The sequence below is a fragment of the Deltaproteobacteria bacterium HGW-Deltaproteobacteria-18 genome (genome assembly GCA_002841885.1).
Taxonomy (GTDB): Bacteria; Desulfobacterota; Desulfovibrionia; order Desulfovibrionales; family Desulfomicrobiaceae; genus Desulfomicrobium.
Window position 1 is genome coordinate 1 of record PHBE01000016.1, and the last position, 98,289, is coordinate 98,289.

General features: G+C 60.9%; 73 protein-coding genes and 2 tRNA genes. 53 read left to right on the top strand and 22 right to left on the bottom strand.

All coding sequences use genetic code 11. From position 1 onward, the window contains the following. From CVU60_13915 to CVU60_13930, 4 genes are all read left to right on the top strand, one after another. On the top strand, nucleotides 1–1,280 hold a 1,280-nt coding region (locus CVU60_13915; protein PKN40774.1), incomplete at its 5' end, for a hypothetical protein. 27 nt (nucleotides 1,281–1,307) lie between these two features. Next, a complete protein-coding gene (locus CVU60_13920) occupies nucleotides 1,308–1,955 on the top strand; it encodes a hypothetical protein (GenBank protein PKN40775.1) in 648 nt (215 codons plus the stop codon). Next, entirely contained in the window at nucleotides 1,952–2,494 is a 543-nt protein-coding gene (locus CVU60_13925; GenBank protein ID PKN40776.1) for a hypothetical protein, read from the top strand. Before CVU60_13920 ends, CVU60_13925 begins: the two co-directional genes overlap by 4 nt. Beyond that, nucleotides 2,491–3,588 (top strand): carboxyl-terminal protease, encoded by a 1,098-nt coding sequence (locus CVU60_13930; protein ID PKN40777.1) that lies wholly within the window; start codon nucleotides 2,491–2,493, stop codon nucleotides 3,586–3,588. The genes CVU60_13925 and CVU60_13930 overlap by 4 nt, the downstream gene beginning before the upstream one ends. Before the next feature lie 1,160 nt (nucleotides 3,589–4,748). Here CVU60_13930 and CVU60_13935 read toward each other — a convergent pair. Further along, nucleotides 4,749–5,600, bottom strand: coding sequence for a hypothetical protein (locus tag CVU60_13935; protein ID PKN40843.1), 852 nt, complete (start codon nucleotides 5,598–5,600; stop codon nucleotides 4,749–4,751). 714 nt (nucleotides 5,601–6,314) lie between these two features. Between CVU60_13935 and CVU60_13940 the strand changes: the two genes are divergently transcribed. The 9 genes from CVU60_13940 to CVU60_13980 all read left to right on the top strand — a co-directional run bounded on the left by CVU60_13940 (nucleotide 6,315) and on the right by CVU60_13980 (nucleotide 23,109). Then, nucleotides 6,315–11,951 (top strand): hypothetical protein, encoded by a 5,637-nt coding sequence (locus CVU60_13940; protein PKN40778.1) that lies wholly within the window; start codon nucleotides 6,315–6,317, stop codon nucleotides 11,949–11,951. 146 nt (nucleotides 11,952–12,097) lie between these two features. Further along, nucleotides 12,098–12,292 carry a hypothetical protein gene (locus CVU60_13945; protein PKN40779.1) on the top strand — a complete coding sequence of 65 codons (195 nt, stop codon included), beginning with the start codon at nucleotides 12,098–12,100 and terminating at the stop codon, nucleotides 12,290–12,292. After that, on the top strand, nucleotides 12,289–13,386 hold the full coding sequence (locus tag CVU60_13950) for a hypothetical protein (protein ID PKN40780.1): 1,098 nt from the start codon (nucleotides 12,289–12,291) through the stop codon (nucleotides 13,384–13,386). Before CVU60_13945 ends, CVU60_13950 begins: the two co-directional genes overlap by 4 nt. Continuing rightward, the gene (locus tag CVU60_13955; GenBank protein PKN40781.1) at nucleotides 13,383–15,464 is read left to right on the top strand and encodes a hypothetical protein; all 2,082 of its coding nucleotides are present in this window, start codon (nucleotides 13,383–13,385) and stop codon (nucleotides 15,462–15,464) included. The genes CVU60_13950 and CVU60_13955 overlap by 4 nt, the downstream gene beginning before the upstream one ends. A 70-nt stretch (nucleotides 15,465–15,534) precedes the next feature. Then, on the top strand, nucleotides 15,535–16,851 hold the full coding sequence (locus CVU60_13960) for a hypothetical protein (GenBank protein ID PKN40782.1): 1,317 nt from the start codon (nucleotides 15,535–15,537) through the stop codon (nucleotides 16,849–16,851). A gap of 54 nt (nucleotides 16,852–16,905) precedes the next feature. Next, complete coding sequence (locus CVU60_13965; protein PKN40783.1) at nucleotides 16,906–17,616, top strand: hypothetical protein; 711 nt, start codon at nucleotides 16,906–16,908, stop codon at nucleotides 17,614–17,616. After that, the gene (locus tag CVU60_13970) at nucleotides 17,613–19,757 is read left to right on the top strand and encodes a hypothetical protein (GenBank protein PKN40784.1); all 2,145 of its coding nucleotides are present in this window, start codon (nucleotides 17,613–17,615) and stop codon (nucleotides 19,755–19,757) included. Before CVU60_13965 ends, CVU60_13970 begins: the two co-directional genes overlap by 4 nt. A 62-nt stretch (nucleotides 19,758–19,819) precedes the next feature. Continuing rightward, nucleotides 19,820–22,441, top strand: coding sequence for a hypothetical protein (locus CVU60_13975; protein ID PKN40785.1), 2,622 nt, complete (start codon nucleotides 19,820–19,822; stop codon nucleotides 22,439–22,441). A gap of 59 nt (nucleotides 22,442–22,500) precedes the next feature. Continuing rightward, the gene (locus tag CVU60_13980; protein PKN40786.1) at nucleotides 22,501–23,109 is read left to right on the top strand and encodes a hypothetical protein; all 609 of its coding nucleotides are present in this window, start codon (nucleotides 22,501–22,503) and stop codon (nucleotides 23,107–23,109) included. An 80-nt stretch (nucleotides 23,110–23,189) separates the two neighbouring features. Here CVU60_13980 and CVU60_13985 read toward each other — a convergent pair whose 3' ends face one another. Continuing rightward, nucleotides 23,190–27,131 carry a hypothetical protein gene (locus CVU60_13985; GenBank protein ID PKN40787.1) on the bottom strand — a complete coding sequence of 1,314 codons (3,942 nt, stop codon included), beginning with the start codon at nucleotides 27,129–27,131 and terminating at the stop codon, nucleotides 23,190–23,192. A gap of 239 nt (nucleotides 27,132–27,370) precedes the next feature. Here CVU60_13985 and CVU60_13990 point away from each other — a divergent pair, with 239 nt between their 5' ends. Further along, a complete protein-coding gene (locus tag CVU60_13990; protein PKN40788.1) occupies nucleotides 27,371–35,422 on the top strand; it encodes a hypothetical protein in 8,052 nt (2,683 codons plus the stop codon). 64 nt (nucleotides 35,423–35,486) lie between these two features. Here the strand turns inward: CVU60_13990 and CVU60_13995 are convergent, their stop codons facing one another. After that, a complete protein-coding gene (locus tag CVU60_13995; protein ID PKN40789.1) occupies nucleotides 35,487–35,837 on the bottom strand; it encodes a hypothetical protein in 351 nt (116 codons plus the stop codon). 328 nt (nucleotides 35,838–36,165) lie between these two features. Between CVU60_13995 and CVU60_14000 the strand changes: the two genes are divergently transcribed. After that, entirely contained in the window at nucleotides 36,166–37,011 is an 846-nt protein-coding gene (locus CVU60_14000; protein ID PKN40790.1) for a hypothetical protein, read from the top strand. A 432-nt stretch (nucleotides 37,012–37,443) separates the two neighbouring features. On the opposite strand, the gene CVU60_14005 is transcribed toward CVU60_14000, so the two are convergent. Together CVU60_14005 and CVU60_14010 are read right to left on the bottom strand one after the other, a co-directional pair. Further along, nucleotides 37,444–38,580: an ADP-ribosylglycohydrolase family protein gene (locus CVU60_14005; GenBank protein ID PKN40791.1), complete on the bottom strand. Its 1,137-nt coding sequence runs from the start codon at nucleotides 38,578–38,580 to the stop codon at nucleotides 37,444–37,446. A gap of 47 nt (nucleotides 38,581–38,627) precedes the next feature. Then, the gene (locus CVU60_14010) at nucleotides 38,628–38,891 is read right to left on the bottom strand and encodes a hypothetical protein (protein PKN40792.1); all 264 of its coding nucleotides are present in this window, start codon (nucleotides 38,889–38,891) and stop codon (nucleotides 38,628–38,630) included. A 786-nt stretch (nucleotides 38,892–39,677) separates the two neighbouring features. Here CVU60_14010 and CVU60_14015 point away from each other — a divergent pair. Next, nucleotides 39,678–40,496 (top strand): hypothetical protein, encoded by an 819-nt coding sequence (locus CVU60_14015; GenBank protein PKN40793.1) that lies wholly within the window; start codon nucleotides 39,678–39,680, stop codon nucleotides 40,494–40,496. Between the two features lie 327 nt (nucleotides 40,497–40,823). On the opposite strand, the gene CVU60_14020 is transcribed toward CVU60_14015, so the two are convergent. The 3 genes from CVU60_14020 to CVU60_14030 form a co-directional block, all read right to left on the bottom strand. After that, entirely contained in the window at nucleotides 40,824–41,021 is a 198-nt protein-coding gene (locus CVU60_14020; GenBank protein PKN40794.1) for a hypothetical protein, read from the bottom strand. Beyond that, nucleotides 41,018–41,593: a flavin reductase family protein gene (locus tag CVU60_14025; GenBank protein PKN40795.1), complete on the bottom strand. Its 576-nt coding sequence runs from the start codon at nucleotides 41,591–41,593 to the stop codon at nucleotides 41,018–41,020. Before CVU60_14025 ends, CVU60_14020 begins: the two co-directional genes overlap by 4 nt. A 233-nt stretch (nucleotides 41,594–41,826) precedes the next feature. After that, a complete protein-coding gene (locus CVU60_14030) occupies nucleotides 41,827–43,938 on the bottom strand; it encodes a serine/threonine protein phosphatase (GenBank protein PKN40796.1) in 2,112 nt (703 codons plus the stop codon). Between the two features lie 299 nt (nucleotides 43,939–44,237). On the opposite strand from CVU60_14030, the gene fdnG reads away from it, so the two are divergent. The 3 genes from fdnG to CVU60_14045 are packed head-to-tail and all read left to right on the top strand — an operon-like array spanning nucleotide 44,238 to nucleotide 49,015. Continuing rightward, nucleotides 44,238–47,282 (top strand): formate dehydrogenase-N subunit alpha, encoded by a 3,045-nt coding sequence (gene fdnG, locus CVU60_14035; protein ID PKN40844.1) that lies wholly within the window; start codon nucleotides 44,238–44,240, stop codon nucleotides 47,280–47,282. A gap of 15 nt (nucleotides 47,283–47,297) precedes the next feature. Further along, on the top strand, nucleotides 47,298–48,020 hold the full coding sequence (locus CVU60_14040; protein ID PKN40797.1) for a formate dehydrogenase: 723 nt from the start codon (nucleotides 47,298–47,300) through the stop codon (nucleotides 48,018–48,020). Nucleotides 48,021–48,079: 59 nt separating this feature from the next. Next, nucleotides 48,080–49,015, top strand: coding sequence for a hypothetical protein (locus tag CVU60_14045; GenBank protein ID PKN40798.1), 936 nt, complete (start codon nucleotides 48,080–48,082; stop codon nucleotides 49,013–49,015). Between the two features lie 114 nt (nucleotides 49,016–49,129). Here the strand turns inward: CVU60_14045 and CVU60_14050 are convergent, their stop codons facing one another. Next, nucleotides 49,130–49,972 (bottom strand): DDE transposase, encoded by an 843-nt coding sequence (locus CVU60_14050; protein PKN40799.1) that lies wholly within the window; start codon nucleotides 49,970–49,972, stop codon nucleotides 49,130–49,132. 297 nt (nucleotides 49,973–50,269) lie between these two features. Here CVU60_14050 and CVU60_14055 point away from each other — a divergent pair, with 297 nt between their 5' ends. Both CVU60_14055 and CVU60_14060 read left to right on the top strand, forming a co-directional pair. Next, nucleotides 50,270–51,943 carry a trehalose-binding protein gene (locus CVU60_14055; protein PKN40845.1) on the top strand — a complete coding sequence of 558 codons (1,674 nt, stop codon included), beginning with the start codon at nucleotides 50,270–50,272 and terminating at the stop codon, nucleotides 51,941–51,943. Between the two features lie 8 nt (nucleotides 51,944–51,951). Continuing rightward, nucleotides 51,952–52,365 carry a ModE family transcriptional regulator gene (locus CVU60_14060; GenBank protein ID PKN40800.1) on the top strand — a complete coding sequence of 138 codons (414 nt, stop codon included), beginning with the start codon at nucleotides 51,952–51,954 and terminating at the stop codon, nucleotides 52,363–52,365. 19 nt (nucleotides 52,366–52,384) lie between these two features. On the opposite strand, the gene CVU60_14065 is transcribed toward CVU60_14060, so the two are convergent. After that, nucleotides 52,385–52,786 (bottom strand): hypothetical protein, encoded by a 402-nt coding sequence (locus tag CVU60_14065; GenBank protein PKN40801.1) that lies wholly within the window; start codon nucleotides 52,784–52,786, stop codon nucleotides 52,385–52,387. 526 nt (nucleotides 52,787–53,312) lie between these two features. On the opposite strand from CVU60_14065, the gene CVU60_14070 reads away from it, so the two are divergent. The 11 genes from CVU60_14070 (at nucleotide 53,313) to CVU60_14120 (ending at nucleotide 66,355) form a co-directional block, all read left to right on the top strand. Further along, entirely contained in the window at nucleotides 53,313–54,335 is a 1,023-nt protein-coding gene (locus CVU60_14070) for a molybdopterin-binding protein (protein ID PKN40802.1), read from the top strand. Between the two features lie 54 nt (nucleotides 54,336–54,389). Further along, on the top strand, nucleotides 54,390–57,107 hold the full coding sequence (locus CVU60_14075) for an aldehyde oxidoreductase (protein ID PKN40803.1): 2,718 nt from the start codon (nucleotides 54,390–54,392) through the stop codon (nucleotides 57,105–57,107). Between the two features lie 67 nt (nucleotides 57,108–57,174). Then, nucleotides 57,175–59,451, top strand: coding sequence for a hypothetical protein (locus CVU60_14080; protein ID PKN40804.1), 2,277 nt, complete (start codon nucleotides 57,175–57,177; stop codon nucleotides 59,449–59,451). Then, nucleotides 59,448–59,660 carry a DNA-binding protein gene (locus CVU60_14085; protein PKN40805.1) on the top strand — a complete coding sequence of 71 codons (213 nt, stop codon included), beginning with the start codon at nucleotides 59,448–59,450 and terminating at the stop codon, nucleotides 59,658–59,660. Before CVU60_14080 ends, CVU60_14085 begins: the two co-directional genes overlap by 4 nt. Further along, on the top strand, nucleotides 59,557–60,342 hold the full coding sequence (locus CVU60_14090; protein PKN40806.1) for a hypothetical protein: 786 nt from the start codon (nucleotides 59,557–59,559) through the stop codon (nucleotides 60,340–60,342). Before CVU60_14085 ends, CVU60_14090 begins: the two co-directional genes overlap by 104 nt. A gap of 94 nt (nucleotides 60,343–60,436) precedes the next feature. Beyond that, on the top strand, nucleotides 60,437–60,883 hold the full coding sequence (locus CVU60_14095; protein ID PKN40807.1) for a hypothetical protein: 447 nt from the start codon (nucleotides 60,437–60,439) through the stop codon (nucleotides 60,881–60,883). Further along, entirely contained in the window at nucleotides 60,876–62,228 is a 1,353-nt protein-coding gene (locus CVU60_14100) for a radical SAM protein (GenBank protein PKN40808.1), read from the top strand. Before CVU60_14095 ends, CVU60_14100 begins: the two co-directional genes overlap by 8 nt. Beyond that, entirely contained in the window at nucleotides 62,225–63,532 is a 1,308-nt protein-coding gene (locus CVU60_14105; GenBank protein ID PKN40809.1) for an AMP-dependent synthetase, read from the top strand. The genes CVU60_14100 and CVU60_14105 overlap by 4 nt, the downstream gene beginning before the upstream one ends. Further along, the gene (locus CVU60_14110) at nucleotides 63,529–64,554 is read left to right on the top strand and encodes a hypothetical protein (protein PKN40810.1); all 1,026 of its coding nucleotides are present in this window, start codon (nucleotides 63,529–63,531) and stop codon (nucleotides 64,552–64,554) included. Before CVU60_14105 ends, CVU60_14110 begins: the two co-directional genes overlap by 4 nt. Then, nucleotides 64,551–65,663 (top strand): metal-dependent phosphohydrolase, encoded by a 1,113-nt coding sequence (locus CVU60_14115; protein ID PKN40811.1) that lies wholly within the window; start codon nucleotides 64,551–64,553, stop codon nucleotides 65,661–65,663. The genes CVU60_14110 and CVU60_14115 overlap by 4 nt, the downstream gene beginning before the upstream one ends. Further along, entirely contained in the window at nucleotides 65,660–66,355 is a 696-nt protein-coding gene (locus CVU60_14120) for a histidine phosphatase family protein (GenBank protein PKN40812.1), read from the top strand. The genes CVU60_14115 and CVU60_14120 overlap by 4 nt, the downstream gene beginning before the upstream one ends. Before the next feature lie 66 nt (nucleotides 66,356–66,421). On the opposite strand, the gene CVU60_14125 is transcribed toward CVU60_14120, so the two are convergent. Then, nucleotides 66,422–67,699 carry a hypothetical protein gene (locus tag CVU60_14125; GenBank protein ID PKN40813.1) on the bottom strand — a complete coding sequence of 426 codons (1,278 nt, stop codon included), beginning with the start codon at nucleotides 67,697–67,699 and terminating at the stop codon, nucleotides 66,422–66,424. 419 nt (nucleotides 67,700–68,118) lie between these two features. Between CVU60_14125 and CVU60_14130 the strand changes: the two genes are divergently transcribed. Continuing rightward, on the top strand, nucleotides 68,119–68,967 hold the full coding sequence (locus CVU60_14130; GenBank protein ID PKN40814.1) for an ABC transporter substrate-binding protein: 849 nt from the start codon (nucleotides 68,119–68,121) through the stop codon (nucleotides 68,965–68,967). A gap of 99 nt (nucleotides 68,968–69,066) precedes the next feature. Here the strand turns inward: CVU60_14130 and CVU60_14135 are convergent, their stop codons facing one another. Then, entirely contained in the window at nucleotides 69,067–69,294 is a 228-nt protein-coding gene (locus tag CVU60_14135) for a hypothetical protein (GenBank protein ID PKN40815.1), read from the bottom strand. Between the two features lie 299 nt (nucleotides 69,295–69,593). On the opposite strand from CVU60_14135, the gene CVU60_14140 reads away from it, so the two are divergent. Next, complete coding sequence (locus CVU60_14140; protein ID PKN40816.1) at nucleotides 69,594–71,363, top strand: ABC transporter ATP-binding protein; 1,770 nt, start codon at nucleotides 69,594–69,596, stop codon at nucleotides 71,361–71,363. 89 nt (nucleotides 71,364–71,452) lie between these two features. Here CVU60_14140 and CVU60_14145 read toward each other — a convergent pair whose 3' ends face one another. From CVU60_14145 to CVU60_14155, 3 genes are all read right to left on the bottom strand, one after another. Next, nucleotides 71,453–71,815, bottom strand: coding sequence for a transcriptional regulator (locus CVU60_14145; protein ID PKN40817.1), 363 nt, complete (start codon nucleotides 71,813–71,815; stop codon nucleotides 71,453–71,455). Beyond that, complete coding sequence (locus CVU60_14150; protein PKN40818.1) at nucleotides 71,808–72,191, bottom strand: addiction module toxin RelE; 384 nt, start codon at nucleotides 72,189–72,191, stop codon at nucleotides 71,808–71,810. The genes CVU60_14145 and CVU60_14150 overlap by 8 nt, the downstream gene beginning before the upstream one ends. Before the next feature lie 568 nt (nucleotides 72,192–72,759). Further along, a complete protein-coding gene (locus CVU60_14155) occupies nucleotides 72,760–74,652 on the bottom strand; it encodes a molecular chaperone HtpG (protein ID PKN40819.1) in 1,893 nt (630 codons plus the stop codon). Nucleotides 74,653–74,787: 135 nt separating this feature from the next. Between CVU60_14155 and CVU60_14160 the strand changes: the two genes are divergently transcribed. The 4 genes from CVU60_14160 (at nucleotide 74,788) to murA (ending at nucleotide 76,917) form a co-directional block, all read left to right on the top strand. Continuing rightward, a tRNA-His gene (locus tag CVU60_14160) sits at nucleotides 74,788–74,863 on the top strand. 50 nt (nucleotides 74,864–74,913) lie between these two features. Further along, nucleotides 74,914–74,989, top strand: a tRNA-His gene (locus tag CVU60_14165). Between the two features lie 59 nt (nucleotides 74,990–75,048). Further along, nucleotides 75,049–75,633: a VOC family protein gene (locus CVU60_14170; protein PKN40820.1), complete on the top strand. Its 585-nt coding sequence runs from the start codon at nucleotides 75,049–75,051 to the stop codon at nucleotides 75,631–75,633. Nucleotides 75,634–75,666: 33 nt separating this feature from the next. Further along, nucleotides 75,667–76,917: a UDP-N-acetylglucosamine 1-carboxyvinyltransferase gene (gene murA / locus CVU60_14175; GenBank protein PKN40821.1), complete on the top strand. Its 1,251-nt coding sequence runs from the start codon at nucleotides 75,667–75,669 to the stop codon at nucleotides 76,915–76,917. A 191-nt stretch (nucleotides 76,918–77,108) separates the two neighbouring features. On the opposite strand, the gene CVU60_14180 is transcribed toward murA, so the two are convergent. Beyond that, a complete protein-coding gene (locus CVU60_14180; protein PKN40822.1) occupies nucleotides 77,109–78,101 on the bottom strand; it encodes a hypothetical protein in 993 nt (330 codons plus the stop codon). Between the two features lie 129 nt (nucleotides 78,102–78,230). After that, a complete protein-coding gene (locus CVU60_14185) occupies nucleotides 78,231–79,667 on the bottom strand; it encodes a sigma-54-dependent Fis family transcriptional regulator (GenBank protein ID PKN40823.1) in 1,437 nt (478 codons plus the stop codon). 332 nt (nucleotides 79,668–79,999) lie between these two features. On the opposite strand from CVU60_14185, the gene CVU60_14190 reads away from it, so the two are divergent. The 8 genes from CVU60_14190 to CVU60_14225 all read left to right on the top strand — a co-directional run bounded on the left by CVU60_14190 (nucleotide 80,000) and on the right by CVU60_14225 (nucleotide 86,454). Beyond that, nucleotides 80,000–80,332 (top strand): hypothetical protein, encoded by a 333-nt coding sequence (locus CVU60_14190; GenBank protein PKN40824.1) that lies wholly within the window; start codon nucleotides 80,000–80,002, stop codon nucleotides 80,330–80,332. Continuing rightward, nucleotides 80,295–80,663 carry a cytochrome c class I gene (locus tag CVU60_14195; protein PKN40825.1) on the top strand — a complete coding sequence of 123 codons (369 nt, stop codon included), beginning with the start codon at nucleotides 80,295–80,297 and terminating at the stop codon, nucleotides 80,661–80,663. Before CVU60_14190 ends, CVU60_14195 begins: the two co-directional genes overlap by 38 nt. A gap of 105 nt (nucleotides 80,664–80,768) precedes the next feature. Then, entirely contained in the window at nucleotides 80,769–81,905 is a 1,137-nt protein-coding gene (locus CVU60_14200; GenBank protein ID PKN40826.1) for an SCO family protein, read from the top strand. Between the two features lie 23 nt (nucleotides 81,906–81,928). Next, nucleotides 81,929–83,548 carry a cytochrome c oxidase subunit I gene (ctaD, locus tag CVU60_14205; protein ID PKN40827.1) on the top strand — a complete coding sequence of 540 codons (1,620 nt, stop codon included), beginning with the start codon at nucleotides 81,929–81,931 and terminating at the stop codon, nucleotides 83,546–83,548. Continuing rightward, nucleotides 83,541–84,140: a cytochrome C oxidase subunit III gene (locus CVU60_14210; GenBank protein ID PKN40828.1), complete on the top strand. Its 600-nt coding sequence runs from the start codon at nucleotides 83,541–83,543 to the stop codon at nucleotides 84,138–84,140. Before ctaD ends, CVU60_14210 begins: the two co-directional genes overlap by 8 nt. Before the next feature lies 1 nt (nucleotide 84,141). Further along, on the top strand, nucleotides 84,142–84,438 hold the full coding sequence (locus tag CVU60_14215) for a cytochrome-c oxidase (protein PKN40829.1): 297 nt from the start codon (nucleotides 84,142–84,144) through the stop codon (nucleotides 84,436–84,438). Beyond that, nucleotides 84,435–85,634, top strand: coding sequence for a cytochrome c oxidase subunit II (coxB, locus tag CVU60_14220; protein ID PKN40830.1), 1,200 nt, complete (start codon nucleotides 84,435–84,437; stop codon nucleotides 85,632–85,634). Before CVU60_14215 ends, coxB begins: the two co-directional genes overlap by 4 nt. After that, on the top strand, nucleotides 85,627–86,454 hold the full coding sequence (locus tag CVU60_14225; GenBank protein PKN40831.1) for a hypothetical protein: 828 nt from the start codon (nucleotides 85,627–85,629) through the stop codon (nucleotides 86,452–86,454). The genes coxB and CVU60_14225 overlap by 8 nt, the downstream gene beginning before the upstream one ends. 149 nt (nucleotides 86,455–86,603) lie before the next feature. Here CVU60_14225 and CVU60_14230 read toward each other — a convergent pair whose 3' ends face one another. After that, nucleotides 86,604–87,119, bottom strand: a complete 516-nt coding sequence (locus CVU60_14230) for a hypothetical protein (protein ID PKN40832.1) — start codon at nucleotides 87,117–87,119, stop codon at nucleotides 86,604–86,606. Nucleotides 87,120–87,464: 345 nt separating this feature from the next. Here CVU60_14230 and CVU60_14235 point away from each other — a divergent pair, with 345 nt between their 5' ends. From CVU60_14235 to CVU60_14250, 4 genes are all read left to right on the top strand, one after another. Then, the gene (locus CVU60_14235) at nucleotides 87,465–87,830 is read left to right on the top strand and encodes a metal-binding protein (GenBank protein PKN40833.1); all 366 of its coding nucleotides are present in this window, start codon (nucleotides 87,465–87,467) and stop codon (nucleotides 87,828–87,830) included. An 836-nt stretch (nucleotides 87,831–88,666) separates the two neighbouring features. Then, nucleotides 88,667–88,849 (top strand): hypothetical protein, encoded by a 183-nt coding sequence (locus tag CVU60_14240; GenBank protein ID PKN40834.1) that lies wholly within the window; start codon nucleotides 88,667–88,669, stop codon nucleotides 88,847–88,849. Between the two features lie 288 nt (nucleotides 88,850–89,137). After that, entirely contained in the window at nucleotides 89,138–89,365 is a 228-nt protein-coding gene (locus CVU60_14245; GenBank protein ID PKN40835.1) for a hypothetical protein, read from the top strand. Further along, nucleotides 89,365–89,652 carry a hypothetical protein gene (locus CVU60_14250; protein ID PKN40836.1) on the top strand — a complete coding sequence of 96 codons (288 nt, stop codon included), beginning with the start codon at nucleotides 89,365–89,367 and terminating at the stop codon, nucleotides 89,650–89,652. The genes CVU60_14245 and CVU60_14250 overlap by 1 nt, the downstream gene beginning before the upstream one ends. A 204-nt stretch (nucleotides 89,653–89,856) precedes the next feature. Here CVU60_14250 and CVU60_14255 read toward each other — a convergent pair whose 3' ends face one another. After that, complete coding sequence (locus tag CVU60_14255; GenBank protein PKN40846.1) at nucleotides 89,857–90,219, bottom strand: hypothetical protein; 363 nt, start codon at nucleotides 90,217–90,219, stop codon at nucleotides 89,857–89,859. Nucleotides 90,220–90,734: 515 nt separating this feature from the next. On the opposite strand from CVU60_14255, the gene CVU60_14260 reads away from it, so the two are divergent. Then, a complete protein-coding gene (locus CVU60_14260) occupies nucleotides 90,735–91,769 on the top strand; it encodes a DUF2157 domain-containing protein (protein ID PKN40837.1) in 1,035 nt (344 codons plus the stop codon). 104 nt (nucleotides 91,770–91,873) lie between these two features. Here CVU60_14260 and CVU60_14265 read toward each other — a convergent pair whose 3' ends face one another. Continuing rightward, nucleotides 91,874–92,704: a GntR family transcriptional regulator gene (locus CVU60_14265; GenBank protein PKN40838.1), complete on the bottom strand. Its 831-nt coding sequence runs from the start codon at nucleotides 92,702–92,704 to the stop codon at nucleotides 91,874–91,876. Further along, nucleotides 92,701–93,165, bottom strand: a complete 465-nt coding sequence (locus CVU60_14270) for a DUF1456 domain-containing protein (GenBank protein ID PKN40839.1) — start codon at nucleotides 93,163–93,165, stop codon at nucleotides 92,701–92,703. Before CVU60_14270 ends, CVU60_14265 begins: the two co-directional genes overlap by 4 nt. A gap of 138 nt (nucleotides 93,166–93,303) precedes the next feature. Here CVU60_14270 and CVU60_14275 point away from each other — a divergent pair, with 138 nt between their 5' ends. Then, nucleotides 93,304–96,528, top strand: coding sequence for a diguanylate cyclase (locus CVU60_14275; GenBank protein PKN40840.1), 3,225 nt, complete (start codon nucleotides 93,304–93,306; stop codon nucleotides 96,526–96,528). A 9-nt stretch (nucleotides 96,529–96,537) separates the two neighbouring features. Continuing rightward, a complete protein-coding gene (locus CVU60_14280) occupies nucleotides 96,538–97,635 on the top strand; it encodes a hypothetical protein (GenBank protein ID PKN40841.1) in 1,098 nt (365 codons plus the stop codon). A 170-nt stretch (nucleotides 97,636–97,805) separates the two neighbouring features. Here CVU60_14280 and CVU60_14285 read toward each other — a convergent pair. Beyond that, on the bottom strand, nucleotides 97,806–98,289 hold a 484-nt coding region (locus tag CVU60_14285; protein PKN40842.1), incomplete at its 5' end, for a histidine kinase.

The window sequence follows — 98,289 nt, forward strand, 5'->3', positions numbered from 1 at the left end:
ACCCCGAGGACCAGAAACTGCCGACCCTCGAGGGGCGGGCCCTGCGCGACGCCCTCATGAAACCCTTGACCTACGTGGCCTACGGCGATGTCCAGGAGTTCATCCGCCGCTACAACCAGTGGCTCTTCGACCCGGCCCACCCCGAGCGCGTGGAGGGCATGCCCAGGGTGGACGGGGTCCCCGGCTTCGTGCGCCTGGCCGCCGAGGACGAATGGGAATACTGCGCCCGGGGCGGCCTGGCCGCCATGGAGGCCGGCACCTTCGACGATCGCCTGCCGTTCCCGGCCGCCAAGGCCGCCGAGTACTCCTGGAACCTGGGCAACGCCAAGCACCAGCTGCGCCCGGTAGGCCTGCGCAACCCGGACGCGAACGGGTTCCACGACCTTTTCGGCAACGCCCAGGAGATGACGGCCGGTCTGTTCCGGCCCGAGATCTGGCAAGGCAAGCCCGGCGGCGCGGCCGTGCGCGGCGGCAGCGTGTCCACGCCTCCCAACGACCTGCGCAGCTCCCTTCGGGCCGAGCTCGACGTCTACGGCTGGGACCCGGACGCTAAGAAGGTCGAGGAGCGCCGGTCCTTCAACACCGGCGCGCGCCTGGCCATCGGTGCCAACGTCGTGGTCAACACGGCCCAGCGCGGTGAGATCGAGAAGGAATACGAGGCCTACAAGGCCGATCTGCGCAAGACCATGCCCGTGGGGCGTACCCTCGATAACCTTGTCAGCCAGGCTTCGGTGCAGATCGGTTCCGCCGATCCCATCATCGAGCGACTGATCAAGGAAAATCCGGGGCTGCGCGAGCCGCTTGGCGCGGTACAGTCCACCCTGGAGAAGGCCCGCGAGCGTCTGGAACTGGCCCAGCGCGAGAGCGCGCGCAGCCTGGCCCAGGACGCGGCCCGCAACGGGGTCAACCTGTCCGTGTATCTTTCCCGTCTGGCGCGGCTGACGGACACCCTGGCCCTGGCCAAGGAGCTGGCCGAGACATCCTCGCGCTATCAGGAGCAGGTTGCGGCGGTGGAGAAATCCATTGGCGAGTTGGAAACGGCGCTTGGGGAGCAGATGACAGGTTACAAGGACAAGATCGGTACCCTTGGCGAATACGAGAAAGCGTATATCGATTTCGCCTTCACGGAGCTTGAGGCCAGGGAAATGACCAAGCGCGAACGTTTGGTCATGACGCTGCTCAAAGGTCATGCCGAGAGCTTCGCAGACCAGCGACGGGCCGACACCGATCTGTGGCTGGAAGAGTATCGCAAGGGATTTGCCGAATTTTCAGATTCATAAAACAAACAGTTTCAGGAGGATGACGTGATGAAAAAAATAGCGAAGGTGCTCGTTGTGGTGCTTCTGGTCTTCGCTCTGCTGCCTGGATGCGCGACCATGTCCGACAAGAACCGCACGCAGGCCGAAGGGACAGGCGTGGGCGCGGTGCTGGGCGGTTTGCTCGGCTATGCCGTTGGCGGTGGACGCGGTGCGGCCATCGGTGCCGCGGCCGGGGCGGGCCTGGGTTTTCTGGCCGGTAACGAGATTGCCAAACGCAAGCAGGCCTACGCCAGCACGGAGGATTTCCTCGATGCCGAGATAGCCAGCACCCAGGAATTCAATAAAACTGCCATTGCCTATAACGCGAAGCTTTCCAAGGATGTGACCACGTTGGAAAAGCAGTCCAAAACCCTGCGCGCCCAGTACGACAAGGGCGCCGTGGACAAGAAAGTCCTGGCGGCAAAGAGCGACGAACTGCAGAAAAAGATCGATGCCAGCAAGAAGCTCGAGAACACCCTGGCCAAGGAGCTTGAAGTCCAGACCGCAATCCTGGCCGACGAGAAGAAGACCCGTCCGGCGGGCGACCAGTACATCGTGCGTCTGGAAAAGGAAGTGAAGACCTTGCAGAAGAACCTGGACAAGCTGCGGGAGGGAAGCACTCAGCTGGCCCAGATCGATCAGAGGCTATCCGTATGAGGAAAATGATTTTCTTACCGATGCTGTTAGCGGCGATGCTTCTGGCTGGTTGCGCGGGTCAGCACGATCCGCGCACGGGGGGCTTTTTCGGCGGCGTGGCCGGCCTTGGCAGCGGCGGCTACAAGGACCGCGTGGCCGAGCGCGAGGCCCGGCTTGCAGACCTGCGGGCTACCCAGAGCCAGCTTGACGCCGAAAAAGGTCAGCTTGAAGCCCAGAAATCGGCTGCCCAGGCCCAGCTCGACAAGGACCAGGCCCGGGTGAAGGCAATGCAGACGGAGATCGCGGCCCTGGACAAGAAAACCAAAAGTCTCGCCGCCAAGGAAGGGGCTGACAAGCAGCGCGTGGCCGACCTGCAGAAGCGGGTCACCGACCTGAAAGGGAAAATGAACAAGCAAGCGTCGTCCCTGGATGATCTTGAAGGCAGCGGGCTTGGCGATGCGGACATGGACCTGCGTCGCAAACAGCTCGAAAAGCAGCGCGACTCCCTGCGCAAGGAATACGATCTGCTCATGAAGATGCAGATGGAGCTGGCCCAGTGAGAAAAACCCTGGCCGCGGCCCTTTTCCTGGCCGCGCTCATGGCGGCGCAGTGCCTGCATGCGGCCCCCTTGGAGGCCATCCGGGACATCCTGCGCCGCCATCTGTTGAACCCGCCTGACGAGGCGGTCCTGGCCGCCCTGTCGGACGAGGACCTGTCGGGCAAGCTTCAGGATATTGACCCGTACGCGCGGATTTTTCCGGCCGGGGAGTATCGCGGTCCCCTGGCCGGGGGGAATTCGTGGGTCGGCATCGGCGCCGGCCTGGCCATGCGCGCAGAGGCGCCGGTCCTGCATGTCTACAGGGGCGGCGGGGCGGAGCAGGCCGGGGTGCCGGACCGCTCCCGCCTGCTGGACATCGATGGCCGGCCCGTGGCTGGACTTGATGCGGAAGCCATTGCCTCGCTGCTCAGGGGTGAGGAAGGGTCCGTGGTCAAGCTCGACGTTGCTCCCCCCGGAGGACAAAGGATGAGTTTCACGGTCCGCCGACAGATCTTCTCGCCCCTGGACGTGGAGCTGATCCCCCCCGGCTCGCAGCGCGTGGTGCGCATCCGTGAGTTTGTTGGCGGCCTGACCCGCCCGGCCCTGCGCGCCACCCTGGAATTCGTGTCCGGTTCGGCATCCGTCGATAACACGGCCAGGGTCATCATCGACCTGCGCGACGCCCCCGGCGGCGATCTGTACGAAGCCTTCGACCTGGCCGGGCTTTTTCTTCCCCCCGGGACGCTGTTGGGCACCATTCGCGGCCGTGACGGGTACGCCATGGAGATCCACGCTTCCCAAGGGGACAAGTACTCCATGCCGCTGACCCTGCTGGTCGGGCCGGAGACGGCCAGCGCGGCGGAAATCTTTGCCGGCGTCCTGCGTCGGCACGAGCGGGCCCTGCTCGTGGGCCAGACCACCTACGGCAAATGCGCGTCCCAGACGGACGCCCGGCTCTCGGACGGCTCCGTGCTGCGCTACACGAACAAGGAGGTTCTGTTCCCGGGCGGCGGCACCTGCACGGGTACGGGCCTGACCCCGGACCTGGCCGTCGGCGACGACGAGTTGGACATGCTGTCCCGGCTGGTGGAGCGGGCGCAGTCGTTTTCTCCGTAGAGGCGGCGGGCCCCGGTTCCCGCCGGGATGCGTTGGGGGCGTTTTTTCCATGTCTTGAGAGGCATGAGGGGTTCCTGGTTCCTCTTTCGGCGTCGCGACGTCGGCGTCTGGCAACATGGGGGTGCGGACATGAGGGGCATGATGAGTGCAGTGAGAGTCCTGGGTTTCGTGCTTGTGGGCCTGCTTCTGCTCACGTCGGCGACGCCGTCGAGAGCCTTCGTCGATTCCGAAGTGGTCGAGGCCGCCTATGCGGTGGCGCAGTTCAAGGCCACGCCCCGCCAGGAAGCCCTGGTCTTCATGCACAACAAAGACCTCAACCTGATGGCCATGCAGGGCAGGATTCCGCCGGAGGTCTATCAGGTCAACCAGAATTTCTTCGAGATGGTCAACAAGGGCTTCGTCAAGGACGCCGCGGCCCAGTCCGGTCTCGTGGCCAAGACCCAGGCGCCCAAGCCGGGCTCCTCGGACACTTTCAACCCCGGCACCGATACCGATATCATCGTCGAGAAGAAGCCCGGGGCGCCCGACATCACCGAAGCCCAGATCGTGAAGACGGAAAAGGCCTATCAGGACAAGGTTCGGGAATACCTCAAGAACAGCGGCGTGGACCCGCCCGACGGCAAGATCAACACCGACACGGACTTCATGCCCCATCCGGACCACACCACTGCGGACGAGTTCACCAAGATCAACGAGGGCATCAACAAGCGCGGCGGCACGGCCTACGAGAACCCCAAGGCCGCCAAGGTCGAGGCGCAGATGCGCCCCACGGGCGGGAAGGGGATACCCGAACTCGATATCGCAGACACGGGCGCCTACGTGACCGAGATGCAGAATCTCGCCAACCACAAGATCGACGCGGCCGCCAAGCTGGAGGCCGATGCCGCGGCCATCCGCAAATCCAACCCGGCCGGGGCCAGCAAGCTCGACGCCGAGGCCCAGCTGCTGCGCTCCCAGGCCAGCAAGTATATCGACCGCATCGACAAGGTCACCGACATCATCACCAAGCAGAACGGGTTGCCCCAGGGCAGGCCCAAGCCCAACGACAGCCTGACCGAGGCCGGGGCCATGATCGGCCAGGGCCGTGGGACCGCATCCAAGGCCGGGGCGGACGTCATCGGCGATGTCGGCACCCTGGCCGTCAACCGCGGCGTCAAGGACTACGCCGAGACCCTCTCCCGGCTGGCCGCCAAGGACCCCTCGAAGGCGGCCGCCGCGCAGAAGCAGATCGCCCAACAGATCAAGCACATGAGCCCGGAGATGCGCGAGCAGTACGTCAGGAAGGCCAAGGAGGCGTACACCAAATCCGGCGGGCTCGACCCCGAGGGGTTCGACAAGGGACTCAAGCGCACGGTCGAAACGACGGCCAAGGATTTCCAGGCCAAACAGCCTGCGGGCGGCCATGACACCCCTGCCAAGCCCGGAACTCCGGACGCTCCGACGAAGCCCGGAACTCCGGACGCTCCGACGAAGCCCGGGACTCCGGACGCACCGACGAAGCCCGGGACTCCGGATGCTCCGACGAAGCCCGGGACTCCGGACGCACCGACGAAGCCGGGAACTCCGGACGCACCGACGAAGCCGGGAACTCCGGACGCGCCGACGAAGCCGGGGACCCCGGACGCACCGACGAAGCCGGGAACTCCGGACGCGCCGACGAAGCCGGGAACTCCGGACGCTCCGACGAAGCCCGGAACTCCGGACGCTCCGACGAAGCCCGGGACTCCGGACGCTCCGACGAAGCCCGGAACTCCGGACGCTCCGACGAAGCCCGGGACTCCGGATGCCCCGACGAAGCCGGTCAAGCCCGGGACTCCCGACGCGCCCTCCAAGCCGGGCGGCCCTGATGTACCCGGCACCAAAGCCAAGGTCATCAACACCGTCGGCACCATCATGACCATCGCCGATATCGGCAATGCCTGCGAGACCATCGAGAAATACATCGCCGGGGAAATCAGCGGCAAGGAGGCGGCCGAGACGCTGGTCGACACCACCCTGACCCTGGGACTCATCGGCGCCGCCAAGAAAGTCGATGAGAGCGCCAATACCTACTGGGAAATGAACAAGACCATTCATCAGGCCAACAAGATGAACGTCGTCAGCTACTTCACCCAGTGGGAGATCCAGCTGCGCAAGGCCGGCATGTCCGCCGACGAGGCCAGGCGCCTGGTCGGGCAGGCCATGCTCAGCGGCGACGCCGGCCGGCTCGAGGCCGAAGCACAACGCCTGCGCGGTGAGGGCAAGGACGTCACCATACCCACTCTGGTCGTTGACCGGATCGAGTACGGCCTGACGGACTACGGCAAGGAAGTCCTTGAACAGTCGTGGGAGACCGGGAAGGGCATCGTCGTCGGCACCTACAACGGCATCAAGTACATCGTCCTGGCTCCGTCGCGCATCGTCGAGTCCTGGGCCCAGGGCGAGCTGGCCGAGGCCGATCTGGAGCTCAAGAGCGCCGAACAGGAGTCCTGGATGAAGGCCAAGCTGTTCCAGCGCCTGCTCAAGGCCGGGGTCTCGCCGCGCGAGGCCCTGCGGAAGATCAACGACTTCTTCAGCGGCGCCGACATGCAGTCCCTGCGCGACCTGATGAAGAAGCTCAGGCCCGGCAACAAGGGCTACCTGACCTCGCGCCATCAGCAGAGCGACTGGTACTGCACCAACCGTCCGGTCATCGACGCGCCGGTGGCCCTGCCTCCGATCATCTCCGCCTCCGAGGAGAAGAAGCCATGAACCGTCACGACACGAAACTCGGTTTGAACGCCAGACGCATGACGGCGACACCTGTTCTGCCGGCGCTTTTGGTTCTCCTCGTGGTCCTGGCCGTCGCATCCGTGGCATCGGCCGCCGGCCCGCAGGTCGTGCAGGTCATGAAAGCGGGGGGCGAGACCCTGCCGGGCGTGACCGTGGTCCTCGGCGGCCGCCACGCGACCACCGGCCCTGACGGCGTGGCCGTCTTCGACGGGCTGGCGGCGGGGAGTCACGATCTTGTCGTGGCGCACCCGGGCTTCGACCGGCTGGCCCGCAAGGTGGACATCCCGGCCGGGGCCCGCCAGCCAATGTCGCTGACCCTTGCGCCGTCGCTGGCGACGGTCTGGGTCGCCCGGGTCGTGGTCGACGGACTGGACCAGCCCGTGGCCGGTGCCCGGGCGCGTCTGGCTCCGGTGGCCGTCAATGCGTCCCTGGCCGGCCCTGTGGACATGGTCAGCGACTGGGACGGCTGGTTGCGAGCCACGGACCTGGCCCCGGGCCGCTACGTCCTTGAGGCCGGCGCGCCGGGCTTCGACCCCGTGCGCCGGGAAATTCAGGTCGCGGGCGGACAGACCGTGGCCGACCCGAAGGTCGACGGCGTGGCCCTGGATCTCTGCCGCGACTGGGCCAGCGACTGCGGCAAGCCCGCCGCGGACGCCTGGTGCCAGGCCAACGGCTTCCTGGCCTCGTCCGCGCATGAGGTCGGCAGCGACTCGCCGCCGACCAAGGTCATCGCTTCCGGCCGGGTGTGCGAGGACCCGGGTTGCGACCGCATCGTCTCCGTGACCTGCGTGGGCCGAGCCGGGGACAACCGCATCGCCCTGCGCCGGCAGTCGACGTCCGCCCAGCCCGCGGCCCTGACCATGCCGGCCGCACCCGACGATGGCGCGGATCCCCTGGAGCCCAACGACAGCGACGAGGCAGCCTCCGCCCTGCGACCGGGCGAGATGCCCGCCGGCTGCATCTGGCCCCGGGGGGACCGGGACGTGTACCGCTTGGACATCGAGCGGCCCGGCTTCCTGCGCGTCCACGACCAGGGGCACCCCATGGAGCGCCATGTCCTGATCCGCGACGCCGCAGGCGCGCAGCTCGGCGAGGTCGGCACGTACGCCGGTACGCCCCTCGACCTGACGGTGCAGGTCCGGCCGGGCAGGCACTTCATCGAGGTACGGGAGTGGGGGATGAACGGCGAGTCGCAGGTCCCCTACAGATTGCTGGTGGACGTGCTGCCCGACGACGGCGTGGACGACCCCGCGCCCGCCCAGGACATGAAGGCCGTGCGCGAATTGAAGCCCGGCTCCATGGTCGGCTCCACGCTGCTGCCCGTCGGGGACCAGGACGTCTACCGCATCGCCGTGCCCGGGGCCGGCCGACTGCACCTGCGGAACGCCGGGAGCATGGAGCGGCACATGCAGCTTTTCGGACCCGACGGGGCCATGCTCGCGGAGGTCGGCAGCTACGCCGGAAACCCTGGCGCGCTGGAGTGGTACGTCCAGGGCCCGGGCACGTTCTTCGCCGCCGTGCGCGAATGGGGGGACAACGCCTGGTCCGCCGAGGCCTACGCCCTGTCCGCCTGGCTCGAACCGGCGGACACGCTCGATTTCGCCAGCCGCAACGACGATCTGGCCGGGGCGCTGCCCCTGGCACCCGGCGAGACCGTCCACGGCAGCTACCTGCCCATGGGCGATCACGACGTCTTCGCCGTGGACGTCGGTTTTCCCGGCAATCTGCGCGTGGACGCGCAGTCGCCCATGGAAACCCACCTGCGCATCCTCGACGCGGCCGGAGCGCTTCTCGTCGAGCAGGGCGTGTATGCAGGACACGCTGCGGCCCTGTCCCAGCCCGTGCAGGCCGGGAAGTATCACGTCATGCTCGGGGAGTGGGGCGACAACGCCGCCTCGGCCTTGCCCTACGCCCTCACGGTCAATCTCGACCGCGCCGAGCCGGCCGAGACCACGCCCCTGAACGAGGACCCGCCGCGCCCCTTGAAGGACGGGGAGGCCCAGTCCTTCAGCATCGACCAGATCCGGGACCGGGACCGCTTCCTCTTCGAGATGCCCCGGGCGGGTGAGGTCACCGTCAGCGTCGCCGCACCCCTGGAAACGCTGATCCGGATTTACGACCATGGCGGCGGCCAGTTCCTGAAGGAGGTCGGGCTGTACGCCCCGACACGCTTCAAGGAAGCCCTGTCCGTGCCCGCGCCGACGACGCTGCGCATCGAACTGAGCGAGTGGGGCGACAACGCCGCAAGCCTCGAACCCGGCTTCGTCATGGTCGACACCGCAGGGCGGGGCATCGCGGCGGACAGGGTCTCGGCCGAGACCGACCCGGCCCAGCCCAGGCGGGTCGCCCTGCGCCGGGATCGCCTCGACTACGCCGACCAGCCCGGGGAGTGCACGGTGGACCTCGCCGGCGACGGCAAGATCATGGTCCGCCTGCCCGGCGGCACGCCTGCCAAGGGCGAGTTCCCCGCCCAGGGCGTCTACAGGGCCCAGGCCGTGTGCACCGGCCTGGACGGTCAGAAATCCCGCCAGTCCTTCTGGGTCCAGGCCGTGGGCCAGCAGGACCGGGCCGGCATCCTCGTGACCATGAACAACCTGTCCGAGGACCAGGCCGTGGACGCGCCCGTCACGCCCCTGGCCCAGGTCGTCAGCTTCGATGGTACGAACATCCGCAGGGTGGACTTCGTCCTCGACGGCAAGGCCGTGGGCTCGGACTTCCAGGCGCCCTTCGAGGCCGCGCTGAACTGGCCGGCCATGGCCGCGGGCAGGCATGTGCTGTCCGTGTCGGCCGTGGACGACGCCGGGACCAAGGCCGGTCTGGAGCGCGCCTTCAACGTGTCCGAATACTTTGAGCTCAACCCGCCCGACGGCACGACCTTCACGGGCGAGCACGTCGCGGTCACCTGGCAGGCGCCGAAATTCGGCCCGGCCACGGTCCGCTTCCGCCCCCAGGGCGGGGGTGACTGGAAGGAGGTCACGGGCGAATCCGCCAAACGCAGGGTGGTCCGCCTGCCCGGCCTGGAGATCGGGGTGACCTACGAGTTCCAGCCTCTGGGCGGGAGCGTGCCCGGCCCGGTGCGCACCGTGAAGCGGGTCAAGGGGCTGGCCTTCGGCCGTCCGAGCTACGCCGCCAACGTCCAGCGCGACTACGACCAGCGCGTCGGCGTCAGCGTGCGCAACAACGGCGAATCCCCCCTCATGGTCCGCCTGGAGAGCGGCCAGCCGGCCGATCCGGCCATGCTGGCCAGCTTCGTGGGCACGGGGTCCGAGGACAAGCCCTTCGCCCTGGCCCCAGGCGAGGAGCGGGAGTTCCAGTTCGCCATCAGCGCCCAGAACGTGAACACCGCCGAGCACCGCATCCCCATCCGCATTGTTTCGGATACGGGCCTGTCCGACGAGAGCGAGATCCTCGTCAACGTCCGCCTGCCCCACGTGGAGCTGCAGTGGACCGACATCGGCCCGTCGGCCGGGAACATGGGGCGCGTCCTGCGCCTGACGAACCTCGGCGACGCCATCACCGACCTGTCCGTGACCCCGGCCGACGCCCACGCCGTGGTCCTCTCGCCCACCGTGCGCCACGGCCTCTTCCCGCGCGGCGCGATCATGGATTTCATCGTCACGCCCCGTTATCACAAGGGTTTCAGGGGGGTGAAGACGATGATCCAGGCCTTCGGCCTCGAGAAACGCTTCGACTACCCCTTCGAGGTGCAGCTCGCCCCGGGCGAGTCCATGCACCGCGTCCTGCTGATGCCGGGCGTGGACCCGCACGGCGCTGGGGCTGCAGACATGGAGAAGGCCGTCCTGGTCGGCGCGGACAAGGCCCGGGCCGTGGACCCGGGCAGCCTGGACTGGTCCGCGGCCCAGGCTTCGGACATGACGGGCAAGGGTCACCCCGACCGTTGGGTACTGATGGCCGACGGCATCGAATGGGTCGGCACGGACGGCGACGGGGACGGCACGGTCGACCACGTCTATGCCGACGTCGGCCCCAACGGGATCAGCGAGTTCGCGGCCCTGCGGGTCGGCAAGGGCTGGCGCGAGACCAACGTTGTCGAGGCGTGGCTTGAAATGAGCTTCGCCCTGCGCGGCAGCCGCGACAGCTACAAGACCCACGACGTGGAGGTCCTCCTGAACGGCGTGGTCCTCGGATTCCTCAAGGACATGCTGCCCGAGGGCAACTTCAGCTTCCGCATCCCGCCCGGGGCCCTGCGCTTCGACAGCTCGGGCCTGCCCGGCGACAACCGCGTCGGCCTGCGCACGACCCACCTGCGTGGCGGCCATTACGCCGTCAACAGCGACTTCCGCTTCAAGTTCCGCCTGACCGCCACCCCGGTCTGGACCGCGGCCGCGTCGGCGGGCGAAGCCCTGGACAAGGCCGTGGCCGTCAGCGGCGTGTCCCTGACTGCCCCGGACCTGAGCCTGTCCTCGTCGCAGCTGGCCATCGCCGGGCCCGAGGCGCCCAATGCCGGCGACGAGATGCGCGTCGACTTCCCCATCCGCAACTTCGGCGCGGCCGTGGCCTCGAACGTGGTCGTGGCCCTGCAGCGCATCCTGCCCGGCGGCAGCCGCGAGGAGGTCGGGCGCACGGTAGTCGGGACTGTGGGCGTGGACCAGCCCGCTACGGGTTCCGTGACCTGGAAGATCCGCGGCGGGCTGAACAACCTGGCCCTGGTCGCGGATCCGGACAAGGCACTCGAAGACCCCGACACGGCCAACAACGAGGCCCTGTTCATGCTCACGGCCGCCGGCGACGACACGCCGCCGACCCTGCGCGTGGCCCAGCCCGCGTCGGGGGCAGTGCTGAAGACGACGGTCACCATGCTCGAACTGAATGCCGATGACGACGCCGGCCCCGTGGCACCCATGGTCTCCATCGACCGCGGCCTGTGGCACGAGCTGCCGGCGACCAAGGGGGCGGCCACGGTGCCGCTGCTCCTGCAGCCCGGGCCGCACACCGTCGACGTGCGGGTGGACGACGCCTCGGGCAACGAGGCGGCCCAGTCCCTTGCGCTGACCGTGGAGCGGTCCTTGCCCGAGGCCAAGCTGCTGGCCCCGGCCGACGGCGCCGCCATCGCCAAGGGCGTGGTGGCCGTGGACGTGTCCGTGCCGCCGGACGTGGGCCTGGTGGCGGCCCGCGCCGCCGGCGGCCCGTGGCACAAGGGGAGCCTGCTGGGCGAGACGGCGCGCATCGAGCTGCCGCTCAGGTTCGGCCCCCAGCCTCTGGAGGTCATGGTCGCGGACCGGCATGGCGCGGTGCGCATGCTGGCCATCCAGGTCACGCGCACGACCCAGCCCCAGGCCGGCGAGCCCCTGGCGGGTCCGGCCGCCTCGGACCAGGGCCTGCTCTGGCCCGAGGGGCACGCGTCCCTCGAGATCGACCTGTTCCGGTCGTTAAGCGGCGTGCTGCGGCGCCTGGCCCTGGACCCGGAGGGCGAGGCCATGCGCCTGTGGGAGGAGGCCCGCCGCAAGCAGGCGCGAGGCGACTACGCCGGCGCCCTGACCCTGTACCGCGACAGCCTCATGCTCAAGCCCGACCCCCAGACCGACGAGCGCATCCGCAAGCTGGAGGTGTACCTGGGAATCAAGCGCATGGGGCAGGGTGTGAAGAAGTAGCATGGAGCGCAGATGCCGGTTTGCGGCGTCGCGGACGGGGCATGGCGGAACGATGCCCATGCCGGCGCATGCCATCGGAGAAGGTGATAGGAAGATCGAAACGTGACACGGTTTCTCAAGGCGGGTCTGCGCCGCAGGAGGCTCATATGGCTCTCTTCACACGGTTTTCGGCGGACGACGCGACCCAGTCCGTCGCCATCTCCTGGCTGCGGGAGGGCGTGGCCGTCTACCCCTACGTCTTCTCCTGCCCGAACGAGGCCGGGAAGCCTTCGGGCTTCGCCCTGAGGGCCTTCGAGATCGCCTCGGAAACCCTTGCGGCGGGATCGGGGGTGCAGCCATGAGAACCCTTGCCGTGCTGATGGTGGCGATGCTCCTGCCGGGTTGTCTCATGGACGCCCTGTACGGCAACCTGCCGGACACGGTGCGCATGGACCCGGGCGTCATCGCCCTGACGGGCCTGAACGGCCCCCATGACGACTTCAACGCCGTGGCCGGGCCGCCGCCCCTGGCCATGGACGCCTTCATCGCCTTCGCCAGCAACGACGCCTCCGGCGGCAAACGCTTCCGCATCGACGCGGGCCGCCTGGCCCTCAGGCAGGACCCCTTCCCGGGGCGGCGGCAGAAGAACCCGCCCAGACCCGTGGTGCAGGCCCGCAGGCTCGGACCCTTCGACGTCATCCCCGAGACCGGCGGCGACGTACGCGGCCCGTCCCCCCTCTTCCTTGCCCCCGAGCCCCAGGGCATGTACGAGAAATCATTCGCTCCCTACGAGACCAAGAGCTATCGCCTGACCAGGGAACCCCTGCCCGCGGACGGCGGCGGCAGACTGCCCGCGGGGGGCGTGTGGATGTTCGACTCGAACCATGAGGGCCGACGCAACCTCTATTTCGTCGACGCTGCGGGCAAGGTGCGGCCCTTTTTCGGCAACCGCCCCGACGCCGACGACGCCTACGCCACGTACGACTTTGCCGCAGGCGAATTGCTGTTCTGCTCGAACCGTTCCGGGCAGTACCGTCTGTACCGCTGCCGCAACCGGGCCGGCGGCACGGACTTCGCCCGCTGGCTCGGCGACAGGTCCCAGGCGCAATTCATCGAGCCCGTGGCCGAGTTGCCCGTGGCGGGCGAGACCATGTGCCCCTTCGTGGACGGCGACGAGCTCTTCTTCGCCTCCAATCGGCCCGGCGGCCTGGGCGGCTTCGACCTGTACGTCTGCCGCCGGACCCCGCAGGGCTGGGGGCCCCCGCGGAATCTGCGCGAGGTCATGCCGCCCGGCGTGGGCGTGAACACACCGGGCAACGAGTTTCGGCCTTCGGTCCTGGCCCTGGGGCTGCGCAGCTTCAAGGAACTGCGGGTGCTCATGTTTTCCTCGGACCGGCCGGGCGGCGCGGGAGGGTACGACCTCTACGTCACGGCCCTGCCCGAGGAGGCCCGGTGACGGTCATCATGCAACCAAGGTGGATGGATGCCATGAACAAGGGTTTTCGCGTTTTTCTCGTGCTTCTCGCGTCCGTGCTGGCCTTGGGCCGGACGGACGCCCGCGCCCTGGCCGACGCGTCGGCCGGCGCCCCGACGCGTGACGACATCCCGAAGATCCAGCAGCTGCTGGCCCTGCCGGGAGGCCGCACCCTGGTCCTGACGACGGAGAAGGGCGGGCTGTACCTTTCGGACAGCGGCGGCGGGGGGTGGAGAAAGGCCGAGGGGGTGCCCGAGGTCTTCGTGAACCGGGTTTCGCTGGCTCCCGGGGGGCGCGTGTATCTGGCCACCTCCGAGGGACTGTACACGTTCTCCAAGGGCACATGGCAGAAGTCTACGGAAGGGGCGTTTTCCGGCATCTTCTTCAACGGCGACGGGTCCGCGGCCATGCTGCGCTACTGGGGCCGGGGGCTCTATTTCCTCGACGCACGGGGCATGACCGGCGAGTCCCTGCAGGCCATGCAGGACGCCGCGGCGCGTCACGCCGCCATGGCTGCGGAAGAGGAGGAGCTGAAACGGCAGATGCAGGACCTGCCGCGCGGCGACAATGCCACTCTGGAAGAGAAGCGCGCCGTCATGCGCGTCTACACCCGGTGGCAGGACCTGGAGAAGCGCAAGGAAGAGGCGGCCCGCCAGGCGGAAGCGGGCATGCCCGTAAGGGGCATGGGCGGCCTGCCCGAAGGGGCGTCGGTGGTCGGCGCCATCCCCTGGGAGGGCGGCTGGCTGGCGGGAGTCTTCGGCCACAGCGCGTTCAGCCTGGCCGACGGTTCGCGTCAGTGGTCCCCCCGGCAGGACGGCCTTCCCGGGCCATGGATTCTGACCCTGGAGGCGTCGCCCTGGGGTCAGGCCTTCGCCGGCTTTTTCGGTGCGGGGCTCCTGTCCCTTGATCCGGGTTCCACGGCCTGGAAGCGCGTCGACGGCGTGCCTGCGGACTGTTCGGTCCAGGCAGTTTCCTTTGGTGCCGACGGCCAGGTTCTCGTGGCCACGCGGGAGCGCGGCGTCCTTTTCTCCCCGGACCGAGGCCAGACCTGGGCGCCGGGGCCCGGCGGGAACGTGCAGGGCGTGGCCGTGGGCAACGACGGCAGCCTGTGGGCCGGCCTGTGGGAAGGAGGCCTGCGCGTGTCCTCCGACGGCGGGGCGTCCTGGAAGCCCAGGCCCTTCGCTCATGTCGGGCACGTGGCCGACATGGCATTTTCCGAAAACGGCCAGGGCTTCGCCGTCCTCGTGGGGCTAGGACTCCTGGCCACGGCCGACAACGGCGCGAGCTGGAGCCAGGTCGAGCTGCCCGTGCGTCCGGCCCGCGACGTCCGTCTGGCCCTGGACCGGGAAGGCCGCCTCTTCGCGGCCTCGCCGCGCGAAGGGCTGTACGTGTCCGCCGACAACGGCGCGACATGGACGCGGGACAAACAGGGCCTGCCCGACGGAGGCGTCATGGCCGTGGGTGTGACGCCCGACGGAACGCCCCTGGCCATCCCCGGCGACGGGTCGGGACTTTTCGCGCGTGGCGGGTCCGGGGAGTGGACCCTGGTGCCTCTGGTCGGAGAGGACGGCTGGGACTACGGCGTCTGGGACCTGGCCTTCCTGCCCGGCGGCCTGGCCATGGCTTTCGGGCCCCAGGACCTTATCCTGTCCGACGATGACGGCCGGACGTGGCGCAGGCACCGCTTCGGCCAGGCCATGCGGGAGGTGGCCGTGGACGCCTCGGGAACCATCTTCACCCGGCGCATGATGAGCACCTTTGCCCTGCGCCCCGGGGCAGAGGAGTCGGACGAGGTCCCGGCCATTCCTGCTGACGCCTACAGGCTGCTGCGGGACGCCGGCGGCGGACGCTGGCTCGGCGCGCGCGTGGATGGAGGCCTTGACGTCCTCGAAGAACGCGGCGCGGCCCTGGTGACCGTGTCCGGACACGTTCCCGGGAGCGTTGTCACCACCCTGGCGTCCGGGGCGGGCGGGACTCTTTTCGCAGGGCTGGAGGACGGGATGATCATGTCCCAGGACGGGGGGGGCACATGGCGACGTTGCGACCTGATCGACTACTGACGAGCCCCTCGCGGGCTGAAGCCGGAAGCTTTTTTGCCGGGCGCGCAGCCCGGGAAACCGGAGGACTGACATGAGCCTGTTGTGGAGATACGTTGTCGCGAGCTGTGTCATCGTCGCCGCCGCCATGGCCTGGTGGTATCCCGAACCGGTCCTGGTCCGGGGCGAGCTGGTCGACTGGGGGCGCCTGTACGAACGCCGGAACGCCCCGCCGGAGCACATGATCGGCGCCATGGCCCTGGGCAAGGCCCTCATCCAGTCGTTCTCGGAGCCCCTGCCGCTGACGGAGTTCATCGCCGGCAACACGGCCGGTCGGACCGTTACCGCCAAGGACCCCGCCTGGCGGGACGTCTTTTCGGGCCTGGACGCGGCCCTGGACGCGGGGGCGGCTCCGGTGCGCTTCTCCAGGCCCGCCGAGGCGCCGTTCGCCGAACTGGACGAGAACCAGCGCTATGTCGAGTTCCGTGACGACAAGGGCCTGCGGTACATGGAATACCGCTTTATCCCGGCCAGGGAATTCGAGTCCGTCGACATCCCCGAGGACAAGGCCTTCCCGGTGCGGCCGTACTGGCTGGTCATGCTTCTGGGCAGCGTGGGGGCCGTGGGCTTTGGTTTCGCCGGCGGGCGCGCGGCGAGCCTCGTGGAGGCCAGCTCCGCGGGTCGCGGCGTGCGCTGGTCGGCGGTCTTCGGCGTGCTCTTCTCGGGCATGATCCTGTGGCCCTTCGTGCACGGCACCGTGGGCAGCGGCCTGAGCTTCGCGTCCATTCTCATGGGCGGGCTGTTCCTCATCGGAGCCCTGGTGGGCCTGTGGCTCTTCGGCTCCCAGGCGCGCATGCTGCGGGACATGGTCGAGGGCGGCCGCTTTCTCGCGCATTTCATTTTCGACCCCGTCGAGTGGAAGGCTTTCGCCGAGTGGAACTACGGCGAGGAGGCGTCACGCAAGCGGGCCGTGTGGCTGGTCATTTTCGTCATCTCCGTGGTCGTTGGCGTCGGGCTCATGGCCGTCAAGCGCGACGAGGCCTCGGTCTGGGTCTTCGCCGGGCTCATGGGCTTCATGGTCGTGCTCTGGCTGCTGGCCGTGGGCCTGCCCTGGCTGACGCGCCGCCGGGATCTGAAGGGAACGGGCGAGGTGTATGTCGGCGAACGCTGCGTGTACCTGAACGGTTCCGTGCATTCCTGGGGCAAGCTTGGCAGCAGGCTCGATTCGGTGAAGCTGGAGAGAAAACCCATGCCGCACATTCTGCTGGTCTATTCGTACATGATGGTGGCTGGGAGGTCCTTGTATTTCTTCCGCAATTACGTCGAAGTGCGCATTCCCGTGCCGCGTAATCAGGCTGAAGCAGGTGCTGATGTTGTCAAGGCATTGGAGAAATCGGCGCATTCGGGCTGATGTCTTTGTAATATTTGGGATGAATGCGGTTTGCATGTCGCTTCTGGAGGTACTATGAGGTTGTTGCTGTGTCTGCTTTTCCTGTTTCTCGCCTGTCCTGCATATGCTTCGGAACCGGCTGTGGACACCCTGCCTCCGGAGCTGGTCAGACTTCGGGACGAGGGGCGGCTGACGGTCCGGGCCTTGTGGGCCTGGAAGCTGGTCCCGGAGTCCACTGCGGGAATGGCCATGGAGTTTCGTGCACAGGGGCTGGACCTCATTTCCGCCGACAGGGCGCAACTTGCTTCCTGGCTGGGGCAGGCAGACGAGGGACAGCTTGAACTCAGCGAGGCCCAGCGTGATGTTCTGGGACAGCTGATCAGCCGCATGGACGAAGGGTTGCCCTCGGGCGACCAGCCCGCTTCAGGGACGTCCGTCGCCCAGGAGCCTTCCGTTGTCGATGCCAATGCCGATGGCAAAGGCGAGGCCAAAGATCTCGGCGAAATGATCAGGGAACTTGGTGATCAGGCAGAAGGCGGCGATCCCAAGGCGAAGGTCAGCCTGGCCCTGGCGGTCAAGGCTGGCGCTGGCGGATCGCCTGATCCGATCCGGTCCGTGGCCCTGCTCGAGGACGCCGCGGCAGCGGGTGATGCCGATGCCATGGCGCTTTTGGCTGATGAATACGAATCCGGCCTGTGGGTGCCCCAGGATGCGGAAAAGGCGGGGCAGCTGCGTCGCAAAGCCGCCGAGGCAGGATCACAACTGGCGCAGTGGGGGCTCGAATGAACATCATGGCATTGCAACGGACGGGCGTTTTGTTTCTCGTTCTGGTTTTTGCATGGGGCGGCGCGTCTCTTGCCGACGAATTGAAGCAGCCCACACAGGCCGAGATCGCACAGCAGGTCGTGGTGGACGACAGCATGAAGGCGGTCATGAAGTCCTTTCTCAAGGCCGGTCTGACGTACGATTCCCTCCCTGCGGGAGCCGGGGCGGAGATTCGCGCCGCGCTTGAGTACTGGAAGGGAAACAGGGACGGGCTCAAGGAGTTTGCGGGCAGGCTCGGCAAGCTGGCCGGTTCCAACCGCGAGGAGTTGCTGGATATGATCCGGAGCAAGAAACTCCGGGAGTTTGCCGTCGTCGCACTGGATGAGAGCGCCTCGGGGGCTTTTCACAATGTCGGCCCCGACGGTCTGAAAAAGCTCGTGGCCTACAGCGGTGACGCCCTGGACGATGCCGGCGTCAGGGCTCTTGATCTTTTGAACCGGGTTGAGGATGCCATCACCGCGACAGGCAAGGTTCCCGCGCATCTGGCCAACGATCTTAAGACGGCCCTGCAACAACTCTCTCCCGAACAGCTACGGGCGGCTCGGAAACTCTTGTCCGAAAAGGGCACCAAGGCCGCGGTCAAGGATTACCTGGTCAAGAACCCCGGAGTCATCGGCACCTTTGTCGATGGTGTCTTTGTCCTGGCTTTTGACGTGCCAGCCCTTCTGGCCTTGAACGACGCCGAAGAAGCGGCAGCCAGCGCCACGGGCACGGGTTTCGGCTTTGCCGCCCAGACGGTCGGGACCGCAGCCACCGCCGCCCTGGGAGGAGGCTTTTTGCCTGGCCTTGTGGTCAGCTGGACGAGTTCGCAGGTCAAGGAACTGGTCACGGAGATGATCATGCTCCAGTACGACCGCGCCAATGCCGCCATGAAGGCAGAGGCAGCGAACATGGAGCTGCGCATGAACGCCATTCGCGGCATGCTTAAAGTCGACGAACTGCTCAAGTCCGGCGATGTTTCCAAGGCCGCCGACTATTTGGCCAAGGTCGAACGTTACTCCATGGAACAGAATTTCCCCAACGAGGGTATTTTCGAAAAAATACAGGACTTGAAAGGCATCGTGGCCAAGGCCGAGGAACGTAGGGCCGCCAACCAGATCATCGCGCAGGCGAGGGTGCCGTACATGTACGGTTATCGGCTGGCCAGCCAGGGACGCAATCTGAGTCTGGCCCGGACGTACGTCGAGGAGGCACTGGCCGTGCTCAAGGAGGCTCTTGGTCGGCATCCCGAGCTTGAAGACAGGGTGAGTCAGGTCCAGGGGCTGATTGCGCAGATCGACAGCATGATCGCCCAGGCTCCTCCCCTGGGGCAGGCCACGGTCAGTGGGCCGGATTCGGTGGCGCCCGGAGAGGTTGCGCATTTCGAGGTCAGTCTGACCGGCGGCATCCCCGACTACCAGCCGGTGGACATGAGCGGCCACGGATTGTCCACAGGCGCAGTATATTACTGGGAGGCCCCGGCAGAACCGGGCGTGCAGACCGTTTTGTTCAGGATTCGGGACGATTCGGGAAAGATTGCCGAGGTGTCCAAGGACGTGGAGGTTGTCGGCGAGGTGCAGGGCTCGGAAGTAACTGGCGAGATATGGGAAATCTTGAAGCATACGCCGAAAATGAGAATCACCATGCCGCTCAAAACGTTCGAAATGATCATCACCCCCGGCGGAAGAATCACTTTTCCCGTGGACTACAAGCAGGGGGATTTCCAGATAAAGGGCACGGGCGTCGTGACGCTGTCCAAAGACGGACGAATGATCGAACTCTTGAGCATGGATACCGAAAGCATCGACATCAAATCCGGGGAGGTCTGGGGACAGGAAGAGTTGCGGGTCGGTCCTTTTAAACTGCACACTGCTGACAAGAAAAATCATGACGCTCCATCTTCCGTAACCAATGCCTACAGACTTTACTATGTCTATGCTTCCGAATTCAAAGAAGACAGAGGCACTCTGCGCATAGGAGAAGCGGAATTCGGGTACGACAGCAGCAACAACTTCGTTAAACAGGGTTTCAAATGGCATGAAGTGCAACGGCTTGACACCTCATCCAGTTACTACTCACACTTCGAGACGATATATTTTCATTTCCTGGAGAATGAAGAATAAGTATTGATCATCAAGGAGGAAGGATGAGACGAGTTCTCATGGTACAGTTATTGGCAGTATCGATGTTCGGGATGATTTCGTGTCTGTTATGTACGACCTACGGTGTCGCCTTCGCCGCCACCGTCGAGATCGCCACCGGACCGGACGGGCTCCTGCAGATGGAACAGCAGGGCAAGGTCACGGTCCGCGCCCTGCGCGGCTGGGGGCGGTTGCCGGACACGTACATGAAACTGGCTCAGCAGCTTCGCCAAGAGGCAGGTCTCGACCTCCTGGGAGCCGACCTTGATCAGGTCCGGCAGTGGAGCACCGACCCGGCTCTGGCGCAGTTCGGAGCGGAACTGGTGAAACTGGGCGCCTTCATGGAGGGCGGAGAGCATCTCGACTGGTCGCCGCCCGTGCCGGGCGCTTCCGTGCCCGCCGGCACCCTCGTGCGCAGTGGGGGGACGCGCTGGGCCCAGACTGCGGATGGACCCGTCGAAGGCCCGAGCGACGCACAGGCCGAGCCCGCACAAGTTGAACCTGTCCAGGCCGAGTCCGCCCAGGATGAGCCTGTCCAGGCCGAACCCGCTCAGGCTGAGTCCGTCCAGAGTGAGCCTGTTCAGGCCGAGCCTGCCCAGGGAAGTGGCACGGATACAACGGCCTCCATGCTTCCGGTTGCCCCGAGCGATGCGGGGCCGGGGGATGGCGTGGAGTTTTCCATCAATGACCAGGTTGCGGGAACGTACAGGGTCAAGCTCCAGGCGGAGGGCCTCACTGTCGTTGGACCGCAGGACGATCCCTATTTCCAGCGGCGTTTACAGGCCATGCTGCCAGGGGCTTCGGTCGTTCAAGAGGGGGAGAAGCGCTATTTCGACAAGCTGTCCGAGTATCTCAGCGTCAAACCCGTGCTTGAAAAAGACACTCCATATAGCCTTGTCCTCGGGTTCGCCACTCCGGACACTCCGGTTGTCATCCGCGTCGACGCTCCCGATAATCCCGAGATTCCCTTGAGCGAGCAAGATATTCGGGACAGGGTCTCCTACCGCGTGACCGGCAAGTCGGTTTATGTCTATCGGCACGATGACGCCAACGGCGATGCCGAAATCGGCTTCGAAGAGAGCAGGGATGGCGAGGTGCGCTGGACCCCCCGTATCGACCCCGACACCGATCGCCCTGTAGGGCCGCGTGTCCTTGGCATATATATGTCTTACCGGGTCAAGAAATTCATCGGAGACAACCAACTGGGCACCCTCAGTACCAGCCAGCACCGCATTGGCTGGGTCGTGGTGGCCATGCCGGGCGATGTGTACGAGCATGAAGGGGCGCTGTACGCCGTGGGCCAGGAAGAGTCCCTGACCGCCAAGGGAACGTCCGGTCCGGTTCCTGCACCGGAAAAGTTTGATTTCGAGCTTTCACAGCACGCCCTGGACTCGGGATCTATCAAACTGTCCGAAGACTTGCGCCACGCGGCCTGGGTCGAGGGTGAGAAAGAAGGAAAAAAACGTGTTGTCGTCAACGGTGTCCCTGGGAAATGGTACGATGACGTCAAGGGATACGGCATGCAGTTCTCGTCCGGAGCCGAAACCTTCTGCTTCCAGGCGGAATTCGGGGACAAGGAACTCCCTGTCTGTAACGGCGCTGACGGCTCCCTCTTCGATGACCTTGAGTTTCTGGAGATGAGCGACGACGGGGCCCATGTGCTGGTGGCAGGCAGTGTGGACGGCATGTACCGCGTATATCTTGACGGCAAGCAGGTGCGTGAGACTCCCAACCGCATGTGGGAAGGAGCCGTGGCCCGGAACGGAAAGGGCGCCTGGATCGAGCGGGGGCGCGATCCTCAGACGGGCACCGAGTTCGCCATGGTCGTAACAACCGACGGTTCCGAGGGGCAGAAGTATCCGGCGATTCACGGCAACCCGCTCTTCACGCAGAATCGCGCCGAACTCTACTACATCGCCGAAAAAGAGGGTGGAGACCGCTTTCTGGTGCGTGATGGAGAAGAACTGAAGCCCACCATGGGCTCCGGCTACAAGTTCACGGTGACCCCCGACAGCGCCTATTACGCCTATGTCGCGCAGTCCGACATGGTGAGGTCAATGGTCATTAACGGGCAGATCGGCCCGGATTTCAGTTCCATCTGGGATCCGGCCACCTTCAGCGTCGACGGCCAGCGGCACATCTATTCGGCCAAGAAGGGAGAGGAGGCTTTTCTGGTGGTCGATGGCCTGATCGTTTCCCACGGCTTCGGAGCGCTCAAAAGCGTCGTCGGTGAAAGCTTCAGTCCCGACGGTAGCCGATGGGCTGCGGGCTTTGAACTGAGTGACGAGGAATATGTTGTTGTTGTGGACGGCAAGGAGGTCGGCCGCGGTCAGGGCTCGCCCGCGCGCATCGTCTTCAGCCCCGATGGGACCAGGGTGGCCTGGCTGGAGAAGCAGAAGAACTCCTCGCGCGCATACCTCGACGGCAAGGCCGGGCCGGAGGTGCGGGACATCTTTGACGGGGAACCTCCGCAGTTCAGCCCCGACGGGCAGCATCTGGTCTACTTCACCCGCGACAAGGACAAGAAAATGCATATTGTCGTGTTCGGCGGCGAGGACCGCGTCCATGACATTATTCCCCCTCGCGCGGTGTTCGTGGACGGTGCCCTCGAGTACCTGGCCATCGACGGGACGCACTTCCGGCGCGAGAGCATTTCCCTGGATTGAACAGACATGGCCCGCTCCTTGATCAGGAACGGGCTTTTTCATTGAACACAGGAGGTGGCATGGCTGTGGAAAAAAGAGCTTCGGCCAAAAAGCATTCTTCGGGAACGGCCCCGCTGACTCCAGAGCAGACAAAGGACTGGATGCAGACCTACAGACGGCACTCGCGCATCTACGCCTGGGGCTTTTTTGCCCTGCTCATGCCCGTGATCCTGGGCGTGGTCTGGTGGGAAATGGGGGAGATAAACGAGGACGTGCTTTATTCCTTCGGTTTCGCGGCCGTGGTGACGTTTCTCCTGGCCAAATGGTCCCGCAAGCAGACGGCGAAAAGCTGGGTCGGGGTAGTGGAGGAACTGTTCATGAAAAAGGTGCGCGTGCGCCGTGACGGGGACCAGCACGACGATATTTCCTACAAGCCCATGGCCAGGATCAGGACCGACAACGGGAAAAAAAACACCCAGCATCTCTCGCAGGAACTGTTCGAGTATTTCCGGCCCGGTGACAGGGTTTTCAAGGTCTCGGGCCTGGATGTTCCGGAGAAGGTCACACTGGACGGCGACCGCCGAGTCTGCCTGGCCTGCGGCAGCCTCTACGGCCAGGGACGCGGCACATGCCCCCGCTGCCGGGCGCCCGAGCCTGACCACGAGACTCTGGTGCGTCTGGCCGGGTAAAGTGACCCGCAGCGCAGAAAAAGGCCGGGACCGCGTGAAGCGGCGCCCGGCCTGTCTTTTTTTGCACTTTGGGCAAACCCTCAGGACTTGCCGAACTTGATCAGCGACTCCAGGAAGTTGCGCAGGTCGTGCGTCACTTCGAGCGAGCTTTTGCCGCCCGAGAGCAGGCGGATGCGGCGGTCGCCCTCCAAGGGGTTGATGCGGCCCGCGCCCATGCCCTCCAGGACTTCGTTCATCTTCTCCCAGTAATTCTTGTGCTTCATGAAGGCCTCGTAATTGGCCTTGTCCGTCTTTGGCGGGACCTTCTCGTTCATGAGGGGCAGCAGGCGCTTCTGGCATTCCTTGGATGTGCTGCGCGCTATCTCCACATGCTTTTCGATGCGGCTGAAGTTCTCGTCGCCGCGCAGGTGGTCGCCTTTGTACTGGTTCACGTCGGCGGACTGCCCTGCCCAAGCCTTGTTTGCTCGCAGGACGCCGTTTTTTTCGATAAGGGCCAGGTCCTTGTATGCCTCCTGGTGTGATCCCGTTGTCACCGTTTCCCAGGAACGACCGGGGTTCTGTCCCGTGACTTCCGTGAAGGACTCGTCCCATTTTTTCTGGGCCTCGGCCTGCCACAGGCTCTCGGGCACGGGGCGGCCGTTCTTTTTGGGTGCGATAGGCAGCCCGTTTTCGTCGAACTTGACCTGCCGGGCGATGTCGTAGTCCGTGTTGACGCTCTTGCCGCTGCCGGCGTTGCGGATGGGGGCGAGGCCCTCGCGGTCCCACTCGGCGTCCATCTTTTCATGGAAGCGCTTCTGCACGCGGTTGTGGACCCGGTCCATGCTGTTCACGAAGCGCTTGACCATCTCCTTGTTCTTCGGACTGCGCTGGTGTGACTTCATGATCATCTTGGCCTGGGGTGAGGCGTGTATACTGGTCGAGTGGACGTCGAGCTCGCGCAGGATCTTCTTGATCTCCGTGGGTGGAGCCTTGTCCCTGCGGGCCTGCTGCAGCTTGTTGAAGGTTTTTTTGTAGGTGGTGACCCGCAACCGGGCGTCGGCTATCTGCTCTTTGTAGGTCTGTCGTTCGGCTTCGGTCAGGGGCCGGTTGAAGCCGTCGTCGGGCACGCCTGCAGGTTTGACCTTGGCCGTCGCTTTTGAAACCTGAACTTCGGGGGCCCCGGCCTTGCCCGCCGATGCCTTGGGAGCGGCGCCCGGCGCGTCGGCGCGAGCGCCCCCACGGCCCTTCACGGCCCCATAGCCCCGGGACACTCCATTGGCCACGAACCCCATGGCCTTGTCCATGACGATGCCCTTGGCGACTTCCCAGCCCGCACCCTTGAAACCTTCCTCCCAGCCGCCGCCACTCTCCACAGCGGCCTCGAAGCCCCGGTAGCCGTCCACGGCGATGCCGGTGAGCTGGTTGTAGGAACCGCCCACACGCAGGAAGGCTTCCTTGGGGCCTCCCTCGATGTAGCCGACCGCGCCCTGGTAGACCCGGTTCACGGCCGGACCGCCGACGAAGGACAGGACCATGAGGGACTTGTCGGCGTAGCTTTTGGTCGTCTCGGCCGTCTGCAGGCAGGTGTCGGCCCACTCGGCGTCGGCGTCGGCCTTTTTCTTTTCGCCTTCCCAGTGGCCCGTGGCCACCCCGTAAACCTCCTTGATGACCTCCGAGGCCTTGGCCGTGTCCGTGGCCGTCATGACCTCGGGGCTGAAGCCCTTGGCCACGATCGCGCGCACTTTTTCCGCCTTGTCGTAGGGCAGGGAGTCGGCCATGGACAGGGCCTTCTTCATGGCCCGGTCGACCTTCTCCATCTTGCGCTGGTCTTCGGCGATGTTCTGGATGAACTGGCTGCGGGCGAAATCGTCCCACGCGGAGCGGGTGTGCACGATGACGCCTGTCTTGAGGGTCTCGATGCGGTCCTGTTCGGACTGGAGGTTGGCTTTGGCATTGAGGACGCGCATCTCCAGGTCGTGACGGCGGTCGGGGTTGGTCTCTCTCGCGATTTCCTCGATATCCTTGTCCATGTTGCGTTGGATGATGGCCACGTTGGCCGAGTGGAATTCTATGGCCTCCTGGTCGATGACGCGCCGCTCCTCGGCGGGCTGGTCGTCGACGATGTGCAGGGGAGTGTCTTCAGGGCCGATTTCGGCCTCGGGTTCCTGCGCTTCCTTGGCTTCTTCCTTTTTCTCTTCCGGGGCCTTCTTCTCTTCCTGAGACTTCTGCTTTGCGGCCGCCGACTCGGCTACCTGCTGCGGGGCACCGCCACCCACCAGCGCGTCGAACTGTTTCAGGCGGGCCTCTTCGGAGTCGGGCAGCTTTTCACCCATGGAAGCCCACTTTACGGCGGCGGCATGGAAGGATTCGCGCATGCGGTAATGGGCCAGGGCTTCCTGAATGGGCGAGTCGTTCAGTGCGTGGCCGATGCCCGCTCCGAGGGTCTCCTTCAGTTGCGCATCGGGATCTTCTATGAGCTTGGCCGCTTCCAGGCGTTCTGCGCGAATGCGGTCGTTCTTGATGCGCGCCTCCTCGAACAGGTCACTCGAGAGCTCGGAAAATTCCGGGAACGCACCGCCCGTGTAGCGCTGGGCGTGGAGAACCCATGGCTCCCCGTCCTCGTCCGTGAATGTGTAATTGATCGTATCGCCTTCGATGCCCGAGAGTATCTCGATGCTGGCCAGGTCGATACCCTCGACGTAGCCGTACTCCTTTTCGTCGTAGGTGCCCGTGTCCAGGGCGATTCCGGAATATTTCCCTGGCTCTCCAAGGGAGTAGATCAGGAAATGGTAGGGCTGGTGCTTGATGGCGCCGCCGTCCTTCCCCACGAAGTTGTTGGGATGGATGATGTACCCGACCCACTCGCCTTCGGGTCCCGGCTGTTCCACAAGGCTGCGCAGGAAATCCTTGGCGCTCTTGTACTGCTTCTGGCCTTCGGCCATGAGAGTCTTGCCGTCGGGCGGATTGCCCAGAGCGACCAGTTCGGCCACGACCTCGTCCAGGCGCTTCTGGCAGGACAGGATCGTGTTGCGGTGCTGCCGGGCAAGGGTCATGGCGTCCATGGCCAGGGCCGGGTCGTCGGCTTCGGACGCCCAGGCGATCTGCTCCATGGCCTCTTCGAGGCGGGCGGCGGCCTCGGCCACGGCGCCGCGCAGGGACAGGAACTCGCCCAAGAGCGGGTTGAACCTGTTCAGGTAGTCCACGGCGTCTGGGGAGGGGTACTGGCGCAGCACGCCCCAGGTCTTGCGGAAGGATTCTTCATCCGCCTCGGACATGGGGCCGTAAACCATGCGCATGCCCTCCATGGCCGCAGCCACGGCTCCGTCCCACTGGGTCGGGGTCAGAACGTTAATGTCCAGGAAAGGTGCGGATTTCATGGGCGGCAGGGCGGCCGGTTCAACGTTTGAGGCTGTGAAGGTCACGCCGCCTGTCCGGGCAACGGAGTTGTCCTGGCTCGGCGCGGAGTCGTCATCCTGTGCAGGGAATTCCGGGACCTCTTCGGCTAGAATCGCGGCCAGTTCCGCCTCCAGGGCTTCGTCGTTGCCCGGGTCGCTTTCCGTGAGGCCTGCGGTCATCTCCTCCCCGCTGCCTCCGGCAGCTTCGACCGCCCCAGTCTTGCGCATGGCCTCGGCGACTCGGCCCAGGCTGTCGCGCTCCGCAGGCGAGAGCGTCGCGCCGTGTTCCTGCAGTATGGCTGCGAGTTGCTCGGGCGTGGCCCCCAGCACGTCGATGCCCTTGGCGCGCAACCCGCTAAGAGGTGCCATGTCGGCGGCCGGGATGCGCCCGTATCCGACCAGGGCCCGGACCGTCAGGGCGTTCTTTTCGGCCAGGCCGCGCAGGGCCGCATCCGCTCCGGCTGTCTGGGAGACTGCAGCTGCGGAATCGGTCCCTTGCGAAATGGAGGCGGCTGAAGCTGCCGTTGCCGTTTCGGAACTTTTTCCACTTTGCCCGTAAGCCGTGGCGGCGCTGAAGATGCAGAAGAGGCACAGAAAGAGTGTGGCACGAAAGCTGGCCCCTGCTTGAACGCAATTTAACGTGATCATGCGGCGTTGACTCCGGATAAGCTGTTTTAATTATTTAATTTTTATTTATATATAAGTTTGCGTAAAATTGCAATTGCCCTTGCGTCGAGAGTGCTTCGATACAGTCACGAACTTGCCCGATGCAGTTTTTGCAGATACCTTGAAAAACGATTTTCAGCTTCTTGCATCTTTTGTTTTCCATACTGATTGACGTTCGAGCACGATTAGCTTCGGTAATTCACCATTCTCCCGGAGGATCCATGGCGGGCCGCTTTGTGTTCATGCTGAGAAACTGTGGCGTCATTTTCCTGCTTCTGCTGACCTCTGCCGCCTCGTTCGCCGGGACGGCGGTTTCCGATGAGGAGTATTGGGCCAAGGTCAACCCCATCGGCAAACCTTCCGCCATCCCATCGGCCAGCTACGACCTTTTCGAGTCCCGCCTTGAAAACGTGAAGAACGGGAATCTCGCGCCCCTGGATTTTTTCAGGCAGCTCGGCGCTGACCGCATGTCCATGAGCGACGTGGTCGCCTTCAAGTCGGAGTTCATCCGCCGCAAGTCCGAGGAGCTGTCCAAGACCAGGGCCATCCCCCCCCTGGATGCCCTGCCCGAAGCCCTGAAGGCCTGGGAAGGGAGTTTTGGCCAGGCCGAGCGGATGCTCATGGACACCCGCAGGAGGCACGTCAACGCGGCCTTCGACACCGCCGTGCGGCGTTACCTCGATGCAAACCCCGACTTTCCCTATCTGGTCCGCATGGACGTGGGCGGCTGGGCCACGGAGAATTATCGTGACGGGCGCTTCGAGGGCGACATCGACCTGACGACCATCGCCTCCCAGGTCGAAAGCGCGGTCAAGCTCCGGGATTTCTACAATGGCGCCATCCGCGAGGTCTTCGGCCTGGACATGGCCGCCCTGGAGGCACACGCCACGGCTCATCGCCAGGCCACTCTGGATGTCTACATCACCCAGGCTTCGGCGAAATGGGCCGAGATCGACGCCCTGAAGCGCGGGCGTCTGCAGGAAGTCGTCATTGAAAATGGTCAGGTCGCCTACCGTGATGTGACCGACTCCATGGAGCGGGTCTACATCTTCGCCAACCTGCAGAACAACCTGCAGATGAGGGACGGCGCTCCGGACCAGCTCGCCCGGCTCATGGACGAGCCTCCGGACCGGATAACTGGTGACATGGAACCGGCAGTGAGCCTTGAAATGCTCAGGCACATGACCTCCGATGCCATCCACGCCCAGCTCGCCTTCCACGAGAAGCTCATCAAACTGGCCAAATACGTTGACCGCAGCGCCGGGATCATGACCGGCCGTGCCGTCGACACGGCCCTTGTCGCGTGGGCGCGGCAGGTCACGTCCATCAAGCAGAACGCCCAGCTCACCCCGGCCGAACGGCTGAAGCGGATTCTGGCCGCCAGCAGCCAGGTCATCGGCGCGCCTTCGGACTTTGCCGGCCTCGACCGGGCGCTGCGCTCCGTTGGGGAGCGCGCGACCGTGTTCATGCGCGACAACATTGCCCGGAGCATCGACGCCCGGCTCAAGGCCATTGACGCTGCTCCCGAAGCGGACAGGGACGCCGAACGTTCGAAGTTGCTCGCCGATCTGGAAGAGACCTACAAAGCCTACGTGGAAAAGGGCGTGGACTACCCGCCCAAGGCCCACGAGACCATGATCGCCCTGGCCGAGGCGCTCAAACGCACGGCGCTGAAGGTCCCCGCCGCCGAAGTTGAAAGGATGAAGCGCCTGCTGGACATGTCCGCCGAGAAACCGGCCTCTTTCGACATGGCCGTGGGCATCGTCTGGGAACGCCTGGGCACCTATTACGACAATGCCAATGCCCGGGTCGACGCCTTCAACAACCTCATCGACTATCTCGACAACAACTCCGTGGCCCGGTTGCGCGCCCTGAACACCGAACTGCGCATCGGCTCGGACACGGGCAGGTTCAAGCTCACCGTGCCCATCCCCCTGGGCAGGATCAACGACCGCCTGAACGCGTCCGTGCTCGGCAAGGTCGGCGACAACCTGGCGTTCAAGTCCTTCAACATGGGCCAGGAAGCCCTTTCGTACTGGTCCGCCATCACGACCGGCAAGGACTGGAACGAGTCCTTCTCCAATCTCGGCGCGCAGATTTTCCGTTCCAGGGTTCCCGGCGGCGACATTGTCGAGGCCGTTGTCATGGAGAATTACACGCGCGTGGCCGTGGGTTTCGTCTACCTTCTTTTCCCCACACTGGCCGTGCCGGAGGCCCTCTACGGGATCGGGCTCGCGGCTTCGGAATGGTACGTGGGCAAATGGCAGCAGTGGCAGTACGACGAGATGGTCGACGCCCTGTATGAAGGGGCGGTGTTCAAGCCCGCGAGGGGCGGGACGTGGGAGCTGGAGCGCATCGTCTACACCCTGCCCACCGGAAAGAAAACCGACGTCGGCAAGGACGAGATCTTCACCCTGCCGGAAAAGGTGCCGCATATTTCCAATATCCTGGTGCCCCAGGTGCGGACCCATCCGACCATCGCCATGTTCCACGAACTGCTGGCCAAGCCGGAGCTCTCAGACGGTCAGAGCGACGCTCCGGTCTGGCCACGCAAATACCGCAACCCGAGCCTGTACGGACAGAAGCTCTGGGAGGAATATGCCGCGGAAGTCAGAAACGTGACGCGGCAGTACTTCGCAGAGGTCATCGAGGAGCTTCAGAAGCGCAAGGCCTTCGACCAGGGCACGGGCGAAAAGCTCGTTTCGGAGATCGGCGCGGAACTGGGCTGTGGGGACGAACTGCTTGGGCTCGTCGGCAGGGAACGGGGGGCGCTGGAAGCGGTCGTCGCCAACTGGCGGGAATGGAAGCAGACCCACGCGGCCCTGAAGGAGTTTCGCGAGCGCTACAAGGCCTATTTCATTCTTGACCGCAAGCCGTCTTGCAAACCCCTGTCCATACAGATCACCCTGGAAAGCGATCGCAAGGACCTTCAGGATGTGCTTAAGGCCGCGCGGGAGGCCACCGTGGCCGTGGAGGAGATCGTGGGCGGCAATGCGGCCGACGAGAAGACCTTGCAGCCGGCGATCCGGGCACGGGCGGGAGCGTACATCTATGTTTCGGGAAGCCCGGAGCGGCGGAAGATAATCGAGGAATACCGGGCCTACCTGGACTCCCTGCGCGCCAAAAGTGTGCCTCCGGCGGTGCGCATCGCCGGTCCTGCAGTTGTGGAAGAGGGAGTGCCCGCCGAGTTTACGGCGGTCCTGGACAGAAATGCCGCATCAGTCCGCTATGACTGGAAATTCGCCAAGGGCGGCGAAGGGGAAACCTTGAGCGGGGCGAAAACCGCACGCATGACCTGGACTCCTTCCGGCGCGGGCGAGAAGACGCTGGAAGTTCATGCCTTGGTTGATATTTCCGGGGCCGAGTGGGTGCGCGCCATCCATCCCGTGAAGGTCCTTTCCGCCGAGGAAGCGCCCAAGCCCAAGGTGCGCCTGACCTGCCCGGTCAAATCCTTCGAGGCGGGAGAAGGCGTGCCCATCACCGCCGAAACCGTCGAGTACGGTCTCGATGGGAAGGGGTTCGTGCGATACTTCTGGTATGTGGACGGGCTGCAGGTCGGGGCCTCGGCGGAAAACGTCTTTCTCTTCGACGGCACGGGCTACGAGGGTCGAACGGTCACCGTGAAAGTCAGTGCGCGGACGGAAAACAAGACGCACATCGAGGCGTCCCTGAAGCTCGATGTCGGTCAACCGGACTCCCCCGATGCGGGGCTGCGCGTGTTCATCTCGCCGGAAGTCTCGGAGGCCGTGCTCGGGAGCATGGTGCGGCTCGAAGGCGTGGCCTTCTCCAAGAAGGGTGGCGGCAGCCTTGCGTACCAGTGGTCCGTGAACGGAGAGTTTGCCGCAGACGGGACGGTACTGCTGCTCGACACCACTCCGTACGAAGGCAGGACCGTGGAAATAGCCTTCTATGCGGCCCAGATTCTCGACGACGTCATTCTTCATGAAGGGCAGACCCGGCGTACGATCAAGGTGGTCAAGGAGGTTCCGCTTTCCGTGGCCATTGCAGAGGTTCCCGCTGCCGTGGACGACACCATGAATGTCGAACTGTGCGTGCTGAAGCCTCGGGACGATGTTTCCTATGAATGGTTCGAGTGGATCGAGCCCGCAAATCGTTGGAGCACCAACACGATCAGCGCAAAGCGGTGCATGCTCAAGTCCGCGCGCGGCCTGTCGGGCCAGAAGATGCGCTTCAAGGTCACGGCAACGGACGCCAAGGGCCTTCAGGCCTCTGCGGAGACGGAATTCATCGAGGTTGTCGACCCTGCCTGGGAAGAGCCCCAGGGTGGTGACGAGGAGACAGCCGAGAGCAAGGAACAGGAGGATTCGGGCGCGAAGGCTGAAGAGGCTCAGGAGAAGGCGACCGCGAAGGAAGCGGAGGTTTCCGCTCCAAAGGAAGAGCCCGCCGTTGCTGAAAAACCGTTGGCGAAGCAAGCGGCGACCGACGGCAGCTGGTTCAAGTCGAGCCTTGGCGGCGGCTGGAAGGTTGAGTTGAACAAGTCCAAGGATTGGGCGGCGAAAATGAGCCGGGACATTGCCGCCGGATCGGATCTCTGCCGGCCGCAGACCGTGCACGGCGCCATCCGCGCCAAGCTCGAGAGCAGCTTTTTGCCCAAGACCGAAGAGATTGACGCGAGACTGCACGCCTTTGTCGAAAGCAACGGCTGGTACCCGGACGAGGAGGGCATTCGGGCCTTCTCCATCGGCAAGTACAAGGGGCGCATGATCACCACCACCGTCAAGTACAAGAACGGTTTTGGCAATCCCATGGCGGGATACAGGGACGGTACGGCCCATGCCTTCGGTTACGCCATTGTCCTGCACGAGACCGAGCGGCGCATGATAACGGCCAACTTCAGCGTCTATGCCGGAAGCTGCTGGGACAATTCCGGTAAGGACAACGCCCTGGCACAGGTCAAGGCGGCGCGGGCCGAGGCCCTGGGAATCATCCAGGGTTTGAGCCTGCACGAGACAGAGCAGGAGAGCCCGGTCACGGCATCGGCTCCCGTCGTCCAGATCGAAGAGGCCGAGGAGAAAAAGGACAAGAAATACCAGCTCACCCTGACCCGCGTCTCCCCGGCCTCCGGGCCGGTGATCGTCGGCACGCCCGTGACCTACAAGGCCACCTTGAGCGGCGACAAGCCCGAAGGCGAAGTGCGCTACCAGTTCGAGCCGCACCCCGACGTGGCCTTCACGCCCCATGAGGGACCCTCGGCATCGACCACGGCCGTGTTTTCCGTGCCCGGAAAGGTTGGCGTGTGGGTCACCGCCGTGGACAAGACGGGCACCATCGCCACCTCGGACCAGCTGGAGATCGAGATTCGGAAGCCCGTCCTGGAGCTGGTCATGGAGCCAAAAGCCTCCCTCGTGGGGCAGGAGGTCAAGGCCAGGCTGACGGTCAAACCCGAGGTCAAGGACATCGATTTCCGCTGGATGCCCGTGCCCGGCAACGCCAAGCACGTCTCGACGTCCAAGGACAACAGGGAGATCACCTTCTACCTGAAGGACGAGAAGCCGGCCGAAATAGAGGTCAAGGCCCGCGTGCCCTTCAGCGGAGAGGACCTTGGCGAGGCCAGGGCTTCCGTCACGGCCCAAAAGTATGCGGTCACGGTTTCCGCGCCCAAGGCACAGGGGCCGCCGCCCAGGGTCTGGAAGGAAGGGGTGGGGCTGGTAAGCGTGGACAAGGCCATCGCCGTGGACCAGATCGTGGAATTCTCCGTGGTCTTGCAGCCTGCGGCGCTGAGCGGGCCGGTCAAATACCAGTGGAAGGTCGAGAATGGACCCTGTCGCGTCAGCAACCCCAGTTCCAGCGTGGCCCGCGTCACCGCCAATGCCGCCGGAACCTGCGACCTGTCCGTGACCGTTCGCGACCGCAACGACGTGGAACTGGGTGTCGGGCGGGGCAGTTTCAGCGCCAGCGTGACCCAGGAAGCCATCAAGCAGGGCGAGCAGAAGGCGCAGTCCGGCAGCGAAGCGCAAAAACTGGTGCAGAACGCACCGGCCAAGGCGCGCAAGGGCGATTACGACGGCGCCATCAAGGACGCCGAGGAGGCAGCGCGGCTTGATCCCAAAAACACGGCGGCCAAGGCACTGGCGGACAAGTTGCGAAGTGAGAAGGAAAGGATTCACGTGCAGCTGGAAAAGACCAGGAAGTTCATGGAGGAGAGGCGGTACAACGAGGCGCAGAGGGAACTTACCGTCGCCAAGAATCTGAACAGCTATTATCCGCCCAGCCAGGAGATGGAGGAGACGCTCAGGAAACACTGGAGCGCTTGGAACCAGGAAGCCAGCCAGAAGAATTACGAGATCCGCGACGCAATCGAAAAAAAGGAATTCGGCAAGGCTCTGGAAATTGCGGCTGCCTGGCGGGCCTCGACGGTCATTGCCCCCAACTCGGAAAGGGAGCTCAAGCAGAACGAGGATTGGGCGCGCAAGTGGCAGACTCAAAAGCAGGTACAGGTCACGCTGCTGCGGGAAGCCGGGGAGATGGTCAAAGAGTACGACTATGTCGGTGCATTGAAGCGTTTCGAGCAGGGATTTCTGAACTGGAACAATGTATTCAGTGGACTCGAGCCGGAATACAGGGAGGCCAGGGAGTTGCAGGCCCGGGCCGCCAAAGCCGACAAGCGCATGCGCGAAATCGTGCCCCTGCTTGAAACCGTGATCAGGACCAAGACGCGCTCGGCTGCCGACATCGAGCGGGGCACCCGGCTGGCGGATGAGGCCGTGTCCCTGCAACCGAATAACCGGCAGTTTGCGCAGTGGCGCGACATGCTGCGCGATGAAGCGGCCGGGGTAGCTTCGGGCCAGAGCGGTCAGATCGGATCTGCGGCAGCTGAGAAGGCCGCGCGTGAGCTGTGGCAGGAAGCCGAAAAGTTGCAGCTTGAGCAGGATTATGCCGGGGCGCTGCAGAAATACAGGGAAGGGCTGAAACTCCATGCGGATCCGACCATAGAGAACCGGGTCAGGACGCTTGAAAAATATGTGGCGGTGACCAAGGGCTCAAAGCCTGCGGCTTCAGGTAAATCCGTCCAGACTGAACCAGCTTCGACCAAGCCGGTGGATACGCTGCCTGCCACACAGCAGGCTGAAGCGACGAAGCCTGGCAGTCTGGTGGGCGAGTGGGAGATTCTGAGCCCCGGGCACAAGGGGAAACTGCTGATTCTGGAACAGGGTGGAGCGGGCTTTTCCGGCCGGGCCTATCCCGATCAGCCTGATCACGACACCGTGATTCAGGGTCGCATCGAAGGAAGCAGGGTCTCCTTCGTCAGGACTGGCTGGAAGCGGTTCGCCAACCTGCGTCAGGACTTCACGGGCACCCTTGGGGTCGACGGTGCGGGGAAGGATGTGATGAAGGGCACGTTCTCCCAGAACGGCAAAGGTTCGACCACATGGTCGGCGACACGGATCGGGCCCGTTTCGGCTGTACCGTCCACTCCACAGAAAGGGCCCGCCGCCGAGGCGCCGTCAGCTGCGCCTCCTTCGGCAGTCAAGGAAGCGGGTGCGCTCCCGGCCGCAAGCTCCATCAATATGCTTGGCGAGTGGAGCCATGTCGGAAATGGTCATGCCACAAAACTGATCGTCAGCAGGCAGGACGGTAGTGCATTCTCCGGAGCCATGCATAAAAACCCGCTGATAAACGGGGTTGTTGACGGAAATAAGGTCACCTTCACCCGGGATATCCCTCAGCGTCAGGATTATACAGGAACAATCACGGTCAAGCCGGACGGTGCCATGACCATGAGTGGTACGTTTACGCAAAAAGGTTCAAAAGTATTGTATAAATGGTCTTCCAGCAAACCTGCTCCGCAGGAAGAGGCGCAGACGGCTGGTCAGCAAGCGTCCCCGCCCCTTTCATCAGCTTCGACAGGTAACGAAGCCGATGCGAAAACATCCGCCGGGGCGGGCTGGAAAGTCGTGACCATTGGCAATGTCAGTTTCGCGGTTCCGGCATCGTGGGAACACAAAACCATGGAAGAGCCGAACGTGGAGGAGCTTCATCTTTACTGGGACGGCAGTTTTGACGCGCCTCTGCATGGGGTGTCCGGAGGAGTCTCGACCGATTACGCCCGTGCCAAATCCGACCTTTCCGGATCTCGAACCTTGCGCTTGGGTGGGGTGGAGGTCCTGCGGGTCGACGACGGCCCTGCCATGAACCTGCTTTTTCCGCCCATGTCCGGCAACCGGGGCGTGGCCTTGGTGGTCTTTCGTGGACCGGCCGGCAATCAGGCCACCATCGATGCGCTGCTGAAAACCTTTCGTGTAGGCGGCTAGGGCTTCATCCGCGTGGAAACCCTGCCCGCCGGCAGCGCCGCGCCGGGCGACGGCAAGGCTAACTTCAGCGTTCGTAGAGCGCCTGCCCCACGCGCTCGATATGCTCCCGCAGTCCGGGGTGGTCGATGGTGTCGAAGAGGGACAGGTCGATCATCCAGGGCAGGAACAGATCATCAAGGTCGAACATGATGCCCAAAAGGTGGTTGTGGGTCAGGTTTTCGCCGACCAGGGTCAGATCGATGTCCGATCCTGGCTTGAAAGTGCCCGTGGCGCGGGAGCCGTAAAGGATCGCCTTTTCCACCTCGGGGTACAGGGCCAAAGTGTCCTGGATTTCCTTTATGGCCTGCCTGGGCAGTCCGAAACGTACCGGATGGGATTCGTTCAAGGAGTCTTTGGGCTCGGTCTGCTGGTTCATGATTTGGCGTCGTACAGGTTTGCAGGATACATTTTATTATCCTGCGATAAAACGCGGAAAAAGGAAACAGGCCGCGACAGGGGTTTTCCGCGGTCGGCGTTCCTCAAGCTAGCCGGTTCCGGCTTTTCCGGGCCAGGTTGGCGCAGTTCGCCTGGTCGCCCGGAGGCGTACCATGGCTCCGGACAAGCCAAAAAAAATATGCCATCCGTTCACGAGGCATCATGTCTAATCTCCCACAATACCTTTGACTGCTCCGGGTCCGGGCGATAACCCATGGCCTGGCCGCGGCCAGAAGTCCGTTACATTTTGGAAAAAAGGAGGGAGGGGCATGGAGGACGTCATCATCTGGGGCACTGGGCAGGGCGGGCGCATGATCGCCAAGCTGCTGCACGCCGACATCACCATCAGGGCCTATTGCGACAGCGACGAAAAAAAATGGGGCGGCACGGTGGACGGGGTCCCCGTCGTATCGCCCGAGGCCGTCCCGGGGTTGGCACCCGACGCCGTCTTCATCTCCATGCTCAACAAGGACGCCTGCGCCGAGGTGCGAGCGCGTCTGGAGGCCATGAACGTCACCGCACGGGTCGTGACGGCGCCGGAGCTGCGGCAGACCTTCGACCTGCGCCTGGCCGCGCTGAAGATGATCGCCATGGAGGTGCGGGAACGCGAGGTGCCCGGGGCCGTGGCCGAACTTGGAGTGTACCGGGGAGCCTTCGCCGCGGAGCTGAATCGCCTTTTCCCGGAGCGCAGCCTGTACCTTTTCGACACCTTCAGCGGGTTCGATCCTCGGGACGTGGCGGTGGAGGGGGATGGGAAATTTTCGCGGGCTGCCGTGGGGGACTTTGCGGACACCAGCGTCGAGGCGGTGCGCAAGAGGCTACCCTTCCCGGGTCAGGCCGTTTTCAGGGTCGGCTATTTTCCGGAGACAGCCACGGGGCTGGATGAGGGATTCGCCTTGGTCAGCCTGGACGCAGACCTCTACAAGCCCATCCTCGATGGTCTGAGCTTTTTCTATCCGCGGATGTCGCGCGGCGGCTACATCGTCATCCACGACTACAACAACTCCAGGTTTTCCGGCGTCAGGCAGGCTGTGCGGGAGTTCTGCGAGGCACACGGGGTGTTCGTCGTGCCCCTCTCGGACCTGCACGGCACCGGGATCATCGTCAAGCCGTAAGCCGGACCCGCCTCCTGCCGGAACTGGCCGGGCCGTCCCTTGCGGACGGCCCCTTAAAGGTCAGCTCTGTCTGAACCGCGCCCTGCCTACTTGCACTGGTCCAGGACCATGCGTCCGGACTGTCCGCATTTGGGACAGCGGATGCCGGACTGCGAGCCTTCGCACTTGATGCAATACTTCGCAAAACAGCTGATGCATCGATACAGCACGGGGTGTGGTAGTTCCTTGCCGCAGCTCGGGCAGAGGTCTTTTTTCTGATCCATGGCTGATTCTCCATAAGGTTGTGGGGATCGATCCCGCTGGCCGGAGCCCTGCCGGGCAGGCCGTCGGCGCCAGCGGATAGTCTTCTTCCTCCCTTTACGGGAATTATGTCAAGAATGACATGTGGATGTGGCGGAAGATCATCATCCGCCGTCTGCTCGGGAAGGTGGTTCAGGCATGGTCGTGCAAAAAAGGGGAAAGCAATGCCGATATTTCCGCTTGAATGGCCTCATGGTCAACAAGTCGCTCAAACCAGTCATGAGCCGTACTGCCGCATGCCAGGCTGACAATGCCTCCGAGCACCGCGCCGCGGTGGGCGTTTTCGCCGCCCAGGTTGGTGTTGGCCAGCAGGGCCGCCTTGAGGTCGCTGCGGTATTTGTACGCAAGGTACAGTAAGCTGGGCCATGAATCGCTGATGTAGCATGCGGTGGAATACCTGCCGCCGACGATGTCCCTGTCAGTCCGGGCGCGTTGCACCATGCTCGCAAGATCGATGCCCATGGTTGTCTGGGCGGCCTCCTGCAGATGCCGGTCGGCTGATTCACCCGTCTTGCGCAGGAGCAGGCCGGCAATGAGCGCGACATATCCATCACAGATGCGGCCCAATGCCTCGTCCGGATGGGTCAGAAAGAGATGTTCCCGGCAGGTCGCCTGCACCGTGGCCAATGCATCCCCGTGCAGCAGGCTGCTTATGGCCAGGGGGCCGATGGTGACCAGTCCGCCCATGGATGGGGTGTCGTGGGTACGGGCGCCGCACTGATGCGGAGGCTTTCCGGCTACAAGGTTGGCGAAGAAGCCGCGATGGTATGATTCGGCGTAGGTGTCCCGGTGCCGGGGCGGTTCGGCGGTCATGAACTCGATGTAGGACTGCAGAAAGTGGTCGCGGCTGTAGCGCCCGCTGCCGGCAATGATGGAACGCATCAGCACCCGCGCGCAGTGGGCGTTGAGGGTGTTGTCGCCAGCCTGCATGCCGTGGTGATAGTGTCGGTTGCCCTGTCCCCACAGGTGCTGTCGCCCTTTGAGGATGACCGTGCCGACGATCTCCTGGGATTCGGACTGGCTACCGTGTCCCGACCGGCCGCCGCGCCGGGTTGAATGCAGCGACATGATTGACGAGGGGTGAAATTCCGGCGCAGCTTCGAACTTTTTGACGCCGCCGGGAAAGGCGCGCTCGATATCGGCTGTGTTGTAGTACCAGTGCACGGGCATCGCCAGAGAATCGCCGACAAAGAGGGAGGCGAGGGCCGCTTTTGCCCGCTGCAGGATTATTAATGATTCGGGGAGTTGGCTTGTGGGCGTCAGTTCCATAGAAAATTCCCTTATTGCATGGCTGCACCAGAGGAGCAACAAAGTGGTCAGAAGTGTCGATCGAGCTGGTAGTTGTCTCGAATCAGTTTCATATTTTGAGCGGAAAGGAAAGTTGGCGGGAATGCGTCACCTTCATGTAAGCAATTTTTCAAACGCGCCATGAAAAGTTCAAGCAGATTCTGAAGGTTTCCTTTCTTTCCCCTGAAATTATACGCAAAAAAATACACATCCTCTTCAATGTGGGGGTGCGGCAATCGCTGGCAAACTGGTACGAAAATGCCCGTCATTGCCCAGCGCGCAAGGAGATTCATGCCGCATCCGCAGCAGGTTCAGCGACAATTGGCTGCTGTTTGCCGGTTGTCCGCTTTGTTGTAAACGATGACCGACCCCATGAGTCGCTTGGCGATTTGACCCTGGCGGAGTTCCTCATGAAATATTCACCCAAGGAAGTCTCTACTTTTGGACGGCACTAACTTGAGGAGGTTTACATCGGCAGTATGGAAAAAACATGAGCCGTCGGGAAATCTTCAAGAATTGAGTGATCCGAAGTTTCCAGACCGGTCAAACCGTCTTTCGACCGCCAGAGAGTTTTCGATCCCCGCCTCAAGTCCAGATCACTGCGCCCAAATTTGCTCAATTGTGTCGGTTACCGGAAAACTGGTCGGGGGTAAGGCTGCGGTGCTGAGGCCTCAGAATTCGTTTTCCATGATGGAAGGTTGGAAAGATTGCGGCTCGCATGATATTTTGGAGGATTGGTTATAAAATTCGACTATTATTGTCGGAATCACGTGATTATTTTGTTTTTCCCGATCAAGTTACATTTTTTTTCAGCTTTTCCTAAATTTTTATTGACAATAGTTATGTTCGGTGTAGCACTCTAATCATAATCTTTGAGAAAAAAATAACAATCTTTATTTGTTTTGATTGCAGTCGGTTATCGTTTGTTTTGTAATCCAAACCAGATCAATGTGAGGGAAGTGATTATGCTTACTATACCAGAACAGGTCGTTGCCAGTTCAGCAGACGACAACAGGTCTATCCGTGGAAAGGCGGGAGCACCGAAGAAACTTTTATTTACGGTCAGTGACGACCCGAACATGTTCAATGGTCTGCGTTTCCTGTGCAGGTTTTTTGAGAACAAGAGTCGGTTCGATCTGACTCTCCTGTGCATGGCATCTCCAGACAGCAATTATTGTCGCTGGCGCGCGGGAAAAAACAAGCCGATACAGTCCGCCGAGCACTCGGATATGGACAGCAACTGGAGTCTAGCTCGGGAAGAGGCCATGCGCATGCTCCAGTGGGACGGGTTTTCTTCGGGGCGCATCCAGGCCAAAAGCGCCTCCAGCATGATTTGCCGCATCGAGGACATCGAGGATGAGATCGGCAGCGAGACCCACGACGCTGTGGTCATGGGGCGCCGTGGCCTTAATCGTCTCAAGGACTTCACCTCGAAGAGTCTCTCCCGCAAGCTGTTCGAACGCCAGCCCGAGATTCCCATGATCCTCTGCCGCAAGCCGGACCTCAATCGCAAAAATGTCCTCCTGTGCGTGGACGGTTCGGAATCCTCGGACAACATGGCACGCTTCGTCGCATCCATGCTGGAAGGGGAGTCGCATTTGGTCACCCTGTGCAACATCATCAGCGACACTTCCGGCGAACGCGACAAGGCCACGGCCATATTCAAACGCTGCGAGGAGATCATGTGCGGCGAGGGTTTTGAAGCCGGACGCCTGCGCCACATGATCTACCCTTCGGATTATGTGCCGCGCGCCATTCTCGACAACGCCAACTGGGGCAAGTTCGCCGTGGTTGCGGTTGGCACAACGTCCAACATGCGCAAGAATCTGATGTTCGGCTCCGTCAGCAGTTTCCTCTTTAACGAGTTGACGGACTCGGTCCTCTGGGTTCATCCGTAAGGTCCGAGGCATATCATATCACGGAGGCCGGCTTTCCATCGGGATTGCCGGCCTCTTCACGTTGGGCAAGGCGATTGTCAGGCCTTTATTTTGATGGGCTTCGGCAAGTGACATCACAAAAACATAATAATCCTGCAGCACGTCCCCCCTCGAATCCCGCCGTACCGCATCGTGTTCATGTCGGTTGTCCCTGTTGTAGTAAACAATGAACGGAGGAAGATGTGAGTTTATTTGTACTGGGCTTTGTTTGGGTTAGATGGCTTCAAATTTATCCGCTCAGAAAATATACAATCTGCTAATCGAAGATAAAATTGAAAATGGAGGTTATTATTGTATCGAAGATGGATCGATGCAGTGGTGACTCTTGGAATTGGTGACCTTGCCTGTCACTTCGGTCAGATCCCTGATCAAGGCGGCTTTGGCCTCAGTTTCCATCGGGTTGTCGATGAAAGTGATCACGACCTGCGAAATTTCCTTGTTCCTCGTTGTAGTTTCAGGCTTCGAGACTGGGGAGTTCCCCATCATCTTTCTGATTTTTTCTTCATCGCCTTGCCGGCATTCCAGGGATTGCCTACCTCTTCACCCAAGGACCAGTATTTGATGCGTTGAAAGTCGAAGAGCAAGGGCGAAACCTTGCCATAGTGGATTTTTCCGTCTTCAAGGACCCGTTCATCTGCATAGGTCTGGACGACCTCGCCGATGAATATGTCATGCGTAGGGGTGTCCGTGACCTGGTTGAGACGCAACTCCATGGAAATGGGGCATTCCGCGATCATGGGGGCGGTTTTGAGTTCCCCGTAAAAGGTTTCGAAGAGTTCGGACTTGTCCGTATTTTTTCCGGAAACGATACCTACGTAATCGGTCACAACGAGCATATCCGTGGACGGAATGTTGATGCTGAAGGTTTTGTTCTCGAAGATGCCCTTGTTGCTGTAATGAATCTTTCCCACACCGATGGAAAGAAGCTGCGGCGAAGAGTGGTTCAGGATGCCCACGTGGGCGATGGTTATCCAGTTGGGCTTGCCGTCCACAAGTGTCCCGACGATGGTGGTCAGGGATGGGTAGAGCGCGTTGACTGGTCCCAGTTTCCTTCTCATTCCAACCTCCGAGTATTTTTTTGTTTGTACATGCAAATACAAAATTCGGTGCCGCATTCGTCAAGGAAAAATCCGGGGGGGCCGCGAGCCGACCGGGCCTGGTGATGCTGCAGATCGACGGCCTGTCTCTTGATCGTCTCATGATCAATTCGAATCTGCCCTCGACACGGGTAAGCTCCCCGTCCCGAAGCGTCTGTTCAACCGCGAACACTACCAAGTGCATGCACAGAATTCTACAAAGGCATGCTGTCGGTTCTGATCACGGCGATGGTTATGTCGTCCGCCTTGTCCTGTGTTCCCCGGAATGCATTCACGGCATGAAGGATTTCCCGGATGATCTCAGAGGCCGGGCGGGTCCGGTGGGTGCGAATGACATTCTGCAGGCGCTCCTTGCCGAACATTTCCCCTTCCCGGGACCTGGCCTCCCAGATCCCGTCCGTGCCGATGACGATGATCCCTCCTGCAGGCAGGTCGCAGCGTTCGTTCAGTTCGAAGTCCGTCTGGCCGAGGACTCCAAGGGGCAGGCCCTGGCCGCGGAGTTCGACGAACGCGTCTTCGCCGGGGGAGTAGACCAGGGCCGGGTCGTGTCCCGCCCGGACCCAGCGGACGGTATTGCCTTCCGTCAACTCCAGGAGAAAGAGGGTCATGAACCTCCCCGTCAGGTTCGTGTCTTCGGCGACGAGCTCGTTCACGCGCCTGGCTATGACGTCCAGGCCATCCTCGCAGGCGGCCTGGCTTCTGATGTAGGCCCGGGCCGAGGCCATCAGCAGGGCGGCCGGGATGCCGTGGCCGCTGACGTCCCCGACGGCGATGATCAGGCTGTCTCCGCCTGGCGTGCGTCTGGGAATGAAGCCGAAATAGTCTCCGCCGGTTTCGTGGCAGTACTCGCTCACGGCGGCGATGTCGTGTCGTCCGAATCTGGGGCTGGCGGTCGGCAGGAGGTTCTGCTGGACCTGCTGCGCCACTTCCAGCGCGTTCTTGATGTGAATCCGGTCCTCGAGTTCCGGGACCATCCGGTTGAAGGCCGTTCCCAGCCGGCCGACCTCGTCGCCGCCCCGCACCTCGGCCCGCGCCGAGAAGTCGCCTTCGGCTACCCTGGCCACGGCTGATGCGACAGCCGAGATGTTGCGCGTGAAGACCTTGGAAAAAATGACGGCCACGGCGCAAACGACCACGCCCACGATGAGGACGATAATGCCCATGCCGCGGGTGTGGCTGTCAATCCGGTCGAGGATGAATTCCCTGACGACCAGAGTTTCCCTGACAACGTCGGCCTTGGGCACCAGGATCATGAGCGCCGCTCCGCCCGGTTCGATGGGCGCGAAGGCCCACAACGTGTCCTGTCCCTGCCGTCGCATGTCGGCAATGCCGGAGGAGGGCGCCTTCAGCTTTTCCAGCATTTCGGCATACGCTTGCCCATCGTCGGAAACGAGCCAGGAGTCCTGGCGCGGCCGGCCCCAATGGCCTCGCTGGGTTTCCGGAGACTGCTCCTGGGCGACGATCCCCAGACGCTGTTCCACCGATCCAGGGGCTGTTTTCGGAACGACCAGAAGCGTGGCCACGTTGTCCGAATAGACGGCCAAGTGCTGGTTTTTGTGCAGCAGGGCCCCGACCGGGACGGCAAGGGATATTCGCCCCTGCACCTCGCCGGCTTCGTCTTTGACGGGGGCGGTGACGTTGAAGACGAGCAGGCGGGTCCTGGGATCGAGTTGCGGATTCTGCCAGACGTTTTCTTCCACATCTCCCCCGAATTTGTTCCGGTGCTGCTGTTCGCGCAGGTACAGGCGTGAGATGGATTTCGGATAGGTGATTTTCGTGCGGTCCGAGAGCTCGATGTCGATCCAGAGAACGAGGTCGCTGTAACGGAATTTCAGGTTCTTGAGCACCGGGAGAAGCAGTTCGTCCAGGATTGACGTCTCGGCTTCGGAGACGCCCCGCGCAGTGTTTTCGATTTCCATCGCATCGAAGTCGACCTCAAGGCTCTGACGTCCTCCCCTGTGAAGGAAGTAGTAATCGTCACGGGCGGCGAAGACCTGTGCCGCGGATGGCAGGGCTCGGGGATCACTGGTGCTGTGCTCGTGCCCGTACAGGATGCCCTCGATTCTGGAGGCGAGAAACTGCGCATTGGATTCGAGGAGCTGCTTCTCCCGCCTCAGGATGCGGGCGTGGTCCTCGGCGATCCGCTTCAGTGAGGAACGGGCGTTGTTCATGACATTTCGGGAACTCCTGTCCACGAAACCATCACCCAGCACGGCCAGGTTGTCCCGAAATTCGAACCCGACGACGAGCAGCGGGGCGAGAGAAATGAAGAGAAGCAGCGCGAGCAGCTTGTTTCGTATGCCCATGAATCCTCCCCGTTAGCGATGCGCGAAGGCACAATCGTATACCATCCCCTGGCCGGGGGGAAGTGCGCGGCATGGTCCTGACATCATCCCCCCGCCTCCAATCCCGCCGCACCGCATCGTTTTCATGGCGGACCATCACGGAAAATTGCCTTCAAAATTGAAAAGAACGTCATATGTGTTTTTTATAACATATTGAAAATATTGATTGAAGTGCTATTGAGCCATCATCTTTGCACCTACTACCCACTTTGTGAAGCGGGAGTTCAAGGGTGCAGGAACATGAAACCATGGAGGTTTTGATGGCTACGTTTTCACGACGAGGGTTTATGAAAATCACCGGGGCGGGCGTTGCGGCCATGTCCCTGGGCCAACTGGGGTTCGATCTGAAGCCCGCCTACGCTTATGCGAAGGCCCTGAAGATCGAGGGAGCCAAGGAGGTCATCTCGACCTGCGCTTTTTGCTCCTGCGGATGTGAGATCATCATGCACATCAAGGACGGAAAGCTCGTCAGTTCCGAGGGCAACCCCGACTATCCCGTCAGCGAAGGCGCCCTGTGCGCCAAGGGCGCGGCGTATTACGCCATGCACGTCAGCGACCACCGCGTGTTGAAGCCCAGGTATCGCGCCCCCGGCGCCGACAAGTGGGAAGAGAAGGATTGGGACTGGATGCTGGACCGCATCGCGCACAAGATCAAGGACACGCGCGACAAGGATTTCATCTTCAAGAACGAAAAGGGACAGACCGTCAATCGCTGGGAATCCTACTTCCAGCTAGGCACCTCCCAGATGGACAACGAAGAGTGCGCACTGGCGCACCAGATGTGTCGCGCCCTGGGCGGTGTGCACATGGACCATCAGGCCCGGGTCTGACACAGCCCCACTGTAGCGGCTCTGGGAGAGTCGTTTGGACGCGGTGCGATGACCCAGCATTGGATTGATATCAAGAACGCCAATGCCATTCTGATCATGGGCAGCAATGCTGCCGAACATCACCCCATTTCCTTCAAATGGGTGCTTAAAGCCAAGGACAAGGGCGCCAAGGTGATCCATGTGGATCCCAAGTTTTCGCGTACCTCGGCCCGGAGCAGTTTTCATGTTCCGCTCCGCAGCGGAACCGACATCGCCTTCCTGGGCGGTATGGTGAAGTATATCCTGGAGAATGACCTCATTCAGAAGGAGTACGTCGCCGAGTACACCAACGCTTCCTTCATCCTCGGCGAAGATTACAAGTTCGAGGACGGCATGTTCTCCGGTTTCGACCCTGCCACGGGCACGTACGACCGCAAGAAGTGGGCCTTTGCCAAGGACGAGAACGGCATTTCCAAGCGCGACAAGACCCTCAAGGATCCGCGTTGCGTGTTCCAGCAGCTGAAAAAACACTATGAACGGTACAATCTCGACACGGTCTCTTCCGTGACGGGCGTGTCCAAGGCCAACCTGCTCGCGGTGTACGAGGCCTATACGGCCACGGGCAAGCCCGACAAGGCCGGCACCATCATGTACGCCCTTGGTTGGACCCAACACTCCGTCGGCTGCCAGAATATCCGGCTCGGTGCCATGATCCAGTTGCTCCTGGGCAACATCGGCGTGGCCGGCGGCGGCGTCAACGCCCTGCGCGGCGAACCCAACGTCCAGGGCTCCACGGACCATGCCATCCTGTGGCACATCCTGCCCGGCTACCACGCCGTGCCGACAACCACCTGGCCCAAGCTCGAAGATTACCTCAAGGCCACGACCCCCAAGACCAACGATCCCAAGAGCGTGAACTGGTGGGGCAACCGGCCCAAGTATGTCGTCAGCCTGCTCAAGGGCTGGTTCGGCGACAACGCCACGGCCGAGAACGAGTTCGGATATCAGCTGCTGCCCAAGTGCGATGCAGGCGTGGACTATTCGACCATGTTCATGTTCGACCGCATGTACCAGGGCAAGATGAAAGGCGGCATGATCTTTGGACACAATCCGTGCATCAGCATGCCCAACACGCACAAGATCCGTGCGGCCATGCAGACTCTCGACTGGCTGGTCATGGGCGAGGTCCACGACACCGAGACCGCGTCCTTTTGGCGTCAGCCAGGACTTGATCCGAAAAAGATCAAGACCGAGGTCTTCATGCTGCCTTCCTGCCAGCGCGGCGAGAAAGACGGCACGACCTCCAACTCCGGCCGTTGGCACCAGTGGCACCACAAAGGCTACGAGCCACTGGGCGAGAGCAAGTCCATGGGCTGGATGCTGGTCGAGATCTTCAAACGCGTGCAGGCCCTCTACGCCAAGGACAAGGGCACCTTCGCCGAAGGCGTCCTGAGCCACTGGTGGCCCGAGAAGTACGATGCCGACCAGATGTCCGCGTTGATCAACGGCGTTTTCACCCGTGACACGACCATCAAAGACAAGACCTACAAGAAGGGCGATCATGTACCCGGTTTCCCGGCCCTGCAGGCCGACGGTTCAACCACCAGCCTTAACTGGCTGTATTGTGGCGCCTACCCCGAGGCAGGCAAGAACCTGACCAAGCGTCGCGAGCTGACCCAGACGCCCATGCAGGCCAAGCTGGGCCTGTTCCCGAACTATACCTGGGCGTGGCCCATGAATCGCCGTCTCCTGTACAACCGCGCCTCCGTGGATCCGCAAGGCAAGCCTTTCAACCCCGAGCTGCCGGTCATCCTGTGGGAAGGCGGCAAGTGGGTCGGCGATGTGCCGGACGGCGGAGCACCGCCCATGGCCGAAGAAAAGGGCACCTACCCCTTCATCATGCAGGCCGAGGGCCATGGTCAGATCTTCGGTCCTGGCCGCGTGGACGGACCCTTCCCGGAACACTACGAACCCGCGGAAACCCCGCTGGCCAAGAACCCCTTCTCCAAGCAGATGAACAACCCCTGCATGAAGGTGGCCAAGGCCGATATGGATCTGCTGGCCGGTAACGCTGACCCGAAGTATCCCATCGTGCTGACCACCTACAGCCTTACGGAGCACTGGTGCGGCGGCGGCGACACCCGCAACACACCGTATCTGCTCGAGGCTGAACCGCAGCAGTATGTGGAGATGAGCCACGAACTGGCCGCCGAAAAAGGCATCAAGAACGGCGACGTGGTCGTGGTCGAGAGCATCCGCGGCAAGGTCGAGGCCATCGCCATGGTTACGGTGCGTATCGTGCCGTTCCAGGTGGAGGGCAAGATCGTGCACCTGGTCGGCATGCCCTTCTGCTTTGGCTGGACAACACCCGGTTGCGGCGACGCCACCAACCGTCTTACCCCGTCCGTGGGCGATCCGAACACCACGATTCCGGAATACAAGGCGTGTCTGGTGAATGTGAGCAAGGCCGACAAGGTCACGGAATTGGCCATCTAAGCAGGGAGGAATGTCATGACGAAGAGCATCTTCATTGATACCACCCGCTGCACGGCTTGCCGTGGCTGTCAGGTGGCGTGCAAACAGTGGAACGGTCACGAAGCCGTGCCCACCAAGCAGACCGGCACGCATCAGAATCCGCCGGATCTGAACCCCAACAACTTCAAACTGGTCCGTTTCTCGGAACACCGGATAGAAGGCCGTGTCGAGTGGCTCTTTTTTCCGGAGCAGTGCCGGCACTGCCTGCAGCCCGGTTGCAAGGCCGCGGCAGATGCGTATGTGGATGGAGCCATCATCATCGATGAAGCCACCGGCATCGTCATCTGTACCGAGAAGACGAAGGAACTGACCAAGGAACAGTGCGACGAGGTCATCGAAGCCTGCCCCTACAATGTCCCTCGCCGCAATGATGCCACCGGCATGCTGACCAAGTGCGACATGTGCATTGATCGTGTGCAGGCCGGGATGATTCCCATGTGCGTCAAGTCATGCTGCACCGGGACCATGAACTTCGGCGATCGGGACGACATGCTCAAGCTGGCCGAGGAAAGCCTTGCCAGGGTCAAGAAGGAATATCCCAAGGCGGAACTGCTGGACATGGAAGACCTTGCGGTCATCTATCTGGTCAGCCAGCCGCGTGAGATGTACCACCTGTACGCCCGCCGCGAAGTGAAGCCCCTGAACCGGGCTGACTTCCTCGCGGGTCTGGCCAGACCCCTGCGCAACATCCTGGGCTGATTCATTCACAAACACGGCCCGCCGGGAATTCCCGGCGGGCCTTTTCACAAGGAGCAGACATGCCTTCCACGGAAATTCAATCCAGGCAAACCCTTCTGAACGAAATGGCCGGCAGGCACGTTGCGTTTCGCGAAATAATCGAACGATTCGGAATGCTGTTGGGCTGTCAGGCGGAGGTGCGGGAGGAATTGCCCGTCGTGAAAACGGCGAAGTGTGCATATGAAGAGGAGCGTTTTCTGGGAGGAGAGCCCTTGGTGGCATTCCTGAGTCCGGAAGAGTTCGGTCCTTCCTTGCGGCAGGCTGCGTCGAAACTGTGGCCGCTTCTCGGTGTGGTTTTCCCTCCGTTGCATGATGCGCTGGAAAGCATCGGAAAACGACTCGGCGAGGACCTGAGCTGGCTGAACCTTTGTCTGCGCGCGGTTGTTCATGGCGAAGAGGAGGCCCTGACGAAGGCTGCCGCACTGGCGGGCGTGAGCCCCGAATTTCTGCTGATGGCGTTGCAGACGGCGTATGGGCCATGCATCGCAACACAAAAAGAGGCCCTTTTGTCCCTGGCGCCCGCCGATCTCTGGCGCAAGTCCCATTGCCCGATCTGCGGTTCGGCCCCGGATCTGGCCACGCTCGAATGTCATTCGGGCCAGACTGATTTTCTGATCTCCAAAGGCGGCGAGTTGTGGCACCACTGTCCCACATGCAGCCACCATTGGCGTTTCATGCGACTGGAATGTCCGGGTTGCGGCAATCAGGACCACAAGACCCTGGTTCGTTTTTCCCCGCCGGACTCGCCCCGCGAGCACATTTACGCCTGCGAAGAATGCCGTCACTACCTGCCGTGCCTCGATCTTATCGAGAGCTTCGACAAGGTGGATCTTGATGTGGCGGCCCTTGGGCTTGTGCATCTGGACGCGGTTGCCCAGAGCAGAGGATATGTGCCCTTGTCCCCGGCCCCCTGGACCGCGATGGGACTGGCCGCGTCCGCTGCCAAGGCATCCTGACTTCAAACATTATTCACCCTCCTCCTTCGGTGATAGGCCGTCAATGGACTGGGCGAGTCCGTTGGCGGCCGTTTTTTTTTCTGGTCGCCGATTTTGGTGCGGAGCATATCCGGGTCATGAGCGCGGCACAAACATGCACAGCATCTGGGCCAGGAGGGGAACAAGGTCCTGGTCTCGGGAATTGTAGCGCAGTTCGCATTCCTTCAGATAGAGCGGAAAATGCGAGGCCGGTATGCCGCGCATGTGGCGCAGGCGCAGCTTGGTGAAGGTCCAGAACGGGGACCCCTCAACGGGCAGGCGCCTGTCCGCGTGCTTGATGTGCCTGGCAGGCCATAGCCCGGGTCCGCAGGAGACAAGGGATTGATACTGCTTGTAGGGCGCGGTGTAGACAACCTGGCCGATGCTGGCCGTCTTCAGGCAGAAATTTATTTTGAAGTGCAGCAGATTTTCGGCGCACAAGGAAGGCATGAGGTCGCAGATGGCCACGCCGCCCAGTTCGATGATGCCGAAGACCGGAGAGTCGATGATCGCTTGCGCCGGAATGGGATTGCCCGGGCCGGGCCAGATGCCCGCCGCGTAGAGTCCCTGTGCGTCCAGCGCCTGGGCCACGATGGCCCGGCGCACCGTATCCGCCGCTTTGAGCACCGTCGCGTAATTGAGGTCCATTTCCGTTGCTATGCCGGCCGGGGCTATGTCCAGGGCAAAAAGTTTCAGGAACCAGAGCCATTGCCGTGCGGTGAAGGCGCAGCGATTCAGGAAGCGTCGGCTGAAATCATGAAAGGTGTAGCCGCAGCGGCCGCATCTTCGCCTTCCGTCGGCGAGCCGGTAAAGCTTGCGGTTTTTGCAGTTAGGGCAATATCTTTGATGGTTTTTCCAGCAAAAATCCAAAAAGAATCTTCGCGCAGAATTTTCCGTGAAAGTCAAGCTATTAAAGCGTATTATGTCTATTTTTGCCATGCCGTGTCGTGCCGGATCGTGAATGTGTTCAGGCTTCAATGATGCGTCAGGGACGTTTTTGTCACAAACAATGATGCCTAACAAGGCATAATAGTGACGGGGCTTCGTTCGGCTGGGTCAAAAAGACCCATAGGTGTGATTTGAAGAATAAAAAACAATGAACGTGGATAATTGTCAAATAAAAGGGTTGGGCCAAAGCGCTGGGTTGTGCCGTGGGCGCGCGTTGCGACGGAGGTATTCCATGATAAGTTCCGACGCAAAGTGACATAAAATTTATCATTAGGAGCGCCCATGAATATGCCCGATGGATCTTCAGCCCTGAGTTATGCCAGCCCAGTCATCGGTCCGTACACCGTAGACGGATTCATTGAGGCGGCAGGTCGTTTTCACGGGTATGCCGCACCTGGCCTCATACTGGGCGGGTTCATGGTCCATGAAGCAAGAAGCCATATCGCCGAGGGGATCCTTTTCGACGCCATTTCCGAAACCGCCTGGTGCCTGCCCGACGCCGTGCAGATGCTGACCCCCTGCACGGTGGGTAACGGCTGGCTGCGAATTTTCAATCTCGGCCTCTACGCCGTGTCCCTGTTCGACAAATTTTCCGGAAAGGGCGTGCGGGTGGCCGTGGAGACGGACCTGCTCGAACCCTATCCGACCATTCGTGAGTGGCTTTTCAAGCTAAAGCCCAAAAAGGAGCAGGACAGTGACCGCCTGCGCGAGGAAATTCGCTTGGCCGGGGCGTCCATCTGTTCCGTAAGGGAAATCGCCTTGCGGCCCGAATTCATTGGCGGACGGGGCAAGGGCGCCATCGCGGCCTGTCCTTCCTGCGGGCAGGCCTACCCGTCCCGCGACGGTTCGGTCTGCCGTTCCTGCCGGGGCGAGTCGCCTTACGCAGGTTGGATCGGCGGTCACGATCGCCGGGAGCTGAGTTTTGACGGGCCACGGCTCAGGGTCGTCACGACCGAGGAAGCCGTGGGCGAGAAGGCCCTGCACGACATGACGTGCATAGAGCCGGGGACGAGCAAGGACGCGGCTTTCGCCCGCGGACAGATCCTCGACGTGGGCGATGTCTGCCGCCTGCAGCGCATGGGTCGCTTCGAGGTATATGTGCAGGAGGAGGGGGCCGACGAGTCCTGGGTGCACGAGGACGACGCGGCCCGCGTCATGGCCAGGGCGCTGGCCGGCGACGGCATCGACTGTTCCGGGGAGCCTCGTGAGGGGAAGGTCACCATGACCGCCGAGCGTGAGGGCCTGCTGTTCGTCAACAAGGAGGTGCTGGAGGAGTTCAACTCCGTCCCCGGGGTCATGTGCGCCACCCGTCACGCCTGCAGTGTGGTTGGGAAAGGGCAGCAGATCGCGGCCACGCGGGCCATTCCACTCTACCTCGAACGCAGCGTGCTCGATGATGTGCTGGGAGTGCTGGACGGCGGGCCGGTGCTCGAGATCCGCCCCCTGCGACGGCTCAAGGTCGGCATTCTGGTCACGGGCACGGAGGTTTTTCAGGGCCTGATCGAGGACCGCTTCATTCCGATCATTACGGCCAAGGTGGAGGCCTACGGCTGTCCCGTTGTGGCCACGGACATCGTCCCCGACGATCGTGAGCGGATCGGCGCCGCCGTCAGGGGCATGCTCGGGCGCGGCGCGGAGCTGATCATCACAACGGCGGGCTTGTCCGTGGATCCCGGCGACGTGACCCGACTGGGTCTGGCCGACGCCGGGGTTGAGAACATGCGCTACGGCACGCCGATCCTGCCCGGCGCCATGTCGCTGCTGGCCGAAATCGGGGACGTGGAGGTCATCGGCGTTCCGGCCTGCGCGCTCTATTTCAAGACCACAAGCCTCGATATCCTGCTGCCCAGAATCCTGGCCGGGATGTCGCCAACGCGTCGCGAACTGGCCCGCCTGGGCCACGGCGGCATGTGCATGCAGTGCAAGCGCTGCACCTACCCCAAATGCCCCTTCGGTAAGTGAGGAAGAAAATGAAGACACCCACCGTTCGCATGCATCTGTGGCTGGAGTCCGGCGAGAGCGTGTACTTTGGCATGGGCCGCGTCATGCTCCTGGACAAGATCGAGGAGCATGGCTCCCTGCGCAAGGCGGCCGAGGCCTTGGGCATGTCCTACCGAGCGGCCTGGGGGAAACTCAAGGCCACCGAGGAGGCCCTGGGCCTGGTGCTGGTGGAGTCTTCGGGCACCCGACGCGGCGGGTACCGGCTGACCGCGGACGGTCGGCGCATCCGCGAACGCTTCAGGGCCTGGTTCGAGGCTGTGGAGAAAGTCGCCGTGGACGAAGCCCGGCACATCTTCCCCGAAAGGGTGCAGAGTTTCGAAGAGAAAAGTCATTCGACCCGCAGGCCCCCGCGACTGTCCGCCGAACACCGTCCCTCCCTCTAGCGGTCGCTTTTGCAGCGGATCAGTGATGGTGTCCGCTGCAGACCTGCAGTTCTTCAAGCTCGTGATGATTCTCGTTGCATTCGTCCGTTCCCTCCGGATTGCGGATCAGTTGCAGCTCACGATTCTCCATGGCTTCAAGGGCGTAGGCCGCTGTCATGCCCGTTCCGCAGTATCGGGTCACGGCCTCGTCGGCGAGTATCTTGAACGCATCCTCCCCGATTTTTCCGGTAATGACGGCCTCGCAGTTGTGTTCGAGGATCACCCGGGCAAGAGCCTGGTCTGACCCTTGTCTGGGTACGTGGGGCAGTGCTGTGCAGAGCATGGTTTCCGTGTCCACTATGAGCAGACAGGGAGTTTGGGCGAATTCGCCGAAGACGAGGCTGCTCAGGGATTCTCCGGCGGCGGTGACTGCTATGTTCATGAGTTCTCCTTGAATGTTTTGATGGCAGAGACAAGCATTTATTGTGCCTTTTTGGACATATGTCGAGGCCCAAACGATCTGGGAACCTATGCCCTGTCTGAAATGGCGGTTCATGAACTCACGCTGAAATCATGCAGGAGTATTGTGTCATTTTATCCCATTTTCCGTGTTTTGGGTGGTTCGATTTGGGACAATTCAGCAGAGGGCCGTCACGAATAAACTTGAATGAGTGACCGATGTTTTGCTTTGAAAAGTTATATTTTGAATTAAATCGGTGTGTTAAAATTTTTTTAAGCGATAATTCAACCACATTGGCCTTGTTTTTGCCTTTATGCGTCGATATGCCTCCTGTGACATAGTAATTTCGCTTGACTGCCTGACCCATGATTCCGACTGGATGCGGTCGTGGCAGGGATGCAGATTAATGCATGATCATAGGTGGTTGAGGTTCCTCAGGTCTTAAAATATGTCAAAAATGACATGTTTTAACTTTAAAATGCCAATCGAGATATATTTTGGACATGCGATGAAAGCCATCCCCGTTGAAGAAGCAGTCGGCACCGTTCTTTGTCATGACATAACCCGCATCGTTCCCGGAGAGGCCAAGGGGCCTGCCTTTCGGCGCGGACACATTGTCGGTCCGCATGACATTTCCACATTGCTCGATATCGGCAAGGCCCATCTTTACGTTTTCGATCCCAGGGACGGCTACGTCCACGAGGATGAATGCGCCCTGCGCCTGGCACGGGCCGCCGCCGGTCAGGGCATCGTCATCAGTTCGCCGAGCGAAGGCAAGTCAACACTCAGTGCGGCCCATGACGGCGCTCTTTCCATAGATGTAAACGGTCTTTTCCGCCTCAATTCCATAACGGACGTTACCTTTGGCACCATTCACACCGGTCAGTTCGTGAAGGCGGGCAGGGTGCTCGGGGGCACGCGGGTCATCCCGCTGGCGGTGCCCGAGGAGCTTTTGCAGGAGGCCGAAGGCGTCTGTCGCGAGCATGCTCCGCTCATCGAGGTGCGGCCCCTGAAACCCGCACGCGTCGGCGTGGTGACCACAGGCAGCGAGGTCTTCACCGGGCGCATCAAGGACGGGTTTGGACCGGTGCTCAGGAAGAAATTCGAGGCCCTTGGATCCACCGTTCTGGATCAGGTTTTCGTCTCGGACCAGGTCGAGATGACAGTCCAGGCCATTATGGGCCTCAAGGAGCGGGGCGCTGATTTCATCGCCGTCACCGGCGGCATGAGCGTCGACCCCGACGACCAGACTCCCGCAGCCATCAGGGCGACCGGAGCCCGGGTCGTTTCCTACGGCGCCCCCACCTATCCCGGCGCCATGTTCATGCTTGCCTATCTGGATGACGTACCCGTGGTCGGACTGCCGGGATGCGTCATGTACTACAAAGCCAGTATTTTCGATCTGATCGTGCCCCGTCTGCTGACCGGGGAGCGTTTGGAGCGGAAGGATATTGTTGCGTTCGGCCACGGAGGTCTTTGCGAAAGCTGCCCCAGTTGCCATTACCCGGCCTGCGGCTTCGGCAAACTCTAACGTCGCCACGCAGATTCTGTTCGGACATTCACATTGTTATTTGGAGGAACTGGAATGATTAAGAAGCAAATTGTGGTCAATGGCATCCCAAGGAACCTGGTGGTCGATGCGGAAGACACCCTGGTCAATGTGATCAGGAAGAGCATCGGCCTGACCGGTACCAAGGTCGGCTGCGGCGAAGGCCAGTGCGGCGCTTGCAGCGTAATCATGGACGGCAAGGTCGTGCGCGCCTGCGCGACCAAGATGAAACGCGTCGATGACGGCGCTCAAATCATCACCATCGAAGGCATCGGCACTCCGGCCAACCCGCACCCGCTGCAGCTCGCCTGGATGCTCCACGGCGCTGCCCAATGCGGATTCTGCTCTCCCGGTTTCATCGTTTCCGCCAAGGGCCTGCTGGATACCAATCCCAGCCCGACCCGCGACGAAGTCCGCGACTGGTTTCAGAAGCATCGCAACGCCTGTCGCTGCACCGGCTACAAGCCGCTGGTGGACGCCGTCATGGACGCGGCCAAGGTGCTGCGTGGCGAGAAGAGCGCGGCCGACCTCGAATTCAAGATGCCTGCCGATGGCAGTGTCTGGGGCACCCGCTACCCCCGTCCTTCGGCCATGGCCAAGGTCACCGGCACCCTGGATTTCGGCGCTGATCTGGGCCTGAAGCTGCCCGCCGGCACCCTGCAGTGCGCCATGGTGCAGGCCGAAGTGTCCCACGCCAAGATCCTGTCCATCGACACCACCGAAGCCGAGAAGATGCCCGGCGTCTTCAAGGTCGTCACCCACAAGGATGTGAAGGGCAAGAACCGCATCACCGGCCTGATCACCTTTCCCACCAACAAGGGTGACGGATGGGATCGTCCGATCCTGTGCGACGAGAAGATTTTCCAGTACGGTGACGCCATCGCCATCGTCTGCGCCGACACGGAAGAGCAGGCCAAGGCCGCTGCCAAGGCCGTCAAGGTTGAAATCGAGCAGCTGCCCGAATACATGAGCGCTCCTGCGGCCATGGCCGAGGACGCCATCGAGATTCATCCCGGCACGCCCAACGTCTACTACATCCAGAAGATCGCCAAGGGCGCGGAAACAAAACCCATCTTCGATAAAGCCGATGTGGTGGTCGAAGGAAGTTACTATACCTCGCGCCAGCCCCATCTGCCCATCGAGCCCGATTGCGGCTTTGCCTATATCGATGACGAAGGAAAGCTGATCATCCACTCCAAGTCCATCGGTCTGCACCTGCATCTTTACATGATCGCTCCGGGTCTCGGCCTGGAACCCGATCAGCTGCACCTGGTCCAGAACCCCGCAGGCGGCACCTTCGGCTACAAGTTCAGCCCGACCCTGGAAGCCTTGGTCGGCGCCGCCGCCCTGGCTACCGGTCGTCCCGTGAATCTGGTGTACGACTATCGTCAGCAGCAGGCCTACACCGGCAAGCGCTCTCCGTTCTGGACCAACGTGCGTCTGGCTTCCACAAAGGACGGCAAGCTGCTTGGCATGGAAACCGACTGGACCGTCGACCATGGCCCGTACTCCGAGTTCGGTGACCTGCTGACTCTGCGCGGAGCCCAGTACATCGGTGCCGGTTATGATATCGCCAGCATTCGCGGCGAAGGCCGAACTGTCTGCACCAACCACTGCTGGGGCGCAGCGTTCCGCGGTTACGGCGCTCCCGAATCCGAGTTCCCGTCCGAGACCCTGATGGACGAACTGGCCGAAAAGCTGGGCCTGGATCCTTTCGAGCTGCGCTACAAGAACGTCTACCGCAAGGGTTCCACCACCCCCACGGGCCAGGATCCTGAGGTGTACAGCCTGCCCGAGATGTTCGACATCATGCGGCCCAAGTACGAGGAAGCCAAGAAGCGCGCTGCCGCTGCCTCCACCGACGAAGTCAAGCGCGGCGTGGGCATTGCCCTGGGCGTTTACGGCGCAGGCCTTGACGGTGCCGACTCCGCCGCCGCCGATGCCGAACTGATGTCCGACGGTACCGTCACCATCTACGACTGCTGGCAGGATCACGGTCAGGGCGCCGACATGGGCACCCTGGGCACGGCTCACGAGGCCTTGAAGCCCCTGGGCATCACGCCTGACAAGATCCGTCTGGTCATGAACGACACCCGCGTGGCCCCCAACACCGGTCCCGCCGGCGGCAGCCGCTCCCAGGTCATGGGCGGTCAGGCCATCATCAACGCCTGCGAGCAGCTGCTCAAGGCCATGAAGAAGCCCTCCGGCGGATTCCGTACCTACAATGAGATGGTCGCCGAAAAGCTGCCCACGAAGTATAACGGCAAATGGACCGCTCCGGCCAAGGACTGCGACGCCAATGGTCAGGGCAGCCCCTTCTGCTGCTACATGTACGGCCTGTTCCTGTCCGAGGTGGCCGTTGAAGTAGCCACCGGCAAGACCACTGTCGAAAAGATGGCCATTGTCGGCGATATCGGCAAGGTCAACAACTACTCTCTGGTCGACGGTCAGATCTACGGCGGCGTGGCCCAGGGCATCGGCCTGGCGCTGACCGAGGATTACGAGGATCTGAAGAAGCATGCCACCATGCGCGGTGCAGGCATCCCCTATATCAAGGATATCCCGGACTCCATGGACATCACCTACGTGGAAACTCCGCGTGCCGACGGTCCTTTCGGCGCCTCCGGTGTCGGTGAAATGCCTCTGACCGCTCCTCACGCCGCGGTCCTTAACGCCGTGTACAACGCCTGCGGCGCTCGTCTGCGCGAGATTCCCGCACTGCCGGAGAAAATCCTGGCTGCAATGAAGAAATAATGACCTGGTCAACCTCCCTCCGGGCGCTTTTGCGCCCGGAGGGCTTTTTTATTTTCAAGGAGTAGGCATGGACCAGAAGGAACTCAGGGAATGGGAAGGCAAGTGCATCCAGGAGGAACCCCCCGGATGCAAGGCCGGGTGTCCTCTGGGAGTTGACGCCAGAGCTTTCGCCCAGTCAATGGCCAAAGGCGATCCGGGCGCGGCGAGGGCCGTGCTTGAGAAGAGCATGCCCCTTGCGGCGATCACGGCCCGTTTGTGCGAGGCCCCCTGCGAGGGGTTCTGCGTGCGCGGGGATCTTGGAGGAGCCGTGGCCCTGGGAGGGCTCGAGCGCCTGTGCATCCGTGAGACCCAGCCCAAGGGCAGGCTGCTGCGACTTCCCGCCCGCCCCAGGAAAGTGGCGGTGCTTGGGGGAGGACCGAGCAGCCTGGCCGTGGCTTTCGATCTGGGCAAGAAGGGCTACCCCGTGACCGTGTACCACCTCGGCGAGGCTCCCGGCGGATGGCTTCGCGACCTGCCGGAGACCGAGCTGCCGACCCGGGTGCTCGACGAGGAGCTGTCCAGGCTCGCCTCCCTGCATGTGACCTACGTGTCCGTCTCCGTCGTGGATGCGGCCCTGGTGGAAGCGCATCCGGCCGACGCGGTGTACGTGGGCCAGGATGACACAATGGCTCCGGAACTCCTGGCCGTCCTTGGTTCTCCTGATCCAGGCACCTTTGCCCTGGAACGTCCGGGATGGTTCACGGGCGCAATGGAAGATCGGCCGTACCGGTTCATCAGCGCTCTTTCCCATGGCCGCGAAGCAGCCGTCTCCATCGACCGCTATCTGCAAGGCGCCTCCCTGACCTCGAGCCGCGTTTTTTTGCGCTGCGGCCAAACCTCGCTTTTTACCCAGACCAGGGACATTGCCCCGGTTCAGAGGGTGGTCCCGGCCGACGGCGTAGCATTCACCATGGAAGAGGGCCTGCGAGAAGCGGCGCGCTGCATCGACTGCCAGTGTCTGGAGTGCGTCAAGCACTGCGTGTACCTGACCGAGTACGGCGCGTACCCCAAGAGCTACGCACGCCGTGTCTTCAACAATTCGGCCATAGTGAAGGGCGGGGGGGTGCATCAGGCCAACACGTTCATCAACTCCTGCTCCCTGTGCGGGCAGTGCGAGACGCTGTGCCCCAACGATTTCTCCATGGCCGAAATGTGCCTGGATGCCAGACGTCAGATGGTGCGCGAGAACCGCATGCCGCCGTCTGCCCACTGGTTCGCCCTGGAGGAGATGCGTTCGGCCGGGAGCGAGCAGGCTGCCTTCATCCGGCATGCGCCAGAAGCTCCGGACAGTGCGGTGCTCTTTTTCCCGGGCTGTCAGCTCTCCGGCATCCGGCCCGATCAGACTCTGCGTCTTTACGACCGTCTGCTGGAGATGGAACCGCGCACGGGCATCTGGCTCGACTGCTGTGCGGCTCCGGCCCATTGGGCAGGGCGCGAGGACGAGTTCGCGGGCAAGCTGTGCAAGCTGGAGGAGACCTGGAAGACCATGGGCAGCCCCAGGGTAGTCACGGCCTGTTCGACCTGCCTGAAGATGTTCCGCGAGCACCTGCCGGCTTTCCGCGCCGAATCGGTCTGGTCGTTGCTGGCCGGCGAGTCCCTGATTCCCGGGGAGGCCCGCGAGGCTCTGGCACTGTCCGACCCCTGCACCTCCCGGCACGACGCCGACACGCGCGGGGCAGTTCGCGCCGTGCTGGAAAAGCTCGGGCAGCAAATGGCGCCATTGCCCATGTCCGGCGAGCTGACGGAATGCTGCGGCTTCGGCGGGCTCATGGACAACGTCAATCCGGCCCTGGCCCGCAAGGTGACAGAGGCGCGGGTGGCCCAGTCCGAGGCCTGTTTCCTGACCTACTGCGCCATGTGTCGCGATCAGCTGGCCAAGACCGGCAAGCCCGTCCTGCACATCCTTGACCTGCTTTTCCCCGAAGTGGCCCACGGCGCCTCGGAGCCGCCTGCCGGCATCTCGGCCCGGCGCGTGAACCGGCGCAGGCTCAAGGACGCGCTCCTGGGCCGTCACGGCCGCGACGGCATGCCGCGTCAGCCCTGGGAGGACGTGTCCTTGGTTTATTCGGCCGAAGTTGCCGAACTGCTGGAGACCCGGCGCATCCTCGAAGACGACCTGCGCCAGGTCCTGCACCAGGTCCGCAACGGCGCAAGAGGTCTGGTCCATGGCGAAGACGGCCGCAGAATCGTCGCGGCCGAGCTTGGAGAGGTCACCTTCTGGGTGGAATTCAGGGACGTAAAGGATGGGTTCGAGGTGCTGCGGGCCTGGTCCCATCGCATGCGCATCGCAGGAGGACGGATATGAGCAGTCTCACATTTGAGCCCAAGGATATGAACTGGGTCTGCGAGCCCTGCGGTCAGACCCTGGAGCTCGGCCGGGTGGAACTCACGTATCTTGGCAACTCCTTTCATGTGGAATTGCCGGTCTGTGCCAAGTGCGGTGCGGTGTACATCTACGAAGAGCTGGCCGTGGGCCGGATTCTCGAAGTGGAGCAGCTGCTTGAGGACAAATGAGCTTTACGCCTCCCCGCCGGTGCGCAAATCCCTCGGTCCGGCGCTACGTCCGGGCGGCGAGAAGCTGACCCGGATCATGCTGGATCTGGCAGGCCCGCTGCAGGGTGCCGTGGCTCTTGACGCCGGATGCGGATGCGGGGCGAGTCTGGCCCTGCTCAGGGAGCGCGGGGCACGGGCCGTGGGTCTGGACTTGAACGCGGTTTTCCTGCGTGAAGCCAGAAACGAGGGCATGCGCGTCGCGCTGGCCGACTTGGCGGATCTGCCGTTGCCAAGCGCATGTCTGGATCTGATCCTGTGTGAATGCGCATGGAACCTGACCGACAAGGAGCGCGTGCTGACGGAGTTTTACCGCGTCCTTCGGCCAGGAGGAACGCTCGCCCTGGCCGATATTTACGCGCGCGGATGCCGTACCGGGGACTGGCCCGTGCGCTGCTGTTTTGCGCAGGCCACGGATCTGCAGACGGTGCTGGAACAGGTGACCGGTGCCGGATTTGAGATCGACGTGGTCGAGGAGCACACCGAAATGCTGAAGAAAACCGCCGCAGATTTCGTGTTCAGGCACGGCTCCCTGCACGGCTTCTGGCAGGCGGTGACCGGCGATCCGCTGCTGGCACAGATGGCCTGCGACGCATCGCGGGTATCAAAGCCTGGCTTGTTTCTGCTGATGGCGCATGCCGGGTAATAGGTCCCATAAGTCCCATAGGACCCATAAAACCTATGGAACGCAATTCGAGCGACACGACAAGCTTTTGAATTTAAAAAAACACGAGGCCGACATGAATGAATACGATCTCGACATCCTGCGCCTGCACACCCAGGGCTTCTGCTGTGCCCAAATCGTTCTGCAGATGGCGCTGGAGATGCAAGGCGTTGAAAATCCGGGTCTCATCCGGGCCATGTCCGGTCTGTGCGTGGGCTTCTCTTCGCCGCAGGGCGCCTGCGGGGCCCTGACGGGCGCGGCCTGCCTTGTCGCCTATCATGCCGGAAAAGGGACCGCGCAGGAGCAGGCCCATGACAGGTTGCCCCTCATGCTCGCGGAGCTGGCCGAATGGTATGAGGAGTACGCCGCACAGCGTTTCGGGGGCATCTCCTGCTCGGCCATCGTGCCCGACGGCAAGCCGGATGCGTCCATCTGCGGCGGTCTTGTGTCCGAGTGCTTCGGCAAGGCCATGACAATTCTGGTTGAAAACGGATTTGATCCTTCGAGCGATATCCATGGGTAAGGTGCTGGGTTCCATCCGGAGTGTGTGCCCTGAATGCCTGAACCGGGTGAGCGGGGAGCTGGTGCAGGACGGGGGTACTGTCAACATGGTCAAAAGGTGTCCCGAGCACGGAGAGTATTCGACCGTGGTCTGGCGCGGTGAACCGGCTTTTTCAAGCTGGGTGCGGCCCAAGATCCCTTTTGGCGGCGGCGTCCGCGAAGCGGTCGGCAATGGTTGCCCTTATGATTGCGGCCTGTGCGGGCGCCATGCCCAGCGAACCTGCACGGCACTGGTCGAGATCACCTCGCGCTGCAACCTGCACTGTCCGGTATGCTTTGCCGACAGCGGGGGAGCGGGACCGGACCCTGACCATGACATCCTGCGGCGCATGTTCGAGCAGACCATGGCCCGCACCGGCGGATGCAATCTGCAGCTTTCCGGCGGAGAGCCGACCGTACGCGACGATCTGCCGGAAATCGTTGGGCTGGCCAGACGTGCCGGATTCGGCTTTGTGCAGCTCAATACCAACGGGCTGCGTCTGGCCGAAGACCCCGCTTTGGCCGGAAAGCTCGCCGAAGCCGGACTGTCGTCGATTTTTCTGCAGTTTGACGGCGTTCTCGACGAGGTCTTTCGCACCCTTCGCGGTCGGGATCTGCTGGAGATAAAGAAAAAGGCCATGGATCATGCCGCTGCGGCGGGCCTTGGCATCGTGCTCGTGCCGACCGTGGCGCGCGGGGTGAACACCGATCAGCTATGGAATATCGTCCGGTTCGGGCTTGAGCGTCAGCCGCATGTGCGCGGCGTCCATTTTCAGCCCATGAGCTATTTCGGCCGTTTTCCCGCTGATTTTTCCCCGGATCACGTCACCCTGCCCGAAGTGATGACCGGTCTGTGCGAACAAAGCGGCGGCGAGGTCAGGGCGGGAGATTTTTTGCCTCCGGGCTGCGAGCATGCCCTGTGTTCTTTTTCGGCCAAGTACATGACGCGCGAAGACGGCGAGCTCATGCGCCTTGGTAGCGGCTCCTGCGACTGCACGCCAAAACCGGCCGAAGCCGGAGCCCTCAAATCCATCGGCGTCACGGCCCGGCAATGGTCGGCTCCTTGCGCCTCCGCTGCGCCGTCTGATCCCCCAGGCACGGAGTCCATTGCGGGGATTGGCAATGACCTGGACCGCTTTCTGGCGCGGGCCAGAACGCACACCTTCACCATTTCGGGCATGGCCTTTCAGGATGCCTGGACCCTCAACCTGGAACGGCTGCAGGGCTGCTGTATTCACGTGGCCCAGCCTGACGGGCGGCTCATCCCTTTTTGCGCCTTCAACCTGACGGCCCGGGACGGCCGCAGCCTGTATCGCGGGCACGTATGAAGCCAAGCAGCGTGGACGCCATGTCGGCCAGACGTCTTGGTCTTGCCTGGCCCCTGGACCGGGAACGGATCGAGGCCGCCCGCATGGGCGCCCTGAGAAAAACCGTGGCTCATGCGCGTCAAAAGAGCTCCTGGTATCGTGAACGCCTGGCGGGACTGGACCCGGATTCTCTGCGCTCCAGCGCCGACCTTGCGCGTCTTCCCTTTTTGAGCAACACGGATTTGGCGGCTCACGGTCAGCAACTGCTCTGCGTTTCCCAGTGTGAAGTGGCCCGCATCATCACCTTGCAGACCTCCGGCAGCACCGGCACTCCCAAACGACTGCATTTCACGCGCGAGGACCTTGACTCGACCGTCGATTTTTTTCAGCACGGCATGTTCTCGCTCGTTTCCTCCGAAGACAGGGTGCTGGCCCTGCTTCCTTTCTCCTTGCCGGACAGTACCGGTGATCTGCTCATCCGTGCCCTGGCCCGAGGTGGCGTGGAATGCGCAGGCGTCTGGCCGCCGACAGACTTTGAGGCCTTGGCCGCGCGCATTCGGGACGAGAATTTTACCAGCATCGTAGGCCTGCCCCAGCATCTTCTGGCCCTCGCCTATGTTCTGCCGCACGGTCTGGTCCGCACCATGCTCCTGTGCTCGGATTACGCTCCTCAATCTTTGCGCACGCGTATCGAGGAAGTCTGCGGCTGTGAGACTTTTCTGCACTACGGCACTACCGAGACGGGACTTGCCGGGGGGGTGGAATGCAAGGCGCACGGGGGCTGTCACATGCGCGAGTCCGACCTGCTGATCGAGATTGTCGATCTGCGCACAGGCGACGTAGTGCCCGAAGGCGAAGTGGGGGAAGTGGTCGTGACCACCCTGAACCGCCAGGCCATGCCGCTCTTGCGCTACCGCACCGGAGACCTGGCCAGTCTCGAAACGTCGCCCTGTCTTTGCGGCGGGGTCACTGCGCGGCTGTGCGATATCCGCGGACGGCGCCGGGCCTGCCAGCTTGCCGGAGGTTTCTCCGTGGCCAGCCAGGACCTCGATGACGTCCTCTTCGGCCTCGACGGCCTGCTTGATTATCGCGCCTCCCTGACACGTTCGGCAGGAAGGGATGCAATCAGCGTTGAATTCCTGGCCAGACCGGGGCATGAGCGACTGGAGCGGGAGATTCACCGTGCCCTGAATTCGGTCCCTGCCCTGCACATGGCCATACAGAGCCACAGCTTCGAGACAGGGCCCGCGCAGGCGGTGGAGTTCTTTTCCCCGTCGCACACCTTGAAACGCACCATCCTTGATAAACGCGGGAGTTGTTCATGAGCGATATATTTGAGTCTGTCATAGATGTTCTTCGAAAAGGGGAAGACGCTGTCTTTTGCGGTATCGTCGAGAGCTCTGGCTCGGCTCCACGCACTTCCGGGGCGCGCATGCTGGTGCTGTCCGACGGATCCATTTTCGGGTCGGTGGGCGGAGGCGCTGTCGAGGGCGCGTGCCAGGCCAAGGCTGAAAAAATGCTGCAAGGGAACGAAACCCATCATTTCTTGTCCTTTGACCTGAGCTCCGTCAAAGCCGCCGACGCAGGCATGGTCTGCGGGGGAGCGGTGAAGGTGCTGCTGCAGCGGGTCTCTGCGCAGCATCTGCCATTTTTCGAAAGAATCGAACAGTTTCGTCATGAAAGTCAAAGGCCGGTGCTGCTTACCGTCATGCCGCCGGAGCAGGCTCCCGTGCTGGCCGTCTGGACGTTTCGCGACGGACTGGCGGGAGCCGGACTGCCCGAAAAACTGACAGCGGAGCTGGCACGCAAGGCCGTCAAGACGCGCCAGTCGTTCAGTCTGGAAGAGGATGGCGTGCACGTTTTTGCGGAACCCGTCATCGCGCCTACGGTGCTGCATCTGGTCGGCGCGGGGCATGTGGCCCTGGCCACGGCCAAGGTCGGGGCTTTTGCCGGTTTCGAGGTGGTGGTCATGGACGACCGCTCGGAGTTTGCCAGTGTCGAGCGCTATCCCGAAGCGCGCGAAGTGCGCGTGCTCGGGAATTTCGACGGCTGCCTGGGCCAGCTTGGCCCTGACGACTACGTGGTCATCGTCACCCGAGGGCATCTGCATGACCGCGATGTCCTGGCCCAGGCGCTGGGGACGGGTGCCGGGTACATCGGCATGATCGGCAGCCGGAGCAAGCGCGATGCGGTGTACCGTTCCCTGCTTGAATCGGGCTTCACGGAGCAGGATCTGGCGCGGGTGCGCTGTCCCATCGGTCTGCCCATCGGAGCCGACACCCCCGAAGAGATAGCGGTCAGCATCGTTGGCGAGTTGATCAGCGAGCGGGCCGGGCTGTCTGAATGAACGTGGACGGGGTACGATTCGGTGCCGTCATCCTGGCGGCCGGGTTTTCCTCGCGCATGGGTGATTTCAAGCCACTCATGGATCTTGGCGGCATGACCGTTCTGGAGCGCTGCGTGCGTCTCTTCCGCGAGGCCGGCGTGCACAGGATCCTGACCGTGACAGGGCACCGCGCCCCCGAGGTCCGGGCCGAGGCGGGCAGGCTCGGCATCCACACCGTGCACAATCCGGATTACGAGGCGGGCATGTTTTCCTCGGTGCGTGCGGCCGTGTCCTCCGGACCTGGCCGGGACGGGTTCTTCGTTCTGCCCGTGGACATCCCGCTGGTGCGTCCGGCCACGGTCGAGCTGCTTCTCGACGCCTATGACGGCCGCGTGGCCTATCCGGTCTTCGGCGGCGAGCGCGGCCATCCGCCCCTCATCCCCTCGGAGCTGATCCCGCATATCCGGGAGCACGACGGCAGCTGCGGCCTGCAGACCGTCCTGGAGCGGGCCGACGCCCTGGACGTTCCGGTCTGGGACCGTGGAATTCTTCTGGACGCCGATACGGCGGACGATTTTTTCGTGCTGCGGGGGCGGGCCGCTCGCATGCGCGTCGGCGATCACGACGAGGCCTTGGCCCTGGCCGGACTGTCCATGCCCGAACGCGGCGTGGCCCATGGCCGGGCCGTGGCCGCCGTGGCCCTGCGTCTGGGCGGGGAACTGAACCGGCATGGGGGGAATCTCGATCTGAATCTGATTCACAACGCCGCGCTGTTGCACGATGTAGCCAAGGGCTGGCCCGGGCATGAGGCCGCCGGCGGGGATCTGCTGGGGCGCCTTGGACTCGGTGGGCTGTCGGACATCGTGGCCGCCCATCGGGATGTTCCGCCGCCCGTCTCGGGCGTGCTCACGGAGAAGGAGGTTGTCTGCCTGGCGGACAAGCTGGTTCGTTGCGACCGCCGCGTTGCCGTGGAGGACCGTTTCGGCGAGAAGCTGAACCTGTACCGCTGCGACGAGGAGGCCTGCGACGCTATCCGTGGCCGCCTGCGCAACGCCCTGGCCCTGCGGGACATGATCGAGAAGATCTGTGGCCGCGAGGTGGAGGCCATTCTCGCCGGGGTTCTGCCATGAGTGTCATCTATCTCATCCGCCACGGCGAGATCACCCAGTCCTTGCCACGCCGGTTCGTGGGCCAGACGGACCTGCCTCTGACGGACCGCGGGCGGGAGCAGATCGCCGCCGTCGCCGGATTCCTGGCCGGACGAGGCGTGGGACGGTTGCTGTGCAGCCCTCTGTCGCGCTGCGTTCAGAGCGCGGGCATCATCGGTGCGGCTCTGGGAATTGTGCCGGAATCCGTCCCGGATCTGCGCGAAATAGCACTGGGTACCTGGGAAGGGCTGACCGTGGACGAGGTGCGCGAGCGCTTTCCCGGCCGCTACGAGGCTCGCGGCCGTAACCTCGCAGGATTCCGTCCACCGGGAGGGGAGAGCTTCGCCGACGTGCAGCGTCGTGCCTGGACGGCTTTCGAAGAGACCACTGCGGATCTGGAAGAACCCCTGGCCATCGTGGCCCACGGCGGGGTCAACCGTGTGATCCTGTGTCGCATCCTGGGCATGCAGCTTGAAAATCTGTTCCGCCTGGAGCAGGACTACGCCTGCGTCAACATCCTGCACGCCGGGCCGGAGTCATTTCGGGTCTCGGTCATGAATTTTCGGGCGTATGAGCAACATGCTTTCGTCGATGCCCTTGGTCCGTTGTCATCAAGAACGCTTCGCATTGATGAGGTCCCAGTTTCAGGCACCGAGGATTCATTCAAGGCGTGATCGGGATTTCCCACTCGTGCACCTGGGATCCTTTGTCCCTTCGATAGGAGATCCCGTGGATACCATTCAGTGCTTCGCGCCAGCCTGCAGAAGCAATCGGACACTTTCATCGTCTCCCATCCGCAACGCGAGTTCGTGCGCGGTCCTTCCATTTCGGTCGCGACCGTCAGGGTCAGCGCCGTTGCGCAACAGCCATTCCATGATCCCGTGCTTACCCGTCGAGCCGCTGCTGCTGTAGTGAACACTGAAGGTGGCTACCTCGGCAAGGAGAGAATCCCCCTCGGCGTTGGTCGCATTCACGTCCGCACCGATTTTCAGAAGTGCGTCCGCTTCATCCATCCTGCCTTTGCGCAGCGCTTCGCGTAGCGGAAGGTATCCCCCTTGTCCCGGTGTATTGAGCACCGCCCCATGCTCCAGCAGGATGCGGGCGGTGTTCGGGTTTGAGCCGGTCGCCGCCACGGCCAGCGCAGAACGGCCTCTCAGGTCGCGCGTGTTGACGTCCGCCCCGGCCAGCAGGATGGCACGTATCATCGGGGCGTCGTTGCGGGCGACGGCTTCGAGAAGCGGCGTCTGCCCGTTCTGGTCCACGGAATCCACGAGCGGACCGTGTTTCAGGAGGGCCGTTACGTTGTCGAGCCTTCCCGCCCGCACGGCCAATATTAGTGGCGTGTTTTTCCAGGCATCGCGGGCATCGATTGCAGCCTGGCGGCGCAGCAGTTCATTGATCACCTCTGGCGAACACATTTCTGCCGCGGCGTGAAGCGGGGTCACGCCGGAACTGTCGGAGACACTTGCTTCCGCGCCGTGCTGCAGCATGGCCAAGGCGAGTTCATCCTGGCCAAGGGCGCATGCCCGGAGCAGAAAAGGCTTGGAGTGCAGTCCACGAAAGTTGCTGTCGGCACCGCGCCGAACGAACTGGATAGCGACTGCGACCTGGCCGGGATCCGGAACTTTCTTGCTGGCCTTCAGCATCTCGAATCCCTGCAGCGTTGCGTGCAATTCCGCTTCGAGAGGGTTGCTGTGACGCTGCCAGACTGTCTGAGCCTCCCGGTCCAGTCCTGAACCATGGATGAACAGCCATACATGCGCCCCGGCAAAGATGAGGAAATAGAGATAGATAAATGGTTTGAAGAGTGACGGGCCCTGCTTGCGGGTCGCATACAGCGCCACGGGGCCGATGAACACATGGATTGCCAGCACGGCAAGCCAGGGTATGATCAACGCCAGACCGCCAGGGCCGTCAAAGACGGAAAACTGGCTGACGAGCATCAGGGCCAGAGAGCTGGACAGACAGAGCAGGGTCAATCCGGCTGGGCGGATGGGGCGACCGGGAATGGGGCGCATGCAGCATTGTCCTTGGCTGATGTGAGGGTTGAGAGCGCTGTCGGGCGAGCCCCGTCATGGCAGCGTACGACTCTTTTCCCGGGCGGACAGCGAGGGCCTCGCGCATTCCGGTCAGATCCCATTGATGGAGCATTCGATTCATGTCCTTACATGGGAGCCTTCCGTGTTCACGACAAACAAGCCGTCTCGTTCCGTCTCGTTTGAGTCAGCGAAGCACTTCCCTGCTGTTCAAGTGCATGAGTACACACCAAAAAAGTTCGGCGTCAACAGGGGGACTGCAGAGACTCCCGGGCTTCACATGTCATTGCTTTTATGTCTTTTTTGACTTAAAAGTCTCGTCATGTGCCATGAAGAGGGGATACAAATTCCGTATGCCACTTGATTCACTCTGAACAACCGTCAACAAGGAGATTGTGGACATGTTGCTGCGTTTTATTTTCACGCTGTTGCTGGCCGCTTTGACAACCGCGCCTACGTTCGCAGCCGACTGCACCGAGACCTTCGGTCAGGGAGCCAAGGTTTTTTCGCTGGCTACGGGGAGCCCTGGTGAACTGGGGCTGCTGAAGGCGTTGGCCGAGGATTTCGCCAAGGACAACGATGCGAAGATGTGCTGGGTCAAGGCCGGGTCCGGCGCTTCTCTGAAGCTTCTCCAGGCCGGGAAGGTCGACATGATCATGGTTCACGCCCCGGCTGCCGAAAAGAAGGCCGTCGAGGAAGGCTGGGCCGTGAAGCGGACGCTCATCGGCTCCAACGAATTCTACATCGTCGGGCCGACCGACGACCCGGCCGGAATCGCCGCAGCCAAGGACGCCGCAGACGCCTACCAGCGCATCGCCGCGAAAAAATCGCTGTTCTTCTCGCGCGGTGACAACTCCGGCACCCACAAGAAGGAGATGGATGCCTGGAAGAACGCCGGCGTGACTCCTTCCGGCGACTGGTACGTCGTGACCAAGGACTTCATGATGGCGACGCTAGGGCGCGCCAATGCGGAGGGCGGCTACTTCATGACCGATTCGAGCACGTGGGTCGCCGCCAGACAGGAAATGGCAAATCTCAAGATCCTCTTCCGCGGCGACAGGTTCCTGGTGAACACTTACAATGCCCTGACGCGGCCAGCGGACGGTACGTCTGGAACGGACCTTTCGGTCAGGTTCATCGACTATGTGGCCTCCGAAGCGGGGCAGAAAATCATCGTTGAATACGGCAAGGACAAGTACGGTGAAGGCCTCTACAACGATGCGGCCTACGCCAGGCAGTACGATCGCTAGGATCTGGATTGATCCGCCGGGCGCATAACGCCTGGGGTTCAAACGTGAAACGCCGTTCTGGATGATCCGGGACGGCGTTTCACGTTCAGCAGCGAGGGATCAGTACCTTTTGAGCTCTTCCTTGGCCAGGACCGCATGAACCCCGTCTCCGTTCGAGGGATGGACCAGAAGTGTCGACCTGCCGTTTATGCAGATGGTCTTGAGCTGGTGGCGCGAGATCATGGAATAGCTGTTCCAGCTCATGGCCGTCATCTCGCGGCATGCGACCTCGACGAGAAAGCCCATGCCCTTGCTCTCCAGATTGTCGGTGTCGTCCATGCAGATCATGAGTGTCGCGGATTCGCTCCTGAATTTTGGGGTTTGGGGTTGGCTAAGATGTCTATTACGGCTCAATGGTGGCGCTGGCTCAAGCGTTGCCATGAGAGGTTATTGTACGAGCATTGGACATGGACTTCGTGTCGGCGTATTGGGGCACACTCATGTTCAATGCTTCACAGGACGCCTCAAAACGGCGATCTGCTGTGCCAACGAAAAAATCCAGGCCGCTTGTGTATGCTCAATACACCGTGCGTCCTGCGAATTTTGAATTTTTATGGCAGCCAGTTAAAAGTACATAAGGAATCCGCATGAAAGATAATGATAACACCGCCCTTGGCCGCTCCCTCTGGCGGCTGGTGCGTTTTGCCCGCCCTCATGCGCGGCGGATCGGCGTTGGGCTTGCTGCCAATGCCGGGGCGCGTTTTTTCGACTTGCTGCCCATGATCGTGGTTGGCCGCGTGGTGGACACTGTGGCCGGAGCTTTGCGCGAAGGTCATGCGCTGGCAGGCAGTGATTTTGCCTGGGCCGGTCTTTTGGTGCTGGGTACCTTCGCCGGGCTGGCCGTGTTTCAGAGCGTCAGCGACTACACCCTGGATTCGGCGGCGCAGCGAATCCGTCACGACCTGCGCGTGGAACTCTACACCCATGTGCAAAAGCTCGACGTGTCCTACTTCGAGTCCCGCCAGACCGGCGACATCATGGCCGTGCTGGCCGGGGACGTGGACAATCTGGAGCGCTTCTTTTCCGACACGTCCACGAGCATCGTGCGACTTTTCATCACTTTCACCGGAATCTACGGCATCCTCTTCTGGATGGACTACCATCTGGCGCTGCTGCTCCTGGCTCCCATGCCCATCGCCATCTGGGCCGTGCGCTTCTTTGCCACCCGCGTCGCACCGCAGTACCGCAAGGCAAGAAAAGCCGTGGGTGACATCAACGCCATCCTGGAAAACAACCTGCAGGGCATGAACGTCATCCAGGCCTATTCAGCGCAGGATCACCAGACCGGCCGCATCCGCCTGCGTTCCGAGGAATACCGTGACGCCGCCATCCGCGCGGCCCGTGAACGGGCGCGGTTTGTTCCTTTGCTCTACGGGGTGGCGGGGCTGGGATATGCGCTTCTGATTGGCGGGGGCGGGTGGATGACATTCGCGGGCATCGGGCCCAGCGTGGGCGATTTCACCACCTTCGTGCTGCTGGCCATGCGCCTCATTCTGCCTCTTTTCGTCTTTGGCATGCTCATCAACCAGATCCAGCAATCCGAGGCATCGGCCCTGCGCATCAACGAGATTTTCGATACGACGCCCACGGTGCGCGATCAGGCCAAGGCCTTGTCGCTTGAAGGGGAACTTGAACGGGTCGAGATCCGCGATGTCTGCTTTGCCTATCCGGAACGCGAGAAGGTCCTGTGCGGAATAAATTTGCGCCTGGAGCGCGGCCGCGTGCTGGGCGTGGTCGGTCCCACGGGGGCGGGCAAGAGTTCGCTGGCCAAGCTCATGCTGCGTTACTACGACCCCTTGGAAGGAGAAATTCTGGCCAACGGCCGCGCATTGTCCTCCGTGACCTTGGACTCGTGGCGTGGGCGCATCGGCTATGTTTCGCAGGAAGCCTACCTGTTCCACGGAACAGTGTCCGAAAACATCCGCCTCGGTTCGCCATTGGCCACTGATGATGACGTCATGCGAGCGGCGGACATGGCCGGCGCCGGCGACTTCATAACCGCCTTGCCGCAAGGGTACGAAACCATGGTCGGGGACCGGGGCCTGAAACTCTCCGGCGGACAGCGGCAGCGCATCTCCCTGGCGCGGGCGCTGTTGCGCGATCCGGAATTTCTGATCCTGGACGAAGCCACCTCCAGCGTGGATACGCGTACGGAGGAGGCCATCCAGAACAATCTCAAAAACCTGCGCTCCGACCGCATCACCCTGGCCATCGCGCACCGCCTGTCCACGGTGCGGCACTGCGACGAGATCGTCGTGGTCGTGGACGGCATCATTGTCGAACGCGGAACACATGGTGAACTGGTTGCGACGGGTGGCGTTTATGCGGGGTTGTGGCAGGTGCAGAGCGGGGAGTGAGGGTGGCGAAAACGGAAGATGGTGGCGGTGCTGGTCCGGTTTGCCGGGAAGAGGGCAAGCCGGTGTCCAGCAAGGCTCCGTGGATTGTATCAGGGGTGATTCAGTTTGTTTGAATGAGTTTCGTTGTTCTGGCCATCCGCTTCTTCAATGGAGGAAAAGTTGGTGATGCGCACCTCGCCCTCTGGGAATCTGGCCAGAATTTCCAGTTGTCCACCCAGAGCCTCGATATGGTTTCGCAGCGTGGAAAGATACATGTCCGTTCGGCGTTCCTGCTTGGCAATGGCGGGTTGTTGTACGTTCAGCAGTCGCGCAAGGTCTAGTTGCGAGAGACCTCGGGCGTGCCGCAGTTCATGAAGCGGCATTTCACTGAGCATCTTACGGGCCAGAGTCGCTGATTGTTTTCGGGCTTGCGGTGACAATTCTGCCCTGAGTGTCGAGAATTTTTTAGTCATTGAGCAATCCTTCATCCATGAGTTGACGGAGATGTTCATCGTAAAGGGTGTCAGCCCGCGAGACGAATTCTTCGTACCAGCGGTCATTTCCGGTCTTGTCGCCTCCAGTGAGGAGTATGGCTGTTCTGCGAGGATCGAAAGCGTACAGAGTTCGCAGAGGCTTTCCACCGCATTGTGTCCTTAATTCACGCATATTGCCGTAACGGGAACCAAATATTCCGGAGGAGTGTGGAAAACCCAAGGCTGGGCCAAAAAATTCAAGAAGCCTGACTGAGGCATCCAGGGAAATCTGTTCTTCGTTGGTCAGCGTATTCCACCATATTTCAAACTCATCTGTGAATTCAACTTCCCAGCAATATAGCTTTTTTTTAATCATGGAATTTTATTCCGTCAATGGAATGTTTTGTGTTTTTGATGAGTACTCATGCAGAAATGAGCAAATTCTATCAAAGCCGCCGCAAATACTCACTTTTTATCAGTTCGTGTGATGTCAACATATCGGGAGTCGAGAGTATATTTTGTAAGGAAATGATGGGGAAAACGGGCAAGTTAAGATCGGAGTGCTGTGCTGGGAATGTTTGCGGGGAAATGATGGAGATGGCTGTGCTAAGCGGCGGAGCCTTGCTGGGCGGTTTGTGTTGCGCCGAAACTCCTTCGCGGGCCTCGTAAGGCTTGACCGTTGCATGCAGGGCGGGAATTCGTGGATGCGCGACGGGCAACGGACAAACCAACGATGCCTGGCTCAGTCAGACAGTCGGCGCAACACAAACCGTCCAGCAAGGCTCCTTGGTCTTTGAAAAATAGAAACTCCCCCTGAAAAGGCTTTTTCCAGGGGGAGTTCGATTTCAACCGGATGGATAAACAAGTGCCGAGCTGATAAAATTAAAAACAATGAATGGGGTGCAGGGGACGCGTCCCCTGCCCGCCGGAGGCCTCTTCTCCCCCTATTTTTCTTCCCGCTCCTTGTACCAGGCGCTGGAGTCTTCCATCAGCTTGTTCAGGCGGTTGACCATCTTGTGCGGGTCGGCCAGGTAGCCGTCCATGAGCAGGGCGGATTCGTAGAGTTGTTCGATCACGGTGGCCACGAATTCGTCCTTCTCGTCCTTGGCGAAGACCGAGAGCAGGTTTCTGACCAGCTTGTGGTCCTGGTTGATCTCGAAGACCTTCTTGGGAATGGAGGTGTCCTTGGTCACCAGCTGCATGATCTTGTGCATCTGGGACGTGGAACCGTCCGGGCTGACCAGGCAGGACGGGCTCTGGCTCAAGCGCTTGGAGATGCGGGCCTCGGTGATGCGGTCGCCGAGGATCTCCTGCACACGTTTCAGAAAGCGGCCCATGTCCTGGGATTCCTCTTTGGAGAGTTCCTCGGGCTTGTCCTTTTTCTCGGCGTGGTCAGCGTATTTCTCGATGTTCGTGATATCGGCGTTTTCAGTGGCCTTGAGCTCGAACTCCTTGAACTTGCGCAGGCTGTCCATGACGAACTCGTCCACGGGTTCGTACAGGTAGAGCACTTCCAGGCCCTTGGCGCGGAAGATTTCCAGGTGCGGGTTCTGTTCGATGGCTTCGCGGCTGGGGCCGGAGATGTAGTAGATTTCCTTCTGCCCTTCCTTGGCTGCCTCGATGTATTCCTCCAGGGAGATGAGCCCGTTCTTGTCCTCATGGCGTGAGGAATTGAAGCGGAGCAGTTCCCCGAAGGCCTCCTGATTGGCGAAATCCGCGTAGCCGAGCTTGAAGCGCTTGGCGTGCTCGTTCCAGAACTTGACGTAGCGGTCCTTGTCCTGCCCGAGTTTTTTGAGGTGCGAGAGGATCTGCTTGGTCAGGGTGGTGGCGATTTTGCGGATGAGCAGGTTTTCCTGCAGGGTCTCGCGCGAGATGTTGAGCGGAAGGTCCTCGGTATCGACCACGCCGCGCATGAAACCCAGGTATTCAGGGATGAGGTCCTTGTTCTTGCTCTGGATCAGCACGCGGCGCACATAGAGGTCCAGGCCGTAGTTCTCGCGGTCGAAGCCGAAGGTGTCCTGGCTGCGCGGGGGCACGAAAGCCAGGGCCGAGAACTGCACCGGGGCGTCGACGCTCATGTGCAGGGTGTCCAGGGGCTCTTCGTGGTCGTAGGTCAGGAACTTGTAGAACTCCGTGTACTGCTCGGGCGTGATGGAGAACTTGTTCTCGCGCCACAGGGCCTGCACGGTGTTGGCCTTCTCGCCCTGGACCAGGATGGGGAAGGAGATGAAATTGGAGTGCTTCTTGATGATGGAAGTGATGCGGTTCTTCTCCGCGAATTCTTTGCCGTCTTCCTTGAGCTGCAGGGTCAGGGTCGTGCCGCGCGGCAGGTCCTCTTCCAGTTCGGCAACGGTGTAAGTGCCGAGCCCGTCAGAGCTCCACTCCACGGCCTTGGCCCCGGGATCGAAGGAACGGGTGCGGATGGTGACCTTGTCGGCGACCATGAAGACCGAATAGAAGCCTACGCCGAAGCGGCCGATGATGTTGGAGGAGTTGGCCTGGTCGGCCATGGCCTGGCGGATGAATTCGGCGGACCCGGAATGTGCGATGGTGCCGATGTTCTTGACCAGTTCATCAATGGTCATGCCTATCCCGGTGTCGGCGATGACGAGCGTGCTGTTCTCCTCGTCTGCGGTGATGGATATCTGCAGTTCAAGGTCGGGGTTTGCGATCTCGGCCGAGCGGGCCTGCTCGAAGCGCAGCTTGTCCAGGGCGTCGGAGGCGTTGGAGACCAGCTCTCGCAGAAATATTTCCCGGCTAGTGTAGATGGAATGTGTAATGATATCGAGTAATTGCTTGATTTCTGTTTTGAACTCGAACTGTTGTGCCTGAGACATAAATGCTCCTTCTGGTTTGGAAATTTTGTTTGCACCAAATAAAAGGCCTGCTCCCGTTGTCAAGGGCTGCTGCGCAACAAGATTTTTACTTGACCGGGTGAGGGGGCTTGGGTAGAGAGTTTCCCCTGTCGGATGGTGGGTGTAGCTCAGTAGGCAGAGCACCTGGTTGTGGCCCAGGATGTCGCGCGTTCAAGCCGCGTCACTCACCCCATTAGACCACATGGGACAGTTCGTCTGTCCCTTTTTTTCTAGCTTTTCGTGGTGGGTGTAGCTCAGTAGGCAGAGCACCTGGTTGTGGCCCAGGATGTCGCGCGTTCAAGCCGCGTCACTCACCCCATTTGACACCCTAGCAGAACCGGATAAGAACTGGTTCTGCTTTTTTTTTGGGGAGGTCGCATGGCAGCGTTCACAGGCATCAACCACCTGGCCATGGTCACGGCGGACATGGACCGGACGGTAAACTTCTGGCGTGATCTGCTCGGCATGCGTCTGGTCGTCGGCCTTGGGCATCCCGGGTACAGGCATTATTTTTTCGAGATTACAGATAATGACATGATCGCCTTTTTCGAATGGCCCAACGTGGAGCCCATTGCCGAAAAGGATCATGGCGCCCCGGTGCGCGGGCCTGCGGCTTTCGACCATCTGTCCTTTGGAGTGGAGAGCCTTGAAGAGTTGGGGCGCTTGAAGGACTTGCTGGAAGCCAATGATTTCTGGGCCTCGGAATTCATCGATCACGGGTTCATCATTTCCCTGTACTCCTTTGATCCCAACAATATCCCTATTGAATTCAGTTATGCCGTGCCCGAATACGACGTTCGCTCCCATCCGATAATGATCGACTCCAATCCGACTCCGGCCGCAATGGAAGGCAGTAAGCCGCATCCGGAAAGATGGCGGGCCGCCGTTCCCTCGGATTCGGACCGCGGCACCTATCCCGGCGAAGCTGAAGCCGTGCGTGCCGCATTCATCAAAAAAACATAAATCCCGGAACAGACCGGGGTAGTTGAGGAAAATATGGATAAACTTGTCATAGAAGGTGGCGTTCCGCTCAAGGGCGAGGTCCGCATCAGCGGCTCCAAGAACGCGGCCTTGCCGATTTTGCTCGCATCGATTCTGGTTGAAGGCGAGGTGCGTCTCACCAATGTGCCGAATCTGCGCGATATCGCCACCACGTTGAAACTGCTCGAACTGCTTGGTTGCCGCGCCGAATTCAATGATGGGGACGTGCTGTTGCATTCGTGTGACCTGAAGCCCGAAGCGCCCTATGATCTGGTGCGCACCATGCGCGCTTCCGTGCTGTGCCTGGGGCCGCTTCTGGCCAGGCTCGGCCGGGCGCGGGTGGCCATGCCCGGCGGCTGCGCCATCGGGGCGCGGCCCGTGGATCTGCATCTCAAGGGGCTGGAGCAGATGGGGGCCGTCTTCGAGCTTGAGAGCGGCGACATCGTCGGCACCTGCGACCGCCTCAAAGGGGCCCATATCCACCTTGATTTCCCCACCGTGGGCGGCACCGAGCACCTGATCATGGCCGCTGTGCTGGCCGAAGGGGAGACCGTGCTCGAGAACGCGGCCCGGGAGCCGGAAATCCAGGATCTGGCCGAATTTCTGAACACCTGCGGAGCCCGCATCACCGGTCACGGCACCAGCGTCGTACATATCGAGGGCGTGGAATCCCTGCACGGCTGTTCCTATCCCGTCATGCCCGACCGCATCGAGGCGGGCACCTATCTGGTGGCGGCAGGAATGACGAAGGGTGAACTGATCCTGCGGGACTGCCCGGTGGATGCACTTGACGCCGTGATCTCGAAATTGCGCGAGATGGGGATGGTCATCGACGGCGATCGCGACATGCTGACCGCCACCGTCGACGGTCCGCTGAACTGCGTCGATCTTTCCACCAGACCCTACCCTGGCTTTCCCACGGACATGCAGGCCCAGATCATGGCGCTCATGTGCGTCAGCCGTGGCGCGGGCGTGATCACAGAGGGTATCTTCGAGAATCGCTTCATGCATGTCCAGGAACTGGCCCGTCTCGGCGCGCACATCACCCTCTCCGGGCAGAGTGCCATGGTGCGCGGTGTGGACTCACTGAAAGGCGCCACGGTCATGGCCTCGGACCTGCGCGCCAGCGCCTGCCTGGTCCTGGCCGGTCTGGCGGCCACGGGGCGCACCGATGTGCGCCGCATCTATCACCTTGACCGCGGCTACGAGCAGATGGAAGTGAAGCTGGCCTCCGTAGGCGCCAGGATCAGACGCGAACAGGAATAGATTTTTTTCATGGCGGCGGATTCGCCGTGTTGAGTGGTCAAAAAAACCTCGCCCGGGTGTTCCCAGGCGAGGTTTTTTTTGAGCGTGGGCTTGGAGCTGATACGCATTGGCAGACAGATACTGCCGTCATCGCGAGGAGTCTTCGACGTGGCGATCCATGCCTTTTCCTGTCTTGGATCGCCTCCCTCCCGCTACTGCTTCTCTCCGTTCCCGTTCTTCTTGGACGGTGCACCCGGGAACTGCAGTTCGCGCTGCAAAAATCCTCGTACACGCAGATATTCGGTGATGTTTCCCTCCCCGCGCAGGACCATCTCCCAGCCTGGCCGCTCCATGACCACCAGGATCGGGACGCCCGAATAGCCCTTCATCTTGAAATAGGCCCGGGCCGTGCGCACCGTCTGTCGCAGATCCTCGGAAATCGGAACGGGGTCGATCTTGTCCAGGCTTTCCACGCGCAGCACTTCAAGAAAGAGGTTTTCCTTGCTCGCGTCTGCGTTTTGCACGGTGGCCAGACGGTACAGGTCGTCTTCCTTGTTGTCGGTGCTGGCCAGGTGCCATTTGCCGGGCAGGGTGTGGGCGTTGATGGAAAGGTTGGCCAGGATTTTCGAGCAGTGATCGCAGTGCAGGCTGAAAAAGAGGACGTGCTGCGGCGTTTTGTCCGGCGCCGTCTCCCAGGTGCTGAAGGCCGTGTCGACGATGGATGGCGGAACCACGTTCAGGTCCAGCACCGAGTTGGCGACGAATCCTCCGCTCCATACGGCCAGGCCCAGAAAGACGGTCAGGAGCGATTTACGAACCCAGGCGAAAAGGCAGAGCCCTACAAAAAGCGCTGCGCCCACGATGATGCAGAGCAGGCATTTTTCCTTGAGCCCCATGAACTGAAAGCCCAGGATCGCGCCGTCAAAGGCCAGCGCACCGAAAAGCAGCAGGCTGGCCAGTCCCCAGATCCATTTTTTGTCGTAACGTCCGCCGAAAAAGACCAGCCCCCACAGAAACCAGAAAAAGGCCGCTCCCATCTTGATGAGGTTGCCTTCGCCGAAGCGGACATACTCGCCGACGACGTCGCAGGCGGAGGTGGTGCAGAACGATGTGTGGCGGACAGCCTGCATCCAGACCTCTGCAGAGAGGAAGGAGGCTGCCAGAAAAAGAAAAGTCAGCAGAGAATAGCGAGAGAAGCGGGTCATGACAAACTCCCTGTTGGATAATGGGTGTTTGTGTATCCAAGGTGCGCGTTGCGTCAAGCCGGAATTGTCCATGGACGGGAGCGGCCGCGCTTGCTGATCCGTTTTGGCGAACCGGCCGCGAGACGTATGTCATTTGAGGCGGATCGCATGTTTTTTGAGCAGCTCGTAGAGTCGCGCACGGGAGAGGCCCGATCGTTCGCAGGCCGTTGGTACATCGTTGCCGCAGAGTCCTAGCAATTGGCGCATGTAGGTATTTTCGAGCTGGCCGACCACGATTTCACGAACCTCGCGCAGAGGAGGCAGGTCGTCCCCCGGTGAAAACGGCAGGGGAATGGCGCCGTGAATGCGGCCGGGTTCGAGCAGGGTGGGCTGTTCCTTGTCCGGATTCTGGCGAAAGGAGTTCTTGGCGATGCTGATGCGCACATCCACAGGCAGATGGTGGCTGTACAGGGACGGTTCGTCCTGACAGTTGTCAATGGCGACGGCCATGGTGTTTACGAATTCGCGTACATTGCCCGGCCAGAGATAGGCATGGAGGGCGTTGAGAAATTCGGGGGTAAGCGTCTTGGCGGTGATGCCGCTCTCGCGGCAGGTTTTTTCCGTGTAATATTCGGCCAGCAGGAGGATGTCTTCCTTGCGGGAGCGCAGCGGGGGGATCTCGATCTGGTGACCGTTCAGGCGGTAGTAGAGATCGTTGCGGAAAAGTCCCTGCTCGACCATGAGGCGCAGGTCGCGGTTGGTGGCGGCGATGACCCTGAAATTGCTGCTGACTTCCTTCTCGGAACCGATGGGCCTGAATTTGTGCTCCTGCAGTACGCGCAGCAGGGATTTTTGCAGCTCAAGGCTCAGTTCTCCGATCTCATCCAGAAAAACCGTGCCGTTGTTGGCCAGCTTGAAGAGGCCGTCCCGGGCCTCGTGAGCGCTGGTGAAGGAACCCTTGGTATGGCCGAAGAGCGTGCTCTCTGCCAGCTGGGCGGACAGGTTCGTGCAGTCGATGACTACCAGCTTGCCGGGCGTTGCCCCGTTTTCGTGGATGCCTCTGGCGAAAAGTTCCTTGCCTGTGCCCGTCTCTCCGGTGATGATGACGTTGGCCTTGCTGCCCGCTGCCTTGCCCATGACCTCAAGGCAGCCCATGATGGCGGGGCTTTCTCCGATGATGGCGCTGCGCTTGACCTTGCGCGGCCCCCGGCTCTGCTCTTTGGAGGCCCGGTAGGCAATGGTCCGTTGCAGAATGAGCATGATGTTGTTCAGGGAGATGGGCTTGCCCACATAATCCCAGGCTCCGTTGGCGATGGCCAGGGTCGCGCCGTCAGAATCCCCGTCGCCGGTCAGGATGACAACCTCGGGCAGGGAGGGAAAGGACTGGAACTGCTTGATGTGCGCCAGTCCGTTGCCGTCGGGCAGGTTGACGTCGAGAAAGATCAGGTCGCAGTTCATGCTGCCAAGCTGGTCAAACGCATCCCTGATGCTCTGCGCGATCTGGCAGGGGTGTCCCATGCGTTCGATGATCCGCTGAAAGGAACGGGAAAAATCATGATCGTCATCAATTATGAGAATGTTGGCCATTTGTGACTCCAGAAAAAATATAAATCCGTTTTTGTCGGAATATGTCTGGAAAAGCAAGATTCTTGTGCGTGCAGATTTTTTCTGCGTCTGAACATGAAAATGACAAGCGGGCTGGTCTTTTTCAGGATTTGGGAATAAATTGAGTTCTTGAGCCTGAAAAAATTGTTTCTGCAGGTGCCGTCAGTCGTGAATTCCGGCTGAAACCGACGGGAAACGAAAAGGCAGGGACGGATTGTTGTTGGCGGTCTTTTATGTCAGCATGCAGGAGAACATTGAAATTGTGCAGATGGTGAATATGTTTGTTTCAGACTTGCCCAACGCAGGAGTGACACGTGGATATTGATGCGAGTGAAATGATTTCAGCAGGCAAGAGACGCAGTCCATATGGGGTGAGTGTTGCTTTTCTTTGCGCCATGCTGATGCTCTTTGCGGTTTGCCTTGTTCAGGCCGCAGATGGTCAGTCTTTGATCACCCAGCGCTGTCTGGGTTGTCATGGAATTGAGAAAAATTGCGAAGTCGCCACGAATGATCCGGATTGGTGGAAGGAAACGGTGCTGCGCATGGTCGAATACAAGAGCGATCTGCTGAGTGACGACGAGGCTGACCAGATCGCTCTTTTCCTGGCCGATGAGCAGCAGCGGGCCACGCTTTGTTCAGCTAATTGAAAGAACCCTTGAACACCTGGAGGACGCTATGAAATACGTAATGGGATGTCTTTTGGCCGGTCTTCTTTTCGCGTCGGTGGCTGTGGCTTCCGATGACCTCGGTGCCGAGCGCTATGCGAAAATGTGCAAAAGCTGTCACGGTGCCGATGGCACCAATACGGCCATGAGCCCACCCCTCAAGGGGATTTCGGTCGAAGAAGCGAAAACTGCCCTGGTCGGTTACAGGGAGCAGACATATGGCGGAAAAAAGAAGGCCATGATGGAAAGACTGGCCAAGTCCCTCACCGATGAGGACATCGAAGCCCTGGCCAACCATATTGGCACTTTTTAAGGACCTCATCGAATCGGTTCAAAAAGCCGATGAAAGTCCTTTTTTTGCGAAATTGCCGCCGGAGTCCAATTTTTCCGGCGTGCAGACCTTCACTCTTGAACCCAAATGCAGGCGAGCCTTTCCGATCTGGAAGGGCTCGTTTTTGAGGCCCGGATGCGCTTAGCCTTTCTTGTTTTCCTTTTTCTGGCATGGCCGGTGGTGGCATTCTCGCAGAGTTCGCTGCACAAGGCTCAGGATGCCGCGGCCGCAGTCACCGGGCATGACCATTCCACAATGAAGCAGGCCGAAGAGGCGCTGCATGCCGGACACGGGGACGCCGCCGCGCCGAAAATGGAACCCCTGGCCCAGGATCCCGCCATGGACGAAGATCCCGCGCAGGCCACGCACTCGGGGCAGACGCAGCCCGAGGCAATGCCTGTCGATCATTCCGGGCACATGACTCCGGCTTCCCCGGCTGGGCAGCCCGATCCCGCGTCTGCATCGGAGTCCACGCACGTTCAGCCCGAGCCTGAGCACGTCCATCCCGCGCCAGTGGCCGAACCCTCGGTCGGCGTGACGGAGAGGCTCGGAGAATTCATCGCCGCCGAAACCCGCTTCCTCGATGAGGACGGCAAGGCCGTGACCATGGGCGAGATAGTGGACAAGCCGACCATTGTCGTGCCCATCTATTTTTCCTGCCCCAATGTCTGCGCCATTATCCAGAGTTCGCTGACGGCGGTGCTGCCGGATGTGAAGCTTGCGCCCGGGGAAGATTTTCAAGTGGTCAGCGTCAGCTTCGACGACACGGACACACCGGAACTGGCTACCCGGCAGAAGCGCAATTACATGGCGGCCATGGACTTCAAGTATCCGGAAAACGGCTGGCGCTTTCTGACCGGCGACGAAGCCAATATCCGCGCGCTCATGGACTCCCTGGGGTTCGGCTTCAGGCGCGAGGGCAAGGATTTCATGCACCCGGTGGTCATCATGGCCGTCTCGCCCAAGGGCAAGATCGTGCGTTATCTCTACGGCACCAAGCCCCTGTCTTTCGACCTGACCATGGCCGCCACCGAGGCGGGCAAGGAGCAGATCGGGCTGTCGGTCAAGCGCGTGCTGGCCTATTGTTTTTCCTATGACCCCGAAGGCAAGCGCTACGCCTTCAATTTCATGAAGATAACAGGCACCGGCATCCTGTTCATCCTGGCCGTATTGCTGGTCTCGCTCATGCTTGCCGGCCGCAAGAAACGCACTCCCCGAAATTAAGCCCGCAAAAGAGGTTTTCACGCATGCATTCCCCCGGTGAAACCGTGCCCTTTCTGGACCCCTATCCGGGCCGAAGCGGCATCCTGTCCTGGATCTTCTCCACCGACCACAAGCGCATAGGCATGCTCTACCTGTGGTCCATCCTGAGCATGTTTGCGGTCGGCGCGGTGCTTGGCGTGCTCATGCGTCTGGAGCTCATTGCGCCGGGCCGGGACATCATGGACGCCCAGACCTACAACGCCATGTTCACCCTGCACGGCGTGGTCATGATTTTTCTCTTCGTCATTCCCGGCATTCCCGCTGCCTTCGGCAACATCCTGCTGCCCCTGCAGATCGGGGCCGAAGACGTGTCCTTTCCGCGTCTGAACATCTTCTCCTGGTGGCTGTACCTGACCGGAGCCTGTCTGGCCGTGACCAGCCTCTTCACCGGGGGAGGCCCTCCGGACACGGGCTGGACCTTTTACGTGCCCTTCAGCGAGCGGACCACGACCAACGTCTCCCTGGCAGTGGTCGCGGTCTTCATTCTCGGCTTTTCGTCCATCCTGACGGGGCTGAACTTCATCACAACCATCCATCGCCTGCGTGCTCCCCAGATGAACTGGGGCAAGCTGCCGCTCTTCACCTGGTCGCTTTACGCCACAGCCTGGATTCAGCTGCTGGCCACGCCTGTACTGGGCATCACCGTGGCCCTGATCTTCATCGAGAGGTGGCTCGGCATCGGACTCTTCGATCCCTCCAAGGGCGGGGACCCTCTCCTGTACCAGCATCTTTTCTGGATTTATTCTCACCCGGCCGTTTACATCATGATCGTTCCGGCCATGGGCGTGGTCTCCGAGATCATCCCGGCTTTCGCGCGCAAGTCCATCTTCGGCTACAAGGCCATCGCCATATCGAGCCTGGCCATCGCCTTCGCCGGTTCCCTGGTCTGGGCGCATCACATGTTCACCAGCGGCATGAGCGACACCGCCGTCATGGTTTTCTCCTTTCTGACCTTCGTGGTGGCCATTCCCTCGGCCATCAAGGTCTTCAACTGGGTGGCCACCCTGTACAAGGGTTCCATCTATCTGGAGCCGCCGCTCATGTTCGCGCTCGGCTTCATCTTCCTCTTTTCGGCCGGAGGGTTGACCGGGCTGGTGCTGGGCTCGGCGGGCACGGACATTCACGTCCATGACACCTATTTCGTGGTTGCCCATTTTCACTACGTCATCTTCGGCGGCACGGGATTCGGGCTCTTCGCGGCCATGCATTTCTGGTTCCCCAAGATCTTCGGGCGCATGTACGACCGCCGCATGGCAAACTTGAGCTGGTACCTGCTTATCGGCGGGTTCAACATGCTCTATTTCCCCATGTTCGTGATCGGGCTGCAGGGCATGCCGCGCCGCTATTACGACTACCTGCCCATGTACCAGACCGGGCAGATGGTCTCGACCATCGGTTCCTGGGTGCTGGTCGCGGGGCTCATCGTCATGTTCTACGGCCTGTCCAAATGTCTGTCCGGGCCACGCACCGTGGGCAATAACCCATGGGGAGCGGCCACCCTGGAGTGGACCCTGCCGAGCCCGCCGCCGCACCTGACCTTTCTCGATCCGCCGGACGTGCCGCGCGGCCCATATTCCTACGAGGGGGTGCAGCGCGATGAGTGAGGCACACAAGGATTACACCGGCGACAAGTTCGGGATGTGGCTTTTTCTGTTCACCGAGATCCTGCTCTTCGGCGGACTCTTTCTGCTTTATTCGGTCTATCTGCACCGTTATCCGGCGGAGTTCCATGAAGGCGGACTGCAGCTGAGCCGCGTCTTCGGCACTCTCAACACGGTCGTGCTCATCACCTCCAGCCTGACCGTGGCCCTGGCCATATCCGCCCTGCAACAGGGCAGAAAAACGCTCTGCCTCTGGCTATTGACCGCGACCATCGCCCTGGCCGGGGTCTTCATGGTCAACAAGTTTTTCGAATGGTCGGCCAAGATCGGCCACGGCATATACCCTGGTTCGCCGGAGATGGCGGCCGGCTCCGGAGGGGCGAACATCTTCTTCGGCCTGTACTACGTCATGACCGGAGCCCACGGCCTGCATGTGATCATCGGTGCGGCGATCCTTGGCTTTTGCATGCTGCGCATCTGGCAGGGCCGGGTCACGCCCGACGATTTCGGGCTGCTCGAGAACGGCGGCCTGTATTGGCATCTGGTCGATCTGGTCTGGATTTTCCTTTTCCCACTTTTTTACCTGATCAGCTGACATGACTACACAAAAACACATTCTGCCCTTTGCCCTGCTGACAAGAATCTGGCTGGCCCTCATGGTCCTGACCGGGGTCACGGTGGGTGTCGCGAGCTTCGATTTCGGCTATCTGAACGTGCTGGCGGCCATGGCCGTGGCCTCGACCAAGGCGCTCCTGGTGATCTTTTTCTTCATGCATCTCAAATACGAGAACCGGATGCTCGGGGCCTTCGTGCTGCTGGTCTTTGTCATACTGGCCATCTTCATTGGCTTCACCTTTTTCGACGTGGCGATGCGGCCGGAGGCAGGCGCATGATTCCGCCCATCACTCAGGTCGCGGCCCAGGTCGATCAGGTTTTCCTGCTGATTTTCGGCGTTTCGGCCGCCATTTTGATCTTCATCACGGTGCTCATGGTCTGGTTCGTCATCCGCTATCATCACACCCGGCATCCCAAGGCGGCGGACATTCGCGGCAACGTCCTGGCAGAGGTCATCTGGACGGTCATCCCGAGCATTCTGGTCATGGGCATGTTCTATTACGGCTGGGCCAGCTTCAAGGCGCTGCGTTCCGTCCCCGCCGACGCCATGCGCGTGCAGGTCACGGCGCGCATGTGGTCCTGGGTGTTCGAATACGAGAACGGCAAGCGTGCCAGCACCCTCTATGTGCCCCTGGATCGGGCCGTGCGTCTGGACATGACCTCCGTGGACGTCATCCACAGCTTCTTCGTACCCGCTTTCCGCATCAAGATGGACACCGTTCCCGGCATGCAGACCCATGCCTGGTTCCAGGCCCAGCGTGAGGGCAGCTACGATATCCTGTGCGCCGAATACTGTGGTCTCAGGCATGCCAACATGCTCTCCACCGTCGAGGTCATGGACCCTGACGATTTTCGGACCTGGTACGAGAGTTCGGCAGCAGGGGACGAGGCCGCCATAGGGCTTCTGGAGTCCTACGGCTGCACGGCTTGTCACTCCCTGGACGGATCGGAGGAAATGGGGCCGACGCTGCTTAATATCTATGGGGCGCAACGACGGGTCGTCGACGCAAACGGCACGCGGGAAGCCTTCGTGGACGAAGCCTACCTGCGCCGCGCCATCGTCGAGCCGGACGCGGAACTGGTGGAGGGCTTCGAGGGTATGCCTGCCTACAAGGAGGAGATGCCGGAACAGGATCTGGATGCCATCATCAAATATCTGACGGGCGGGGCCAAACGCGATCTGGATCGGGGGCGACAGCTGATGGAGGCCGAAGGTTGCCTGAGCTGTCATTCCACGGACGGTTCGGAGATAGCCGGGCCGACGTTCAAGAACATCGTCGGCCGCGAGGTGGAAATGGCCGACGGTTCGCGGATGGCGGCCAATGATGAGTACCTGGTTGAAGCCATTCTTGATCCGGAGAAATTCATTGTCGTCGGGTATGATCCCATCATGCCCTCCTACGAACACCTTACCGAAGACGAGCTGCAGGCCATGGTCGACTACATGCACTCCTTGAGCGAAAACAATGATTAGGGACATTTCGGCACTGATTCGGCCGGGTATCTCTCTGGCTGTCGGGCTTTCGTCTGTGGCCGGATACGCCATGTCCGCCGGGGATATGTCCGGCGGCGGAGCGCTTTTTGCCGGGACCTTTGCCTTGAGCGCTGCCGTTTCGGTTCTGAACCAGATTCAGGAGCGCGGCCGCGATGCGCGCATGGAGCGGACCAGGAGGCGTCCGCTGGCCGACGGGAGAATGAGCGCGGGGCAGGGGGGGCTTATGTTCGCCTCCCTGCTGGTGATGTCGGTCATGTTTCTATGGCCTCTTCTTTCCTGGCTTGTCCTGCCTGTCCTGCTGGCGGTACTGGGCCTGTACAATGGCCTCTACACACTGCTCAAGCCTGTCACGGGCTGGGCCATGATTCCCGGAGCGGCCTGCGGCGCGCTGCCTTTCTGGATAGGTTGGATATCCGGAGGGGGCGGGGTGTCCGCCATCGAGCCTGTCTATTTCTTCGCGCTTTATTTCGTTTGGCAGATGCCTCACTTCTGGATGCTGGCCGAGGCCAACGCCAAGGATTACGCCGCCGCAGGCTTCCCGGTTCCGGCCAACAGTTTTTCCGGCTTCTCACGGCAGGCCATTCCCAGAATCTGGGCCCTGGGCCTGGCCATGCTCGGCGGCATGGCTCCGCTGTTCGGCCTCACTTCAGGACCCGGCCAAGCCTATGCCTTGGCCACTGCCTGTCCCGCTTACGCCCTTTTGGCCGTTTTCGCGCGGGCCAGGGTGCTGCGCTTTGCGTCGGATGGATTTCTGGCGGGCGTGGTGCTTATGATCGTGGCTGAACGACTGGCCCGGTAAAGACGAAAACAGGCCGCTTCCAATGACTCAATGTCTCTCGCCCATCCCCGTGTCGGACGTTGGCGAGGCGATGTCCCGGACTCCGGTCTGAAACGCCAGAAGCCACGCCGGTTTCCCCGCGTGGCTTCTGGTGTGAGTCAATCCGGTAATCAGCAGGCGTGCTGCAGATTGGCGGCGGGGGCGAAGCGCCATTTGTGCAGGCATGAGGTGCCGCAGGAGTTGGAGCATTCGCATTCATCGCCGATCACGACCACGGGCACGGAGCTTTGCTTGCTGACCGTGTCCGTCAGGGATCCGAGAATCTTGCTCGCGGAGGCATTTCCCTTGGTGCCCATGATGATCATGTCGCAGTCATGATCGTGGGCGGCCTTGACGATTGCGTCGGATGTCGCGCCCTGCTCGACCACGATTTCGAACTCCACACCGGCTTCTCTGCATCCATCAACGAAGATGGCAAAAATCTTGCCCATTTCTTCCAGATTCTTGCGGATGATTTTTTCGCGGCCATCAGGACTGATGCGTCCGCTGATCAGACCGTGGGAGTGAAACAGGACAACCTTTGCTCCGCACTGTTTGGCCAGCGCGATGGCGTAACGTTTGGCGCGGCGGCTCGCCTCGCTGTTGTTTACCGGAACCAGAAAAGTTTTGAAGCCTGGCAATTTCATATGAATTTTCTCCCGAGGAATTATTGAGTTGGTTAATCAATCAGTTTGTGCCATGTGTCACAAGAGAGCGTCAAGAAAATTTTTATGCAGTTTTGAAATCCCTGTCAGCACAGATGGTTGGAGGGTTGGGCTTCCTTCCGGGGAGTATTCGCTGAGCCGTGCCGAGCTGGTTTCGAAACGGTCATCTTGGACTATGGAAATGCAACAGCTTCGAGTGTGAAGTATCGACTATGGATATGCGCAACATGCTGCAGAATTAAGCAAGTGCGCTTGCCATTGCCGCGCGATGGGCCTAAATAAGGATCGTTTTACAATCAACCGATATTTCACTTCAGGAGGTGTATTGTGGAAAAAATTCTGATCGTGGGGTGCAAGAACACCATGGATGACGTTTGCATCGGCTGTTCACGCTGTCTGGTGGCCTTCAACAGAAGACAGGGGATCTTTGAGATTTACGAGGGCACCGATGCCGAGATCGTCGGCATGGTCGGCTGCGGCGGATGTCCGGCACCGGCCATAGTGACCCGGCTCATGCAGGTCAAGCTCTGGAACGCACCCATGAACGAAAAACCCACCGTGATCCACATCGCGCCCTGCATTGCCGAGCAGTGTCCCCACAAGGAAGACATCATCAAGAAAATCACGGCCAAGGCCGGTATTCGCGTCATCGAAGGCACGCATCCCTATGTTCCGAAGGATATTTTCGCCTGAAGCCGAAAAAAGGCCGCAGACGCATGAGCGTTACGAGTTTTCTTGAACCTTCGAGGCTCATTGATTTTTTAGAATATACGTGTTTCTGACTATGTCAAAAGAGATGTGATTATAGATAGTTAAGCCTTTATTTACCGAAAGTCGTCAGGAAAGACCTGGCTGCCTTGAAAACACTGCTGCGCATGACCGTTCCTTCATCGAGACGGTCATGCGCTTTTTATGACCTTGTCGGTTTTTGTGTCGTTAGCTGAAATAAATTTTTCGCATCGGCAGAAGTTCCGTCCAATCATGCGCGCCTCTGGTCACTTTGTGACTGGAGGTTTTTTTGTGGCTAAAAATCGATCCTGATGGGTCTTGTAAGCATATATACTTAATTATTTTAAATTTTTTTAACTACTATAAGAATATCATGCAAATTCAGTTGCAGATAAAACATTGGAATAACTTTCAAGCAATGGAGTTTTGAAGTGATATATCGAGTTACTATTATTTTATGTGTTATCATGTCATTGTCTTCATATTCGAATGCAGATAATTCAAATAATAGCGAATCAAATTCGTGGGTTATTTATCTTGCTTTAGATCCGGATAGCGCAAACAGGATAGCATTGATGAATCATGTTGATATAGATTTAAAACAATACCAATATCCTCTTTATGTTGGCTATGTATATTCTCCGGATTATAAAATTGTATATTATAGATCATTCACTCCACTTGTTGATAAAGTATTAAAAAGGTGGTGTGAATATGCATCTAAAGGAGGGTTTAACATTCCAGGGTATGGAAATTATGACAATGGAGATAAAGACTATATTTATGCTGCAAGTATAAATTTGCAACAGTTTGAAGGGTTTGTCGTAATCATGCGAGGTATCGGTGTTGAACCGGACGATGAATGGCGACCGGTGTTTCAGCAAATGTTCACTATTGACGATGACCCTGATGCAACGAGCAGAAAGATGAATAAAATTCCTAAAACGTATTGGCCAGAAAACACTTTACCTGGTCACGAATAGTAAACTGATAATCCGTATTGAATCTGACACCCCAAGGATCACGACAAATCCAAGAACTTCCAAGTCAGCCTGTCAGGTTCTTATTCCTCCGGCGAAGAGGGTGTCGCGTCATCCTTCAACACCTTCGATGGCAGTTACAATTCCGGAGACCGACGTCAGGTCAATCGCGCCACCATCGGCGAGGGCGAGATCATCATTCGCTCCGACCCCGCCACAGGTCTGGAAGGGTTGAATCGGAACTTGAAAAGAGCCCAGCAAATTACCAGGGACTAAAAGACTTCGGTTGTCGTGTATTTCGATAGTTCGGCGATCCGGGAAGTAGCGAGCGGTTTCGAAGGTATCAGAAGCAATCTGGAAAAGCTGGCCCAACTGGTGAAACAGGCGCTGCCCGCTGATCAACGTCTTCAGGACAGCGTGGATAACCAGTTGTCCATCCGGGTTAAGCTTATTGAGAAGGGAATGACCGGTGAGCAGGCCGATGCCGTGCTTCAGAAATATGCCCGTACGCCGACTTGATGGGTGAGATCGGTAAGTTGGTCGAGGCGAAGGGTGGTTGGGACAATCTGGCGGAAGCCGAGGCGCAGGCATTTCTGAATTTATTGATACTGGACTCGCGCTTTGTGACGCTGGTGGCTTCTTCGGATGACAGTCTCTCTGATTCATTCGGGATCGTGGTAAGCAGCGGAAAATTTGTCCTTGGGGCGGTAGTGGGCGGTCTTGAGGCTGCTGGTTCCGACGCGAAGTCGGCGCTTTCCTTTCTCAACGACATGTCCGGCTACATGCTGAACAAGGCAAGAAATTGATATCTCTACTAGCAGGAGGTCCTCAATTTTGCCAAGATCATCAATGACCTTGTCGGCGGGATTGCGTATCTGGTTCAGCGTACGGACGAGGTTGGTCCAGCCATAGTTGGCGGTTTGGAGAAGCAGTAGAATGGTTATTAGGCAGCCTTCAGCGATTATCCTGCTCCGGCAGGCTGTTTAGACTGCCGGAGCAGGATTGAATCTTCACTGAAACAGACCTGTTTTGACCTGGACTGGCGACTCGCTCATGGAATAGCGCTTCACTATGCCCTTATCGTCAAATAGAACTGTCAGCTCTTTTTTTGTACCGGTTGCAGATGTACCGAGCATATTCACAAAGGGTATAAAATTGACTGCATCAGCACTTATTTTTGCCATTTGGTATCTCCATATCTCAAGGCCTCCTTCTGTAAAAGTGGTTGATATGGGGGATCCAAATAAAGAACGAACTTCATCTTTGGTCGTTTTTCCCTCGAAAATTTTTTGTGCGACAGACGCTTCGCTCTCTTTCCGCAGGCTTTTGTTTCCGCTACTCGCACACCCTGTCAGGAGCAGCAGTGAAAGCATTATCACCCCTGCCGTGTAAATTATTTTTCTCACTTTAAACCTCCTTTATTAATAATTTATTTTTATTAATCTCTCCAGATAATTATTTATGTTTTATAAATTTTATGTTTTCTTGTTAAATACAAATATATATAGTATTATAAATTCTTATTTATAATTAAATTTATATAATAATTATAAATAAAATAATGTTTAAATTTTTTAATGCATGCGGATTTGGAAGTATGTTGAGTTAATAATGCTGAGGGGGGCTACTTATGCCTGGCCGATGGCCTGCTCAAGGCCTGTCCTGGCTATGCGGGTATTCCGATTTTTTTGCGTTTCGAGACGCTACACTTGTTTTCGGATTGTTTTTTGGTCGGGATTATTGTGCCTGATTGCGGCGCAGCGAGTACGGTGATGACGGGCGATCGGCATGATCACGATTGCCCGTTGCCTTGTCGGCGCCACCGGTAATACAGGGTATGCATTCCGGGCCCGATGTCCGGACATGAGCGCGAAATCCGGAGGATCGCATGGACGTTGGCAGGAGCAGGCTGCGACAGGCGGTGGAAAAGGGCATTCTTGACGCCGGACAGGCGGAGCGGCTGTGGGAGTTTCTGGAGGCTTCGGCCATGGATACGCCTGGCTTCCGCTTCACACATATCCTCTATTATCTGGGCGGCCTCATGGCCATTGGCGCCATGAGCCTGTTCATGACCCTGGGATGGGAGTCGTTCGGGGGATGGGGGCTCTTTGGCATTGCCGTGGTCTACGCTTTGGCCGGGCTTTTGCTCACCGAAAATTTTCTGCACAAGCGCCGCTTGCCCATCCCGGCCGGGATCATCGCTGCCTTTGTCGTGGCCCTGACTCCGCTGGCGATCTATGGCTTCCAGGAAGCCATGGGCTGGTGGGCCGATGGACGGGTTTACCGCGACTACCATGTCTATATCGACTGGCGCTGGATTTTCATGGAGCTTGGCACCCTGGCCGCCGGGGCGATCATGCTCTGGCGCTACCGGTTGCCGTTTCTGGTCATGCCTGTGGCTGCGACGCTGTGGTACATGAGCATGGATCTGGCGCCCTTCATCTTCGGTCAGGCCGACGTCACCTGGGAGCTGCGCAAGCTCGTTTCGCTCTGGTCCGGCGTGGTCATCACCCTTGTCGCCCTGTGGATCGACATCCGCACCAGGGGTGAAAAAGACTTCGCCTTCTGGCTTTACATTTTCGGGGTCACTGCGTTCTGGGGCGGTCTTTCGCTGATGCGCTCCGACAGCGAGCTGAACAAGTTCCTCTATTTCTGCATCAACATGCTGCTTATCTTCTGCGGCGCAGCGTTGCGGCGCAGGGTTTTTGCCGTTTTCGGCGGCCTGGGCGCGGCGGGCTATCTGGGCTACCTGTCCTGGAACGTCTTCAAGGACAGCCTGCTCTTTCCTTTCGTACTGACCTTGATTGGGCTTGGCGTCATCTGGATGGGCATCATCTGGCAACGCAACGAGAAGGCCATTGCTCAGAAATTGCGCGGATTCCTGCCACTGCCGCTGCGGGATTTGGTGGACCGCCGAGGCTAGCGGGCCAGCGCGATTTTCGCTTCATCAAAACGTGAAAGAGCCGCAGGAAAATTCCCGCGGCTCTTTCACGTTGACCCCAGTGGTCATGGGTCTTCAAATCAGGCTCAAAGCAGCACGATCCGGTCCGGCTCGATGCTGATTTTTTTTTGTTTGTAGAGGCGGCCCAGGGCTTTCTTGAAATTGGACTTGCTGGCCCCGAAGGCGGCGGCGATGTGTTCGGCCGGGCTCTTGTCCGTCAGGTCGGTTGTCCCGCCGCAGGCGGCCAGGTGGGCCAGGATGCGGTCCCCCAGCATGTCCAGGCCGGACATGCCGGGCGGCAACAGGGACAGGTCGATCTTGCCGTCGGGACGGATGGCCTTGACGAAGCCTTTCATGCGCTGGCCGTAACGCAACTCGCCGGGGGCGTCGTCGCGAAAGACCAGCCCGAGGTGGGTGTTGTTGATCACTGCCTTGAAGCCGAGTTCCGAGAATCCGCTGATGAGCAGGTCCACTTCCTGTCCCGGCCTGAATCCTTCTCCTTCTTCGCTCAGGTAGGAGTGCAGCTTGGCTGTGCCCGCCAGACGGCCGGTGCGTTCGTCTATATACACGAGGATGACGTAGGAACGGCCTTCCTCCAGCGCCTTGTACTGTTCGATCGTGGGGACAAAGAGGTCTTTGGGCAGGCCCCAGTCCACGAAGACTCCGGATTTGGTCACGGCCACGACCTTCATGAACGCGCACTGGCCGACTTCGGCCTTGGGTTTGGTCACGCTGCCCGTGAGCACAGTTTCGGAGTCCCGGTACAAAAAGACGCTCAGGCTGTCTCCCACGACCGTGCCAGCCGGAAGCTCGCGCTTTGGCACGAAGACCTCGCCCAGGTTTTCGCCGTCGAGATAGGCGCCGCCTGTGACCAGCTTCATGACTTTAAGGGTCGCTGTTTTGCCGAATTCAATCATGTGAGTTCCTCCCGCGAGATTTTTGCCAGCCCGCTCAAAAATTTTCTCAAGAGCTGATCCCGGCAGTACACGAAATTGCGATGTCCCTGTTTGCGGAATAGGGCGGAGAGTTCGGACTTTGAAATCTCCATGCCGCCAGCGTCCAGAATACGGATCATGTCCGAGTCCTTGAGTTCAAGGGCGATGCGGATCTTGCGCAGGATCAGGTTGTTGTTCAGAGTTTCGGCCGTTTCGGAGGCCAGATCCCGTGCGCCGCGTCTTGAAGTGATCAGCCCGTCCAGAAAAGCGCTCAGCAGCACGTCCGGGCAATCCACGAAACCCGGCTCGTCGTCCTTTTTGAGCAGCAGGTCGAGATCTTTCTGGCTCAATCCGTGTCCGCCCAGAGTGAAGAGCCGGATGACGCCGGCGTTGTCCAGGTTCAATGCATAGCGCAATCGGCGCAGAATGTCGTTGTTGGTCATGTCGAATCCTCGGTGAAAAGCGTCAGGCCTCGCCTACACGGGAAGTTTGCGGCGGTCATCAGGAAATTGCTCCTCCGCAGGGGGAGGAGGAACGTGTTTGTTCTTGACCCTTCGTGTCGGAATGTTAGGTTTTGCTTCATGCGTAAACACTCCTGTCCTGCTTGTCTTTTGTCCCGGGCCGCAAGGGGATTTTTTTCAGTTGTCCTGCCATTTTTTTTGTTTTGGGCCATGATCGGTCTTCTTGGGCCTTGCAAAAACGCTTTCGCCGCCGACAAATCAGTCCAAAAGGTTCGCTTGCAGCTCAAATGGCGGCACCAGTTTCAGTTTGCCGGGTACTACGCAGCCGTTGACCAAGGGTATTTCGAGGACGAAGGCTTGCAGGTGGAGTTGCTTGAGGGCGCGCCTGGCCTTGATCCTTCCGCCAGCCTGGTCTCGGGAGAGGCGGATTATGCAGTTGATTCCCCGGCGATTCTCATCAAGCGTCAGGAGGGCAGGCCCCTGGTCGCCTTGGCCGCAATTTTTCAGCACTCGCCCAATGTCATGATGACACTCAAAGATGCACATCTCGATTCTCCGCACGACCTGCGCGGCAAGCGTATCATGATGACCTCCGCAATGGATCCGGAATGTCTGGCCATGCTCGTCAGCGAGGGCGTTCCCCTTGAGAGCGTGACCGTGGTGCCCCATTCCTGGGATACCGATGATCTTGTGACCGGGCGGATTGACGCCATGAGTGCCTACCTGACCAGCGAGCCCTATCAGATGCAGGAGCGCGGTGTTCCCGCCGCGTTCATCAGGCCCATCAATTACGGAGTGGATTTCTACGGAGACTGCCTGGTCGCGACTGAAGATCAGGTAAAAAGGCATCCGGAACAGGTCGATGCCTTTTTACGCGCCGTGCAGCGTGGCTGGCTGTACGCCATGGGAAACCCGGAGGAAATGGCCAATCTCATTCGTGCCGGGTATTCCTCGGATCTTTCGATGGAGCATCTTCTTTTCGAAGCCAAGACCATGCGCAGGCTGATCCGTCCGGATTTTGTCGAGATCGGCCACATGAACCCCGAGCGCTGGCGGCACATTGCCGGAATTTATGTCAAACTGGGGATGATGAGGCCGGGTTACGACCTGGCTGGATTTCTCTATCCGGAATTCAAGAACAATCTGCTGGCCGGAAAGGATCGAGCCATCCGCATGACCCTGGTTGTGCTGGGAGTCATCCTGTTGGTCGGAACAGCCATCACGGCCCTGCTTTTCGTTTTCAATGCACGGCTCAGCAGGCAGGTGCGCGAGCGTACCGCCGCCTTGTCCGCCAGTGAGCGCAGTTTCAGGGCCTTTTTCGAGATGGCCAGCGTTGGAGTGGCTCAGTTCGAGGGCGTTTCGCAACGATTCATCAAGGTAAACCAGAAATTTTCCGACCTGATGGGATATTCTGCCTCGGAGCTTGGCCATCTCAGCCCGTACGACCTCGTATATCCCGACGACTGGCAGTTATCCGAGGACGCAATGCAGACCCTGGTCACGAAGACGCACAAGGAAATCACCCTGGAGAAACGCTATGTGCGCAAGGATGGGACGGTTTTCTGGGGGCAGGCGACCATATCCCCCCTGTGGGGCAAGGGAGAGTTTCCGGAGTTCTACCTGGCAGTGGTCCGCGATATAACCATGCGCAAGAAGGCCGAGGAAAATCTGATGCTGGCCGCCAAGGTTTTCGAGAACACCGTCGAGGGAATCGTGGTCACCGACGCCAAAGGGACTATTCAACAGGTCAACCCGGGCTTCAGCATCATCACCGGGTACAGTTCTCAAGAGGTCGTGGGCGATAATCCGCGTATTCTCAAATCCGATCGGCACCCGCAGCATTTTTATAAGGAAATGTGGGCCAAACTCGTGGAGGAGGGGCACTGGGCCGGTGAAATCTGGAACCGTCGCAAGAACGGCGAGTCCTATCCCGAATGGCTGACCATAAGCGCGATCAGGAACGAAGCGGGCGAGATCACCAACTATGTCTCGATTTTCCATGACATAACAGAACTCAAACGTCAGCAGGACGCCCTGGAATACCAGGCGCAGCACGACGCCCTGACCGGTCTTCCCAACCGCATCCTGCTGGGCGACCGCCTTCGCATGGCGTTGGCTCAACTCGCGCGCAGCGACGGCAAGCTCGCACTTCTCTTTTTCGATCTCGATAATTTCAAGACCATCAACGACGGCTTGGGGCACGGTGTCGGCGATCAGTTGCTGGTGGAACTCTCCCGCCGTCTTGAAAAACTCTTGCGCAGCGGGGACACCCTGGCCCGATTGGGCGGGGATGAATTCCTGATTCTGCTGCCCGAGATTGAGTCGGTGGATGCTGCCAGCCACATTGCGAACCGAATGCTCGAAGCATTGAAGGCACCGTTTCACCATGGGGATGTCGAGTATTTCGTGACGGCCAGCGTCGGTCTTACCATCGCCCCCGATGACGGGATCGAGGGCGCGAAACTGATCAAGAACGCGGACATGGCCATGTACCGGGCCAAAAGCATGGGGCGCAACAACTATCAGTATTTCACCCCGGAAATGGATGTGGCCGCGCATCGGCGCATTTCCATGGAATACAAGCTGCGCAAGGCCATCGAGGCAGATGAGTTCGAGCTTTTCTACCAGCCGTTGGTGCATATCCAGAGCGGCAAGATTCTCGGGGCCGAGGCGCTCATCCGCTGGCGCAGCGACGGCACGCTCATTTCTCCGGCGGAGTTCATTCCCCTGGCCGAGGATTCCGGGCTCATTCTGCCCCTTGGCGACTGGGTGCTGCGCACAGCCGCGCGTCAAGCCAAGCTCTGGCAGGACGCAGGGCACGACCTGACCATGTCGGTGAACATATCCTCGCGGCAATTCTCCGGGTCGGATTTGGCCATGACCCTGCGCGAGGTTCTGCTGCTTACTGAACTGCACCCTGGAAAACTGTATTTCGAAATTACGGAGTCCATGCTCATGGGCGACGTGGGCAAGGCCGAGTCGACGTTGCTCAATCTGCGAGAAGCCGGGGGAACCTTTTTTCTCGACGACTTCGGGACTGGGTATTCCTCCCTTTCCTATCTGAAGCGCCTGCCCATCGACGGACTCAAGATCGATCGCTCCTTCGTGAAGGACATCACCGATGATCCCGACAGCAGGGCCATTGTCGCGGCCATCGTGTCCATGGCACGGACCCTGAATCTGAGGCTGGTTGCCGAAGGCGTGGAAACCCAGGCGCAACGCAGTCTGCTGGCTTCCATGGGGCCCATAGTGCTGCAAGGCTATCTTGCCAGCCGACCTGTCCCCGCCCAGGATTTTGAGGAGTTGCTGGCCAGGGACGGGCTGCTTTCACCGCTTGTTGCCTGATCCCGGGGCATGGGCACTAGCCCTGACAGGGGATTTTGCTCGGGTCCGGTCAACATGCAGGCAGCTGCTCACCACGTGCGCGCTGAAACGGAAATGATATTCATGCGAAAACTTGCCCGCATTGGCGCCCTGGCGCTGCTCTATGCCTTGCTGCTGGGGGCTGTCCTGTGGAGTGTTCTGGCCGTTTATTACGGCGATCTGCCGCAGTTCTGGCGTATTCCAGCCGCAGCGGCGGCAGGGGCACTGCTGCTGGGGTCCCTCATGCTGCGTGGGCAGAGGATGCGCCTGACCGTTTTCGGTCTCGTGTTTTCCCTGATTCTGGTCTGGTGGTTTGCCCTTGAACCGTCGAACACCAGGGACTGGCAGCCCGATGTCGCCATCCTGCCGCGTGCAGAAATCAATGGCGACCTGATCACTCTGCGTAATATCCGCAATTGCGAATACAGTTCCGAAACCCGGTATGGCGTCAACCATTATGACAAGACGGTGCGCCTCTCACAGCTCAAGGCCGTGGATCTTTTTCTGGTTTACTGGGGTTCGCCGCTCATTGCCCACACCATGCTCAGCTTTCAATTCGGGGATGACGACTTTGTCTGCGTCTCCATCGAGACCCGCAAGACAGTTGACGAGGAGTATTCGGCGTTGCGCGGATTCTTTCGGCAGTACGAACTGATTTATGTACTGGGCGACGAGCGCGATCTGGTCCGTCTGCGCACCAATTTTCGCAATGAGGACGTGTATCTGTATCGGCTGGCTTTCAACCAGGACGTTGCCTGTCCTGTTTTTCTGCAATATCTCAAAAAGATAAACGAGCTTTATGAAAATCCGCAGTGGTACAACGCTCTTTTCAGCAATTGCACGACAAATATCCGCGCGCATGCGCTGACCTATACCCGCGATGCCCGCATTGACTGGCGCATCCTCGTCAATGGGTTTGTGGACGAGATGGCCTACGAGCGCGGCATGCTGGATACCCGCGTCCCCTTTGCCGACCTGCGGAGGCTCAGTCTCATCAATGCGCGTGCCAAGGCACTGGGTGATGATCCGGACTTTTCCCTGCGCATCCGTGAAGGACTCTTGGCACCCGGTTCCAGCAATTCTTTTTGAGTTCAAGTTCGAACGATGTTCTCAGCAGTAAGAATCAGGGATTTTGCTTTGTAGCCAGTCGCCTTTTTTCGTTTCGGAGGCGGTCTTCCGGCCCATCAACGACGAAGCCCGGCTTTTGGCCGGGCTTCGTCGTTGATGGCTGCGCGCACTGATCCACGCTGGTGAAAGGCTCAGATCCTGAATTTGCCGACCATGGCATTGAGGTCGCGGGCAAGTCCGCTCAGACTTTCGGAACTGGCCTGCACCGCCTCGGCCGACTGGGCGATGGCGCCGGAGGCTTCGTTCACGGAAGAAACTTCCTTGGCGATGTTACGGGTCACGGCCTCGGCCTGGGACACGTTCTCGTTCACTTCCTGCACGCCCTGGGAGGCCTGACCGACATTGTCGGCGATGTCACGGGTCGTGACGGACTGCTCCTCGACGGCGGCCGCGATGGTGCCGACGATGGAGTCCACTTCGTTGATGACCTGGCTGACCTGCTGGATTTCCGAAACCGTGACCCCAGTCGCGCCCTGGATGCCCTGGATCTTGCCCCGGATTTCCTCTGTTGCGCGAGCGGTCTGCATGGCCAGTTCCTTGATCTCGTTGGCTACAACCGCAAACCCGCGCCCGGCTTCACCGGCCCTGGCCGCCTCGATGGTGGCGTTGAGGGCC

What these genes read in the sequence shown, in the direction of transcription:
- murA (PKN40821.1), top strand. Translation starts at nt 75,667, where the DNA reads ATGGATAAACTTGTCATAGAAGGTGGCGTTCCGCTCAAGGGCGAGGTC.
- CVU60_14195 (PKN40825.1), top strand. Translation starts at nt 80,295, where the DNA reads ATGAGCAGCAGCGGGCCACGCTTTGTTCAGCTAATTGAAAGAACCCTT.
- CVU60_13990 (PKN40788.1), top strand. Translation starts at nt 27,371, where the DNA reads ATGGCGGGCCGCTTTGTGTTCATGCTGAGAAACTGTGGCGTCATTTTC.
- CVU60_14260 (PKN40837.1), top strand. Translation starts at nt 90,735, where the DNA reads ATGGACGTTGGCAGGAGCAGGCTGCGACAGGCGGTGGAAAAGGGCATT.
- CVU60_14180 (PKN40822.1), bottom strand. Translation starts at nt 78,101, where the DNA reads ATGACCCGCTTCTCTCGCTATTCTCTGCTGACTTTTCTTTTTCTGGCA.
- ctaD (PKN40827.1), top strand. Translation starts at nt 81,929, where the DNA reads ATGCATTCCCCCGGTGAAACCGTGCCCTTTCTGGACCCCTATCCGGGC.
- CVU60_14170 (PKN40820.1), top strand. Translation starts at nt 75,049, where the DNA reads ATGGCAGCGTTCACAGGCATCAACCACCTGGCCATGGTCACGGCGGAC.
- CVU60_14280 (PKN40841.1), top strand. Translation starts at nt 96,538, where the DNA reads ATGGGCACTAGCCCTGACAGGGGATTTTGCTCGGGTCCGGTCAACATG.
- CVU60_14255 (PKN40846.1), bottom strand. Translation starts at nt 90,219, where the DNA reads ATGCTTTCACTGCTGCTCCTGACAGGGTGTGCGAGTAGCGGAAACAAA.
- CVU60_13945 (PKN40779.1), top strand. Translation starts at nt 12,098, where the DNA reads ATGGCTCTCTTCACACGGTTTTCGGCGGACGACGCGACCCAGTCCGTC.
- CVU60_13995 (PKN40789.1), bottom strand. Translation starts at nt 35,837, where the DNA reads ATGAACCAGCAGACCGAGCCCAAAGACTCCTTGAACGAATCCCATCCG.
- CVU60_13940 (PKN40778.1), top strand. Translation starts at nt 6,315, where the DNA reads ATGAACCGTCACGACACGAAACTCGGTTTGAACGCCAGACGCATGACG.
- CVU60_14025 (PKN40795.1), bottom strand. Translation starts at nt 41,593, where the DNA reads ATGAGAAGGAAACTGGGACCAGTCAACGCGCTCTACCCATCCCTGACC.
- CVU60_14130 (PKN40814.1), top strand. Translation starts at nt 68,119, where the DNA reads ATGTTGCTGCGTTTTATTTTCACGCTGTTGCTGGCCGCTTTGACAACC.
- CVU60_14095 (PKN40807.1), top strand. Translation starts at nt 60,437, where the DNA reads ATGAATGAATACGATCTCGACATCCTGCGCCTGCACACCCAGGGCTTC.
- CVU60_14050 (PKN40799.1), bottom strand. Translation starts at nt 49,972, where the DNA reads ATGGCAAAAATAGACATAATACGCTTTAATAGCTTGACTTTCACGGAA.
- CVU60_14270 (PKN40839.1), bottom strand. Translation starts at nt 93,165, where the DNA reads ATGACCAACAACGACATTCTGCGCCGATTGCGCTATGCATTGAACCTG.
- CVU60_14215 (PKN40829.1), top strand. Translation starts at nt 84,142, where the DNA reads ATGACTACACAAAAACACATTCTGCCCTTTGCCCTGCTGACAAGAATC.
- CVU60_13935 (PKN40843.1), bottom strand. Translation starts at nt 5,600, where the DNA reads ATGAGTCCCAGGGTCAGGGTGGTGTCGACCAGCGTCTCGGCCGCCTCC.
- CVU60_14230 (PKN40832.1), bottom strand. Translation starts at nt 87,119, where the DNA reads ATGAAATTGCCAGGCTTCAAAACTTTTCTGGTTCCGGTAAACAACAGC.
- CVU60_14055 (PKN40845.1), top strand. Translation starts at nt 50,270, where the DNA reads ATGCCCGATGGATCTTCAGCCCTGAGTTATGCCAGCCCAGTCATCGGT.
- CVU60_13920 (PKN40775.1), top strand. Translation starts at nt 1,308, where the DNA reads ATGAAAAAAATAGCGAAGGTGCTCGTTGTGGTGCTTCTGGTCTTCGCT.
- CVU60_14200 (PKN40826.1), top strand. Translation starts at nt 80,769, where the DNA reads ATGCAGGCGAGCCTTTCCGATCTGGAAGGGCTCGTTTTTGAGGCCCGG.
- CVU60_14000 (PKN40790.1), top strand. Translation starts at nt 36,166, where the DNA reads ATGGAGGACGTCATCATCTGGGGCACTGGGCAGGGCGGGCGCATGATC.
- CVU60_13980 (PKN40786.1), top strand. Translation starts at nt 22,501, where the DNA reads ATGGCTGTGGAAAAAAGAGCTTCGGCCAAAAAGCATTCTTCGGGAACG.
- CVU60_14275 (PKN40840.1), top strand. Translation starts at nt 93,304, where the DNA reads ATGCGTAAACACTCCTGTCCTGCTTGTCTTTTGTCCCGGGCCGCAAGG.
- CVU60_14135 (PKN40815.1), bottom strand. Translation starts at nt 69,294, where the DNA reads ATGATCTGCATGGACGACACCGACAATCTGGAGAGCAAGGGCATGGGC.
- CVU60_14265 (PKN40838.1), bottom strand. Translation starts at nt 92,704, where the DNA reads ATGATTGAATTCGGCAAAACAGCGACCCTTAAAGTCATGAAGCTGGTC.
- CVU60_14030 (PKN40796.1), bottom strand. Translation starts at nt 43,938, where the DNA reads ATGGGCATACGAAACAAGCTGCTCGCGCTGCTTCTCTTCATTTCTCTC.
- CVU60_14040 (PKN40797.1), top strand. Translation starts at nt 47,298, where the DNA reads ATGACGAAGAGCATCTTCATTGATACCACCCGCTGCACGGCTTGCCGT.
- coxB (PKN40830.1), top strand. Translation starts at nt 84,435, where the DNA reads ATGATTCCGCCCATCACTCAGGTCGCGGCCCAGGTCGATCAGGTTTTC.
- CVU60_14085 (PKN40805.1), top strand. Translation starts at nt 59,448, where the DNA reads ATGAGCAGTCTCACATTTGAGCCCAAGGATATGAACTGGGTCTGCGAG.
- CVU60_14110 (PKN40810.1), top strand. Translation starts at nt 63,529, where the DNA reads ATGAGCGATATATTTGAGTCTGTCATAGATGTTCTTCGAAAAGGGGAA.
- CVU60_13925 (PKN40776.1), top strand. Translation starts at nt 1,952, where the DNA reads ATGAGGAAAATGATTTTCTTACCGATGCTGTTAGCGGCGATGCTTCTG.
- CVU60_14065 (PKN40801.1), bottom strand. Translation starts at nt 52,786, where the DNA reads ATGAACATAGCAGTCACCGCCGCCGGAGAATCCCTGAGCAGCCTCGTC.
- CVU60_14210 (PKN40828.1), top strand. Translation starts at nt 83,541, where the DNA reads ATGAGTGAGGCACACAAGGATTACACCGGCGACAAGTTCGGGATGTGG.
- CVU60_14020 (PKN40794.1), bottom strand. Translation starts at nt 41,021, where the DNA reads ATGATGGGGAACTCCCCAGTCTCGAAGCCTGAAACTACAACGAGGAAC.
- CVU60_14225 (PKN40831.1), top strand. Translation starts at nt 85,627, where the DNA reads ATGATTAGGGACATTTCGGCACTGATTCGGCCGGGTATCTCTCTGGCT.
- CVU60_14080 (PKN40804.1), top strand. Translation starts at nt 57,175, where the DNA reads ATGGACCAGAAGGAACTCAGGGAATGGGAAGGCAAGTGCATCCAGGAG.
- CVU60_14070 (PKN40802.1), top strand. Translation starts at nt 53,313, where the DNA reads ATGAAAGCCATCCCCGTTGAAGAAGCAGTCGGCACCGTTCTTTGTCAT.
- CVU60_14105 (PKN40809.1), top strand. Translation starts at nt 62,225, where the DNA reads ATGAAGCCAAGCAGCGTGGACGCCATGTCGGCCAGACGTCTTGGTCTT.
- CVU60_14075 (PKN40803.1), top strand. Translation starts at nt 54,390, where the DNA reads ATGATTAAGAAGCAAATTGTGGTCAATGGCATCCCAAGGAACCTGGTG.
- CVU60_14010 (PKN40792.1), bottom strand. Translation starts at nt 38,891, where the DNA reads ATGAATCTCCTTGCGCGCTGGGCAATGACGGGCATTTTCGTACCAGTT.
- CVU60_14185 (PKN40823.1), bottom strand. Translation starts at nt 79,667, where the DNA reads ATGGCCAACATTCTCATAATTGATGACGATCATGATTTTTCCCGTTCC.
- CVU60_13960 (PKN40782.1), top strand. Translation starts at nt 15,535, where the DNA reads ATGAGCCTGTTGTGGAGATACGTTGTCGCGAGCTGTGTCATCGTCGCC.
- CVU60_14090 (PKN40806.1), top strand. Translation starts at nt 59,557, where the DNA reads ATGTGGAATTGCCGGTCTGTGCCAAGTGCGGTGCGGTGTACATCTACG.
- CVU60_13970 (PKN40784.1), top strand. Translation starts at nt 17,613, where the DNA reads ATGAACATCATGGCATTGCAACGGACGGGCGTTTTGTTTCTCGTTCTG.
- CVU60_13975 (PKN40785.1), top strand. Translation starts at nt 19,820, where the DNA reads ATGTTCGGGATGATTTCGTGTCTGTTATGTACGACCTACGGTGTCGCC.
- CVU60_14250 (PKN40836.1), top strand. Translation starts at nt 89,365, where the DNA reads ATGGGTGAGATCGGTAAGTTGGTCGAGGCGAAGGGTGGTTGGGACAAT.
- CVU60_14100 (PKN40808.1), top strand. Translation starts at nt 60,876, where the DNA reads ATGGGTAAGGTGCTGGGTTCCATCCGGAGTGTGTGCCCTGAATGCCTG.
- CVU60_14140 (PKN40816.1), top strand. Translation starts at nt 69,594, where the DNA reads ATGAAAGATAATGATAACACCGCCCTTGGCCGCTCCCTCTGGCGGCTG.
- CVU60_13965 (PKN40783.1), top strand. Translation starts at nt 16,906, where the DNA reads ATGAGGTTGTTGCTGTGTCTGCTTTTCCTGTTTCTCGCCTGTCCTGCA.
- CVU60_14150 (PKN40818.1), bottom strand. Translation starts at nt 72,191, where the DNA reads ATGATTAAAAAAAAGCTATATTGCTGGGAAGTTGAATTCACAGATGAG.
- CVU60_13950 (PKN40780.1), top strand. Translation starts at nt 12,289, where the DNA reads ATGAGAACCCTTGCCGTGCTGATGGTGGCGATGCTCCTGCCGGGTTGT.
- CVU60_14155 (PKN40819.1), bottom strand. Translation starts at nt 74,652, where the DNA reads ATGTCTCAGGCACAACAGTTCGAGTTCAAAACAGAAATCAAGCAATTA.
- CVU60_14120 (PKN40812.1), top strand. Translation starts at nt 65,660, where the DNA reads ATGAGTGTCATCTATCTCATCCGCCACGGCGAGATCACCCAGTCCTTG.
- CVU60_13985 (PKN40787.1), bottom strand. Translation starts at nt 27,131, where the DNA reads ATGATCACGTTAAATTGCGTTCAAGCAGGGGCCAGCTTTCGTGCCACA.
- CVU60_14005 (PKN40791.1), bottom strand. Translation starts at nt 38,580, where the DNA reads ATGGAACTGACGCCCACAAGCCAACTCCCCGAATCATTAATAATCCTG.
- CVU60_14125 (PKN40813.1), bottom strand. Translation starts at nt 67,699, where the DNA reads ATGCGCCCCATTCCCGGTCGCCCCATCCGCCCAGCCGGATTGACCCTG.
- CVU60_14060 (PKN40800.1), top strand. Translation starts at nt 51,952, where the DNA reads ATGAAGACACCCACCGTTCGCATGCATCTGTGGCTGGAGTCCGGCGAG.
- CVU60_14145 (PKN40817.1), bottom strand. Translation starts at nt 71,815, where the DNA reads ATGACTAAAAAATTCTCGACACTCAGGGCAGAATTGTCACCGCAAGCC.
- CVU60_14045 (PKN40798.1), top strand. Translation starts at nt 48,080, where the DNA reads ATGCCTTCCACGGAAATTCAATCCAGGCAAACCCTTCTGAACGAAATG.
- CVU60_14115 (PKN40811.1), top strand. Translation starts at nt 64,551, where the DNA reads ATGAACGTGGACGGGGTACGATTCGGTGCCGTCATCCTGGCGGCCGGG.
- CVU60_14015 (PKN40793.1), top strand. Translation starts at nt 39,678, where the DNA reads ATGTTCAATGGTCTGCGTTTCCTGTGCAGGTTTTTTGAGAACAAGAGT.